Origin of the sequence: Streptomyces sp. NPDC048288 (assembly GCF_043201555.1) — a bacterium.
In the GTDB taxonomy this organism is placed as follows: domain Bacteria; phylum Actinomycetota; class Actinomycetes; order Streptomycetales; family Streptomycetaceae; genus Streptomyces.
Genome location: NZ_JBICZD010000010.1, coordinates 335,681 through 447,570, shown reverse-complemented (window position 1 = coordinate 447,570; position 111,890 = coordinate 335,681). Strand labels below are relative to the sequence as shown.

Annotated in this window: 98 protein-coding genes and 2 pseudogenes (1 of these 100 cut by a window edge); 48 read left to right on the top strand and 52 right to left on the bottom strand. The window is 72.2% G+C overall.

Annotated elements, in window-relative coordinates:
- From ACGFZS_RS34265 to ACGFZS_RS34255, 3 genes are all read right to left on the bottom strand, one after another.
- A partial coding sequence (locus ACGFZS_RS34265) for an acyl-CoA dehydrogenase family protein (protein ID WP_393798356.1) occupies nt 1-829 on the bottom strand: 829 nt, incomplete at its 3' end.
- A 105-nt stretch (nt 830-934) separates the two neighbouring features.
- Nucleotides 935-2,593, bottom strand: coding sequence for an AMP-binding protein (locus ACGFZS_RS34260; protein ID WP_393798355.1), 1,659 nt, complete (start codon nt 2,591-2,593; stop codon nt 935-937).
- 70 nt (nt 2,594-2,663) lie between these two features.
- Nucleotides 2,664-3,611, bottom strand: coding sequence for an LLM class flavin-dependent oxidoreductase (locus ACGFZS_RS34255; protein WP_393798354.1), 948 nt, complete (start codon nt 3,609-3,611; stop codon nt 2,664-2,666).
- 142 nt (nt 3,612-3,753) lie between these two features.
- Between ACGFZS_RS34255 and ACGFZS_RS34250 the strand changes: the two genes are divergently transcribed.
- Entirely contained in the window at nt 3,754-4,785 is a 1,032-nt protein-coding gene (locus ACGFZS_RS34250) for an LLM class flavin-dependent oxidoreductase (RefSeq protein ID WP_393798353.1), read from the top strand.
- 46 nt (nt 4,786-4,831) lie between these two features.
- Nucleotides 4,832-5,614, top strand: a complete 783-nt coding sequence (locus tag ACGFZS_RS34245; RefSeq protein WP_393798352.1) for a FadR/GntR family transcriptional regulator — start codon at nt 4,832-4,834, stop codon at nt 5,612-5,614.
- Between the two features lie 116 nt (nt 5,615-5,730).
- On the opposite strand, the gene ACGFZS_RS34240 is transcribed toward ACGFZS_RS34245, so the two are convergent.
- Nucleotides 5,731-6,516: an enoyl-CoA hydratase/isomerase family protein gene (locus ACGFZS_RS34240; RefSeq protein ID WP_393798351.1), complete on the bottom strand. Its 786-nt coding sequence runs from the start codon at nt 6,514-6,516 to the stop codon at nt 5,731-5,733.
- 44 nt (nt 6,517-6,560) lie between these two features.
- Nucleotides 6,561-7,553: a zinc-binding alcohol dehydrogenase family protein gene (locus tag ACGFZS_RS34235; protein WP_393798350.1), complete on the bottom strand. Its 993-nt coding sequence runs from the start codon at nt 7,551-7,553 to the stop codon at nt 6,561-6,563.
- A 154-nt stretch (nt 7,554-7,707) separates the two neighbouring features.
- On the opposite strand from ACGFZS_RS34235, the gene ACGFZS_RS34230 reads away from it, so the two are divergent.
- From ACGFZS_RS34230 to ACGFZS_RS34220, 3 genes are read left to right on the top strand one after another with little or no spacing between them, the layout of a single operon-like run.
- The gene (locus tag ACGFZS_RS34230) at nt 7,708-8,496 is read left to right on the top strand and encodes a hypothetical protein (protein WP_393798349.1); all 789 of its coding nucleotides are present in this window, start codon (nt 7,708-7,710) and stop codon (nt 8,494-8,496) included.
- A 17-nt stretch (nt 8,497-8,513) separates the two neighbouring features.
- A complete protein-coding gene (locus ACGFZS_RS34225) occupies nt 8,514-9,113 on the top strand; it encodes a cytochrome c oxidase subunit 3 (protein ID WP_393798348.1) in 600 nt (199 codons plus the stop codon).
- The gene (locus ACGFZS_RS34220; protein ID WP_393798347.1) at nt 9,074-9,391 is read left to right on the top strand and encodes a cytochrome C oxidase subunit IV family protein; all 318 of its coding nucleotides are present in this window, start codon (nt 9,074-9,076) and stop codon (nt 9,389-9,391) included. The genes ACGFZS_RS34225 and ACGFZS_RS34220 overlap by 40 nt, the downstream gene beginning before the upstream one ends.
- Here the strand turns inward: ACGFZS_RS34220 and ACGFZS_RS34215 are convergent.
- Together ACGFZS_RS34215 and ACGFZS_RS34210 are read right to left on the bottom strand one after the other, a co-directional pair.
- A pseudogene (locus ACGFZS_RS34215) lies at nt 9,373-9,880 on the bottom strand (SCO family protein). The gene ACGFZS_RS34220 and the pseudogene ACGFZS_RS34215 sit on opposite strands and share 19 nt — an antisense overlap.
- A 26-nt stretch (nt 9,881-9,906) precedes the next feature.
- Nucleotides 9,907-10,212 carry a hypothetical protein gene (locus ACGFZS_RS34210; protein ID WP_393798346.1) on the bottom strand — a complete coding sequence of 102 codons (306 nt, stop codon included), beginning with the start codon at nt 10,210-10,212 and terminating at the stop codon, nt 9,907-9,909.
- Nucleotides 10,213-10,622: 410 nt separating this feature from the next.
- On the opposite strand from ACGFZS_RS34210, the gene dhaK reads away from it, so the two are divergent.
- Genes dhaK through ACGFZS_RS34195 form a run of 3 tightly spaced genes read left to right on the top strand, consistent with a single transcriptional unit; the run spans nt 10,623 to nt 12,669 of the window.
- Nucleotides 10,623-11,615 (top strand): dihydroxyacetone kinase subunit DhaK, encoded by a 993-nt coding sequence (gene dhaK / locus ACGFZS_RS34205; RefSeq protein WP_393798345.1) that lies wholly within the window; start codon nt 10,623-10,625, stop codon nt 11,613-11,615.
- Nucleotides 11,616-11,666: 51 nt separating this feature from the next.
- A complete protein-coding gene (gene dhaL / locus ACGFZS_RS34200) occupies nt 11,667-12,266 on the top strand; it encodes a dihydroxyacetone kinase subunit DhaL (protein ID WP_393543014.1) in 600 nt (199 codons plus the stop codon).
- On the top strand, nt 12,259-12,669 hold the full coding sequence (locus ACGFZS_RS34195; RefSeq protein WP_359224116.1) for a PTS fructose transporter subunit IIA: 411 nt from the start codon (nt 12,259-12,261) through the stop codon (nt 12,667-12,669). Before dhaL ends, ACGFZS_RS34195 begins: the two co-directional genes overlap by 8 nt.
- Nucleotides 12,670-12,729: 60 nt before the next feature.
- On the opposite strand, the gene ACGFZS_RS34190 is transcribed toward ACGFZS_RS34195, so the two are convergent.
- On the bottom strand, nt 12,730-13,368 hold the full coding sequence (locus ACGFZS_RS34190; RefSeq protein WP_393798344.1) for a TetR/AcrR family transcriptional regulator: 639 nt from the start codon (nt 13,366-13,368) through the stop codon (nt 12,730-12,732).
- Nucleotides 13,369-13,536: 168 nt separating this feature from the next.
- On the opposite strand from ACGFZS_RS34190, the gene ACGFZS_RS34185 reads away from it, so the two are divergent.
- Nucleotides 13,537-14,298 (top strand): SDR family NAD(P)-dependent oxidoreductase, encoded by a 762-nt coding sequence (locus tag ACGFZS_RS34185; RefSeq protein WP_393658192.1) that lies wholly within the window; start codon nt 13,537-13,539, stop codon nt 14,296-14,298.
- A 111-nt stretch (nt 14,299-14,409) separates the two neighbouring features.
- Here the strand turns inward: ACGFZS_RS34185 and ACGFZS_RS34180 are convergent, their stop codons facing one another.
- Nucleotides 14,410-15,192, bottom strand: coding sequence for a glycoside hydrolase family 75 protein (locus ACGFZS_RS34180; RefSeq protein WP_393798343.1), 783 nt, complete (start codon nt 15,190-15,192; stop codon nt 14,410-14,412).
- Nucleotides 15,193-15,579: 387 nt separating this feature from the next.
- On the opposite strand from ACGFZS_RS34180, the gene ACGFZS_RS34175 reads away from it, so the two are divergent.
- Together ACGFZS_RS34175 and ACGFZS_RS34170 are read left to right on the top strand one after the other, a co-directional pair.
- A complete protein-coding gene (locus ACGFZS_RS34175) occupies nt 15,580-16,539 on the top strand; it encodes a fibronectin type III domain-containing protein (protein ID WP_393798342.1) in 960 nt (319 codons plus the stop codon).
- A gap of 168 nt (nt 16,540-16,707) precedes the next feature.
- Nucleotides 16,708-17,253 carry a hypothetical protein gene (locus ACGFZS_RS34170; protein ID WP_393798341.1) on the top strand — a complete coding sequence of 182 codons (546 nt, stop codon included), beginning with the start codon at nt 16,708-16,710 and terminating at the stop codon, nt 17,251-17,253.
- Nucleotides 17,254-17,272: 19 nt separating this feature from the next.
- Here ACGFZS_RS34170 and ACGFZS_RS34165 read toward each other — a convergent pair whose 3' ends face one another.
- The 4 genes from ACGFZS_RS34165 to ACGFZS_RS34150 all read right to left on the bottom strand — a co-directional run bounded on the left by ACGFZS_RS34165 (nt 17,273) and on the right by ACGFZS_RS34150 (nt 21,340).
- Nucleotides 17,273-17,818 (bottom strand): PadR family transcriptional regulator, encoded by a 546-nt coding sequence (locus tag ACGFZS_RS34165; RefSeq protein WP_393798340.1) that lies wholly within the window; start codon nt 17,816-17,818, stop codon nt 17,273-17,275.
- A gap of 22 nt (nt 17,819-17,840) precedes the next feature.
- Nucleotides 17,841-19,856, bottom strand: a complete 2,016-nt coding sequence (locus ACGFZS_RS34160) for an FAD-dependent oxidoreductase (protein ID WP_393798339.1) — start codon at nt 19,854-19,856, stop codon at nt 17,841-17,843.
- A 123-nt stretch (nt 19,857-19,979) separates the two neighbouring features.
- Nucleotides 19,980-20,348 (bottom strand): hypothetical protein, encoded by a 369-nt coding sequence (locus tag ACGFZS_RS34155; protein WP_359224101.1) that lies wholly within the window; start codon nt 20,346-20,348, stop codon nt 19,980-19,982.
- Nucleotides 20,349-20,470: 122 nt separating this feature from the next.
- Complete coding sequence (locus ACGFZS_RS34150) at nt 20,471-21,340, bottom strand: hypothetical protein (RefSeq protein WP_393798338.1); 870 nt, start codon at nt 21,338-21,340, stop codon at nt 20,471-20,473.
- Between the two features lie 275 nt (nt 21,341-21,615).
- Between ACGFZS_RS34150 and ACGFZS_RS34145 the strand changes: the two genes are divergently transcribed.
- Entirely contained in the window at nt 21,616-23,697 is a 2,082-nt protein-coding gene (locus tag ACGFZS_RS34145; protein ID WP_393798337.1) for a SpoIIE family protein phosphatase, read from the top strand.
- Nucleotides 23,698-23,817: 120 nt separating this feature from the next.
- Nucleotides 23,818-24,555, top strand: coding sequence for a hypothetical protein (locus ACGFZS_RS34140; protein ID WP_393798336.1), 738 nt, complete (start codon nt 23,818-23,820; stop codon nt 24,553-24,555).
- Here the strand turns inward: ACGFZS_RS34140 and ACGFZS_RS34135 are convergent.
- Entirely contained in the window at nt 24,552-25,358 is an 807-nt protein-coding gene (locus tag ACGFZS_RS34135) for a putative protein N(5)-glutamine methyltransferase (protein ID WP_393798335.1), read from the bottom strand. The two genes, ACGFZS_RS34140 and ACGFZS_RS34135, sit on opposite strands and share 4 nt — an antisense overlap.
- A 70-nt stretch (nt 25,359-25,428) precedes the next feature.
- A complete protein-coding gene (locus ACGFZS_RS34130; protein ID WP_393798334.1) occupies nt 25,429-26,508 on the bottom strand; it encodes a hypothetical protein in 1,080 nt (359 codons plus the stop codon).
- 191 nt (nt 26,509-26,699) lie between these two features.
- On the opposite strand from ACGFZS_RS34130, the gene ACGFZS_RS34125 reads away from it, so the two are divergent.
- A complete protein-coding gene (locus ACGFZS_RS34125) occupies nt 26,700-27,101 on the top strand; it encodes a MarR family winged helix-turn-helix transcriptional regulator (RefSeq protein WP_359224138.1) in 402 nt (133 codons plus the stop codon).
- Here ACGFZS_RS34125 and ACGFZS_RS34120 read toward each other — a convergent pair.
- Together ACGFZS_RS34120 and ACGFZS_RS34115 are read right to left on the bottom strand one after the other, a co-directional pair.
- Nucleotides 27,062-27,826, bottom strand: coding sequence for a GNAT family N-acetyltransferase (locus ACGFZS_RS34120; RefSeq protein ID WP_393798333.1), 765 nt, complete (start codon nt 27,824-27,826; stop codon nt 27,062-27,064). The two genes, ACGFZS_RS34125 and ACGFZS_RS34120, sit on opposite strands and share 40 nt — an antisense overlap.
- Nucleotides 27,823-28,746 (bottom strand): NADP-dependent oxidoreductase, encoded by a 924-nt coding sequence (locus ACGFZS_RS34115; protein ID WP_393798332.1) that lies wholly within the window; start codon nt 28,744-28,746, stop codon nt 27,823-27,825. Before ACGFZS_RS34115 ends, ACGFZS_RS34120 begins: the two co-directional genes overlap by 4 nt.
- Before the next feature lie 169 nt (nt 28,747-28,915).
- On the opposite strand from ACGFZS_RS34115, the gene ACGFZS_RS34110 reads away from it, so the two are divergent.
- From ACGFZS_RS34110 to ACGFZS_RS34080, 7 genes are all read left to right on the top strand, one after another.
- Nucleotides 28,916-29,521 (top strand): sulfite oxidase-like oxidoreductase, encoded by a 606-nt coding sequence (locus ACGFZS_RS34110; RefSeq protein ID WP_393798331.1) that lies wholly within the window; start codon nt 28,916-28,918, stop codon nt 29,519-29,521.
- On the top strand, nt 29,514-30,293 hold the full coding sequence (locus ACGFZS_RS34105) for a ferredoxin reductase (protein ID WP_393798330.1): 780 nt from the start codon (nt 29,514-29,516) through the stop codon (nt 30,291-30,293). Before ACGFZS_RS34110 ends, ACGFZS_RS34105 begins: the two co-directional genes overlap by 8 nt.
- A 271-nt stretch (nt 30,294-30,564) precedes the next feature.
- Nucleotides 30,565-31,152 carry a hypothetical protein gene (locus ACGFZS_RS34100; protein WP_393798329.1) on the top strand — a complete coding sequence of 196 codons (588 nt, stop codon included), beginning with the start codon at nt 30,565-30,567 and terminating at the stop codon, nt 31,150-31,152.
- A gap of 246 nt (nt 31,153-31,398) precedes the next feature.
- Nucleotides 31,399-32,367, top strand: a complete 969-nt coding sequence (locus ACGFZS_RS34095) for an acetylxylan esterase (protein WP_365688966.1) — start codon at nt 31,399-31,401, stop codon at nt 32,365-32,367.
- A 13-nt stretch (nt 32,368-32,380) separates the two neighbouring features.
- On the top strand, nt 32,381-32,785 hold the full coding sequence (locus ACGFZS_RS34090) for a nuclear transport factor 2 family protein (RefSeq protein ID WP_393798328.1): 405 nt from the start codon (nt 32,381-32,383) through the stop codon (nt 32,783-32,785).
- A gap of 88 nt (nt 32,786-32,873) precedes the next feature.
- Entirely contained in the window at nt 32,874-34,040 is a 1,167-nt protein-coding gene (locus tag ACGFZS_RS34085; protein ID WP_393798327.1) for a serine hydrolase domain-containing protein, read from the top strand.
- A gap of 121 nt (nt 34,041-34,161) precedes the next feature.
- Entirely contained in the window at nt 34,162-34,905 is a 744-nt protein-coding gene (locus ACGFZS_RS34080) for a GntR family transcriptional regulator (protein ID WP_390981941.1), read from the top strand.
- Here ACGFZS_RS34080 and ACGFZS_RS34075 read toward each other — a convergent pair.
- From ACGFZS_RS34075 to ACGFZS_RS34050, 6 genes are all read right to left on the bottom strand, one after another.
- Nucleotides 34,883-35,623 carry a class I SAM-dependent methyltransferase gene (locus tag ACGFZS_RS34075; RefSeq protein ID WP_393798326.1) on the bottom strand — a complete coding sequence of 247 codons (741 nt, stop codon included), beginning with the start codon at nt 35,621-35,623 and terminating at the stop codon, nt 34,883-34,885. The genes ACGFZS_RS34080 and ACGFZS_RS34075 overlap by 23 nt on opposite strands.
- 99 nt (nt 35,624-35,722) lie before the next feature.
- Nucleotides 35,723-37,630 (bottom strand): hypothetical protein, encoded by a 1,908-nt coding sequence (locus ACGFZS_RS34070; RefSeq protein ID WP_393798325.1) that lies wholly within the window; start codon nt 37,628-37,630, stop codon nt 35,723-35,725.
- Between the two features lie 296 nt (nt 37,631-37,926).
- The gene (locus tag ACGFZS_RS34065) at nt 37,927-38,688 is read right to left on the bottom strand and encodes an SDR family NAD(P)-dependent oxidoreductase (RefSeq protein WP_393658146.1); all 762 of its coding nucleotides are present in this window, start codon (nt 38,686-38,688) and stop codon (nt 37,927-37,929) included.
- Entirely contained in the window at nt 38,685-39,986 is a 1,302-nt protein-coding gene (gene hisD, locus ACGFZS_RS34060; protein WP_393798324.1) for a histidinol dehydrogenase, read from the bottom strand. The genes ACGFZS_RS34065 and hisD overlap by 4 nt, the downstream gene beginning before the upstream one ends.
- Nucleotides 39,987-40,034: 48 nt before the next feature.
- On the bottom strand, nt 40,035-40,970 hold the full coding sequence (locus tag ACGFZS_RS34055; RefSeq protein WP_393798323.1) for a VOC family protein: 936 nt from the start codon (nt 40,968-40,970) through the stop codon (nt 40,035-40,037).
- Nucleotides 40,967-41,932, bottom strand: a complete 966-nt coding sequence (locus ACGFZS_RS34050; RefSeq protein ID WP_365688987.1) for a fumarylacetoacetate hydrolase family protein — start codon at nt 41,930-41,932, stop codon at nt 40,967-40,969. The genes ACGFZS_RS34055 and ACGFZS_RS34050 overlap by 4 nt, the downstream gene beginning before the upstream one ends.
- Before the next feature lie 254 nt (nt 41,933-42,186).
- Here ACGFZS_RS34050 and ACGFZS_RS34045 point away from each other — a divergent pair, with 254 nt between their 5' ends.
- The 8 genes from ACGFZS_RS34045 to ACGFZS_RS34010 all read left to right on the top strand — a co-directional run bounded on the left by ACGFZS_RS34045 (nt 42,187) and on the right by ACGFZS_RS34010 (nt 49,889).
- Nucleotides 42,187-42,492, top strand: coding sequence for an antibiotic biosynthesis monooxygenase family protein (locus ACGFZS_RS34045; protein ID WP_393543066.1), 306 nt, complete (start codon nt 42,187-42,189; stop codon nt 42,490-42,492).
- Between the two features lie 49 nt (nt 42,493-42,541).
- Entirely contained in the window at nt 42,542-43,666 is a 1,125-nt protein-coding gene (locus ACGFZS_RS34040; protein ID WP_393798322.1) for an FAD-dependent monooxygenase, read from the top strand.
- On the top strand, nt 43,663-44,667 hold the full coding sequence (locus tag ACGFZS_RS34035) for an amidohydrolase family protein (protein WP_393798321.1): 1,005 nt from the start codon (nt 43,663-43,665) through the stop codon (nt 44,665-44,667). Before ACGFZS_RS34040 ends, ACGFZS_RS34035 begins: the two co-directional genes overlap by 4 nt.
- Nucleotides 44,664-45,533 carry a cyclase family protein gene (locus ACGFZS_RS34030; protein WP_393798320.1) on the top strand — a complete coding sequence of 290 codons (870 nt, stop codon included), beginning with the start codon at nt 44,664-44,666 and terminating at the stop codon, nt 45,531-45,533. The genes ACGFZS_RS34035 and ACGFZS_RS34030 overlap by 4 nt, the downstream gene beginning before the upstream one ends.
- Nucleotides 45,534-45,564: 31 nt before the next feature.
- Nucleotides 45,565-46,935 (top strand): FAD-binding oxidoreductase, encoded by a 1,371-nt coding sequence (locus ACGFZS_RS34025; protein WP_393798319.1) that lies wholly within the window; start codon nt 45,565-45,567, stop codon nt 46,933-46,935.
- A gap of 6 nt (nt 46,936-46,941) precedes the next feature.
- Nucleotides 46,942-47,898: a fumarylacetoacetate hydrolase family protein gene (locus ACGFZS_RS34020; RefSeq protein ID WP_393798318.1), complete on the top strand. Its 957-nt coding sequence runs from the start codon at nt 46,942-46,944 to the stop codon at nt 47,896-47,898.
- A 217-nt stretch (nt 47,899-48,115) separates the two neighbouring features.
- The gene (locus ACGFZS_RS34015; RefSeq protein ID WP_393798317.1) at nt 48,116-49,069 is read left to right on the top strand and encodes a LysR family transcriptional regulator; all 954 of its coding nucleotides are present in this window, start codon (nt 48,116-48,118) and stop codon (nt 49,067-49,069) included.
- Nucleotides 49,070-49,118: 49 nt separating this feature from the next.
- Nucleotides 49,119-49,889: an SDR family NAD(P)-dependent oxidoreductase gene (locus tag ACGFZS_RS34010; RefSeq protein WP_393798316.1), complete on the top strand. Its 771-nt coding sequence runs from the start codon at nt 49,119-49,121 to the stop codon at nt 49,887-49,889.
- Between the two features lie 3 nt (nt 49,890-49,892).
- Here ACGFZS_RS34010 and ACGFZS_RS34005 read toward each other — a convergent pair whose 3' ends face one another.
- Complete coding sequence (locus ACGFZS_RS34005; protein ID WP_393798315.1) at nt 49,893-50,891, bottom strand: hypothetical protein; 999 nt, start codon at nt 50,889-50,891, stop codon at nt 49,893-49,895.
- Between the two features lie 388 nt (nt 50,892-51,279).
- Between ACGFZS_RS34005 and ACGFZS_RS34000 the strand changes: the two genes are divergently transcribed.
- Nucleotides 51,280-52,566, top strand: coding sequence for a cytochrome P450 (locus ACGFZS_RS34000; protein ID WP_393798314.1), 1,287 nt, complete (start codon nt 51,280-51,282; stop codon nt 52,564-52,566).
- 90 nt (nt 52,567-52,656) lie between these two features.
- Here the strand turns inward: ACGFZS_RS34000 and ACGFZS_RS33995 are convergent, their stop codons facing one another.
- The 4 genes from ACGFZS_RS33995 to ACGFZS_RS33980 all read right to left on the bottom strand — a co-directional run bounded on the left by ACGFZS_RS33995 (nt 52,657) and on the right by ACGFZS_RS33980 (nt 56,771).
- The gene (locus ACGFZS_RS33995; RefSeq protein WP_393798313.1) at nt 52,657-54,174 is read right to left on the bottom strand and encodes an MFS transporter; all 1,518 of its coding nucleotides are present in this window, start codon (nt 54,172-54,174) and stop codon (nt 52,657-52,659) included.
- Between the two features lie 13 nt (nt 54,175-54,187).
- Nucleotides 54,188-54,628 carry a VOC family protein gene (locus tag ACGFZS_RS33990; RefSeq protein ID WP_393798312.1) on the bottom strand — a complete coding sequence of 147 codons (441 nt, stop codon included), beginning with the start codon at nt 54,626-54,628 and terminating at the stop codon, nt 54,188-54,190.
- A gap of 6 nt (nt 54,629-54,634) precedes the next feature.
- Nucleotides 54,635-55,405, bottom strand: coding sequence for an SDR family NAD(P)-dependent oxidoreductase (locus ACGFZS_RS33985; protein ID WP_393798311.1), 771 nt, complete (start codon nt 55,403-55,405; stop codon nt 54,635-54,637).
- A gap of 124 nt (nt 55,406-55,529) precedes the next feature.
- A complete protein-coding gene (locus ACGFZS_RS33980; protein WP_393798310.1) occupies nt 55,530-56,771 on the bottom strand; it encodes a cytochrome P450 in 1,242 nt (413 codons plus the stop codon).
- A 362-nt stretch (nt 56,772-57,133) separates the two neighbouring features.
- Between ACGFZS_RS33980 and rho the strand changes: the two genes are divergently transcribed.
- Nucleotides 57,134-58,282: a transcription termination factor Rho gene (gene rho, locus ACGFZS_RS33975; RefSeq protein WP_393798309.1), complete on the top strand. Its 1,149-nt coding sequence runs from the start codon at nt 57,134-57,136 to the stop codon at nt 58,280-58,282.
- A 150-nt stretch (nt 58,283-58,432) separates the two neighbouring features.
- A pseudogene (locus ACGFZS_RS33970) lies at nt 58,433-59,278 on the top strand (D-alanyl-D-alanine carboxypeptidase family protein); the annotation flags it as partial.
- A gap of 89 nt (nt 59,279-59,367) precedes the next feature.
- Here ACGFZS_RS33970 and ACGFZS_RS33965 read toward each other — a convergent pair.
- The 15 genes from ACGFZS_RS33965 to ACGFZS_RS33895 form a co-directional block, all read right to left on the bottom strand.
- On the bottom strand, nt 59,368-60,732 hold the full coding sequence (locus ACGFZS_RS33965) for a glycosyltransferase family 87 protein (RefSeq protein ID WP_393798308.1): 1,365 nt from the start codon (nt 60,730-60,732) through the stop codon (nt 59,368-59,370).
- A complete protein-coding gene (gene mptB, locus ACGFZS_RS33960; protein ID WP_393798307.1) occupies nt 60,729-62,123 on the bottom strand; it encodes a polyprenol phosphomannose-dependent alpha 1,6 mannosyltransferase MptB in 1,395 nt (464 codons plus the stop codon). The genes ACGFZS_RS33965 and mptB overlap by 4 nt, the downstream gene beginning before the upstream one ends.
- Before the next feature lie 352 nt (nt 62,124-62,475).
- A complete protein-coding gene (locus tag ACGFZS_RS33955) occupies nt 62,476-63,405 on the bottom strand; it encodes a glutaminase (protein ID WP_393798306.1) in 930 nt (309 codons plus the stop codon).
- 45 nt (nt 63,406-63,450) lie between these two features.
- On the bottom strand, nt 63,451-64,854 hold the full coding sequence (gene aspA / locus ACGFZS_RS33950; RefSeq protein WP_393798305.1) for an aspartate ammonia-lyase: 1,404 nt from the start codon (nt 64,852-64,854) through the stop codon (nt 63,451-63,453).
- A 110-nt stretch (nt 64,855-64,964) separates the two neighbouring features.
- Nucleotides 64,965-65,981, bottom strand: coding sequence for an asparaginase (locus ACGFZS_RS33945; RefSeq protein ID WP_393798304.1), 1,017 nt, complete (start codon nt 65,979-65,981; stop codon nt 64,965-64,967).
- A gap of 43 nt (nt 65,982-66,024) precedes the next feature.
- Entirely contained in the window at nt 66,025-67,464 is a 1,440-nt protein-coding gene (locus ACGFZS_RS33940) for an amino acid permease (RefSeq protein WP_393798303.1), read from the bottom strand.
- Nucleotides 67,461-68,138, bottom strand: coding sequence for a FadR/GntR family transcriptional regulator (locus ACGFZS_RS33935; protein WP_393798362.1), 678 nt, complete (start codon nt 68,136-68,138; stop codon nt 67,461-67,463). The genes ACGFZS_RS33940 and ACGFZS_RS33935 overlap by 4 nt, the downstream gene beginning before the upstream one ends.
- A gap of 187 nt (nt 68,139-68,325) precedes the next feature.
- The gene (locus ACGFZS_RS33930; protein ID WP_359217391.1) at nt 68,326-69,162 is read right to left on the bottom strand and encodes an undecaprenyl-diphosphate phosphatase; all 837 of its coding nucleotides are present in this window, start codon (nt 69,160-69,162) and stop codon (nt 68,326-68,328) included.
- 72 nt (nt 69,163-69,234) lie between these two features.
- On the bottom strand, nt 69,235-69,609 hold the full coding sequence (gene crcB / locus ACGFZS_RS33925; protein WP_393798302.1) for a fluoride efflux transporter CrcB: 375 nt from the start codon (nt 69,607-69,609) through the stop codon (nt 69,235-69,237).
- A complete protein-coding gene (locus tag ACGFZS_RS33920) occupies nt 69,606-69,986 on the bottom strand; it encodes a DUF190 domain-containing protein (RefSeq protein WP_393798301.1) in 381 nt (126 codons plus the stop codon). Before ACGFZS_RS33920 ends, crcB (ACGFZS_RS33925) begins: the two co-directional genes overlap by 4 nt.
- Entirely contained in the window at nt 69,983-70,444 is a 462-nt protein-coding gene (gene crcB / locus ACGFZS_RS33915) for a fluoride efflux transporter CrcB (protein WP_365689040.1), read from the bottom strand. Before crcB (ACGFZS_RS33915) ends, ACGFZS_RS33920 begins: the two co-directional genes overlap by 4 nt.
- Before the next feature lie 69 nt (nt 70,445-70,513).
- Nucleotides 70,514-71,467: an SMP-30/gluconolactonase/LRE family protein gene (locus tag ACGFZS_RS33910; protein ID WP_393798300.1), complete on the bottom strand. Its 954-nt coding sequence runs from the start codon at nt 71,465-71,467 to the stop codon at nt 70,514-70,516.
- A 29-nt stretch (nt 71,468-71,496) separates the two neighbouring features.
- The gene (locus ACGFZS_RS33905) at nt 71,497-71,784 is read right to left on the bottom strand and encodes an ArsR family transcriptional regulator (protein ID WP_393798299.1); all 288 of its coding nucleotides are present in this window, start codon (nt 71,782-71,784) and stop codon (nt 71,497-71,499) included.
- 208 nt (nt 71,785-71,992) lie between these two features.
- On the bottom strand, nt 71,993-73,552 hold the full coding sequence (locus tag ACGFZS_RS33900; protein ID WP_393798298.1) for an arabinogalactan endo-beta-1,4-galactanase: 1,560 nt from the start codon (nt 73,550-73,552) through the stop codon (nt 71,993-71,995).
- A gap of 137 nt (nt 73,553-73,689) precedes the next feature.
- Nucleotides 73,690-75,711, bottom strand: coding sequence for a beta-galactosidase (locus tag ACGFZS_RS33895; RefSeq protein ID WP_393798297.1), 2,022 nt, complete (start codon nt 75,709-75,711; stop codon nt 73,690-73,692).
- Nucleotides 75,712-75,956: 245 nt separating this feature from the next.
- On the opposite strand from ACGFZS_RS33895, the gene ACGFZS_RS33890 reads away from it, so the two are divergent.
- The 4 genes from ACGFZS_RS33890 to ACGFZS_RS33875 are packed head-to-tail and all read left to right on the top strand — an operon-like array spanning nt 75,957 to nt 80,141.
- Nucleotides 75,957-77,273: an ABC transporter substrate-binding protein gene (locus ACGFZS_RS33890; RefSeq protein WP_393798296.1), complete on the top strand. Its 1,317-nt coding sequence runs from the start codon at nt 75,957-75,959 to the stop codon at nt 77,271-77,273.
- The gene (locus tag ACGFZS_RS33885; RefSeq protein ID WP_393798295.1) at nt 77,270-78,208 is read left to right on the top strand and encodes a carbohydrate ABC transporter permease; all 939 of its coding nucleotides are present in this window, start codon (nt 77,270-77,272) and stop codon (nt 78,206-78,208) included. The genes ACGFZS_RS33890 and ACGFZS_RS33885 overlap by 4 nt, the downstream gene beginning before the upstream one ends.
- The gene (locus tag ACGFZS_RS33880; RefSeq protein ID WP_393798294.1) at nt 78,205-79,110 is read left to right on the top strand and encodes a carbohydrate ABC transporter permease; all 906 of its coding nucleotides are present in this window, start codon (nt 78,205-78,207) and stop codon (nt 79,108-79,110) included. The genes ACGFZS_RS33885 and ACGFZS_RS33880 overlap by 4 nt, the downstream gene beginning before the upstream one ends.
- The gene (locus tag ACGFZS_RS33875; RefSeq protein ID WP_393798293.1) at nt 79,107-80,141 is read left to right on the top strand and encodes a LacI family DNA-binding transcriptional regulator; all 1,035 of its coding nucleotides are present in this window, start codon (nt 79,107-79,109) and stop codon (nt 80,139-80,141) included. The genes ACGFZS_RS33880 and ACGFZS_RS33875 overlap by 4 nt, the downstream gene beginning before the upstream one ends.
- Nucleotides 80,142-80,197: 56 nt before the next feature.
- Here the strand turns inward: ACGFZS_RS33875 and ACGFZS_RS33870 are convergent, their stop codons facing one another.
- Together ACGFZS_RS33870 and ACGFZS_RS33865 are read right to left on the bottom strand one after the other, a co-directional pair.
- The gene (locus ACGFZS_RS33870) at nt 80,198-80,875 is read right to left on the bottom strand and encodes a response regulator (RefSeq protein WP_393798292.1); all 678 of its coding nucleotides are present in this window, start codon (nt 80,873-80,875) and stop codon (nt 80,198-80,200) included.
- Nucleotides 80,872-81,711, bottom strand: coding sequence for a sensor histidine kinase (locus tag ACGFZS_RS33865; protein ID WP_393798291.1), 840 nt, complete (start codon nt 81,709-81,711; stop codon nt 80,872-80,874). Before ACGFZS_RS33865 ends, ACGFZS_RS33870 begins: the two co-directional genes overlap by 4 nt.
- A 139-nt stretch (nt 81,712-81,850) precedes the next feature.
- On the opposite strand from ACGFZS_RS33865, the gene ACGFZS_RS33860 reads away from it, so the two are divergent.
- The 4 genes from ACGFZS_RS33860 (at nt 81,851) to ACGFZS_RS33845 (ending at nt 85,849) form a co-directional block, all read left to right on the top strand.
- Nucleotides 81,851-82,558 carry an ABC transporter ATP-binding protein gene (locus ACGFZS_RS33860; protein ID WP_393798290.1) on the top strand — a complete coding sequence of 236 codons (708 nt, stop codon included), beginning with the start codon at nt 81,851-81,853 and terminating at the stop codon, nt 82,556-82,558.
- Nucleotides 82,555-84,867: an FtsX-like permease family protein gene (locus ACGFZS_RS33855; protein WP_393798289.1), complete on the top strand. Its 2,313-nt coding sequence runs from the start codon at nt 82,555-82,557 to the stop codon at nt 84,865-84,867. Before ACGFZS_RS33860 ends, ACGFZS_RS33855 begins: the two co-directional genes overlap by 4 nt.
- A gap of 148 nt (nt 84,868-85,015) precedes the next feature.
- A complete protein-coding gene (locus tag ACGFZS_RS33850; protein ID WP_393798288.1) occupies nt 85,016-85,366 on the top strand; it encodes a VOC family protein in 351 nt (116 codons plus the stop codon).
- Between the two features lie 84 nt (nt 85,367-85,450).
- Entirely contained in the window at nt 85,451-85,849 is a 399-nt protein-coding gene (locus tag ACGFZS_RS33845; RefSeq protein ID WP_393798287.1) for a MarR family winged helix-turn-helix transcriptional regulator, read from the top strand.
- Between the two features lie 40 nt (nt 85,850-85,889).
- On the opposite strand, the gene pqqB is transcribed toward ACGFZS_RS33845, so the two are convergent.
- The 3 genes from pqqB to ACGFZS_RS33830 all read right to left on the bottom strand — a co-directional run bounded on the left by pqqB (nt 85,890) and on the right by ACGFZS_RS33830 (nt 88,407).
- Nucleotides 85,890-86,780 (bottom strand): pyrroloquinoline quinone biosynthesis protein PqqB, encoded by an 891-nt coding sequence (gene pqqB, locus ACGFZS_RS33840; RefSeq protein WP_393798286.1) that lies wholly within the window; start codon nt 86,778-86,780, stop codon nt 85,890-85,892.
- 62 nt (nt 86,781-86,842) lie between these two features.
- Complete coding sequence (locus ACGFZS_RS33835; RefSeq protein ID WP_393798285.1) at nt 86,843-87,955, bottom strand: hypothetical protein; 1,113 nt, start codon at nt 87,953-87,955, stop codon at nt 86,843-86,845.
- A gap of 50 nt (nt 87,956-88,005) precedes the next feature.
- On the bottom strand, nt 88,006-88,407 hold the full coding sequence (locus tag ACGFZS_RS33830; protein ID WP_355711567.1) for an SseB family protein: 402 nt from the start codon (nt 88,405-88,407) through the stop codon (nt 88,006-88,008).
- 337 nt (nt 88,408-88,744) lie between these two features.
- Here ACGFZS_RS33830 and ACGFZS_RS33825 point away from each other — a divergent pair, with 337 nt between their 5' ends.
- Nucleotides 88,745-90,160, top strand: coding sequence for a family 2B encapsulin nanocompartment shell protein (locus ACGFZS_RS33825; RefSeq protein ID WP_393798284.1), 1,416 nt, complete (start codon nt 88,745-88,747; stop codon nt 90,158-90,160).
- A gap of 7 nt (nt 90,161-90,167) precedes the next feature.
- Here ACGFZS_RS33825 and ACGFZS_RS33820 read toward each other — a convergent pair whose 3' ends face one another.
- Genes ACGFZS_RS33820 through ACGFZS_RS33810 form a run of 3 tightly spaced genes read right to left on the bottom strand, consistent with a single transcriptional unit; the run spans nt 90,168 to nt 92,913 of the window.
- Nucleotides 90,168-90,878 (bottom strand): Type 1 glutamine amidotransferase-like domain-containing protein, encoded by a 711-nt coding sequence (locus ACGFZS_RS33820; RefSeq protein WP_393798283.1) that lies wholly within the window; start codon nt 90,876-90,878, stop codon nt 90,168-90,170.
- Complete coding sequence (locus tag ACGFZS_RS33815; protein ID WP_393798282.1) at nt 90,875-91,441, bottom strand: cysteine hydrolase family protein; 567 nt, start codon at nt 91,439-91,441, stop codon at nt 90,875-90,877. The genes ACGFZS_RS33820 and ACGFZS_RS33815 overlap by 4 nt, the downstream gene beginning before the upstream one ends.
- Nucleotides 91,438-92,913, bottom strand: coding sequence for a purine-cytosine permease family protein (locus ACGFZS_RS33810; RefSeq protein ID WP_393798281.1), 1,476 nt, complete (start codon nt 92,911-92,913; stop codon nt 91,438-91,440). The genes ACGFZS_RS33815 and ACGFZS_RS33810 overlap by 4 nt, the downstream gene beginning before the upstream one ends.
- 200 nt (nt 92,914-93,113) lie before the next feature.
- Here ACGFZS_RS33810 and ACGFZS_RS33805 point away from each other — a divergent pair, with 200 nt between their 5' ends.
- Both ACGFZS_RS33805 and ACGFZS_RS33800 read left to right on the top strand, forming a co-directional pair.
- A complete protein-coding gene (locus ACGFZS_RS33805) occupies nt 93,114-94,073 on the top strand; it encodes an ATP-binding protein (RefSeq protein ID WP_393798280.1) in 960 nt (319 codons plus the stop codon).
- Nucleotides 94,074-94,133: 60 nt separating this feature from the next.
- A complete protein-coding gene (locus ACGFZS_RS33800; protein WP_393798279.1) occupies nt 94,134-94,526 on the top strand; it encodes an SCO5389 family protein in 393 nt (130 codons plus the stop codon).
- Between the two features lie 52 nt (nt 94,527-94,578).
- On the opposite strand, the gene ACGFZS_RS33795 is transcribed toward ACGFZS_RS33800, so the two are convergent.
- On the bottom strand, nt 94,579-95,370 hold the full coding sequence (locus ACGFZS_RS33795) for an IclR family transcriptional regulator (protein WP_393658064.1): 792 nt from the start codon (nt 95,368-95,370) through the stop codon (nt 94,579-94,581).
- A 135-nt stretch (nt 95,371-95,505) separates the two neighbouring features.
- Between ACGFZS_RS33795 and ACGFZS_RS33790 the strand changes: the two genes are divergently transcribed.
- From ACGFZS_RS33790 to ACGFZS_RS33770, 5 genes are all read left to right on the top strand, one after another.
- Nucleotides 95,506-96,402: an AraC family transcriptional regulator gene (locus tag ACGFZS_RS33790; RefSeq protein ID WP_393798278.1), complete on the top strand. Its 897-nt coding sequence runs from the start codon at nt 95,506-95,508 to the stop codon at nt 96,400-96,402.
- 378 nt (nt 96,403-96,780) lie between these two features.
- Entirely contained in the window at nt 96,781-97,047 is a 267-nt protein-coding gene (locus tag ACGFZS_RS33785; RefSeq protein WP_393798277.1) for an acyl carrier protein, read from the top strand.
- A complete protein-coding gene (locus tag ACGFZS_RS33780) occupies nt 97,031-97,888 on the top strand; it encodes an alpha/beta fold hydrolase (RefSeq protein ID WP_393798276.1) in 858 nt (285 codons plus the stop codon). The genes ACGFZS_RS33785 and ACGFZS_RS33780 overlap by 17 nt, the downstream gene beginning before the upstream one ends.
- Before the next feature lie 102 nt (nt 97,889-97,990).
- Nucleotides 97,991-104,773, top strand: coding sequence for an SDR family NAD(P)-dependent oxidoreductase (locus tag ACGFZS_RS33775; protein ID WP_393798275.1), 6,783 nt, complete (start codon nt 97,991-97,993; stop codon nt 104,771-104,773).
- 91 nt (nt 104,774-104,864) lie between these two features.
- Nucleotides 104,865-111,890: the 5' portion of a beta-ketoacyl synthase N-terminal-like domain-containing protein gene (locus ACGFZS_RS33770; RefSeq protein ID WP_393798274.1), read on the top strand. Its footprint extends 177 nt past the window's final position; 7,026 of the gene's 7,203 nt are visible here — the first part of the coding sequence; its start codon is at nt 104,865-104,867; the stop codon falls past the right edge of the window.

Genomic DNA, 111,890 nt, shown 5'->3' with positions numbered 1-111,890 from the left:
GGCGGGGGGGGCGGGCGGCCCATTTGTTGGGGGGGTGGGGGGTTTTGACCCCCGCTCGCGGTTGGGGTGTTTGCCCGGGGGGGGGGGCGATGGCGACCCGTTCGAAGGCGAGGGTCGCCATCGCCACCCTCCAGCCGCCGTCCACCTCTCCCACCACGGCGTCGTCGGGGAGGAAGACGTCGTCGAGGAAGACCTCGTTGAACTCCGGCTCGCCGAGCATGTGCGCGAGGGGGCGCACGGTGACGCCCGGGCTGTCCATGGGGAGCAGGAAGTAGGTGATCCCCCGGTGCCGCTCGCCGCCTCCGGTGCGGGCCAGCAGGATCGCGTGCGCGGCGAGTTGGGCGCGGCTGGTCCAGATCTTCTGGCCCTGGATCCGCCAGCCGCCGTCCACCTTGGTCGCCCTGGTGCGCAGGGAGGCCAGGTCGGATCCGGAGTCCGGCTCGGAGAAGAGCTGGCACCAGATCTCCTCGCCGGTCAGGATCGGCCGCAGGTACCGCGCCTTCTGGACGTCGGTGCCGAAGGACGCGACGGTCGGCCCGGCGAAGTCCTCGCCGATGGTGTTCAGGCGCTCGGGGGCGCCGGCCAGGTCGCACTCCTCGGTGAAGATCGCCCGCATCCGCTCGTCCAGCCCCTGGCCGCCGTACTCCTTGGGCCAGGTCAGTCCCGCGTAACCGGCGTCGAAGAGCATCCGCTGCCACTGCCGCCAGAACGGCGCCTTGGCGACCAGTCCGGGCGGCTCCGGCCAGGGCAGTCGGGGCAGTGCCGTGCTCAGCCAGGTCCGTACGCCGTGCCGGAACTCCGCCTCGTCGGGGGCGTCGGAAAGATCCATGATCACCACCTCTCCTTGACTGCAAACTATACTATAGGTCAGACCAAATAAATGGCCTGAGTGTTCCAGTTTCAGTGATCACATCGCGAGAGTGTCGCGAACCGGTCAGCCCCCGGCCGCCTTGAGCTTCTCCGCGATGTCCGCGCGCAGCAGGTGCTTCTGCACCTTGCCGGTGGCCGTGGTGGGCAGGGAGTCGACGATCTCCAGGCGTTCGGGAACCTTCTGGATCGCCAGGCCCGCGGCGAGGAGGTGGTCCCGCACCTCGTCGAGGGTCAGGGGCTCGACACCGGGCGCCGGGGTCAGATAGCAGCAGACCCGCTCCCCGAGGCGCTCGTCGGGCATGCCCACCGCGGCCACCTCCCCGACGGCCGGATGGCCGGCCAGCAGGTCCTCGACCTGACGGACACTGATGTTGAGCCCGCCGCGGATCACGATGTCCTTGAGACGGCCGGTCACCCGCACATAGCCGTCCTCGTCCATCACCCCGAGGTCGCCGGAGCGCGAGAAGCCGTCCGCGGTGAACATCGCGGCCGTCTCCTCGGGACGCCCGATGTACTCCAGGCAGTTGGTGGCACCCCGGTACGCGATGTCCCCCTCCTGCCCCCGCGGCAGTTCGTCGCCCTGCTCGTCGAGGATGCGGACCTGCTGCCCCGGGGCCGCCCTGCCGTCGGAGGTGACGGAGCGCTCCGGGTCGTCGTCGATCGCGCAGAGCGTGGTGGAGAGGTTCTCGCTGCGGCCGTAGAGGCTGAGGACGCGCATGCCGGGGAAGGCCTCCGTGGCCTCCCGCACGAAGGCGCCGGGTATGGGCGAGCCCGCGCAGGTCCAGAACCGCATGCTGCTCGCGTCGTGCACATCGGGGTCGTAGACACCCAGCATCATCCGCAGGAACGTGGTGGCGCTGACGGCCGCCGTGCAGCGGAACTTGGCGATGCGCGCGAGCCCCTCGCGCGGCTCCCACTGTTCCATCAGATGCGTCCCCGCGCCGTACAGGAGCGGCAGCAGCACGCTGGTGACCAGGCCGGTGGTGTGCGTGATCGGGGAGGGGCCGAACTGCACGTCGTCCTCGGTGTAGTTCCAGGCCCTGCCGAGCAACCGGGCGCCCCCGGCCATGGTGTTGAAGGTGTGCAGGCACCCCTTCGGACGGGCCGTGGTGCCCGAGCTGAACACGATGGCGAACGGCTCGTCGGGACCGGGAGCCGCGGGCAGGACCGCCTCGGCCTCCGCCGGTACGACACCGGCCGCCAGGTCCTCGTACCGCACGCAGCCCTCGGGCACCGGCCCGCCGCGCAGCACCACCACGTTCCGCAGGCCGGGCTGGGCCGCGGCGATGTCCCGGAACATGGCACCGTGGTCGAACCCGTGGAAGACCTCGGGTGTGAAGGCGACCCGGACCTCGGCCGTCTCGACGATGTAGGAGACCTCGTCCCGCCGGTAGATCGGCATGATCGGCACGATGACCGCGCCGATCCGGCTGACCCCGGCGGCGATCACCACGAACTCGCTCCAGTTGGGGGCCTGTACGGCCACCCGGTCGCCGGGCCGGACACCGAGCCGGGTCAGGCCGACGGCGAGGCCCAGGGCAGCGTCGCGCAGTTCCCGGTAGGTGTACGAGGTGGTGGAGTCCGTGACGAAGACCTTGTCCGGGCGGGTCCCCACCTGCTGTTCGAGGGCGCCGAAGAAGCCGTGGTCGCGCCAGACTCCGTCGGCGTAGTAGCTGTCGATCTGTTCTCTGGTGTAGCGGTCGTGCACAGTCGCCATGGGCATGCGGCTCGCCTGCCAACCTGTCGCCGGTCCTCCCGGGGGCGGGTAGGAACGTATCTGGTGAGAATGATGCCTAACGTAGAATGGTCTGACCGTTTAGACAATGCTTCTGCAGCAGCTCCCTCACTTCCGCGACCACCTCGATCCCCGCCTCGGTGGACTCGGCGACGGGGATGAGCGTGAGATGCGCGGCCCCGGACTCGACGAACGGCAGCAGAAACTCGGCCACGCGTTCAGGGGCTCCGGCGGGTGCGATGTGCTGGAACTTCTCATAGGGCAGCCGATAGAGGCCCTCCAGCCTGGCCGCCAGCAACTCCCGAGCCCGCCCGGAGTCCTTGCCGAGCCCGCACCACACGTTGACCCCGAACCAGCCCGGCGGCTCGCGATCGAGGCCGGCCGCGGCTTCGAGGACGCGCGTCCGGGTCTCCGCGAAGCGGCGCGCCGAGCAGAAGATGCCGAGCCAGCCGTCACCGAACTGCGCGGCGCGCCGGACCGCCACCTCGCCCTTGCCGCCGATGACCAGGGGGATGCGCGGCTCGGGCGACGGGAGGATCCGGGCCCGGTCGAGCTGGAAGAACTCGCCGTCATGGGTGACTTCCTCACCCGCCAGCAGGCGGCGCACCAGCATCAGCGACTCGTCGAGCCGACGGCCCCGAGTGCGGGGATCGACACCCGCGTTGGCGACCTCTCGGCGGTCCTCCCCGCCGACGCCGACGCCGAGCGTGAGCCGCCCGGGCGCGGACTGGCTCAGCGTGGCGAGTTGCCGGGCGGCCGTCATGGGGTGACGCAGACCGAGGAGATAGACACCGACGATCACCGAGAGCCTCTCGTGCGAGGAGAGCAGGGTGCTCGCGGAGACGAGACCGTCGAAGCCGGTCCCGCCGTGGAAGCTGATGTGGTCTCCGACGCAGACGTGCGCCAGTCCGGCCGCCGCAGCCTTGTCGAGCAGCAGGCGACGGCGGCCCAGGTCGGGCGTGGTGAAGCCGTCCTGGTCGGAGATGCCGAGGGTGAACGGGCTCATGGGGCGACCCCTTCCGGGCACTTCGGGCAGAGCGGGGGCTGGGCCCCCGGGGTATCCTCACTGTAACCTAATAAGGTCTGACCATTATCAGCTGTGTGCAGTTACGTTGAATGCCACGGGTATTCGAGCGAGGAGCGTGCGCGTGACCACACGAGGAATCACCGTTCTGGCCGGCGGACTGAAGGACACCCGGGAGATCGCCCGGCGGGCCGAGGCCGCCGGGTTCGACGCGGTCTGGTCCGGGGAGTTCCTCCACCGGTCCGCGATCGTCTCCGTCGCCGCGACGGCCGCGGCCACCACCCGCATCGGCGTGGGAACGGCCATCGCCTACGCCGTGGGCCGCTCCCCGCTGATCCTGGCCAACGACGCCCGGTTCCTCGACGAACTGAGCGACGGCCGGCTGGTCCTGGGCCTGGGCACCGGAACACGCCGGATGATGCAGGACTGGCACGGTGTCAGCGATCCGGACGGCCCGGCCACCAGAATGGAGGAGCTGGTCCCGCTGCTGCGCAGGCTCTGGCGGCTGCACGAGGGACCGGTGCGGCACCAGGGCCGCTTCTACTCCCTGGACATCACCCCCACCGCCGACATCCAGCCGCCCACCCGCCCCGCCGTCCCCATCTACACGGCGGGCGTCAATCCCCGGATGATCGAGGCGGCGGGCCGGGTGTCGGACGGCCTGATCTGCCACCCCACGCTCACCGACCGGTACCTCGACGAGGTTGCCAGGCCGGCCCTCGCCCGGGGCGCGCTCAAGGCGGGACGCTCCCTGGGGGACATCCGGCTCAAGGGCGTCGTCATCTGTGCGATCGCCGACGACACCGCGTCGGCGCGCCGCGAGGCAGCCGCGCAGATCGCGTTCTACGTGGCCCCCAAGGCCTACGGTCCGGTCATGGCGGCCTCCGGCTTCGCGGCCGAGGCGGCCGAGATCCGGGCCGCCTTCCAGGCGGGCGACCACCGGCGGATGACCGACGCGGTCTCGGACGCCATGCTCGACCAGATGGCCGTCGCCGGGACCGCCGACGAGGTGCGTGATGCCCTGCCGGCCCTGGAGAAGCGCTACGACCACGCGGCGCTCTACTCGCCCAGCTTCACCCTGGCTCCCGAGCGGGTCGCCGAGAACACCGAGGCCGTCATCGAGACGTTCGCCCGCCGAAGCGACCGCCTCGGGTGATAGTTTTAAACAGGTTTAAGTTCAGACCATTGACTCCCGGAGACTCATGTCCGACGCATCAGCCGCCCGGCCCGCCGGAGGCAGGCCGTCCACCATTCAGCTGTCACCGGTCGAAGTCCCCAAGGCCTCCGACGTCCTCGCCGCCGAGCTGCGCGAGCGCATCCTGAGCGGCGAGTTCGTCGAGGGCACCGCGCTCCCCCCGGAGCGCGAACTGGTGGTGCAGACCCAGATGAGCCGGGCGACGGTCCGGGAGGCGCTGCGCATCCTGGAGGTGCAGCGGCTGATCCGGATCAAGACCGGCCGCGGTGGCGGGGCGATCGTGCAGCGGCCCGGCACGGAGTCGGTCGCCAGCTCGGTGAGCCTGCTGATCCGCGGCCGCCAGATCCGGCTGTCCTCACTGCTGGAGACCCGGGAGGCGATCGAACCCCACTGCGCCCGGCTGGCCGCCGTACACCGCACCGACGACGACCTCACCGCCCTGGAGGCCGCGAACCAGGCCATCGCCGTGGAGGACGGCAGCCTGGCCGACTTCCTTCAGGCCAACGTCGACTGGCACGTGGCGGTCGCCGTCGCAAGCCACAACGAACTGCTCGCCGGGTTCATGGCCGCCCTCTCCCGCGCCATCTACACCTCGACGGAGAACGAGCGGTTCGTCGACAACGACGTGCGCCGCACAGCCGCCCAGGCGCACCGCTCCATCACCGCGGCGATCCGCGCGAAGGACCCCGAGGCCGCGGTCCGCCGGATGACCCGCCATGTGCACGGATACGCGGACGCGGTCCTGGAAGTGGACGACCGGACGGAGATCACGGTCGCCGAGGAGGAGTGACCAAGGGGCGGCCAGGGAGGCGCCCCGAAGGGGCGCGGGGAACTGCGCGACCAGCCACGACGGCGCCGCAGCCACCAGACGGCGCACCGCGGCACATCGGCACACCCAGCGGAGCGCTACCGCATACGCCACCGCGGCGCCCGCTTCTCCCGGAACGCCAGGACGCCCTCGCTCATGTCCTCCGTCGTGAAGGCCAGCGCGAGTTGGGCCTGGAGGGCATCGAGGGCTTCGTGCAACCCCATGTCGCGGGTGGTGTCCAGGGCGTCCTTGCCCAGCCGCATCAGCAGCGGTGACTTGGCCGCGATCCGGTGCGCCCACGACACGACCGCGTCCCCGAACTCCTCGTCCGGCACCACCCTGTTGACGAGTCCCAGCTCGCACGCCTGCCGCGCGGTCAGCAACTCGCCCAGCATCATCAGCTCGTTGGCCCGCATCCGGCCCACGTTGCGGTAGATCAGCGCGGAGATCATGAAGGGGAACACGCCGACGTTGATCTCGGGGCAGCCGAAGCGCGCCGACTCCTTGGCGATCACGAGGTCGCAGGCGAGGGCGAGCCCGAACGCCCCGGCGAGGACGTCTCCGTTCGCCGCGCAGACGACCGGCTTGCCCAGGGCGCCGATCAGCTTGAACAGCCGGGGGAAACGGTCCAGTTCGGCGTACTTGGCGACGGGCGGCCGCTCGTCCGCGAAGCCGCGCAGGTCGCCCCCGGAGGAGAAGACACGCTCGTGCGAGGACGTCAGCACCACGACCCGCACGGCTTCGTCGCGCCGTGCCGTCTCCAGTGTCTCCAGCAGTTCGTCGAGCAGTTCGTCGCTGAGGGCGTTGCGGGACTGGGGATGGTCCAGCGTGACGAAGGCGGCCCCCGCCTCGTCGACCGCGTAGCGAACGAGTTTCCCGGCCATACGATGCCTGCCCTTCTGCTCTGGTCGGTTCCGGTAAGTTCTGGTCAGTTCTGGGTGAGGACGACTTTGCCGAATCCCCGTCCCTGTTCGAGGTGTTCGTGTGCCTCGGCGGCCCGGTCCAGCGGAAAGACGCGGTCGATCGGCGGGGGCGGGATCCGGTGCTCGCGCAGGAGGCGGAGCAGGCCGGCGAAGTCGTGCGGGCTGCCCATGGTGGTGCCCAGCAGGTCGTACTGGCCGAAGTAGAAGGGCCGTACGTCGAGGGAGGCCCGCTCGCCCCGGGAGGCGCCGAGGACCACCAGCCGGCCGCCCGGCCGAAGCGCCCGCAGGGATTCCGCCCAGGAGCCCACCGGGTCCAGCACCAGGTCGAAGCCCCGGCCTCCCGGGGAGAGGCTCTTGGCCGCCTCGGCCCAGCCGGGCTCGGTGTAGAGGACTCCGTCGGCGGCGCCGAGGGAGCGCGCGTTCGTGATCTTCTCGGCGGAGGACGAGGTCACCACCGTCCGGGCGCCGATTCCGGTGGCGAGGGCGACCGCCGTCGTGGCCACTCCCCCGCCGGCGCCGAGCACCAGGAGCGACTCCCCGGCGCGCAGCCTGCCCCGGGTGAACAGCGCGCGGTGGACGGTCAGTCCGACCAGCGGCAGCGCCGCCGCTTCCGTCCAGCTCAGCCCGGCGGGCTTGGGCACCACGCACTCGGCGGGGACCCGCACCGACTCGGCGTACGTGCCCGGCAGGCGGTCCCCGAGGATCTGCCAGCCGGGCCCGGGCGCGCTCTCGTCGTCCCCCCACCACAGCGAGGGCAGGATCACGACCTCCTCCCCGGTGTCGGCCCGGATCCCGGCGCCGTCCGCGCCCGGCACATGGGGCAGCGGCGAGCCGTACCTGCCCTGCCGCACGAGCACGTCGTGCCAGTTCAAGGCGGCGGCACGCAGGTGTACGACCGTCCAGCCGGGTTCCTCGGCGGGCGCCGGGACCTCCTCGGACCGCAGATTCCGCGCCGGACCGAACGCGCGCAGCACGGCAGCGTGCACGGCGACCTCCACACACTAAAGGTTAGACCATTGAATGTATAAGACCATTCTCGGGGTGAACAGGCGGGGGGAGAAATCTCCCTCTGCGGGGACGACGCGCTCCGCCGGGCCCGTGCCCACCATGCAGAGGACCACCCGCCCCTCGACGAGGAGGAGTCACCCAGCCATGGCCACGATCGCGGACACGAGGAACACGGCGGCCCATCCGCCCTCCGGACAGCTCACGGTCCGGCACGACTACCGGACCTGGACACTGCTCGCATGGTGCGGGCCGCTGTTCATGGCGGTGTTCATCCTGTTGTGGGGTGCGCTGGCCGGCAATCTCCCGCCGTTCCCGCCGAGCGCGACGGCCGCCGAGGTCAGGGCGCACTATCTGGACCACCGGCTCGCCATCATGATCGGCATGTCGGTGTGCCTCACCGTGACGTCGTTCTACATGGCGTGGGGCTGCGCCATCTCCCATGTGATGCGCCGCGTCGAGGGGCCCGGCGGGCTGCTCGGCAACCTGGAGATGATGGGGGCCACGATCACCACGGCTCCGATCATGACGGCGTGCGCGATCTGGCTCACCGCGGCCCACGAGGCCCGCACCCTCAGCCCCGAGCTGCTGCACATGCTGTACTGGGCGGGCTGGCTCCTGATCGACCTCGCCTACTTCGTGACGTCCTTCCAGATCGCCGCCATCAGCCTGGTGTTCGCCCGCGACACGCGGGACAGGCCCCTGGTGCCCAGCTGGGTGAACTGGTGGGGGTGGGTCACCTTCGCGTCGTTCTTCGTGGTGAGCGCCATCCCGTTCGTGACCACCGGCCCACTGGCCTTCAACGGCGTCATCAGCTTCTGGATCGCGTTCGGAACCTGGTTCGTCTGGTGCCCGGCGCTGTCCTTCCACATCATCAGGGCCATTCCCAGGCTCAGGGCGGAGGACAAGGCCGCCGCATCCGCCGTCACCGGCTGACACCGGCTGACACCGCTGTGGGACTCACCACCACCGGGCGCGGCAGGCCCCGGAATGCCGGGCGCCTGCCCGGCGTCGAGGGCATCTGGGTCTTCCTCGGCGCCGACCTCGTCATCTTCTGCGTCCTGTTCGTCTCCTTCATGAAGGACCGGACCGCACAGCCCGCCCTGTTCGAAAGATCACGGCTCACGCTCAGCCACACCTTGGGCGGAGCCGACACCCTGATCCTGCTCACCAGTTCATGGCTGGTCGCGCTGGCGGTGGAGGCGGCACGAGGGGACGAACCGAAGCGGTCCCGGATCTGCCTGGCGGGCGGCTCCCTCGCCGGTGCCGTCTTCGTCCTGTCCAAGTCGGTGGAGTACGGGGAGAAGTTCGCCGCCGGCGTCACCCCCGCGACCGACTCCTTCTTCATGTGGTACTTCACCCTGACCGGCATGCACCTGGCCCACGTGGTCGTGGGCAGCTGTCTGCTCGCGGCACTCTGGGCGAGATCCCGGAAATCCGCACACGGAGACGGCGAACACGTACTCCTACTCCTGGAGTCCGTGGCCTCGTTCTGGCATCTGGTCGACCTGCTGTGGATCATCATGTTTCCGCTGCTCTACCTGACGAGGTGAGACCGACGAAGCCACCGTCACAGACCCGAGCACTGCACGTCGTCTGGCTCGCTCTGATGTTGCTCACGTGCGCCTCGGCATGGTTGCTCACCGACGGGCCGTTCGGTCCACCCGTCGCCACCGTCGGCGTATTCCTGATCGCGGCGGTCAAGGCCCGATGGGTGATCCTCCGCTTCATGGAGTTGCGTGCCGCGCCCATAGCCGTGCGGCTGTTCTTCGAGGGGGCCGCCTTCACGGTCACCGCGCTGCTCCTCGTCGTCTACTCACTGACCCCCTGAGCCGGACCTACCGGCGTGTCCACGAGGTCCTCCGCCGTCACCGTGTCGGAGAAGTACGTGACGTACCCGCCCGCCTCGCCGAGGAGGTAAGTGAACGACGTGTGCGGCACCGTGCAGCCGTCCGGGTCGTCGGCGGCCTCGGTCCGGCGGGCGAAGACGCGGTAGGCGGACACGGCCGCCCGCACCTGGTCCGGGGTTCCGGTCAGGCCCGTGTGGTGCGCGGCGCATCGCCTCGGGTGTGTCGCGTTCGGGGTCGACCCTGATGTACAGCGGCCGGATACGGTCCGCGGCCGTGCCCAGCAGGGTCAGTGCCCAGGTGTTGCGGCCCAGGACGCGCGGGCAGACCTCCGCGCAGTGCGTGAAACCGAAGAAGACCAGGAGCGGGCGGCCCCTGTAGGTCTCAGGAGTGACCAGGTCTCCGTGGTGGTCGGTCAGGTCGAAGTGGCCGCCAGGGGTGGCGGGGTCGGTGGGGGTGGTCGGGGTGTTCATCACGGCTCCTCGGTCCGGTGGGGAGGTCAGCGCCAGCGCAGGGCGAGGGTCGTGTCTCCCGCGACGGGGAGAGTGAGGCGCAGGGTGTCGTGTTCGGTGTCCGTGGTGCCGGTCCGGACGGCGACTCCGTCCTGGTGGAGGGTCCAGCTCCGGCCGACGGGGAGCCCGTCGATGTCCAGTGACGCATCGGTTCCGGCGGTGTCGCGGGACCTCAGGCCCAGCAGCAGGATGCGGCTGTCACCGTCGTAGAAGGCCCGTCGCACGTCGAAGGCGCCCCGCATGCCGGTGAGACGGTTGTAGAGGGCCCACAGGCCGTCCGGAACGGTGCGCACGGCGACGCTCCAGGGGGACGGCGACCGGGACCAGCGCTTCCCGGCCGAGGAACTCGACCAGAGAACGCAGAGTGACGGCCGCGTCCTCGGCGTCGCCCTCCTACGGCACGGGGCCCACGAGCAGGCCGGCGCGATTCCATTGTGCGGGTCGGAAAGCTTCACGGGTTCTCTCACGTGACCTTGGCGCGTGCAAGGTCGATACTTCGGTCAGGAGAGCTACGCCGCCCGCGACACACCCCGCACCCACACCTGATGAGCCGTCACCGAAGTCAGTATCGAGTCGGCACCAGCCTCGCCGCGGCCCGCTGCGGGCCACCGTTGAGCGCCACGGTCAAAAACCGACGAAATCCACTCTGACCTGCGAAGACACAGCTCAGAGGCTAGTCTGACAGTCCCACTAGGAGGACCGCATGAGGATGCTCATCAACGTTCCGGAGACCGTGGTGGCGGATGCGCTGCGGGGGATGGCGGCGGCTCATCCCGACCTCACCGTGGACGTGGAGAACCGGGTGATCGTACGACGGGACGCCCCCGTCGCCGGGCAGGTCGCGCTGGTCTCCGGTGGCGGCTCGGGGCACGAGCCGTTGCACGGCGGATTCGTGGGCCACGGCATGCTCTCGGCCGCCTGTCCGGGCGAGGTGTTCACCTCCCCCGTCCCGGATCAGATGGCCAGGGCCGCCGCGGCCGTGGACAGCGGGGCCGGCGTGCTGTTCATCGTGAAGAACTACACCGGTGACGTGCTCAACTTCGACATGGCCGCCGAACTCGCCGAGGACGAGGGCATCCAGGTCGCGAAGGTGCTGGTCAACGATGACGTGGCCGTCACCGACAGCCTCTACACCGCGGGCCGGCGCGGCACCGGCGCCACCCTGTTCGTGGAGAAGATCGCGGGCGCCGCGGCGGCCGAGGGCCAGCCGCTGGAGCGGGTCGAGGCCATCGGACGCCAGGTGAACGAGAACTCCCGCACCTTCGGTGTCGCCCTCAGCTCCGTCACGACCCCGGCCAAGGGCACCCCGACCTTCGATCTGCCGCCCGGGGAGCTGGAGTTGGGCATCGGCATCCACGGCGAGCCGGGTCGGGAGCGGCGGGCCATGATGACCTCCGGCGAGATCGCCGACTTCGCGGTGCACGCCATCCTGGACGACATGACCCCGCGCAACCCGGTCCTCGTCCTGGTCAACGGCATGGGCGCGACCCCGCTCCTGGAGCTGTACGGGTTCAACGCCGAGGTCCAGCGGGTGCTGGCCGAACGCGGGGTGACCGTGGCCCGCACCCTGGTCGGCAACTACGTCACCTCCCTCGACATGGCCGGCGCCTCGGTCACCCTCTGCCAGGTCGACGAGGACCTGCTGCGGCTGTGGGACGCGCCGGTGAAGACACCCGGCCTGCGCTGGGGGATGTGAGCGACCGAGAAAGCACCGACCCGCGCCCGTACCGCAACGCAAGGAGATCCCGTGCTCGACGCCGACTTCTTCCGCCGCTGGATGGCGGCGACCGCCGCCTCCGTCGACCGTGAGGCGGAGCGGCTCACCGCCCTCGACTCCCCCATCGGGGACGCCGACCACGGCAGCAACCTGCAGCGCGGGTTCAAGGCGGTGGTGGCCGCGCTGGAGAAGGAGGCCCCCGACACCCCGGGAGCCGTACTGGCACTCGCCGGGCGCCGGCTGATCTCCACGGTCGGCGGCGCGTCGGGGCCGCTCTACGGCACGCTGCTGCGCAGCACCGGCAAGGCGCTCGGCGACGCGGCCGAGGTCAGCGAAGCACAGCTCGCCGAGGCGCTGCGGGCGGGCGTGGACAAGGTGATGGCGCTCGGCGGGGCGGCGCCCGGGGACAAGACGATGATCGACGCCCTGGTACCGGCCGTCGACGCGCTCGGTGACGGCTTCGGCGCGGCGCGGGCCGCCGCCGAGCAGGGGGCCGAGGCCACGACCCCGCTGCAGGCCCGCAAGGGCCGGGCCAGCTATCTGGGCGAGCGCAGCATCGGCCACCAGGACCCGGGCGCCACCTCGTCGGCGCTGCTCGTCGCCGCACTGGAGGAGGCCGCCGGTGAGTGACGACAGGCTGGTCGGGATCGTGCTGGTGTCGCACAGCGCGGAGGTCGCCGCGTCCGTCGCGGAGCTGGCCAAGAGCCTGGCGGGAGGCGGCACGGCGGTGCCGGTCGCGCCCGCGGGCGGTACCGAGGGCGGCGGGCTCGGCACCAGCGCCGAGCTGATCGCCGCCGCGGCCGCGGCCGTGGACCGGGGCGCCGGGGTCGCCGTCCTCACCGACCTCGGCAGTGCCGTGCTCACCGTGAAGGCGCTGCTCGCCGAGGGCGACGAACTCCCGGACGGCACCCGGCTGGTGGACGCCCCGTTCGTCGAGGGCGCGGTGGCCGCCGTGGTGACGGCGACCACCGGGGCCGACCTGGACGCGGTGGAGGCGGCCGCCGCCGAGGCGTACACGTACCGCAAGGTCTGAGAGAACCCCGGGCTCTGCGAGAACTCCCGCAGAACCCGTACCGGCGGAAAGGCCGGCTCGCTAGGCGAGACCGGCCGCCACCACGGTCAGGGCCGAGCGCACGATCGCCGTGAGCTCGGCCTCCGCCGTGACCGCGTCCGTCGCCTCGTCGGCGACGTGCCAGGCGTAGTGCTCGACGGCCGCGCGCAGCGCCGCGTTGAACATGGCCGCCTGGATCTTCGGCAGCACATCGTCGGCGGGCAGCCCGGCGCGGTCGGCGAGGGCGCGGGCGAACGCCGGCTCGGCCTCGTCGTACGTCTGGAGCCACTCCGCGCGCAGTCCCGGCTCGACGCGGGTCAGCCGGACCAGGGCGCCGATGGTGGCACTGTCGGGGCCCTCCACGAGACGGCTGTCGGCCGGTACGGAACTCTCGAAGACCTGCTCCAGTGACTGCCCGGGCGGCCAGTCGCGCAGGCAGTCGGCGACCGCGTCGATGCGGGCCGAGAACAGCGGCCGTACGCAGGCCTCCTTGCTCGGGAAATAGCGCCAGACCGTGCGCGCCGAGACCCCGACCGCCTGACCGATCTGCTCGCCCGTGGTCGCGGTCACCCCCTGGGCGACGAACAGGTCCACCGCGGCGCGGGCGATCTCCAGCCTGATCTCGGCCTTGCGCTCCTCGGTCAGGGGCGGCCGTCCCGTGCGTCCCGCTGCTGAGGTCATCTGCTCCTCCGGTGCCGTTGCCCTTACCTGATGATCGGCATTCTGCCCAAGGTGCCGCTGGACCGGGAAATTCCGCCCGCCAGTTCATGTCACTCACAGACATTAAGTCGTATGGTGTGCCCGTAACCGGGCGCGGCGCGCCCACGAACCACCGGATGGGAGCACCACATGGCCAGCGGACTCGACGGGCGCGGCGTCATCGTCACCGGCGCGGGATCGGGCATCGGGCGGGCCACCGCCCTGGCCTTCGCCACGGAGGGCGCCCGGGTCCTGATCGCCGACCTCAACGCCGAGAGCGCGGGCGCGGTGGTCAAGGAGATCGAGGCGGCGGGCGGTACGGCGGTGGCCGTCACCGGCGACCTCAGCGAGCAGTCCGTGGTGGACCAGGTGGTCGCGACCGCCGTGGAGCGGTTCGGCGGGGTGGACGTGCTGGTGAACAACGCCGGGATCATGGACCGCATGTCGGCGCTGGGCGAGGTGAGCGACGCGGAGTGGGAGCGCGTCATACGGGTCAACCTCACCGCGCCGTTCCTGCTCACCCGCGCGGTGCTGCCGCACATGCTGGCGGCCGGCCGGGGTGCGATCGTCAACACCGCCTCCGAGGCCGGCCTGCGCGGCAGCGCGGCGGGCGCCGCCTACACGGCCTCGAAGCACGGCGTGGTCGGCCTGACCAAGAACCTCGCGGTGATGTACCGCGACCAGGGCATCCGGGCCAACGCGATCGCCCCCGGCGGTACGGCGACGGGCATGATCCCCGACATCGACGGCGAGGCGCACGGCCCGAAGGCGCTCGGCCCCTACTTCGGCAACGTCGGCCGCGTGTCCCAGCCCGAGGAGCAGGCCGCCGCCATCCTCTTCCTGGCCTCCGACGCCGCCGCCAACATCAACGGCGCGATCCTCCCCGTCGACAACGGCTGGGCGGCCGTCTGACCGTCGCGGACCCGCGACCCGGGCGGGCGGCCCCGACGAAGGCCGCCCGCCCACAGGCACCTCCGGCCGGGGAAACCGCCCCGCACCCGGCGCCCGGCACCCGGGCCCAGGTCAGCCGTCCCCGCCGCCGTCCCGGACGCCGGCCCCATCCCTGACGTCGTCCCCGCCCCTGTCCCCGACGTCGCCCCCGACCCCGACGTCAACCCCGTCCCCGACCCCGATGAACTGTGCCGCCAGGCGCTTCCCCTCCTCCTCTGCCGCCGCGCGGTCCTCGATGGGTTTGACCGTCGAGTCCTTGAAGACGATGTAGGTGACGCCGGAGGGCACGCCGCCGACACGGGGGTCGGGGTTGACGCCGAGGCCGCGGGCGGTGGCGTAGGAGGCCTCGCCGATGATGTCGCGGGGTCCGGTGTCGCCGACGACGGCGTACTGCACGCGGTCCTTGTAGATCACCGCGGCGACCGATCCGCCGCGGACGCCGGACGCGCGGTGGTCCCAGCGGCCGCTGGGTGCCGGTACGACGATGTAGGGCAGCGTCTCCGCGTTGAGGTGACGGCCGTTGGACTGCTGGTAGGCGGTGGTGGCGGTGAACGCGGGGTCGGCGGCGCGGTTGCAGTGGGCGGTGGCCCGGCCGTCGCAGTCGACGTCGAGGTCGGCCTTCCAGAAGACGGCCTGGCGGGTGCCGCACACGGGGACGGTGGCGGCGGTGTAGGCGTCGGTGCGGTAGCGGCCCTTGGAGACCTGGGCGCAGTCCGCCACCCGGTCCAGCAGGTCGGAGGCGGTGATCCGGTGCCGTTCACCGGACGCCGCGAGCGCGGGGGTGGGGACGGGCAGGGTGGTCGGGGCGAGCAGGGCGGCGCCGGCCGCGGCCAGCGTCAGCGACTGGACACGCACGATGAAGGACCCTCTCGATGGGGGACAAGAAGTCACCCGGCTCAATTTGGTGGGGTCGGGGCGGCCCGACCAAGCAACGAAGGGCTGTTCAGGGCCGTACGGAGCAACGAACCGACACCCTGTGAGAATCCGCCGGGGGGCCGGAGCCCTGAGCCGATGTCGGCCCAGGCCACCCCGGCCGCCCGCGTCGGCGCGGGATCAGCGACGACAGCGTTCCGCGCCACAGGCGCGAACTCCCGTGTTGTCTCCGGAAGTTCGGCCGCAGGAACCTCAGCATACGTAACTCCGGCCCGCCGTCACCAATACGGCCCTCTTGATGTCCGCATCCCGGGCAGGCCATATTGGTCCGGACCATTGCCGTGCTGCCGTCCCCGGAGAGGCGGAACCGTGCGCCGAGTCGTCGTGGTCTGTGCCCTGCTGTTGGTGTCGTCCTGCGGCTGGGGCGGCGGCGCCGACGGCGACAGTGGCCGGCTGCCCGGTGCCCCGGCGGGGGTCACCGCGGCGGCGGGGAGCGCGACCACCGTGCACGTCATGTGGAACGCGCTGCCGGAAGGTTCCGGCATCCGTGCCTACGAGGTATATCGCGGCACCACGAAGGTCGGTGAAGTACCGGGGTCGCAGCACATGGTGGATGTCACCAGGCTGAAGCCGTCCACGGTGTACGCGTTCACCGTGCGGGCCCGGGGCGGCGACGGCAGCCTCGGGCCGCGCAGCCGCGAGGTGCGGGCGACGACGCCGGAGGCGGTGGCCGCGGACCGCTCGGCACCGACCAGCCCGGCGCGCCCGGCCGGCCGGGCGGTGGGCAGCCGCGCGGTGCAGCTGTCGTGGAGCGCCTCGACGGACGACCGCGCGGTGGCGTCGTACGACATCTACCAGGGCGGTGCCCGGATCCACAGTGTGGGCGGGAACCAGACCGCGACCGTGGTGACGGGGCTGCGGCCGGGGACCCGCTATGTCTTCACCGTCCGGGCCCGGGACGCGGCCGACAACCTCTCCCCCGCGAGCGCGGCGGTGCGCCTCGGTACGCCGGGCACCGACGACGGCCGGGACACCGCGCCCACCGGGTTCACCGCGGGGAGCCACGAGAAGGACGGGGCGTACTACCTCGATCTGGCCTGGGACCCGCCGCACGCGGACGGCGTGATCACCGAGTACCAGATCCAGCTCGACGCCGGTACGACCACCTCGCTGGTGTGGGGCGGCACACCACCGAAAGATCGTTCGACCTATGGCTTCTATGTGGGGCGGGACCATGGGGTCGTGCACCAGGTGCGGCTGCGGGCACGGCTGCCGGACGGGACCTGGGGCGGATGGTCGGCGCGGCGGACCGTGACGACGGGGGCCTGATCCGCACCCGGGCCTGGGCCGGACGGAGGAATAGTTCACCTGGCCGGTCGCCCTCCGCGTGCGGCACGGGCCGCGGCCGTCTTCGCTGAACCTGAGGCAGCACGGGCGTTTCCCGACCCTCGGCGGCGCAAGGGACGTTCCGCCAACCGTGCCGCCGGAGGGCAGCCAATGCGTACTACACGACTTCTCCTCCGCTCCGGCCTGACCCTGGCGGCCGCCGCCGCGCTCCCGACCTGGCTCGCCGGCCCGTCCGGCGCGGTCACGGGCATCTCGGTGAGCACCATCGGCACCACGGTCTCGGTGGTCACCAGCGCCTGCACCCAGGCGAACGGCAGCTGGGGCAACGCCTCGCTGCTGAACAGCGGCCAGACGGCCTTCGCCCAGGGGCGGCAGGTGGCCCTGGCGGGCACCACGGTGAGCCAGTCCGCCGCCTGGTCGGGCGTGTCGCCGGGCACCTACACGGTGGTCGTCGTCTGCTCCAACGGCGGTACGGCGGGCACCCAGTCGGTGATCGTCTCGTCCGCCCCCGCCGCCCCCACGACCTCCTCCACCACCAAGTCTGCCGCGCCCTCCCGGGGCGTGATGGGCGGTCTGGGCGGCGCCGCCCGGGACTACGGCCCGCTCACCCTGGGCGTCGGCGCGGCCCTGGTCGGCTCGGGCGTCATCGCCACGGGCTGGTACCTGCGCAAGCGCTCGAAGCCGTACCGGCTCTGAACGGGCGGGCGTAGCTCGGCTACGGCGTGCCGGGGAGTTCGCCGAGTTCCTCCAGGGCGTGGGTGAGCCACTGCGTCCAGAAGGTCTCCAGGTCGAGGCCGGCGCGCAGCACCAGGTGCCGCAGCCGGTCCTCGGGGGCGTCCTTGCCCGGCGGGAAGTCGCGCTGCTGGATCTCCTCGTACTCGGCCAACTGCCGCTGGTGCAGCTCCAGATGGCGGCGCAGATCGGCCTGAAGGCCGGCGGTGCCGACGACCGCGGCGGCCCGCAGCCGCAGCAGGAGCACATCCCGCTGCGGCTTCGGGTCCTGGGCGGCGGCGGTCCAGCGGGCCAGTTCGGCGCGGCCCGCGGGCAGCACCTCGTAGCTCTTCTTCTGCCCGCGGGCCGGCTGTTCGGCCGGCAGGGTGCGGATGTGGCCCTCGGCCTCCAGCCGGCCCAGCTCGCGGTAGATCTGCTGGTGCGTGGCCGACCAGAAGTACGCGATCGACTTGTCGAACCGGCGGGTCAGCTCCAGCCCCGACGACGGCTTCTCGAGCAGGGCGGTGAGGATCGCGTGCGGGAGTGACATGGGCTCATCCTAGGGACGCCCCCTACAGGGCGGCGGCCAGCTCGGTGCCCTGCTTGATGGCCCGTTTGGCGTCCAGTTCGGCGGCGACGTCGGCGCCGCCGATGAGGTGCGCGCTGCACCCGGCGGCGACCAGTTCGTCGTACAGGTCCCGGCGCGGGTCCTGCCCGGTGCACAGCACGACGGTGTCGACCTCCAGGACGGTGCTCTCGCCGTCGACGGTGACATGCAGTCCGGCGTCGTCGATCAGGTCGTAGCGCACGCCCGGGACCATGGTGACGCCGCGGTGCTTGAGTTCGGTGCGGTGGATCCAGCCGGTGGTCTTGCCGAGGCCCGCGCCGACCTTGCTCGTCTTGCGCTGCAGCAGGTGCACGGTGCGCGGCGGCGCCGGGCGCTCGGGAGCGGCCAGGCCGCCGGGGCCCCGGTAGTCCATGTCGACGCCCCACTGCCTGAAGTACGTCGACGGGTCCTCGCTCGCCTTGTCGCCGCCGTCCGTGAGGTACTCGGCGACGTCGAAGCCGATGCCGCCGGCGCCGAGGATCGCGACGCGGTCGCCGACGGGGGCGCCGTCGCGCAGCACGTCGAGGTAGCCGAGGACGCGGGGGTGGTCGACGCCGGCGATGTCGGGGACGCGCGGGGTGACGCCGGTGGCGACGACGACCTCGTCGTAGCCGGTGACGTCCTCGGGCTCCACGGTCGTGTTCAGGCGTACGGCGACGCCGTGGGCGTCGAGCTGGTGGCGGAAGTAGCGCAGGGTCTCGTCGAACTCCTGCTTGCCGGGGACCTTGCGGGCCACGTTCAGCTGGCCGCCGATCTCGCCCGCCGCGTCGAACAGGGTGACGTCGTGGCCGCGTTCGGCGGCGGAGACCGCGCAGGCGAGCCCGGCCGGACCGGCGCCGACGACCGCGACGCGCTTGCGCAGCCGGGTCGGGGCGAGGGTCAGCTCGGTCTCGTGGCAGGCGCGCGGGTTGACCAGGCAGGAGGTGATCTTCCCGCTGAAGGTGTGGTCGAGGCAGGCCTGGTTGCAGCCGATGCAGGTGTTGATGGCCTCGGGTGTGCCGGCCTCGGCCTTGGCGACGAAGTCGGGGTCGGCGAGCATCGGGCGGGCCATGGAGACCATGTCCGCACAGCCGTCGGCGAGCAACTCCTCGGCGACTTCGGGGGTGTTGATGCGGTTGGTGGTCACCAGCGGGACGGACACCTCGCCCATCAGCTTCCTGGTGACCCAGGTGTAGGCGCCGCGCGGCACCGAGGTGGCGATGGTGGGGATGCGGGCCTCGTGCCAGCCGATGCCGGTGTTGATGATGGTGGCACCGGCCGCCTCGACGGCCTTGGCGAGGGTGACGACCTCGGCGAAGGTCGAGCCGCCGGGGACCAGGTCGAGCATGGAGAGGCGGTAGACGATGATGAAGTCGGCGCCGACGGCCTCGCGCACCCGGCGGACGATCTCGACGGGGAACCGCATCCGGTTCTCGTACGAGCCGCCCCAGCGGTCGGTGCGGTGGTTGGTCGGGGCGGCGACGAACTCGTTGACGAGGTAGCCCTCGGAGCCCATGATCTCGACGCCGTCGTAGCCGGCCTGCCGGGCGAGCCGGGCGGCGCGGACGTAGTCGTCGATGGTGCGCTCGACGTCGTCGTCGGTCAGTTCGCGGGGCGGGAAGGGGCTGATGGGCGCCTGGAGCGGGCTGGGGGCGACCAGGTCCCGGTGGTAGGCGTAGCGGCCGAAGTGGAGGATCTGCATCGCGATCCGGCCGCCCTCGCGGTGGACGGCGTCGGTGACCGTGCGGTGCCGGTCGGCCTCCGCCTCGGTGGTGAGCTTGGCGCCGCCCTCGTAGGGCCGGCCCTCGTCGTTGGGCGCGATACCGCCGGTGACGATGAGGCCCACACCGCCGCGCGCCCGGGCGGCGTAGAACTCCGCCATCCGCTCGAAGCCGCGCTCGGCCTCCTCCAGGCCCACGTGCATGGAGCCCATGAGCACGCGGTTGGGCAGGGTGGTGAAGCCCAGGTCGAGGGGTTTCAGCAGGTGCGGGTAACGGCTCATCGGGCCCTCCGTGCGCGGTGTCGTCACCGTAGTTGTAGAGGACCGCGCACGGTTTATGCAACTAGTTGCACAAGGGCTGGGGTGGTGGTGTGTGACATATCACCGGCCCTCCCGCCGACCCGCTCACCGCCCTTCGAGCAGCACATGCAGCTCCCGCTCCTGGTCCCCCGAGGCGGAGGACAGGTTACGGACCGTGAACAGGGAGTCGAGGGTCGTACGGAGCCGGTCGATCGCCCAGTAGCCGCCCTGGGCGTCGGCCTCGACCGTGGCCGAGAGCCGGGGCGGCGGGGTGCACTCGTGGGCGTCGGTGACCTCGAACGTGCCGAGCCACACCATCGGGCGGGTCTCGTGGAGCTGTTGCGGCACGTCCTCGGCGACCCGGTCGGACTCGAAGCACTGGCACAGCGCGTCGAACACGATCCGGGCGTCTTCCTTGCTGCATCCGCTGATTTCGAGGGAGACGGGTTCCTCGTGCATACGCACACGGTCCATGGTGATCGCTCCTCTCATGGCGATGGCGCGGTGGCCCGGGTACCCCCGCGCACCGCGCCATGCCAACAGAAAAGCACCGATTACCGGGCGGCGCACCACCCGTCCGGGCGGACGGGGCGGGCTCAGCTCCGGGTGAACTTGTACGTCTTGCTGTCGGTGAGGATGCAGAACCCGGGCGACATCACGATGACGCGCAGGGTGCCGGTGCGCCGGTCGTAGTCGATGCCCTCGGCCTCGAAGGTGCCGGAGCAGGAGCTGCGCAGCGGGAGCTGGCGCAGCGCGGTGACATGGCCGGTGACGTTGCCGGTGCCGGGCTGGGCGGAGAGGTCGACCTGGAGCAGCGGCTTGGTGTAGCCGAAGAGGCTGCCGTCCGGGTCGTCCGAGGAGCACAGCAGCGTGGTGGCGCCGGAGAAGTCGCAGCCCTGGACGTCGCGCACGGCGTGGTCGAGGTTGACGACGGAGGCCAGCGGGAGGTTCGCGGACGGCGAGGTGCTCTTGTTGGCGCCCGGGGTCGGGAAGACCAGGAAGCGGGTCATCGTGCCGTACTCGCCGGAGAGCATGTACTGGCTGTCGGGCGAGATCGCGTCCCAGGAGTTGTTGAGGGCCTCGCCGGAGGCGAGTGTGTGGGTGTACTCCGACCAGGTGCCGTCGGGGGCCTGCACCCGGTACATCTTGGCGGTGCCGGAGTCCGCCTGGTAGGGCTCGACGTAGTAGCCGTCGTAGGACTCGTCGGGGTCGCCGACGTGGTTCCAGCCGCGGCTGGAGACGCTGACGGGGATGGTGCCGATGCCGGTGTACCGGTTGGCGCTGTTGGCCGGGACCTCGACCGAGGTCAGGCCCTGGCTCTCGGTGAGCGGGTCGGCGCGGTCGGAGCCGGTCTCGGTCCAGGTGTCGGCCGCGGAGGCCGGGCCGGCCGAAAGGACGAAGGTCGCGGCGAGGGCGACCAGGGCGGTCAGGCCTGCGCGACAACGTTGCCGGGGGGACGCGGGCATGGAAGCCTACTCCTCGGTATCTGGGGGGTGGGACGCGCGTGCGCCGGTCAGTCTGGCGTGCCCATGACAGACATGTACAGACCACTGGCGGAACGGGAAAGTGAACTCACGCCTCTTCCGTCTCTCCGGCCTCTTCGCCGTACAGATCCGGCCGTGTTGAGAGATGGTGGAACAGTCGGCGGCGACGTCGGAGAGTCGGGTGTGAGCGCGATAGAACAAGGGGACCCGGCACGGGGGACGACGTGCCGTGCGGAGGTACGAAGGCGGTGCGTGCGATGAGTCCAGCGGAGGCTTCGGTGCCCGCGGGCGAGGATCCCGTGCGCGGCCCCGTGCGCCCGGGCGGACTGCTGGACGTCCTGAGCGTGGCCTCGGTGGTGCTGGACGCCAAGGGCCGGATCGTGCTGTGGAGCCCGCAGGCGGAGGAGCTGTTCGGCTACTCGGCGCAGGAGGCGCTCGGGCAGTACGCGGCCCGGCTGATGGTCGAAGAGCGCCATATCGAACTGGTCGGCAAGCTCTTCGCGGACGTGATGATCACCGGGCAGAGCTGGGCGGGCGGTTTCCCGATCCGGCACAAGGACGGCACCAGCCTGGTGGTCGAGTTCCGCAACATGCGGCTCATGGACGACAACGGCGACGTGTTCGCGCTGGGTCTCGCCGCCGACCAGTCGACGGTGCGCCGGCTGGAGCAGGACGTGGCGCTGTCCGAGCGGATCGTGAAGCAGTCGCCGATCGGGCTGGCCGTCTTCGACACGGAGCTGCGGTTCGTCTCGGTCAACCCGGCGATGGAGCGGATGAACGGTGTCCCGGCCGAGGAGCACGTGGGGCGGACGATCCGCGAGGTGCTGCCCTCCCTGGACGCCGACGCACTGGAGTCGGCGTATCTGCGGGTGCTGCGGACCGGTGAGCCGATCATCGACCAGTCGGCGGTGGGCCGTACGCCGGCCGATCCGGACGAGGAGCACATCTGGTCGGTGTCGGTCTACCGGCTGGACGACGCGTCGGACAACGTGCTGGGCGTGGCCACCTCGGTGGTCGACATCACCGAGCCGTACCGGGCCGGTGTCGAGGCGGAGAACGCGCGCCGGCGCCTGGCGCTGATCGCCGACGCCTCCGCCAGCATCGGCACCACCCTGGACCTGGACCGCACCGCCCGTGAGCTGACCGAGGTCGCCGTGCCGGAGCTGGCCGACGTGGCCGCCGTCGACCTGCTGGACACGGTGGTCGAGGGCCGCCGCAGTACGCTCGGCCCGGCCGAGCCCGCCCTGCTCCGCGCCCTCGCGGTCCGTGCGGAGGAGCAGGGGGCGGAGGCGGTGCAGGCAGTCCAGGCGCCGGGCACGGTCGCCCGGTACGCGCCGGACCGGCTGATCACCGAGTGCGTACGGACCGGGGAGGCCGTCGTCGTCCGGCGGGTCAAGGACGAGGACCTGCCGAGGATCGCCGCCTCCCCCGAGGCCGCCGTGCTGCTGGGCCGGGCCGGGGTGCACTCGTATCTGGCGGTGCCGCTGATCGCGCGCGGCGAGGTGCTGGGCGCCCTCGAACTCAAGCGCACCCGCAATCCGGCGCCCTTCGACGACGACGATCTGCTGCTGGCCCGGGAGCTGGCGGCGCGGGCGGCCGTGCAGATCGACAACGCCCGCTGGTACCAGAACGCCCGCACCACCGCGCTGACCCTGCAGCGCAGCCTGCTGCCCACCCATCCCCGGGTCACCACCGGCCTGGAGGTGGCCTCCCGCTATCAGCCGGCGGGCGAGACCGTCGAGGTGGGCGGCGACTGGTTCGACGTGATCCCGCTGGAGGGCGGCCGTACGGCGCTCGTGGTGGGGGATGTGATGGGCAGCGGTATCAACGCGGCCGCGACCATGGGCCGGCTGCGGACCGCGACCACCACCCTCACCTCCCTGGGGCTGGACCCGGCGGTCCTGCTGGAGCATCTGGACAAGACCACCTCGGGCCTCGACCACTCCATCGCGACCTGCGTGTACGCCGTGCACGATCCGCGTCTGCGGCAGTGCCGGATCGCCAACGCGGGCCATCTGCCCCCGGCCCGGCTCCGCCCCGGCCGCCCGCCGGAACTGCTCGACCTGCCCACCGGGGTGCCGCTGGGCGTGGGCGGGATCCCCTTCTCCACGACGACCGTGGACTTCGAGCCCGGCGACGAGCTGGTCTTCTACACCGACGGTCTGGTCGAGACCCGCAGCCACTCCCTGGACGAACGGCTGGACGCGCTGCTGGCCCTCCTCGACGACCCCGCCCGTCCGCTGGAGGAGGTCTGCGACCTGCTGCTGCGGGAGCTGCACCACCCCGACAACCACGACGACGTGGCCCTGCTCATCGCGCGGGCGCAGGAACTGCCGTAGCCGAACGGGGTTCATGAAATTCACAGGCACTCGTTATCGGGTTCTTATCGGCGAACACCCACACTTCACAGAGAGGCATGCATCGCGATGCCGCGTGCCGTTCGCCGATGGGAGCGAGCCGTGACGCACGAACCGGAGCAGGAAAACCGCCGTGACGGCGACGGAACCGGCCCGTCCGTTCCGCCGATGCCGGACCGTCCCCCGCAGGCCGCCCCCGAGTGGGAGGTGCTGTCGGGACCGGGCGCCGACCGCGAACCGGGCGCGCCGCTGCGTGACCGCTGGCGCCGGCAGTCCACCCGTACCCGGGCGGTGACCGTGGCCTTCGTGGCGGGGGCACTGGCTCTCGGCGGGACGGTGGCGTTCGCCGCCGGTTCCGGCACGAGCGGCTCCCCGACCCCGCCGGCCGCCTCCGGCGCGCCCTCTGCGGCCCCCTCCCCCGACGGGCACGGCCCCGGACACGGCGGCTGGTTCGGCATGGGCGGCATGGGGGTGCACGGCGAGGCGACCGTCAAGGACCCGGACACCGGGAAGTACGTGGTCAAGGTCTGGCAGCGGGGCACGGTCGAGAAGACGGACGGCGACCAGGTCACCGTGAAGAGCGACGACGGTACGTCGTGGACCTGGACCGTGGGCTCGGACGTCAAGGTGCGCGGCGACGCGGACTCGCTGAAGAAGGACGCCACGGTCTTCCTGGTCGGCACGCGCGGGGACGACGGCAAGCTCTCCGCCTCCGCCGCGCTCTCCGGCGACTTCACGGGCATGGGCCGGGGCGGCATGCATGACCGCGGCGGCCCCTGGATGCGCCCCGGCGACCGCTCCCCGTCGCCGAGCCCCTCGGGCAGCGGGGCTACGACCTAGACGACCTGGTCGGCCTGCACGACCTGGTCGCGTACGCCGATCACGACGTTCGCATACAGCTCCTCCGACACCGCGAGCCGCGTCCGCAGTCCGGCGCGGGCGAAGGTCTCGACGGCCACCTCGGCCTGGCGTTCGCTCGTCTCGACGAGGACGCAGCCGCCGGGAGCCAGCCACCGGGGTGCGTCGGCGGCGACGCGGCGCAGCACGTCGAGTCCGTCGCCGCCGCCGTCGAGGGCGACCAGGGGCTCGTGGTCGCGGGCCTCGGCGGGCAGCAGTCCCACCTCGCCGGTGGGGACGTAGGGCACGTTGGCCGCGAGGATGCCGACGCGGCCGCGCAGGGCGGCGGGCAGCGCCTCGAAGAGGTCGCCGGCGTGGGCGTGACCGCCGTAGGGGGCGATGTTGCGGCGGGCGCAGTCGACGGCGGCCGGGTCGATGTCGGCCGCGTGCAGCTCGATGTCTCCGAGAGCGGCGGCGAGGGCCGCGCCGACCGCGCCGGATCCGCAGCACAGGTCCACGACGACGGACGCGCCGGGAACCTGGGCGAGGCCCTGGTCGACCAGGAACTCGGTGCGGCGGCGGGGCACGAACACGCCCGGTTCCACGAGCACACGCAGCCCGTGGAACTCCGCCCAGCCGAGCACGTGTTCGAGGGGCTGTCCGGAGGCGCGCCGGTCCACCATGGTGGCCAGTTCCTCCGGAGTGCGGGCGGTGGCGAGGATCAGCTCCGCCTCGTCCTCGGCGAAGACGCACCCTGCGGTGCGCAGTGCGGAGACGACGGCGGTGGTGTCGGAGAGTGAGAGCATCGCGAGGAGCCTATCCGGGCGGCGGGGCCGCGGTCAGGGGGTTTTCGGGGCCGCGGATCGGACCGGCGGATCAGACGCCGACCGTCTCCTCGACCTCCTCCTCGGCCTCCTCCTCGGCCTCCTCCTCAGTGGCGGCGACCCGGGCCGCCGGTTCCGCAGGCGATGCCGCTACGACCACGGTCGCGGCCGGGGTCGCCCTGGTCCGCTCGTACAGCGCGGCGATCGCGGTGACCGCGAGGCCGGCCAGCAGCCAGACCGCCAGGGTGAGGACGTTCCCGCTCAGGCCGTCCCCGCCGAAGTACAGCAGGCTGCGGGTGCCCTCGACGAAGCCGGCGCCGTTCCAGAAGGCGTGCAGGGCGCCGAAGAAGCCGTTCTGCAGTTCGGGCCGGAACAGCCCGCCGGAGCTGGTGAAGTTGAGCATCACGAACAGCACCATCATGGTCAGCGTGGTCCACCGCTTGAGGAAGGTGTGCAGGCCGACGCCGATGAGGAGGATCCCGGCCGAGTAGAGCCAGGTCAGGCCCCAGACACCGGCGAGGTCGTGGTGGGCGAGGTGGAACACCGGTCCGGCGAGGAGCGTGCCGATGCCGCTGACGACGGCGGAGACGCCGAGCGCGAGCAGCGCGCGGACCCGTACCGGGAGTGCCGCGCCGGCCGCGCCCAGGGCGGCGACCGAGGCGTAGGAGCCGATGCTGACGGCGATGAGCAGGAAGAACAGACCCTGTCCCGTGGGGTCGTCGGCGACCGGCCTGGCCACGTCGGTGACCTTCAGCGAGACGCCCTCCTGGTCGGCGACCGGGGTGAAGACCTTCTCCACTGCGGTGGCACCCATGTCGGAGGCGGCACTGGCGACGATCAACTCCGGGGCCTTGGCGCTCGGTACGTAGGCGCCGGTCACGGTCCGGGACTTCAGCAGGTCGACGGCCTCGGCGCGGGTGGGGACGGTACGGACGTCGAGCCGGTCCCCCGCGGTGTCCTTGATGGTCTGCGCCAACACCTTCGCCTCCGGTCCGGCGCCGACCACGGCCACGGGCATGTGGTTCGGCTCCGGGTGGACGAACGCGCCCATATAGGCGAGCCCCATGCCCAGGCACATCAGCAGGGGGGTGATCAGGTGCGTGAGCACATGACGCAGTGCCGGTGACCTCATCGCGGACGACCTCCGGTTCTTCTCGGCTCTTCCGAGCAATTGGTTGGCTTATACAACTCAGACTCAAGTTGTACTATACAACTAGAACGTCGGAGGAGGTATTCCGTGAGGGTGTTGCCGGTAGCGGTGCCGCGGTCGGAGGTCCTGCCGTGACGGCGGCGGAGACGGCCGTCGAGACCATCCAGCGCGAGATGACGGTCTTCGCGCGCCGGGCCCGGGCGTCGGCCGGGCGTATGCACCCCGAGCTGTCGCTGGTGTCGTACACGCTCCTCGGGCATCTGGAGGAGCGCGGCGGCTGCCGGGCGACCGACCTGGCCGCGCACTACGCGCTGGACAAGTCGACGGTCAGCCGGCAGGTGGCGGCGCTGGAGCGGTCGGGGCTGATCGAACGGCGCCTGGACCCGGAGGACCACCGGGTCCAGGTGCTGCATCTGACGGAGGCCGGGGAGGAGATCCTGGCCCAGGTCACCCGGAGCCGCCGGGCCGCCTTCCGGGAGCGGCTGGCGGACTGGCCGGAGGAGGACCTGGTCAGGTTCGCCGGCTATCTGGAGCGCTACAACGCCGGGACGTCGGCGGGCACCGGCGAGGCCTGACCGCGCGCCTCGGGCACCCGGACCGCGATGAAGGCGGTACGGCGGCGGATGCGGAAGCCCAGGGACTCGTAGAGCCGGATCGCGTTGGTGTTCCCGGCGCCGGTGTGCAGGAACGGGGTCTCGCCGCGTTCCCGGATGCCGTGCCCGATCGCGCGGATCAGCCGGGTCGCGAGGCCCTCGCCGCGGTACGCCGGGTCGGTGCAGACCGCGCTGATCTCGGTCCAGCCCGGCGGGTGCAGCCGCTCCCCCGCCAGCGCGATCAGCCTGCCGTCACGGCGGATGCCCAGGTAGGTGCCGAGTTCGACGGTGCGGGGCAGGAACGGGCCGGGCCGGGTGCGTTCGACCAGGTCGAGGATCTCGGGCACGTCGGCGGGGCCGAGGCGGACCGCCGCCGGCTCCGGGGCGGTCTCCATGCCCTCGTCCACCAGCTGCACGCCCTCGATGTCGAACGTGAGGTCCCAGCCGTCCGGGAGTTCCCCGCGGAAACCGGGCAGCCCGATCTCCGCGCCGGGTCCGGCCAGGGCGGCGAGATCGGCCCAGTCCTGGGCGTCCGGCTCGTCCGGCAGGGCCAGCCACGGGGAGACGTCGACCGGGTAGCGCAGGATACGGCCGCGCCGTTCGGCGAAGCGGGCGTGCGGGCCGGTCAGCGAGGCGAGGGCAGGGTTGTCGAGGATGTGCGGGGCGTCGGCGGCACCGGGGCTCGGGCTGGGGCTGGGGACGCTCATATGGCGACCTCGATCACGATCTTGCCGAGGGTGTGACCGTCCTCGACGGCGCGCAGCGCCTGGTCGGCCCGGTCCAGCGGGAAGGTCCGCGAGATGTGCGGGTCGAGCTCGCCGCCGACGACGAGTTCGGCGACCTCGTCCAGGACCGCGGCGGTCCGGGCGCGTTCGACGCGGGCCCCGCCCAGCGCGGCGACCTCGTCGGGCGCGGCGCCCGCGGTGATCAGCTTGGTGCGGTCGGCGAGCAGCCCGGCCGCCTCGGCGAGGACCTCGCCGCCGACCAGGTCGTAGACGCCGTCCACGCCCTGGGGCGCGGCGGCCCGCACCCGCGCGGCCAGGTCGGGGCCGGAGGCCACGTGCACGGCGCCGAGGGACTCGACGAAGTCCTTCTTGGCCTCGCTCGCCACGCCCAGGACCCGCAGTCCCCAGGCGCGGGCGATCTGCACGGTCGCCGCGCCGACCCCGCCACCGGCACCGGTGACCAGCAGGGTCGCGCCCTCGGGCAGGTCGAGCTGGCGCACGCCGTCGTAGGCGGTGGCCGCGGCGACCGGCAGGGTGGCGGCGTCGGTGAACGACAGGGCGGCGGGCTTGTGCGCGGTCACGGACGCCTTCAGCAGGGTGTACTCGGCGAACGCGCCGCCTGTCGTGTTCCCGAAGACCTCGTCGCCGGCCGTGAACCCGGTCACGCCCTCGCCGGTCGCCTCGACGACACCGGCGGCCTCGCTGCCGAGGACGACGGGGAAGCGCGCCTCACCTTCGCCGGGGCGGAGGAAGCCGTTGCGCAGCTTCCAGTCCACCGGGTTCACCCCCGCCGCGCGCACCGCGATCAGCAGCTCACCGGGGCCGGGACTCGGGCGGTCCACCTCGGCGAAGGCCTCGGTCTCGGGCCCGCCGTGCCTGGTGTAGACGTACGCCTTGGGCATCGTTCTTCCTCGCTCTCTGACGCTGTCACCGGTGTCCCGGCAGCCGCACTCAGCGCCAAGGACAGGCGCGCGACCGCTATTCCCGCGCCCTCGGATCGTTCACAAGGCCGCAATGATCGGTGCCCTGACCTGGGTCGGAGCACCCGATCGGACGTCGTACGGTTGAAGCATGAACATCACCCGGGGCTTCACCGGCCGCCCCCGCACAGCCAACGCCGGACTGCCGCCCGGCCAGTACGACGCGGGCGACGACTGGCCCGTGCTGTCCGCCGAGGTGACACCGGAGCTGGCCCCGGCCGACTGGTCGTTCCGGATCGACGGGCTGGTGGCCGAGCCGCGCACCTGGGACTGGGACGCGGCGCACACACTGCCCGCCTCGGCGTACGAGGGCGACATCCACTGTGTGACCAGCTGGTCCAAGTTCGGGGTGCGGTTCCAGGGCCTCTCGCTGGACGCGTTCTTCGATGTGGTGCGCCCCCATGGGGCCGCCACCCATGCCCTCGCCTACTCCCACACCGGCTACACCACCAACCTGCCGCTCGCGGACCTCGTCGGCGGGCGCGCCTGGATCGCCTTCGCGTACGAGGGCGAGCCGCTGGCCGCCGAGCACGGCGGACCGGCCCGGCTGCTGGTGCCGCACCTGTACTTCTGGAAGAGCGCCAAGTGGATCGCGGGCATCACCCTGCTCGACCACGACGAGCCCGGGTTCTGGGAGCAGAACGGCTACCACGCGCGGGGCAACCCCTGGGAGGAGCAGAGGTACTCCGGTGACTGAGGCCACGGGAACGGCGGCGGCCGGGACGTTCACCCCCGCGACCCGCTTCGCGGTGCCCGGCCGCATCGCGGTCAGCAACCGGGCCGCGTCGGTGTGGCAGACGGCCACGATCGCCGGGATACGGCGGGAGACCCCGCACGCGGCCACCTTCCGGCTGGCGGTGCCGGGCTGGACGGGGCATCTGCCGGGACAGCACCTGATGCTGCGGCTGACCGCCGGAGACGGCTACGCTGCCCAGCGCCACTACTCGCTCGCCTCCGCGCCCGACGACTCCGGTCACGTCGAGCTGACGCTGGACCACGTCGACGGCGGGGAGGTCTCCGGCTGGTTCCACACGGTGGCCAGGACCGGCGACACCCTGGAGGTGCGCGGCCCGCTGAGCGGCTTCTTCGCCTGGCCCGGCGACCGGCCCGCGCTGCTGGTCGGCGCCGGTTCCGGGGTCGTACCGCTGATGTCGATGGTCCGGCACCACCGGGCGCGCGAGCTGGATGTGCCGCTGCGCATGGTGGTGTCGGCCCGCTCCCCCGAGGAGCTGATCTACGCGCGGGAGCTGGGCGCGGAGACCACGACCGTGTTCACCCGCTCCGCGCCCCCGGGTGTGCCGGTGGGACGTATGGCCGCCGCACATGTGGCCCCGCTCCTGGCCGAGCCGCCTGCCGGTGGGTGGGAGGCCTATGTGTGTGGCTCCAACGGGTTCGCGGAGCACGCCTCGCGGCTGCTGGTGGCGGCCGGGCAGCCGGTGGACCGGATCCGTATCGAGCGGTTCGGCTGAGCGCCGGTACACGGGGAGCACCAGTACGCGGGGAACGCCGGTACGCGGGGGAACGCCGGTACGACGGCCCGGGAGTGCGGGGGTGCGGGCGTGCGGCGCGCGCCGGACGGCGTGCTTCGGCCGCTTTCGCACCGGGTGGCTGCGCAGGGTGAGCGGGGTACTCCGTACGGGGTACCAGACCCGTGTGGACGCTCGCGTGCGGCGGGGGCACGCTGGGAGCTGCGGACCGACTGTCCGGCCCTTCGGCTTCTGTGGCGGCGAGGAGGTCGACATGCGTACCCGGGTGTGTGGCTGGCGCTGGCGGCAGAACCCGCTGCGCCGCAGGTCGGACGTGGTGGAGGCATGGATCGCCCTGGGCGTCGCGGTGCTGCTGTGCGTGGGTGCGCCCCTGGTGGGGGCGATGGTGGGGCTGTGGGCCCATGACCAGGCGCGGTCGGTGGCGACGGCGGAGCGGGCCCAGCGGCACATGGTCCGGGCCGTGGTCGTCGGCGACACTCCGCAGCAGCTGCCGTACGTGCAGGGCGGCGACCGGGAGCACGCCTACCAGGCGGACGTCCGCTGGACCGAACCCGGCAAGGGCACGAAGACCGCCCTGGCCCGGGTGCCGGCGGGAACCCGGGCCGGTGACACGGTCGACGTGTGGTTCGACCGGACGGGGCGCGGTGTCGCCCCGCCGGCCAACGAGATCGCCGTCTGGCAGCACACGGTCACCGTGGGCGTGTGCGGGGCGGGCGGCGCGGCGGCCGTGGTGCTGTTCGGCCACGGTGTCGTCCGCCGGATCGCGCTGCGCCACCGGCTGGCCGAGTGGGAGCAGGAGTGGGCGCGCACCGGACCGGACTGGACCCGTGGGCGCGCCTGAGACCCCTCGGGCTCACTGACCGCCGCACCGGCCGAGGTGACCCGACCACCCGCTCCGGCCACCCGGCCGCCCGGGATCTCCCGCCCGCTGTCGGCGACGGGCAGTCCGGTGTCCTTGACCAGCGGATCGACAGCGATCGGCAGGGGATCGCCGCAGGGGGCGGGCAGCGCACAGGCCTGGCGAGTCGTCGGACCACCGACGTACGGTGTGATCATCCGCACCTACCCTTCACAAAGGCGGCTGTTGATGGCCCTGTTCGACCTTCCCCTCGACGAGCTCCGCGAACACCGCAGCGCGTCGGTGGCGCCCGAGGACTTCGACGCCTTCTGGTCCAAGACGCTCCAGGAGGCCCGCGAGCACGATCTCGACGCCCGCTTCGAGCCGGTCGACACCGGGCTGTCCACGGTCGAGGTCTACGACGTGACGTTCGCCGGGTTTGGCGGGCACCCGGTGAAGGGCTGGCTGCGGCTGCCGGCCGGCGCCGCCGAACCGCTGCCGCTGGTCGTGGAGTTCATCGGTTACGGCGGCGGGCGCGGGCTGCCGCACGAGAACCTGCTGTGGGCGTCGACGGGCCGGGCGCACTTCGTGATGGACACCCGGGGCCAGGGCAGCGCGTGGGGCGGTGGCGGCGGCACCGCGGACCCGGTGGGCGGTGCGCCGGCGTACCCCGGGTTCATGACGCGGGGCGTCGACGCGCCGGAGAACTACTACTACCGCCGGGTGTACACGGACGCGGTCCGCGCGGTCGAGGCGGCGCGCTCGCATCCGCTGACCGACGCGACGCGGACGGTGGCGCTCGGCGCCAGCCAGGGGGGCGGGATCACCATCGCGGTCGGCGGTCTGGTCCCGGACCTGGTCGCGGTCGCCCCGGACGTGCCGTTCCTGTGCGACTTCCCGCGTGCCACCACCCTGACGGACCGTCACCCGTACCGGGAGATCGGCCTGTTCCTCAAGACGCACCGCGGCCGCTCGGCGGACGTGCAGCGCACGCTGTCGTACTTCGACGGGGTGCACTTCGCGGCGCGCGGCCGGGCCCCGGCGCTGTTCTCGGCGGCTCTGGAGGACCAGACCTGCCCGCCGTCCACGGTCTTCGCGGCCTTCAACTCCTGGGCGCACGAGGACAAGGCGATCGAGGTGTACGACTTCAACGACCACGAGGGCGGCGGTCCCTATCACGAGGCGGCGAAGGTGCGCTGGCTCGGTTCGTACGCCTGAGGTGACCGGGGGCATGGACCCGCGGGAGGCCGCCGAGCGGTTCGTCCGGGTGTGGGAGCGGGGCTGGGCCGCGCACGACGTGGACGCGCTGCTCGCCCTGTACGCCGAGGACTGCGTGCACCGCTCGATGCCGTTCCGCGCACCGCACCGCGGACGGGACGAGCTCGCCGCGTACCTGCGCTGGTCGTTCGAGGGGGAGCGGGTGGCGGACGTCCGGTTCTCGGCGCCGCTGGTCGGTCCCGACGGGATCGCGGTCGCGGAGTTCCGGGTTTTCGCGGAGGAGGACGGCGCCGCGGTCACGGTGGCCGGGTGCGTGTTCGCGCGCTTCGACGCACGGGGGCTGGCGGTGGAGACCCGGGACTACTGGCACACCGCCGAGGGCCACCAGGAGCCGTCCGGGAACCTCTTCTTCCGCTGACCTTCCCTCCAGTCCGACCAGTCGGTACGTTCGGGGTGCCCGGGCCGCAGCGTCGCGGCCCGGGTTTCCGGCGTACGACGGAGGACGCATGTCCGAGCACGAGCCACAGGTCCAGGGTCACTGCGCACCGCGTTTCGCGGCGGTGCGGGAGGCCTTCGAGGAGAACTTCCGGGACCGCGGGGAGCTGGGCGCCGCCGTCGCGGTGACGGTCGGCGGCGAGACGGTGGTGGATCTGTGGGGCGGCTGGGCGGACCCGGCGCACGCCCGGCCGTGGGAGCGGGACACCGTGGTCAACGTCTGGTCGACGACCAAGGGCCCGGTGGCCCTGTGCGCGCACATCCTGGCCGACCGGGGGCTGCTCGACCTCGACGCGCCGGTCGCCGGCTACTGGCCGGAGTTCGCGGCGGCCGGCAAGGCGGGCGTCCTCGTACGGCATCTGCTGTCGCATCGCGCCGGGCTGTCCGGGCTGCGCGAGCCGCACTCGCTCGACGATCTGTACGACTGGGAGCTGACCACTTCCCGGCTGGCGGCGACGGAGCCCTGGTGGGAGCCGGGGACCCGGTCCGGGTACCACGCGCTGACCTACGGCTTCCTGGTCGGCGAGGTGGTGCGGCGGGTGTCGGGGCTGCTGCCGGGGGCGTTCCTGGAGCGGGAGGTGACCGGGCCGCTGGGGATCGACTTCACCGTGGGGCTGCCGGAGAAGGAGTCCGGGCGGGCGGCGGAGCTGGAGCATCCGCGGGTCCTGTCGGACAGTGAACAGGCCGCGATCTTCAGCCAGTTGGCGCCCGCCGCGATCGCCGCCCTGGCCAACCCGGCGGCGGGCGCGACCGAGGCGAACACCCCGCGGTGGCGGGCGGCCGAGATCCCGGCGGCCAACGGGCACGGCACGGCCCGGGCGGTCGCCGCGCTGTACGGCGTGTTCGCGGGCCGGGGCGAGTACGGCGGCCTGCGGCTGCTGTCGCCCCAGGCGGCGGAGCGGGTGCGCGAGGGGCAGGGCAGCTGCCGCGACCTGGTCCTGGGGGCGGGTTTCGAGCACGAGACCGAGATCGGGCTCGGGCTGTGGCTGAGCGGGCCGAACGGCTCGTACGGGCCGAACCCGCGCGCGTTCGGGCACGACGGGTTCGGCGGCTCCTGCGGGCTGGCCGACCCGGAGGCGGGGGTCTCGCTCGGCTATGTCATGAACCGGATGGGGCCGCGAATCGCGGACGATCCCCGGAAGACGGCCCTGGTCAGCGCCCTTTACACGAGTCTGTGAGGCCCGTTCGGTTTCGGCCGAATGCCATGGGCCGCTCTTCCCTGATGGTTTAGACCAATGCTAGATGTGGTCGCGGAACGAACCCGCACGGCTACTTCTTGTCATCCACAGGAGGAGCGGCATGGCCCGCACCACCCCGCACGACCACTCCGAGAGCGAAGGGCAGCCCCTGTACTGGCGGATCGCGACACAACTGCTCGGCGAACTGCGCGACGGCACCATCCCGCCGGGCGAACGGCTGCCGGGGGAACGGCAGTTGGCGCAGCACTTCGGGGTCAGCCGGGAGACCGTCCGGCAGTCCCTCGAGGTGTTGCGGCACAGCGGACTGGTCGCCACCGACCGGCGGGGCAGCCATGCGACGCTGCACGGCCGCCCGGTCGAGAACCCGGTCTCCCTGGCGTTCCCGGTGGGCGTCGGCACCGCCGAGCACGGCGCGGTCGACCGGGCCACGGTGACCTGGGAGGAGCCGCCGCCGGAGCACGCGGCGGCGCTGGGCCTGGCCCCGCACCGGCCGACCCTGATGCACCGCTACGAATGCGCCTCCCCCGACGGCCGCGCCCTGCGGACCGCCGTGACGTCCTTCTCGGCGGTGGCCCTGACCGAGGTCGAGGAGCTGGGCCGGTACCGGGACCGGGCCGACGGCTCCGCCGCCGCGCAGCTGCGCCGGGCCTACGACTGGATGCGCAAGGCCGGTCTGACCCTGCACCACCGGGACTCCATCACCCAGGTCGCGGACGCCTCCTCGGTGCGGGTGACCCGCCGGGTGCACGACCAGTACGCCCGTCCGCTGGAGATCACCGACCTGGTGGTGGACGCCCAGCTGGACGCGCTGATCTACGAGTTCACGGTCCCTGCCGCGGGCTGACCTTCCGGGCCACGACCAGCCGGGCGCGCGGGCTGCCGTCCGCGCGCTCGCCGAAGTCGGGCAGCGCGTACAGATCGGTGGCGAACCCCGTGCGCTCCAACTCCCCCAGCACCTCACCGAGTCGGAAGGCCCGGTAGTACATGACGAACGGCGGCCGCCACAGGGCGTTGCGCACCCGCATCACGGCGTCGAAGCCGAGCAGCATCCAGAACCCGAGGCCGGTGGGGCGCGGTGGGGCGAGCACCGGGAAGGCGAAGCCGCCGCCCGGCCGCAGCACCGAGTGGACCTGGCCGAACAGGCCGGGCAGCTCCCGGGGCAGGAAGTGCCCGAACGCCCCGAAGCTGACGACCAGGTCGAAGGCGGGTCCGAAGGGCAGGGCCCGGGCGTCGGCGTGCACCCAGTGGACGTCCGGCCCGTCGGGCGGCGGCAGGCGCCGGGCGATGTCGAGCATGCCGGCGCTGAAGTCGACGCCGGTGACACTGGTCCGGCACACCTGGGCCAGTACGTCCAGACCGGCTCCCGTCCCGCAGCACAGGTCGAGTCCGTCCTCGAAGGGGCCGAGCGGGGTGAGCGCCTTCGTGACCGCTTCCAGGATCGAGTCGGGCGTCCGGAAGGGGGTGTGGTCGAACTTCGGGGCCAGCAGGTCGTAGCCGCGCTCGACCGAGGTCAGTGCCTGGACGGCGAGCTCGCGGAGACTCGGGCCTTCGGGGCTGAACATCCGGCCAGCTTACGGGAGCGGCCGGCGCCGGACGCGGCCAAGGCGCGGTCCGTGGAAGAGACCGCGCCCTGGCCGGGACTCACCTCACGGTGCCGGGTCTCACGCGACGGTGAGCACGAGGGCGCCCGTGTAGCTGGCGCCGGCGGTGAGGGCCGTCGCGGTGCCGTCGACGGTGAGCTTCACGCTCTTGCCGCGCGGCGCCTTCACGGCGGCGTCGGCGGCCAGGGTGAGGCTGGTGAGGTACGACGTGCCGGTGACCGTCCAGGCCGAGCCGCTGTTCAGCTGGACGACCACGCCGTTGTTGACGGCGGCCTGCGCGGTGTTGGTGACGATGCCGAGCTCGTAGAAGGTGGACGAGTCGATCGAGGACACCCGGTGCTTGGTCTTCGTCGCCGAGATGACGCCCTCGACGGTGGAGCCCTCGAAGGTGAGGACCATGTTCTTGCCGTTGCGCATGCCGTTGTAGAAGTCGCCCTTCAGCTTGATGGAGCTGAAGGTGGCGGCGCCGTCGTTGGAGTGGACGGCGGTGACGTCGAAGGAGGAGTTCTTGGTGGGGTCGGTGGTGGGCTCGGTGTAGACGCCGACGTTCATCATCTTGCCGTTGACGGGGACCGGGCCCGGGTCGTCCAGCTCGATCATCTGCAGGATGACACCGTCGCGCGGGTTGAGCTTGGCGCCCTGCGAGCCGTCGACCTTGATGGTGGTCTGCTGGCCCTTGTTGAGGAAGGTGGCCCGCTCGGAGTTGATGACGGTGCCGCCGTCCAGGGTGAGCTGGCCGGCGCCGAAGAACATGTAGCCGAAGTGGCCGGAGTTGACCACCGTGTTGCGCTCCGGGATGCTCCGCAGCTCGCCGTTGGAGAGGCCGAGGTCCAGTTCGGTGTTGAGCGCGGCGACGGCGGAGCGGGTGCTGTCGCCGTAGTGCACGACGGCCGCCGGTCCGGCGATGATCGTCGCGTAGGAGCCGACGTCGAAGCGGGAGCCGAGCACCCGGACGGTGGCGTCGCCGATGGCGTAGGTGCCGTAGCCGTACTCACCGGTGTTGCCGACGTGGCTGTTGATCGCGGTCAGCTTGAGGCCGCTGCCGCCCTCGACCGAGAGCGCGCCCCAGGTCTCGGAGAACACGGTGGAGTTGAGGTAGGTGGCGATGCTGCCCTTGCCGATGAGGTTGGTGGCGCGGACGTTGCCGTCCAGGCCCAGCATCCAGGGCACCGACTCCATGTACGGGGTCTCGACGGTGGCCTGGTAGTCGGAGGGCAGCACGCCGTTGCGGGCGCGCAGGAAGGAGTCCTTGACGAGGACGTTGGCGCCGCCGTTGGCGATGACGGTCGTGCGGACCACGCCCGTGTTGCTGACCCGGGCGCCGTCCACGACCAGCTTGGTCGAGGAGCCGTCGCCGACCACGGCGGCGCCGTAACCGGCGAAGTCCGAACGGCCGTTGCCGGTGAAGTTGATGGTGGCGCCCTGGAGGGTGTAGCTGCCGCTCTCCACGTAGACGCCGTTGAAGCACTCGCCGGTGGAGGCGATCGAGACGCCCCGGGCGGCGGCGTCGGTGACCTTGCCGCCGCGCACGGCGGAGAGCACGGACTTCGCGGAGTCGACGCCGTCGGAGCCGACGTACAGCGCCTGCCGGAAGGGGAAGGTGAGGGTCTCGTAGGTGACGTCGTTGGACTCGGCGACGGTGAGGACGACGTCGCCGCGGTAGGTGCCGGCCTGGATGAGGGTCGCGGTGCCGCCGGTCGCGGTGAGCAGCTGGCCGGTCTCCACGCCGTCCACGGTCAGGCTGATGTCGTACCCGTCCGGGGCGACGATCTTGCCGCCGGTGCCGATGGTCAGCGCGCTGACCCGGGTGGTCGCGGCGAGTTCGTAGGTCTCCCCCGCGGCGACGGAGATCGTCCTGCCGGACGCCTTCGGTGCGGCGGTGGCGGTGCCGGAGGCGACCGGGACGAGCACGGCCGCCGCCGTGGCCGATCCGGCGATCAGGAACGAGCGTCGGGATGTCAGCGTCATTGCAGGCCTTTCCACGGGTGGAGTGCGCCGTCGCGCAGCGTTACTGGCCGCCGGTCGGGACCTGGGCGGCGAAGGCACCTGAGGTGCTGAGGTGGGAGTGAAGCAGTCCCGGTCAAGGGGGGACAGACTTCGCACACACGCATCCCGGAACCCGATGGCTTCGATCGTGGCGCCTGGTTCATGGCGATGACACAGAGTGGTCACAGTCCTGTGTGGCGGGAACACACGACGGCGAGGCGGACGGCCCGCATGCCGTCCACCTCGCCGTGTTCCTCTGTGTGGTTACGTCTCTGTGGTTACGCCGGTGCGATCATCCCCGCCGACAGGTCGATGTCCGCGCCGCACAGTCCGGGCATCGCGAGCATCGCCACCAGCGCCCGCGCGACCTCGTCCTCCTCCACCAGCCGGCCGAGCGCGGCCCGGGACGCGAAGTCCCGTTCCGCCTCCTCGACCGTGCAGCCGGTGAGTTCGGCGGTGAGCCGGAAGTTGCGGTCCATCCGCGGGCCGCGCACCGGGCCCGGGGACAGGGAGTTGACCGCGACGCCCCGCGGGCCCACCTCGCCCGCCAGGGTCCGGGTGAGGCCGATCAGCGCCATCTTGGAGGCGGTGTACGGGGTGCGGTGGAGCAGCGGGCGCTTGCCGCTGACCGAGGCGACGTTGACGATGTCGCCCCGTCCGGCGGCCAGCATGGGCGGCAGGAACGCCCGGCACACGAGGTAGACGCCGCGTACGTTGGCGGCGAACACGTCGTCCCACTCGTCGGGTTCGATGTCGACGAGCGGCCGCACCGGGCCCGCGACGCCGGCGTTGTTGACGAGCACCGACACGTCCTCGTCGGCGAGTTCCCCGGCCAGGGCGCGTACGGAGGCGGGGTCGGCGACGTCGCACACGGCCGTGCGGGCCGCCTCCCCCACCTTGGCCGCCGCCTCGGCGAGGGCCTGTTCGCCCCGTCCGACGAGGATCACCCGGGCCCCGGCGCCGGCGAGCGCCAGGGCGAAGGCCCGGCCCAGCGGGCCGCCCCCGCCGGTGACCAGCGCCGTACGGCCGTCCAGGCTCACGCCTTGTTCCACGGCAGTTCGTCGCCCGCGGCCTTCGCGGCCCGTACGTCACCGGAGCGGGCGTGGCCCTCGAACAGCTCGACCCGGGACGCGCGCCCGCACAGCCGTCCGAGCAGGGCCTGCGACCCGGTGTCGGTGACCTCCTGGTAGGTGACCGTCTTGAGGTACTTCCCCACCCACAGGCCGCCGGTGTAGCGGGCGGCACCACGTGTGGGCAGCACATGGTTGGTGCCGATTACCTTGTCGCCGAACGACACACAGGTGCCCTCGCCCAGGAACAGGGCGCCGTACTGGGTCATCCGCTCCAGGGCGAGACGCGGCTCGGCGGTCAGCACCTCGACGTGTTCGAAGGCGAACGCGTCGGCGAGCTCGTACAGTTCGTCGATCGAGTCGACGACGTGCACCTGGCCGTGGTCGCGCCAGGCGGGTTCCGCGTAGTCGCGCGTGGGCATGCCGGGGAGGATCCGCTCGACCTCGGCGATGGTCCGCTCGGCGACCTCGCGGGAGGTGGTGATGAGGACGGCCGGGGAGTCCGGGCCGTGCTCGGCCTGGGAGAGCAGGTCGACCGCGCAGACGAACGGGTCCGCCTGGTCGTCGGCGAGGACCAGGATCTCGGTCGGTCCGGCGAACAGGTCGATGCCGATCTCGCCGAACAGCTGGCGCTTGGCCTCGGCGACATAGGCGTTGCCGGGTCCGGCGATCAGGTTGACCGGCTCCATGGTGTCGGTGCCCACGGCCATCGCGGCGACCGCCTGGACGCCGCCGAGCAGCCAGATCTCGTCGGCGCCCGCGAGGTGCATGGCGGCGACGGTGGCGGCGGGGATCTCGCCGCGGATCGGCGGGGTGCAGGCGACCACCCGCGGCACGCCCGCCACCTTGGCGGTGACGATCGTCATGTGGGCGGAGGCGGTGAGCGGGTAACGGCCGCCGGGGATGTAGGCGCCGGCCGCCTGCACCGGGATGTGCTTCTGCCCGAGCCGGACGCCCGGCAGCGTCTCCACCTCGAACTCGCCCATCGAGGCGAGCTGGTGGCGGGCGAAGTTGCGGACCTGCTCCTGGACGAAGGTGATGTCGTCGATGACCTGCTGGGGCACCGAGGCGACGATCTTCTCGACGTCCTCGGCGCTCAGCCGGAAGGAGTCCGGGCTCCACTTGTCGAACTTCTCGGAGTACGCGCGGACGGCCTCGTCACCGCGCTCCCGGATGTCCGCGATGACACCGGCCACCGTCTCGCGTACCTGGTCGAGGGAGGCGGCCACCTCGGACTTGGGCACGGCGTGCTTCAGGATCTCTGCCACAGCTGCGGCCTTTCTCAAGAGTTCTCGGCTCGGAGGATCATCGGAGGATCAGACGGGAGGCGCTTCGAAGAGCACGTCGGGGTCGTTGAACTGCTCCTTGGCGACCGACTCGCTCATCGGGTCGGCGGTGCCCCACTGGTCCTGGGTGATCGGGTCGTCGACGTCGTGCCGGCCGGGGTGCCACAGGTCCTCTTCGAGGACGGCGAGCTCGGTGGTGTACTCGACGGTGTTGCCGTGCGGGTCGTGGAAGTACGAGAAGGTGTTGTCGCCCGCCAGGTGCCGTCCCGGGCCCCAGGTGAGGCGGGTCCCGGCGCGCAGCGCACGCCCGGTGCCGCGCATGTACTCCTCCACCCCGCGCATCTCGAACGAGGCGTGGTGCAGCGACACATGGGGGCCGCGCGCGATGGCGAAGGAGTGGTGCAGCGGGCTGCACCGCAGGAAGTACATGAGGTCACCCATGTGCGTGGAGTACAGGGTGTCGGTGAGCCGGAAGCCCAGGTGCTCGATGTAGAAGTCGCGCAGCCGCTCGGGGTCCTGGGAGTTGATCACACAGTGCGAGAGCCGTACCGGGATGGCCTCGCGCTCCTCGATCTTGCGGTGGGTGCGGGTGGCCACGTCCGCCGAGACCTCGACGACCCGGCCGTCGAGGTCGAAGAAGCGCAGCCCGTAGCCGCCGCCGGGGGTGTCGAGGGCGCGGGGTTCGTGGATGATCCGCACCCCGGCCCGGCCCAGCCGCACCGCCAGTTCGTCGACCGCCGCGGCCGAGACCGCCCCGAAGGCGACCAGGTCCATCCGCTTCCGCTCGTCCTCGCGGATCCGGACGATGTACTGCTCCGGGCTGCCCTCGGCGGCGAAGAACGCGATGCCGCCGTCGTTCGCCACCTCGGTCAGGCCCCAGGTGGTGCCGTAGAAGGCCCGCTGGGTGGCGAAGTCCGGTACGGCCAGGTCGACATGGCGCAGGTGGCTGATGGGCTGGAAGCTCATGCGTGGCTCCTGACGGTGTTGCGCTGATGGCCGAGGCCGGTGATCTCCGCGTCGATCACGTCACCGGGCCTGAGGAAGACCCCCCAGTGCGCGCCGTTGCCGGCCGGGGAGCCGGTGAGCAGCAGGTCGCCGGGGCGCAGGGTGGTGGTCGTGGAGGCGTAGGCGATCAGCCGGGGAATGTCGAAGATCATGTCCTTGGTGGACTCGTCCTGCCGGACCACGCCGTTGTGCCGCAGGGTGATCCGCAGGTCGCCCGGGTCGCCGACGAAGTCGGCCGGGACCAGGAAGGGTCCGGTCGGCAGGAAGGTGTCGGCGTTCTTGGCGGTGAACCAGTCGGTGCCGATGGCCTTCAGGTCGGGCCGGTAGAGCCGGTCACGGGTCGTCAGGTCGTTGCTGATCGTGTAGGCGGCGACGTACGACATGGCCTCCTCGGCCGGGATGTCCTTGCCCGACTTCCCGATGACCAGGGCGAGTTCGAGCTCCCAGTCGTGCTGTTCGCCGAGTGCGGGCAGTACGACGTCGTCGTACGGTCCGCACAGTGCGCGCGGCGAGCCGAGGAAGATGTACGGAACGCCGTTGCGACTCCGTTCGTCCATCATCTTCTCGGCGTCGGCGCGGGCCTCCTCGGGGGTGGCGCCGTGCACACTCTCCTTCTCGGCGGCGACCAGATCCACCACGTGCTTGCGGTAGTTGGCGCCGCTCTGCAGGATCTGGCCGGGCTCGATCGGGGTCAGGACCCGCAGGTCCGCCAGGTCGTGCCAGGTGCCGTCGGCGGAGGCGGCCAGTTCGTGCAGCAGGGGCAGCCAGGCGTCCCAGTCCTCGACGAGTTCGCGCACCGACCCGGCCCGGTCGGAGAGGTCGCGGACCCGCGCGCCGGCGACCAGGCCGGGGAAGGCGGCCGCGGCACCGCGGAAGGTACCCAGCGCGAAGGGTCCGGCGTGGGAGGGGGAAGGTTCGGGCACGGGCGGCTCTCCTCGTACGGGTGGGGGCTCGCCTTCGACGCTAGGCATCGCGCGCGGTCGGCGGAAATGGCCGTTCACGATGGCTGCCATCGGCTGCGGTCCCACCCCCTGCCTGCGCGGATGCGGCCGGGCCGGGCGGGCGGCTCCATCGCCGTACGGGATGGATGACGTCCCCCTTGCCGATGACTGGATCCGTTGACCCTGCAGGTACCGCCGATCAGGCTCGATGCCACCCCGATCGCTAGGAGCACACCGTGGTAGTCGAGCATGCCGAGCTGACCGTCGAGGAAGGCCGGGAAGCGGAGTTCCAGGAGGTCTTCGGCAAGGCCCGCCAGGTGCTCGCCGAGGCCGACGGCTTCCGCTGGGCCGAGCTGCTGCGCTGCGACGAGCGACCGCGGACGTTCCTGCTGCTCGTCGGCTGGGAGTCGGTCGAGGCGCACACGGTCGGGTTCCGGGAGTCGGAGCGGTTCGCCCGCTGGCGGGCCCTGGTCGGCCCGTTCTTCGCCGCCCCGCCGGCCGTCGAGCACTACCACGAGCTGGGCCCCCGCTACACCGGCTGAGTGCCGCTGACCCCCACTGTCTGCCTTTCTACCTTCGCAAGGATCGCCCATGCCCGTGAACAAGGTGCTCGTCGTCGGCGGCGGCATCACCGGAAGCGTGCTGTGTCTCGCCCTCGCCCAGCGCGGTGTCGAGGCGGAGCTCGTCGAGATCTCCCCCCAGTGGTTCGGGGTGGGACATGGCATCACCATCCAGGGCAACGCGCTCAAGGCGCTGCGTTCGGTCGGCGTGCTGGACCGGGTTCTGGCCCGGGCGGTGCCCTTCGACCACATGCGGCTGCGCCGGGCCGACGGCGGTCTGATCACCGAACTGCAGACCCCGCACACCGGCGGCGAGGACCTGCCGTCGACGGCGGGCGCGCTCCGCTCCGACCTGCAGAACGCGCTCTGCGACGCGGTGCACGCGCACGGCGTCACCGTCCGGCTGGGCCTGAGCGTGCGTGAGCTGGCCGAGCGGGACGACCAGGTGGACGTCACCTTCACCGACGGCTCCACCGGCCGCTACGACCTGGTGGTGGGCGCGGACGGCATCAACTCGTCGATGCGGGCCCTCATCGGCATCGAGGCGAAGCCCCGCCCGGTCGGCATGTCGATCTTCCGGGTGGTGGCGCGGCGTCCCGCCGAGATGGACTGCGCCGAGGTCTACTACGGGGGCCCGCGCTACAAGGCCGGGTACAGCCCGATCTCCGACGACCAGTGCTACGCCTACCTCCTCGACGAGAACCTGGACGCCTCCCTGATCGGCCCGCGCGTCTCCCTGGACCTGATGCGCGAGCGCGGCGCCGGCTACGGCGGCACCTGGGGGAAGATCCTCGCCTCGCTGCCCGACGACACGGCGGTCGACTACCGCTGGATCGAGGCGGTCCTGGTCGACGAGGACTGGTACCGGGGCCGGACCATGGTGATCGGCGACGCGGCGCACGCCTGCCCGCCGCTGATCGCGCAGGGTGCCGCGATGTGCATGGAGGACGCGGTGCTGCTGGCCGAGCTGGTCGCCGGCGACGAGCCGCTGGAGCGGGCCCTGGAGCGGTTCATGGCCCGGCGCCTGCCGCGGGTCCGCATGGTGCTGGACAACTCCCTCCAGCTCGCGGAGTGGGAGATCCATCCGGACACCCCGGGCGCCGACCCGGCCCGGATCATGTCGGACACGCTCTCCTCGCTGACGGCCGCCGCATGAGCACGCCCGTCGTCGACTTCCACGGCCATCTCGCGGTCCCGGAGGCCGACGCCCTGGTGGCGGGCACCGAGGGCTTCGCGGCCGAGCTGGCCGCCGAGCAGCGCGCCCACTCCCCGGAGTCCCTGGCCGCCAACCGGGCGCAACTCCAGCGCCTGGCGGGGAAGTTGACGGACGTGGAGGTCCGGCTCGCCGATCTCGACGCGATGGGCGTCGACCTCCAGGTGGTCGGCCCGATGCCCATGCACCACTACTGGGCCGGGCCCGATCTGGCGGTACGGCTGGCCGCTACCGTCAACGAGGCGGTCGCCGAGCACTGCGCCGCCGTACCAGAACGGCTCCGCGGCCTGGGCACGGTACCGCTGCAGCACCCGGACCTGGCCGTGGCCCTGCTGGACAAGGCGGTCACCGAACTCGGCCTGTCCGGCATCAGCGTCTCCACCACGGTCGAGGGACGCGAGCTGGCCGACCCGGCGCACGACGAAGTCTGGCTGAAGGCCGAGGAGTTGGGCGCGGTCGTCTTCGTCCACCCGTGGGGCTGCTCGCTCGGTGAGCGGCTCGCCTCGCACTACCTCGGCAACACGGTCGGCCAGCCGACCGAGACCACGGTCGCGCTTTCCCGGCTGATCTTCACCGGGGTCCTGGACCGCTTCCCCCGGCTGAAGCTGGTGGCCGCGCACGGCGGCGGCTACCTGCCGACGTACATCGGCCGTTCCGACCACGCCTGGCACGTACGGCCGGACGCGCGCGGCTGTGCCGAGCCGCCCAGTTCCTATCTGCGGCGGATGTGGTTCGACGCCCTCGTCTACACCCCGCGCGCGCTGCGGCACCTGGTCGAGGAGGTGGGCGCGGACCGGGTGGTGCTCGGTACCGACCACCCCTTCGACATGGGCGTGACCGACCCGGTGGCCCGCCTGGACGCGGCCGGTCTCGATCCGGCCGCCCGGGACGCGATCGCCGGGGGCAACGCGCTCGGCCTGCTGGTGAAAGGAGACGCCCGATGATCCTGGGCCCCCTGGAGGAAGAGCTCGCCAAGGCCCGCGCCGCCTGCCGGAACCGGGGCCGCTGGGGCGAGGGCGACGTGCTGGGCACGCTCAACCTCATCGACGACGCGATCCGCGCGCACGCCGCGAGTCTGGTCCGGCGCGGCCGTTCGTTCTCTCTGGCCCAGGAGTTCGACGAACCGGGCACGCGGCGCGGTGACCGGGACCTGCTGCCCCCGCGGGCCTGCACCCACTGGGACGGGCCGGGCCGGGTCCACGGCGACGAGCAGGCGTGGCACGACCGTCCGCGCACCGCCGTCACCGGCGCCGGGGACTCCGCGACCGGCATCGACCGCATGCGGGGCGCGTTCACCGGCCGCGGGGTGCTCCTCGATGTCGGCCGGGTGGCCGGGGACGCGCGCGGTGAACTCCCGGACGGCTTCGCGATCACCGAGGAGCACCTGCGCGACACGATCGAGGCGCAGGGCGCCACGTCGAGCGTGCGCCGGGGTGACATCGTTCTCGTCCGCACCGGCCAGCTGGGCCGGGTGCGGCGGCTCGGCGCGTGGGGCGGGTACGCGGGCGGGGACGCGCCCGGCCTGTCCTTCACCACCCTCGGCTGGCTGCACCGCACGGAGATAGCGGCCGTCGCCGCCGACACCTGGGGCCTGGAGGTACGGCCGTACGAGTTCGCCGAGCCGGCCACGGACCCGCTGCACCGGATCGCCATCCCCGCCATGGGGCTGCCGCTGGGCGGGATGTGGGACCTGGACGCCCTCGCGGAGGACTGCGCGGCCGACGGTGTCCACGAGTTCCTGCTGGTCGCCGCCCCGCTCCCGGTCACCGGCGCGGTCGGTGCCCCCGTCAGCCCCATCGCCGTCAAGTGACCCGTCCAGCGAGCCGCGAATGAGCCCCCACGTGAACACGAACCGTTTCTCCGGCACCCTCCACCTCCCCGGCGACGAGGACTTCGAGGAGGCCTGCCTCGGCCGGGTCTTCAACGCCCGCCGCCCGGCCGACCGCACCCCCGCCGCCGTCCTCAGGGCGGCCACCGAACAGGACGTCGTCGAAGGCGTCCGGTTCGCCCTGGAACGCGGCTGGCAGGTCGCCGTCCGCTCCGGCGGACACAGCTGGGCCGCCTGGTCGGTGCGCCGGGACGCGCTGCTGATCGACCTCGGCGACTTCCGTGAGATGGCGTACGACGAGACCACCGGGATCGTCACCGCCACCCCCAGCGTCAAGGGCGGCGACGAACTCAACCCGTATCTCGGCGGGTTCGGGCGCTTCTTCAACGGCGGGCACTGTCCCTCCGTCGGCATCGGCGGCTTCCTGCTGCAGGGCGGGCAGGGCTGGAACGCGCGCGGCTGGGGCTGGGCGGCCGAGAACATCGTGGCGATCGACGTCGTCACGGCGGACGGCGAGCTGGTCCGGGCCGACGAGAGCGAGAACAGCGACCTGTTCTGGGCGGCGCGCGGGGCGGGCCCCGGCTTCTTCGGCGTCGTCACCCGCTTCCACCTGCGCACCCGCCCCCTCCCCCGGCATCTGGCGCACACCGTGCACGCCTACCCGCTCGACCTCTTCGACGAGGTCATGACCTGGCTCCACGACACCCACCACACGGTCTCCGACCTGGTGGAGATCGTCGCGCTCACCCAGACCCCGCCCGACCTCGACGGTCCGGTGCTGCTGGTCACCGGCGTCTCGATGACCGACACCCCCGAGGAGGCGGCCGAGGCGCTGGCGCCGCTGCACGCCAACCCGTACGCCGACCGGGCCCTGTTCCGTGTCGAGGCGCAGCCCACCACCCTCGCCGAGCAGCTGGCCGGCCAGCGCACCGCCAACCCGGAGGGCCACCGCTACTTCGTCGACAACGCCTGGCTGACCGGCACCGCCGAGGAGGTCGTCCCGGCGATCCGCAAGGCGTTCACCGAGCACCCCACCCGGCAGACCTTCACCATCTGGTTCTCGATGGCCCCGCTGCGCGCACTGCCCGACATGGCCTTCTCGATGCAGTCGGAGATCTACAGCGCCACCTATGTCGTCCACGACGACTCCACGCGGGACGCGGAGCTGCGCGCCTGGCTGGACGAGGCGATGGCGGCCATGCGGCCGGTGACCGCGGGCCAGTACCTGGGCGACTCCGACTTCACCGTACGGCAGCTGCGGTTCATGGGGGACGAGCAGTGGCGGCGGCTGAACGGGATCCGGGCCGCCCGCGACCCCAAGGGCGTGTTCGCCGGATATCTGAGCGCCGGGACCGTCACCAACACCAACCACTGGGAGAGCTGAGCAGCCATGCGTTTCGCGACATACGAGTACGAGGGCGAGGAGCGCGCCGGCGCGGTGCGGGACGGGGTGATCCACCCGCTGCCCGAGGGGGTGACCCTGCTGGCCCTGATCGAGGCCGGGGTGCTGTACGCGGCCGGCATCGAAGCCCTGGACGCACCCAGCGAGTTGACGGTGGATCAGGTGCGGCTGCTGCCGCCGCTGAAGCCGCCGTCCATCCGGGACTTCGTCGGGTTCGAGGCGCACATCGAGGGTGTCTCGAAGTCGCTGGACGGTCTGGAGCACGTGCCCGAGGAGTGGTATCGGGCGCCGAACTTCTACTTCACCAACCCGCACGCGGCCTACGGCGCCCATGACGACGTGCCGATCCCGGCGGGCTGCTCGGTGCTCGACTTCGAGCTGGAGGTCGGCGCGGTCATCGGCCGCGGCGGCCGGGACCTCACGCCCGGGCAGGCGAGGGACCACATCATCGGGTACCTGGTCTTCAACGACTGGTCGGCCCGTGACCTGCAGAAGCCGGAGAAGAACCTCGGCCTGGGCTTCTCCAAGGGCAAGGACTTCGCCAACACCCTCGGCCCCTTCCTCGTCACCGCCGACGAGGTGGAGGACCGGCGGGATCCGGACGGCTTCCTGGACCTGGAGATGACGGTCACCCTGAACGGCGAGCTGATCGGCCGGGACACCCTGGCCAACGTCTCCTGGACCTTCGAGGAGATGATCGCCTACGCCAGCCGGGACGCCTGGGTGCGCCCCGGTGACATCCTCGGGTCCGGCACCTGCGGCTGGGGCGCCCTGGCGGAGTTCTGGGGCCGTGTGGGGGAGCGCACACCGCCCCCGCTGCGGGCCGGGGACGAGGTGACGCTGACCGTCGAGGGACTGGGCACGGTGTCCAACAGGATCGTGCCCGGACGGGCGGACGCGTACCTTCCGCGGGCCCGCAAAAGGGGTCGCACGCCCCGGCCGTAACACGGGGACCTGTGGGGGGCCTGTGGTGCGCGCAGACCCCCCACCTGCGGGTATCCGGCGACCGGATGCCTGGCATCGAATCTTCCTGAGAGTCGGCCCGACCCCCTTCCTCGACGGCCGTCCGCTGGTTAACCTCGCGTTTCACCGAAGCTTCAAAGACGTGGCCGGCCGGAAGGGGACATCCGTGGGTCTCGGAGCGATCGATCTCAATCTTCTGGTGGCACTGGAAGCACTCCTGGAGGAGAAGAACGTCACCCACGCGGGTGTACGACTGTCCACCAGCCAGTCCGCGATGAGCGGCTCGCTGGCGCGGCTGCGGCGCCACTTCAACGACGAGCTGCTGATCCGGGTGGGCCGGGAGTACGAGCTCACCCCGCTGGCGGAGCGGCTGCTGCCGGTCGTCCAGGGCTCGCTGCAGAAGGCCGAGGAGGCGCTGTCGCTGACCCGGCACTTCGAGCCGGGGCGCAGCCGCCAGCGGTTCTCCGTGGTGATGTCGGACTATGTGATGACGGTGTTCGTGGAGCCGCTGCTGCGGGTGATCGCGGCCGAGGCGCCCGGCATCCGGATCGACTTCCATCCGATCGTGGACGGGCAGCTGGAGACGGAGACGCATCTGCGCTGCCACGACCTGATGATCGTGCCGCTCGGCTACCAGCTGCCGGGGGTGAGCGAGGCGGTGATGCACGACCGGTTCGTGTGCATCGTGGACCCGGACAACCCGCGGCTGGTGGACGGCCGGCTCACCCTGCGCGACCTGGCGGAGATGCCGCACGCGGCCTGCGCCATCGGCAAGAGCCACACCCCCGCCGAGCGTCAGCTGGAGACCCTCGGGATCACCCCGAAGGTGCAGGTCAGCACGCCCGGCTTCAGTGTGCTGCCGTTCCTGGTGAGCGGCACGGACCTGGTGGCGATGGTCCCGGAGCGGCTGGCGCGGCGCTACGAGGACTTCGCGCGCTGTGCGGTCGTACCGGCGCCGTTCCCGGACGTGCCGCTGGTGGAGGCCATGTACTGGCACCACAACCGGCACGCGGACCCGGCGCACCGCTGGCTGCGGGACACGGTCCGCAGGGTCGGGGCGGCGCTGGGCGAGGAGCCGCCGCCGCTGGAGATCGCCGACGTGGATGCCACCCATGCCGAGAGCGCGTTTCCGGAGCTGTCCGCGGCTTCCTAGCGTGGACGGGAGGACATCCCGCACGCCCCTGGAGGAAACCGTGGAAGCCGTGAGCCGCACGCGCCTGGCGGGCCGTACCGTCGTCGTCACCGGAGCCGCGCAGGGCCAGGGAGCCGCCGAGGCGGCCGCGGCCGCCCGGGAGGGCGCCACGGTGATCGCGACCGACGTGCTGGACGAGGCCGGCGAGAAGCTCACCGCGTCCCTGCGTGCCGACGGGCTCGACGTCCGCTACGTCCACCTGGACGTGACCTCGGCCGAGGACTGGGCGGCGCTGGCGGACTCCCTCGACGTGGTGCACGGCCTGGTGAACAACGCGGGCATCCCGATGCGGGCCCGGCTCGGCCAGGTCGAGCTCGCCGACTGGAACCGGGCCTTCGCCGTGAACACCACCGGCGCCCTGCTCGGCATCCAGGCGCTCGCCCCGCTGATGCCGGCCGGTTCCTCGATCGTGAACGTCGGCTCGGTCGCCGGGCTCACCGCCCATCACGCCGTCGCGTACACGACCAGCAAGTGGGCGCTGCGGGGCCTGTCCAAGGTGGCGGCCCTGGAGCTGGCCCCGCGCGGCATCCGGACGAACATCATCCACCCCGGGTACATCGAGACCCCGCTGATGGCGACCGCCAACCCGGTCTTCGTCGCCGCCCACCTCGCCATGACGCCCCAGGGCCGCCCCGGCACCGTCGACGAGGTGGCGCCGCTCGTCGTCTATCTCCTCTCCGACGAGGCGTCCTACGTCAACGGCGCGGAGATCGCCGTCGACGGCGGCTACTCCTCGCACGGCCCGGTGAAGGCGATCACCAACGCCCTCGACCAGGACTGAGCCTCAGCTCTTGAGCTGCTCCAGCGTGGACCTGGTGTCCGTCTTCAGCCAGCCCGTCACGTCGTCGAGCGTCGGCGGGTCGGTGTCGTTGTCGTACGAGGAGAAGTACGCGCTGTAGCTCATGGTGTACGTCATCCAGCCGTCCCGGACCGCGAGGGTGGCGTACCGCGAGCCGCTGGTGGAGGAGCCGTTGCTGGTGTCCTCGGTGACCAGGTAGGCCTCGTCGCCGATGCCGCTCACCGGGCTCACGTCGTAGTCCGTGTGGCTGTCGCCGTAGTTCTTCCAGGTGGCCGTGAACTCCGGCCCCGGGTCGGTCTTCTTGTGGAGGTCGACCTGCAGGGTGAGATAGGCGTCCCCGTAGCTGGACCCGGTCTTCTTGAGACTGAGACTGCAGTAGCTCTCGTCCAGGGCCGGGTCCTTCAGCGCGTTCTTGGTCGGGGACGAGTCGTCCTCGGGGTACTCGTCCTTGAACGACGAGTAGTCCGCGCCGGAGCAGAGGTTGGCGGGCGCCTGGTAGCCGCGCAGGTCCGCGCTGTCCCCGAAGCCCCCGGTCAGGAAGACGCCGGCCGCCCAGGCCGCGGAGGCGACCACCGCGCCCACCGCCGCCCACAGCACGGCCTGCCCGGCCTTGCCCCCACCGCCACCGGGCGGCGGTGGGGCCACCGGCGGATAGCCGTAACCGGGCTGCGGGGCATAGGGGTTGGCCTGCGGCGGCGGGGCGGGCTGGTTGACGAGGGTCGGCTGGGCGTAGGGGTTCTGCGGCGGGGGCGGCGACTGCGGGTTCGGGTAGGGATACGCGGTCGGCTGAGCGGCCTGGGCCGGCGGTATCGGCGGGGCCGGCTGGGGCGTCGGGGCCGACTGGGGCACGGCGGCCGGGGGCTGGGCCGCCGGCTGCGCGGGCGGTGCGGGCTGCTGCTCGGGCGGCTCGGGCGGTGCGGGGTGCTGCTGCGGGGGCTGCGGCTGCTGCGGAGAGGAGGGCGGCTGCTGCGGTGGCGTGGACATGTCGTGAAGATAAGGCATAACCCGACATCAAGTCCCGCTCCGGCCAGGACCGTTATGCAGCGGACGCCAAGGTTCTCCCCATGTCCGTCGACTCAGGAAACCCACCTGACCCATCGTCAGATGGTTTTGCGCCTTCCTCGCAAACCCAGGTCGGCGCATATTGCCGGGCTGTCGGGGACCGTGCCACGATCGGACAAATATTCGCCCAGTTGGCAGTGGGGTGTTCATGAAACGGACACGACGCCTGGTGGCTCGCCTGGTCGGCAGGAAGCGGGTAAGCGGTCGTTACCCGTACTGGCCCTACCAACTCCGGTAGCCCGCGGGCACCGGACGACACCGATCGCAGGATCCCGGACCAGGGGTCCTGCGGTCATTCCGGGGAGGCCGGATGGCACACGGCGAGGAGCCCGGCCGGCCGCCGGGCCCGCGCGGGCACTGGCTGACCGGCAACATGCGCGCCTACGAGGCCGACCGGATCGGCTTCCTGCGCCGCTGCCACCACGCCTACGGTGACGTCTTCTCCTTCGACGAGGACACCGTGTTCGTGATCGACCCGGACCTGGCCCACGAGACGCTCGTCAGGACCGGCCACGGCTTCGTGACGGAGCTCGCGCCGTTCGACATGCGGCGGGATCTCGACCAGGCCGCCGCGCAGGCCGCCGCCTGGATGTCCGCACGCCGTACCCTGCGGCCGGGGCTCAGCCGCTCGGCCGCGGCCTCGTCCGACGACCGTACCGCCGGGTTCCTCGACGCGGTCCTGGCCGGCGGTGCCGGCCGTGAGGTGGACGTGCTCACCGCGATGCGGGCGTTCACCGCCCGGGCGATCGCCGACTACTGCTTCGGCACGGACTCCGCCGGCGTCCCCGGTCTGCTGCACGAACTCATCAGCGCCACCCAGCCGTTCACGGAGTCGTCCTACGAGTTCCCCGGGTGGCTGCCGGTCCGCCGCCACCGGCGCTTCTTCCACGCCTACCGGCGCCTGATCGACGCGATGACCGCGATCGTCCGGCAGCGGCGGGCGTCCGACGCCGGGACGCCACGGGAGGACCTGCTCGGGTTCCTGCTCGACGCGGACCCGGCCATGCCCGACGCCACCGTGGCCTCGACGCTGCACAGCGTCCTCATGGGCGGTCACGGGGTGCCCGCCGCCGCGCTCACCTCCGTCGTACGGGAACTCGCCCGCAGGCCCCGGCTCGTCGGCGAGCTGCGCGCCGAGGCGGACGGGCCGGTCAAGGGCGGCGCCCCGGCGTCGGCGGGCCGGCTGCCGCTGGCCGAGGCCGTGGTCCGCGAGACGCTCCGCCTGTATCCGCCCGCGTGGCTGATGACCCGCACCGCCGCCACCGCGACCGGCCTGGGTCCCTGGTCGCTCGACCCCGGCGACGACGTCCTGCTCAACGCCTACCTGATCCACCGGGACCCCCGGTGGTGGCGGCACCCGGACGAGTTCGACCCCGCCAGGTGGCTGGACGGGCGGACGGCACCCGGTGCGGCCTACCTTCCGTTCGGCGCCGGACCCCGGGTCTGCCTGGGGTCGGCCCTGGCCGTGCGGCAGCTCACCCTGGCCACCTCACGGCTCGCCCAACGCTTCACCATCGAGTCACCGAACGCCTCCTCGGCGGCCCCGAAGTTCGCCGGCCGCCTCGCACCGGCAGGCCTGCGGGCCCGCTTTCACTGATCGGGGGCGAGTTCACTGATCGGGGGCGAGCAGGTCCCGGCACGGCGGAAGGCCGGGGCACCGGCCCCGGCCTTCCCGGCGCGTTGCGGATCAGGCGGACGCGGCCGGCACCGGCGCCCCCGCCGTCGCACGGGCGGTGCTCCTGCGGACCAGCAGCAGGGTGACCACCGCGCCGAGCAGCGAGGCGCAGCCGCAGATCACCACGCCCAGGGACATGCCGTGCGCGAGGGCGTCCCGCGCTGCGGCCTTGGCGCTGTCGCTGCCCGCGTTGACCACGGCCAGCGGACCGGCCGCCGCCTCCATGCCGGCGTCGGCGCCGGACAGCTTGCCGACCAGCGCGGAGGAGGCCGCGCTCATCGCGACCGTGCTGATCACGGCCGGGCCGAGGCCCTGACCGAACTCGCGGACCAGGCTGGTCGCGCCGCTCGCCATGCCGGTCATCTCGATCGGCACCGCGTTGACGGCGGCCGACGTCAGCGAGGAGACCACGCAGATGAAGCCGACGCCGAGCAGCAGCACCGGGCCGATGAAGGCCGCCAGCGAGGTGGTGGTGATCGGCAGCGCGGCGATCCAGAACTGGCCGGCGGCCATCGGCAGCAGGCCGCCCATCAGCAGCCAGCGCGGCTCGACCCGGGTGAGCATCTTGCTGAGCACCGGGGCGAGCAGCAGCGGGATCAGCTGGAGGATCACGAACGGCATACCGGCCCGCAGGGCGCTGAGGTGCATCACCGCGCCCAGCCGGATGGAGACCACGTAGGCCGTGCCGATGAAGCCGAACATGCCGGTCAGCGCGACCACCGCGGCCGCCGCGAACGACGGGATCCTCAGCAGCTCCAGGTTGAACATCGGGGACACGGCGCGCTTCTCGGCGATCACGAAGCCGACCAGGGCCACGGCGGCCAGGGTCAGCGCGAAGACGATCGACGGGCTGCTCCAGCCGCGGTCGCCGCCCTCGATGATGCCCCACAGCAGGGCGGTGAGACCGACGGCCACACTGATCTGACCGAGCCAGTCCAGGGCCCGGCCCTCGGGTGCCTTGGAGTCGGTGACCAGCGCCCAGGCGGCGATGCCGACCGCGATGCCGAGGACGACCGGCGGCACGAACGCCCAGCGGAAGTCGGCGACCGTGGCCAGGATGCCGGAGGACAGCGGGCCCACGGCGGAGGCGAGGGAGATGCTCAGCGCCCAGATGGAGACCGCCTTGGCGCGGTCCTTCTCCTCGGGCGTCGCGGCGGCGATCACGGCGAGGGAGCTCGGGAAGAGCGCGGCGGCACCGACACCGGCGAGGGCCTGGCCGATCCAGAGCATGGTGATGTTCTGGGAGGTGGCGTTGAGGAGTTCACCGAGCGCCAGCACGAATCCGCCGAGGACCAGCAGCCGCTTACGGCCGAACAGGTCGCCCACCACACCAAAATTCAGTTCCAGGATCGCGGTGGGGAGAATGAACGCGGAGGTGACCCAGGCGACTTGCGATCCGGAGGCCCCGAACGCGGTCTGGATTTCCCCGTTGATGGGCGAGGGGACGGTAATGCACAGCTGCGCGGCGGCAACCGCCAGACAACAGGCGATGAGCGTGCCCACGTCCAGCTTCTTCACAGCGTCGGTCATTCCGTACTCCGTCTCAGGGATTAGCAGTGGTGCCGCGTTCGGTCGGTTCGCCGCGTTCTATGAGTTCGATGAGATTTCCCTCGGGGTCCTTGACCCAGGCCATCCGCACCCCCGGTTCGGGGGACGGCCCGGGAGCGAGGACCTCGCTCGCTCCATGGGCCGTCAACACGGAGTACACGGGGTCGAGTTCGGGTGTGGTGACCGCGAAGTGCCCGTACCCCTCGGTGAGTACGGCCGTCATCGGGTCCGGCGCCCGGAGGCCGGGCGTGGATCCGGGCCTGGCGAGCAGCTCGATGCGCCAGCCGTGCGGGTGTTCCAGGACGACTCCGGTCAGTCCGGGGCCGTCGAGATGGAACTCGAAGACGGTCTCCAGTCCGAAGACCGTCTGATACCAGGAGAGTTGGGCGGGCAGGTCGTGTACGTTCAGGCCCACGTGGTCGAGTCGTGCGTGCATGCGCGCTCAGCCCGCCATCGCGCTGTCGCCGCCGTCGACCATGAGGTTCGCGCCGTTGACGAAGGCCGCCTCGTCGGAGCAGAGGAAGGCCGCGGCTCGGGCGATGTCCTCCGGCTGCCCCACCCGGCCGACCGGGATCCGCGCCTCCAGCTGGGCCTTCGGTCCGTCCGGGTCGTCGAGGAAGGGTGCGGTGGCGGAGGTGCGGGTTATGCCGGGGGCGATGCTGTTGACCCGGATGTGGTGCGGGGCGCCGGCCGCGCACAGGTGCTTGGTCATCGCGAGGACCCCGCCCTTGGCGGCGCCGTGCGGCACCATCGGCATGAACAGCGCCCCGCGCTCGGCGGCCACGGAGGCGACGTTCAGGACGGCCCCGCCGCCGCGCGCGACCAGGTGCGGCCAGGCGGCCTGCGTGCAGAAGTAGGGGATGTCCAGCTCGTTCTTGATGGTGAAATACCAGTCCTCGGCCGGCATCGTCTCGAACGGGCCGTTCCGGAGTGCGGAGGCGTTGTTGTAGAGGATGTCGATCCCGCCGAATTCCGCGATCCCGGCCTCGATCCACTCCCGGGCCCCGGCCTCGGTGGAAAGGTCGACCGGCGCCAGCGAACGCATCACACCGCCGGCCTTCTCGACGAGAGCGACGGTTTCGGCGGCGCCGCCCTCATCGATGTCACAGCCGAATACGGTGGCGCCCTCGGCCGCGAATACCTGGGCCGCGGCCCGGCCGATTCCTGCCCCCGTTCCACTGATGAAAGCGATTTTTCCGGCCAATCGACCCATGATTGCCAAGTCCCTTGTCCCATGCCGCCCGAGTGCGGTGCTGGCAGCGTAGGTAGGGCCTTTGCCCAGAACAAGAAATGCGCCGGGGAAACGTCATCGGGGGTTCGTATGGCTGGTATGCGCCTCAGGTGCGCAGCCGCACCGGGAGGGCCTGGACACTGTTGCCGACGAACCCGGAGAGCGGGGCGAGGCCGTCCTCGGGCCCGGCGAGGTCCAGGGCGGGGAAGCGGTCGAAGAGCCGCTCCAGGGCGACCGTGGCCTCCAGCCGGGCCAGCGGGGCGCCCAGACAGTAGTGGGCGCCGTGGCCCAGGGAGAGGTGACGTACGGCGTCGGGGCGGGCCGGCCGGGTGACATCGAACCGGTCGGCGTCGGGGCCGTGCGCGGCCGGATCACGGCCGGCGGCGGAGTAGCCGGCCAGGACGGGCGTGCCCGCGGGGATCGTCGTGCCGTCCACGGTCAGGTCCCGCACCGGATAGCGGAACGGGAAGAAGCTGACCGGCGCGTCCCAGCGCAGCGTCTCCTCCACCACGTCCGCCCAGCTCGCGTCCCCCTTCCGGACCAGGTCGAGCTGGTCGCGGTGGCCGCACAGGGCGCGCACGGCGTTGGTGATCAGATTGAGGGTGGTCTCGTGGCCCGCGATGATCATCAGCACCAGGGTGCCGATCAGCTCCTCCTGGCCGAGCCGGTCGCCGTCCTCGTCCCGGGCGGCGATCAGGGCGCTGGTGAGGTCGTCGCCGGGACGCTCGGCCCGTGCGGCGGCGACGGCGGCGAGCACCGCGACCAGCTCCCGGTTGGCGGCGACGGCCTCGGCCGGTGCGATGTCGGTGCTCACGACCTGGCTGGACAGATGGTGCAGCCGGTGCCGGAACTCGGCGTCCACGCCCAGGAGTTCGCAGATCACCTCCATGGGCAGCGGCAGCGCGAAGTGCCGCCGCAGGTCGGCGACGCCGTCGCCCTCGGCCGCGGCCCGCTCCAGCGCGTCGAGCAGCGAGGCGGTCAACTCCTCGATCCATGACCGCAGTTGTTCCACCCGGCGGGGCGTGAACGCCCGGCTGACCAGTCCGCGCAGTCTGCGGTGGTCGGCCCCGTCGGTGGTGGTCATGCCCCGTACCGTGGCGAAGGTCAGCAGCGGCCAGCCAACGGGGATCCGGCCCTCCGCCAGTTCGGTGAAGTGCCGTGCGTTCTTGGCGACTTCGGGATGCTGGAGGAAGTCCCTGAGCGTCTCGTGACCGAGGACGGCCATGCCCTCGACACCGCCGGGCAGCACGACCGGCGCCACGGCTCCGCGGGCCAGCAGCCGGGCGTTGTCGGCATGCGGACAGCCGGTGGCGGGGTACAGGCGGTGCGGCACGGACGGGGTCTCCACCGGGGCTCCTGACGGACGGCCGTACGACGCGGACACGGCCGATCGTAGGCGCCCGGGTGCCCCCGGGGCGGGAATATCCGTGACCGGTGCCATGTTGACGATCCCGGAACGCTGGGTATAGTGCGATCAGCACGTGTGGCCGCCCCACTGTTGGGCGCCGTGCCCGTTCCACCTCCTCCAGCCGCACCGCCCGTCGGTTCCCGACCGGCCCACCGGCTTCTCAGCACCACCTCGTGACCAGGGCTTCTCCGCCGTCGCCGAGGTGTCGTTCCCGCCGCACGGAGGCATGCGCACCCGCCCTCCCGCTCGCGGCCCACTCCCCCCTTCTCTGCTGACTTCCGTCCTCGAAAGGACCACCTCTCATGACCACCACACTCGAACCTCCCGTACGGCAGCAGGCCCAGAACGCCGCCCCTCCCGTCACCGGTGTCCTCGACATCGACGCGAGCGGGAAGGGGCAGCTGCGGGCCCCGAGCTGCCTGACCTCCCCCGCCGACCCGCAGGTCCCCGCCGCGCTGATCCGCCGTCACGGCCTGCGCAAGGGCGACCTCGTCGAGGGCGTCCGGGGCAACCAGCGCGCGCTGACCGAGGTCACGCGCGTCAACGGCCGTACGCCCGAAGAGCTGCGCGGCCGCCGTCAGTTCCGTGAGCTGACCCCGCTGCACCCGCACGAGCGGATCCGCCTGGAACACCCGGCCGCCGGGCTCGCCGGGCGGGTCGCCGACCTGTTCGCGCCGGTCGGCAAGGGGCAGCGCGGGCTGATCGTGGCCCCGCCGAAGACCGGCAAGACCGTACTGCTCCAGCAGCTGGCGGCCGCCGTCGCCGGCAACCACCCGGAGTGCCATCTGATGGTGCTGCTGCTCGACGAGCGCCCCGAGGAGGTCACCGACATGCGGCGCTCCGTGCAGGGCGAGGTGTACGCCTCGACCTTCGACCGGCCCGCCAAGGAGCACATCGCGCTCGCCGAACTCGTCGTCGAGCGCGCCAAGCGGCTCGTCGAGGAGGGCCAGGACGTCGTCATCCTCCTGGACTCCCTGACCCGGCTGTGCCGGGCCCACAACAACGCGGCCGCCTCCAACGGCCGCACCCTCAGCGGCGGTGTCGACGCCGGCGCTCTGCTCGGCCCGAAGCGGTTCTTCGGGGCCGCCCGCAAGGCCGAGGAGGGCGGCTCGCTCACCATCCTGGCCACCGTCCTGGTGGACACCGGCTCCCGGGCCGACGGCTACTTCTTCGAGGAGCTGAAGAGCACCGGCAACATGGAGCTGCGGCTGGACCGCGAGCTGGCCTCCCGGCGGGTCTTCCCGGCTCTGGACATCGCCCCCTCCGGCACCCGCCGCGAGGAACTCCTGCTCACCCCGGCCGAGTTGACCGCCGTACGCGGGCTGCGCCGGGCCCTGCAGAGCCGGGAGGGCACCCCGAGCGGGCTGGAGACGCTCCTGGAGCGGATTCGCGAGACCCCGGACAACGCCAGCTTCCTGCGCCGGGTCCAGCCGACCCTGCCCGCGGGCTGACAGGCTGACGGAACGACGGTCTGACGTATCGACGGACCGACGGACCGGCGGACCGGCGGGCGAGCCGTGCGTGCGGCATCCGGGTTGCTCAAGACGCCCGTCCGGCCCAGGCCGCGCGCCGTCCAGCGCCCACCTTCCTACGTTGATCATATGAATATCGGATTCCCTGACCGCTTCTCTCGCCGAGTGACGGTGTCGACCTGCGCCCTCTGTGTGGCGGGCCTGCTGGCCCTGACGCCCGGCACGGCGGCCGCCGGCACCAGGGCACTGGACCCGGCCCCGCCGCCGAGGGCGGTGGTGCCGGGTCCGGCACTGCTCTACCGCTCCGGCGCCCAGGTGCGTCCGCACGTCGGGGCCCCCGGACTGCCGGACGTCTCCGCGCTCTCCTGGGTGGTCGCCGACGCCGACAGCGGCCAGGTGCTGGCGGCGAACGGGGCGCATCTCGGACTGCCGCCGGCCAGCACGCTGAAGACCCTGTTCGCGCTCACCGTGATGCCCACCCTGCCCCCTGGTCTCAAGCACCGGGTGACCCACGCGGAGCTGGCGGACGTCGGCGAGGGCAGCAGCCTGGTCGGTGTCGAGGAGGGGCACACCTACCAGGTGTCCGATCTGTGGCGCGGGGTCTTCCTCAGCTCCGGCAACGACGCCGTGCACGTGCTGGCCGCGCTCGACGGCGGCTGGAACCGCACCGTCACCCGGATGCAGGCCAAGGCCCGCTCCCTGGGCGCCCTGGACACCCATGTCGAGTCCCCCGACGGCTACGACGCACCCGGGCAGGTCTCCTCGGCGTACGACCTCGCGGTGTTCGGCCGGGCCGGACTCCACAACCCCGAGTTCGCCGGCTACTGCTCCACCGCCCAGGCCCGCTTCCCGGCCGGCGGCGGCTGGACCTTCGGCATCGAGAACACCAACCGGCTGCTGACCGGCGAGGACGGGGTGGCCCGCTACCCCGGCCTGATCGGCATCAAGAACGGCTACACCAGCAACGCCGGCAACACCCTCGTCGCCGCCGCCCGGCGGGGCGGGCGCACCCTCCTCGTGACGGTGATGAACCCCCAGGACGGCGGCGTGTACGACGAGGCCCGTCAGCTGCTCGACTGGGGTTTCGAGGCGGCCGGGCGGGTCGATCCGGTGGGCTCGCTGGACGCCCTGCGGCCGGCCCCGCGACCGGGACCGAGCACCGTGCCGATCGCGGCCGCCGCGGCACCGGAGGACGACTCCGTCTGGTCGGACACCGCCATCGCCGCGGCCTTCGCCGGTCTCGGGGTGGGCGCGGTGACCCTGGCGATGCGGCTCAAGGGCGAACGCTCGGACAGGTCGGACCCCTCCGACCCGCCCGGCCGGGACTGACCCACCGGCAGCCCGAACAGCAGACCCAGCGTGATCCAGGTGTAGAGGTTGCTGCCGAGGAAACCGTCGATGCCGGACGCGTCGTCGAACCACAGCCACACCACGCTGGTGCACATCACCGCGTACAGCGCGCCCGCGATCCGCGGGTACCCCGCACGGGCCAGCAGCGCGAACGAGGGCAGCACCCACACCAGGTGGTGCACCCAGGTGATCGGGCTGACCAGGCAGGCGGCGAGACCGGTGAGCGCGAACGCGGCCGTCCAGTCGCCGGCCGTCACGGCCCGGCGGGTCCGCCACGCCCACACGGCCAGGGTGAGCAGCACGACGATCGCCCACAACGGCTTGTCCGGATGGCCGAGCCGGGCCAGGACACCCTGCAGCGACTGGTTCGACACATAGTCGAGCCGGCCGACCCGGCTGGTGTCCCAGAGCGCCTGCGTCCAGTAGAACCGGGACGCCTTCGGATCGGTCCAGGCAGCCAGCCCGGTCGCCGCGAGCGCCACGGCCGTGGCGACCCCCGCCGCACGCCACCTGCGGCCGATCAGCAGCATGGCGATGAACAGCGCCGGGGTGAGCTTGATCGCAGCGGCGAGCCCGATCCCGACCCCGGCCCAGCGGCCCCGGCCGCTGCGCAGCAGGCAGCAGTCGCCGAGCACCAGGGCGAGCAGTATCAGGTTCACCTGGCCGAAGCTGAAGGTGTCCCGCAGCGGCTCGAACAGGGCCAGCGCGCACAGTGCCAGCGCCCACCGGTACCAGCCCCAGCGCCGCCAGCCCGGCCCGGCCAGGATGCGCAGCACGAACGCCAGCGCGGTCAGGTTGACGAGCAGCGAGGCCGCGATGGCCAGCGGCAGCCCCACCAGCGCCATGGGCAGCATGCCGACGGCGGCGAACGGCGGATAGGTGAAGCCGTACTCCGTCCCCGGCACCCGGTAGTCGTAGATCCGGCCGCCGTGGTGCACCCAGGTGTGCACGGTCCCGTAGTAGACCCGTAGGTCGAACCAGTCGCGCAGCAGCGGCACGGTGGCCGTGAACACGGTCACGGCGGCGACGAGGGCCAGGACGAGCAGCAGCCTCCCCCGCACGGTCTGCGGTCCTCTCATGCCGTACGTCCCACGACCGGGGCCTGCGCCGCCTGGTGGGCCTGCCACAGCACGACCACACCGAGCACCCCACCGGAGACGGCGAGGACCAGCTGGCCCACGTCGGCGGGGCCGCCGCTGGGCAGCACGGCGAGCGCGAGCACTCCGGTGACCGCGGCCACCCGGTGCCGTACCGAGGTGCTGGGCGCCGCCGCCGCTATCAGGAACAGGCCCCAGATCGCGTACCAGGGCCGGATCGCGGGCCCGAAGGCGGCGACCGCGGCCAGGCTCAGGCCGAGCGCGTAGACCGGGCGGGGCCGCAGCCGGACCCATATCAGCAGCACGGTCACCGCGGTCAGCGCCATCCCGAGCAGGTGCCAGGCGGGCACGGCCAGTGGTGCCAGGTCGCTGCCGAGGTGTTCGAGGAGCGCGCGGGTGGCCCGGCCCAGCAGGCTGCTGAGCGCCCAGTTGTGCGCCGAGACGGGCGTGTCCAGCGCCCTTATCCATCCGTACCCCGTGCCCGCGACGGCGGTCGCCACCACCGTGGTGACCCCGGAGGCCGCGGCCGTCAGCAGGGTGGCACGTACCGGGCTGCGGCCCCTGCGCGCCTGTACGACGACGATCGCCAGCAGTCCGAGCGCGGCGGGCGCCTTCACCAGCGCCGCGAGCGTGACCAGCACGGCCCCCAGGACCGGCCAGCGGCCGAGCGCCGCGACCAGGCCGAGGCCGAGCAGACCGAGCATGATCGCGTCGTTGTGGGCGCCCGCGACCAGGTGCAGCAGCACCAGCGGGTTGAGGGCGCCCAGCCAGAGCGCGGCGGCCGGGTCGGCGCCGCTGTGCCGGGCCAGCCGGGGCAGCGCGACCGCCATCAGGCCGACGCCGAGCAGGGCGACCAGCCGCATCCCGAAGAGCCCGGCCGGGAGTTCGCCCCGGGTCAGCCCGGACAGCAGCGAGGCCACGCCCATGAACGCGGGACCGTACGGGGCGGCGGTGTTCTGCCACACCGGCGCCACCTCGTCGGCCAGCGGGCCGCCGAGCTGGGCGGGGCCCGAGGTGTAGACGTCCATGTGCGCGTCGACCATCGCACCCTGCGCCAGGTAGCTGTATACGTCCCGGCTGAACAACGGCGGCGCGAGCAGCAGCGGGGCCGCCCACACGACGAGCACCAGCATCAGCTGGCGCGGGGTGGGCGGGGCGCCGCTGCGCACGAGGCGGCCGAGCAGCAGCCACGCGGCGATCAGCAGGACGACGCCGAAGTAGACCCCGACCAGGCCGAACGCCGCCTGTACCGAGCTGGGTGCGAGCAGATCCTCCACGGGTAGGGCGCCGGCAGTCTCACCTCCCAGCGCCAGGAAGGCGGTGCCGGCCAGGCCGAGAACCTGGCAGCGGCGTAGATCGACGGGAAAAGCCATGGCCAACACTGGGTCAGCGTGTCAATGGTGGGTGGCCGGAAAGCGACGGGGTGTTTTCCTGCGAGAGACCTGGCTGTGACTGGCCAGTGGGTCGGGGGTGGGTGCGGGTCCGGTGGGGGCTGGTCGCGCCCACGCGGCGGAGCCGCATATCGATACAGCCCCGGGGCCCCGCCGGGGGGGGGCGCCCCCCCCCCCCCCCCGGGGGCGGGGGGGGGGGCGCCCCCCCGCGCGCCCCCCCCCCCCCGCCCCGCGCCCCCCCCCCCCGCCCCCCCCCCCCCCGGGTCCGGTGGGGGCTGGTCGCGCCCACGCGGCGGAGCCGCATATCGATACAGCCCCGCGCCCCTTCGGGGCGCTAGAACACCGACAGGCCTGTCAAAGTGGTGAAGCGATCCAGCGCCGCGACTCCCGCCACCGAGTTGCCCCGTTCGTCCAGGCCCGGGCTCCACACGCACAACGCACAACGCCCCGGCACTACCGCGATGATCCCACCCCCGACCCCGCTCTTCCCGGGCAGGCCCACCCGGTAGGCGAAGTCGCCCGCCGCGTCGTACGTGCCGCAGGTCAGCATCACGGCGTTGACCTGTTTCGCCTGGCTCTGGGTGAGCAGGCGGGTGCCGTCGGCGCGGATGCCGTGGCGGGCGAGGAAGGTGGTGGCGAGGGCGAGGTCGGCGCAGGAGGCGGCGACGGAGCACTGGCGGAAGTACTGGTCGAGGAGGACCGGGACCTCGTTGTCGATGTTGCCGTAGGAGGCCATGAAGTGGGCCAGCGCGGCGTTGCGGTCGCCGTGCTGGGACTCGGAGGCGGCCACCTCCCGGTCGAAGTCCAGGCCGGCGTTGCCGCTTTCGGCGCGCAGGAAGGCCAGTAGTTCGCCGGCCGCGTCCGAGGTACGGGTGTGCAGCCGGTCGGTGACGACGAGGGCGCCCGCGTTGATGAAGGGGTTGCGCGGGATGCCCTGCTCGTACTCCAGCTGGACCAGGGAGTTGAAGGGGTTGCCGGAGGGCTCGCGGCCGACGTGCTCCCAGAGTTCGTCGCCCTCGCGGGCGAGGTCCAGGGCGAGGGTGAAGACCTTGGTGAGGGACTGCGCGGAGAACGGCTGCCGCCACTCCCCCACGCCGTAGACCGTGCCGTCGAGCTCGGCGACCGCCATGCCGAAGCTGCGCGGGTCGCACGCGGCGAGTGCCGGGATGTAGTCGGCGGGACGGCCGCGCCCGGGCGTGCGGCCTATCTCCTCGGCGATGCGCTCCAGGACCGGCAGGAAGGCGGGCGACGACGTCACTGTCATGATCACTATTGTGCCTCCGTGCCGGTCCTGGTGCGTACGCGCAGGTCAGGCGAGGGGCGATCCGCTGCCGGCGACGACCTCGGGACGCAGCAGGTCGGCGAGCCGCTCGGCGGGCAGCAGGCCCTTCTCCAGGACGAGTTCGGCCACCCCGCGGCCGGTGGCGAGGGCCTCCTTGGCGATGTCGGTGGCCGCCGTGTACCCGATGTGCGGGTTGAGCGCGGTGACCAGGCCGATGGAGTTCTCGACGGTGGCCCGCAGCACCTCGGTGTTGGCGGTGATGCCGTCCACGCAGCGCTCGGCCAGGGTCAGGCAGGCGCTTTGCAGGTGCGTGATGCTCTCCGACAGGGAGTGCAGGATGATCGGCTCGAACGCGTTCAGCTGGAGCTGTCCGGCCTCGGCGGCCATGGTGATGGCGACGTCGTTGCCGATGACCTCGAAGGCGACCTGGTTGACCACCTCGGGGATGACCGGGTTGACCTTGCCGGGCATGATCGACGAACCGGCCTGCACGGGCGGCAGGTTGATCTCGCCGAGCCCGGCCCGCGGCCCGGAGGACAGCAGCCGCAGGTCGTTGCAGCTCTTGCTCAGCTTGACCGCGATCCGCTTGAGCACGCCCGACATCTGGACGAACGCACCGCAGTCCTGGGTCGCCTCCACCAGGTTGGCGGCGGTGACCAGGGGCAGCCCGGTGATCTCGGCGAGGTGCCGGCGCGCCGACTCGGCGTATCCTGCGGGCGCGTTGAGCCCGGTTCCGATCGCCGTGGCGCCGAGGTTGATCTCGTGGATCAGCTCGGCGGCCTCGGCGAGCCGGCTCCGGTCCTCGTCCAGCATCACGGCGAAGGTCGAGAACTCCTGCCCGAGCGTCATGGGCACCGCGTCCTGCAACTGCGTACGGCCCATCTTCAGCACGTCACGGAACTCGACGGCCTTGCGCCCGAAGGAGTCCTGCAGCACCGCCATCGCCCTGAGCAGCCCGCGCACCGCGAAGACGGTCGCGACCTTGACGGCGGTCGGGTACACGTCGTTGGTGGACTGGCCGAGGTTGACGTCCTCGTTGGGGTGCAGGTATCGGTACTCGCCCTTCGCGTGCCCCATCAACTCCAGGGCTCGGTTGGCGACGACCTCGTTGGCATTCATGTTCGTGGACGTCCCGGCACCCCCCTGGATGACGTCGACCACGAACTGGTCGTGCAGCTTGCCGCCCCGGATCTCGCGGCAGGCGGCGACGATCGCGGCAGCCTTCTCGGGCGCCAGCAGCCCCAGTTCCTCGTTGGCGAGGGCAGCGGCCTCCTTGACGGCGGCGAGCGCTTCGATCAGATGCGGGTACGCGGAGATCGGCGTACCGGTGATCGGGAAGTTCTCGGTGGCACGCAGGCTGTGCACACCCCAGTAGGCATCGGCGGGCACATCACGATCGCCGAGCAGATCGTGTTCGCTACGAACAGTCATGGGTCCTGTTCCAAAAGAGTGAGGGTGAAGCGCCCCCTCAGGGGCGCGGGGAACTGCGCGACCAGCCACAACCGGCCCGCAGCCGCCGAACTACAAGTCCACGCAGACGACTAGGCGCAAGCCGAAACAGCAACCGGCTCCAGTGAGCGGACGGGCCGCACACGCCCGACCTCCCGCCCCCCACCGAGCAGCGCCTCCCCGGCGAACTCGGTGAGCAGTTCCTGAGGGACCCCGGCCCGCGCCAACGCCGCCGCGGCCACCGGCACCCGCGCCCGGTTCGCCCCGTCCGCGATCTTCACGGCGACGGCCCGCCCGTCCGGCAGCGCAGCCACCTCGACGCCCTCGAAGCCGTCCTTGGCCAGCAGCCCCGGCACGGCCGCCATCAGTGCGGCCACGTCCCGCCCCGCCCCGGACGCCATCTCCGCGTGCTCCCGCATCGCGTCGGCGACCCGTGCCTCGGGCGTACCCGGCACGGCGGCGGCGATCCGCGACACCGCGCGGGCCAGCCCGTGCAGGGAGATGGAGAACAGCGGAGCGCCGCAGCCGTCCACCGTCGTACGGGCGATGCGCTGCCCGGTCAGGTCCTCGACGATCTCGGCGATCGCCTGCTGCAGCGGATGGCCCGGATCGAGATACTCCGCCAGCGACCAGCCGTTCAGCTTCGCGGTCCACAGCATCGCCGCGTGCTTGCCGGAGCAGTTCTGGGCGAGTCGCGACGGCCCCCGGCCCTCGCGGATCCAGGTGTCGCGCACGCCGGGGTCGTACGGCATGTCGGGGACGTTGCGCAGGTCGTCCTCCGTCAGTCCGGCGAGGCCGAGGATGCGCCGGGTTCCGGCGAGGTGCCGCTCCTCGCCGGAGTGGCTGGCGGCGGCCAGCGAGAGCAGGTCGCCGTCGAGGGGCAGCCCGGCCCGCAGCATGGCGACGGCCTGGACGGGCTTGAGGGCCGAGCGCGGGTAGAACGCGGCCTCGATGTCGCCGAGCTGGAACTGGACCTCTCCGTCGGCGCCGAGGACGACGACGGAACCGTAGTGGATGCCCTCGACGACCCCGTCGCGGATGAGGTGGGCGACGGGGGCGTGGAGGGGTTCACGGACGATGGGTGCGTCCGCGGGGGAACTGCTGTACATCACTGCCTGGTCTCGGGTGAGGTGGGAGGGACCGTTACGCGGTTCACGCGTCGGTTCCGGCGGACGGGCGCGCCGCGCGCCGGCGGATGGCGTACCAGCCGGCGACGAGCGCTGCGACGATCAGCGGCACACAGAGCACGGTGGTGCGTCCGGCGCCGCCGTCGGCGTACATCAGGACCAGGACGGAGGCGAGGAACGCCAGCGTCACGATCTCGGTCCAGGGGGAGCCCGGCAGTCGGTAGCCGGGACGGATGAGTTCGCCGTTCTGGGTCTTTCGCCAGAAGAGCAGGTGGCAGAGCATGATCATGCCCCAGGTGGAGATGATGCCGATCGCCGCGAAGTTGAGGACGATCTCGAACGCGTCGGCGGGGACGACGAAGTTGAGGCCCACGCCGAGGACACAGATACCGCTGGTGAGCAGAATCCCGCCGTACGGCACCTGGGTGCGGCTCATCTTCGCGGTGAACTTCGGGGCGGAGCCGTTGACGGCCATGGAGCGCAGGATGCGGCCGGTCGAGTAGAGGCCGGAGTTGAGCGAGGACATGGCCGCGGTGAGGACGACGAGGTTCATCACGCCGCCGGCCGCCGGGACGCCGATGTGCGAGAGCACGGTGACGAAGGGGCTCTGGCCCGCCGTGTACTTGTTCCAGGGCAGCAGCATCGAGAGCAGGACGACCGAGCCGACGTAGAACAGGCCCACGCGCCACATGATCGAGTTGATCGCCTTCGGCATGATCTTCTCGGGGTTCTCGGTCTCGCCGGCGGCGACGCCGACCAGTTCGACCGAGGCGTAGGCGAAGACGACGCCCTGGATGATCAGCAGCATGGGCAGCAGGCCGTTGGGGAAGACGCCGCCGTTGTCGGTGATGAGGGACGGGCCGGGGGTGGCGCCGTCGACCGGGTGCTGGGTGACCAGGAGGAAGATGCCGATGACCATGAAGATCACCAGGGCGCTGACCTTGACGATCGCGAACCAGAACTCCAGTTCGCCGAAGATCTTCACCGAGATCAGGTTCACGGTGAGGACCACGGCCAGGGCTATCAGGGCGATCACCCACTGCGGGATGTCGGAGAACATCCCCCAGTAGTGGGTGTAGGTGGCGACCGCGGTGATGTCGGCGATGCCGGTGGTCGCCCAGTTCAGGAAGTACATCCAGCCCGCGGTGTAGGCGCCCTTCTCGCCCAGGAACTCACGGGCGTACGAGACGAAGGCGCCGGAGGACGGGCGGTACAGGACGAGTTCGCCGAGGGCGCGGACGACGAGGAACGCGAAGACGCCGCAGACCGCGTACGCGACGAAGAGGGAGGGGCCGGCGTCGGCGAGGCGGCCGCCGGCGCCGAGGAAGAGGCCGGTGCCGATGGCGCCGCCGATGGCGATCATGTTGACGTGCCGGTGCTTCAGCGACTTGCTGTAGCCGTGGTCCCCGGCGTCGACGTGACGGGACGAGGGGCGCGTCTCGTCTTTGAGGTGCTGTTCGCTCACGCCTCGGTTCCGCCTTCCTGGTGCTGGTCCGTGCGCGCGGGGCGCACGATGTGGGTGAGGGTCGTCTCGACGCGGTCGAGGTGGTGGCTCATGGCCTCCACGGCGTCGGGTTCGGAACCGTCGATCAGCGCTTCGACGATGGCCCGGTGCTCCCGGTTTGACTGCTCCCGGCGGCCGCCCAGCTCGTTGAGGAAGGCCGACTGACGCGCCAGTGCGTCCCGGATCTCCTCGATGACCCGGCGGAAGACCGGGTTCTGGGCGGCCTCGGCCACGGCGAGGTGGAAGAGGGTGTCCATCGCGACCCACGCGGTGGTGTCCGTCTCCCGCTCCATGCGGTCGAGCAGATGGGCCAGGTGGTCCAGGTTCTCGGGGCTGCGGCGCAGCGCCGCGTACCCGGCGACCGGGATCTCGATGTGCCGGCGGACTTCGAGCAGGTCGCTCGCCGCGTAGTCGCCGAAGGTGGGGTCCTCGACGGCGCTGGCCACGACGAAGGTGCCCTTGCCGGTCTTGGAGACGGTCAGGCCCATCGTCTGCAGGGCCCGCAGGGCCTCGCGCAGGACGGGCCTGCTGACCTCCAGGGTGCGGCAGAGCTCCGCCTCGGAGGGGAGCTTGTCGCCGATCGCGTACGCGCCGCGCTCGATGGCACCGCGCAGGTGCGCCAGCACCGCCTCCATGGCGCTCACGCGTCGCGGGGGCTGTCCGGCTGTCGGGCTGTCTGACAGGTTCACGGGTGAGATGTTCCGGGTTGCGGGACGAGGCTGTCAAGGTGTCGCGAAAGGAAACATTCACGGGGTGCGACACCTGAATGCGCAGGCGTCACACCCCGTGGCGGAGCGGTGACTCGTGGAACCGGTGAATCGGTCAGGCGTTGATGGTGCCCGTGGCGAGGAGGCCGAAGAGCGCCAGGCCGATCACGATCCGGTAGATCACGAACGCGTTGAAGGAGTGCTTGGCGACGAACTTCAGCAGCCAGGCGATGGAGGCGTAGGCGACCACGAAGGAGACGATCGTGCCGACGGCGAGCGGGGCGGCGCCCACGCCCGCGCCCAGGGCGTCCTTGAGCTCGTAGATGCCCGCGCCGGTCAGGGCCGGGATGCCGAGGAAGAAGGAGAGGCGGGTGGCGGCGACGCGGTCCAGGTCGAGGATGAGCGCGGTGGACATGGTGGCGCCGGAGCGGGAGAAGCCCGGGAAGAGCAGGGCGAGGATCTGCGAGCAGCCGACCAGCATCGCGTCCTTGAAGGAGGTGTCGTCCTCACCGCGCTTGTGGCGGCCCATCTGGTCGGCCGCCCACATCACACCGGAGCCGACGATCAGCGAGCCGCCGACCACCCACAGGGAGCCGAGCGCGCCGTCGATGAGCGGCTTGGCGGCGAGACCGACCAGGACGATCGGGACGGTCGCGGCGATCACCCACCAGGCGAACTTGTAGTCGTGGTGGTAGCGCTCTTCCTTGTTGGTCAGACCGCGGAACCAGGCGGAGACGATGCGCTTGATGTCCTTGAAGAAGTACACGAGCACGGCGGCGATGGCGCCGACCTGGATGACGGCGGAGAATCCGACGACGGACTGGTCGTCGACGGGGATGTTCATGAGCCCCTCGGTGATCTTGAGGTGGCCGGTGGAGGACACCGGGAGGAACTCGGTCACCCCCTCGACTACCCCGAGGATGGCGGCCTGGCCGACAGAGATGGCGCTCATGGGATCCAGTTCTGCAGAGTTTGGTCGACAGTGCTGTAGACAGTCTTACAGCGCGGAGGTGTGAAGCAAGTCCTAGGACCAGACCGCCCGGGCGATCGCCACCCCGGCGAAGGCCGCCCCGAGCCCCGACACGAGGCTCGCGACGACGTTGGCGGCAGCGTAGAGCCCGGCGCCGGTCTCGGTCAGCCGGAGGGTCTCGTACGAGAACGTCGAGTAGGTCGTCAGCGCCCCGCACAGCCCGGTGCCCAGCAACAGCTGGAGATGCGGGCCCGCCGTGCCCGCCGAGGCCGCGCCGGCGAGCAGGCCCAGGATCAGGCAGCCGGTGACGTTGACCACGAAGGTGCCCCAGGGGAAGACGGAGTCGTGCCTGGCCTGGACGGCGCGGTCGGTGAGATAGCGCAGCGGAGCACCCACGACGGCGCCGGCTACGACCAACAGCCAGTTCACAACGACTTCTTACCTTCCGTGTCCGTTTTGCCCGTGTCGTCCGTGCGGCCGACGTACCGGATGACCTCGCAGTCGTCCAGCGTGACGAGCCCCTCGGTCACCAGTTCGTCGAGCTGCGGCAGGAACGCCCGGACCCGCTCCTCGGTGTCCACGATCACGACCGCGACCGGCAGGTCCTCGCTCAGGGACAGCAGCCGGGAGGTGTGGATGCGGGAGGAGGCGCCGAAGCCCTCGATGCCCCGGAACACGCTGGCGCCCGCGAGGCCCGCCCGGTGGGCGCGGTGCACGATCTCCGTGTAGAGGGGCTTGTGGTGCCAGCTGTCGTCCTCGCCGATGTGGACGGTCAGCCGCAGGGCGCGGCCGGTCAGTCTGGTCATCGCTGCCTCCGGGTGAGGACGCGGCGGGTCGCGGCGGCCGCGCACCACACCGCCGCCATGGCCGCGCACAGGGTCGCGGCGAGGTAGGCCAGGCCCGTGGCGGGGCGGCCGTGGTCGACCAGTTTCTGGATGTCGACGGCGTAGGTGGAGAAGGTGGTGAAGCCGCCGAGGACGCCGGTGCCGAAGAACGGGCGGACCAGGCGGTGCGCGGGGAGTCCCTCGGTGATCAGGACCAGGAAGGCGCCGATCACGGCGCAGCCGGTCACATTGGTCCAGAAGGTCGCCCAGGGGAATCCGCCCGCCGCGGTGGGCAGGGCGAGGGCGAGGCCGTAGCGGGCCACGGCGCCGATCGCACCGCCGGCGGCGACCACCGCGACGACCGGCGCCTGGGTGCGCCACTCGGGCCGCCGCCGCGGGCTCGGCTGGACTCGGAGGCTCTCGGCTTCCGGGGCTGTCATCGGTCGTACGTCTCCTGTTCGGCACCGCCCCGACGGGTGCAACAGGGTACCGCCGGGTGTACCCGGCGGTCACTTCGCGGTGGGGGCCGCGCAGACCGCGACGCCGGGCTCCCACACGCTGCCGAGGACCAGCAGGCGCCCGGTGCGGCAGACGCTGGTCGCCATGCGGAAGCCGGAGGGCCGGCGGGCCAGGTGGTGCACGACCCTGCCGTGGTCGTCCAGGGCGACGACGGCGACCGTGCCGGCCGGGCGGTAGGGGGCGTGCACGGCGGCCCGGGCGGCCGCGCGGCGCACGGCGGCCGGGGTGCGGTGGAAGAGGTCCAGCGGGGGGTTGCGCGGTCCGGCCAGGGCGACCCAGGTGAGATCGCCGTCGCGCCAGAGGTTGTCGGGCATGCCGGGGAGCTCGGCGAAGAACTCGGCGCGGCCGGCCCGCGGACCGGTGAGCCAGTACCGGGTCAGGCGGTACGCGCCGGTCTCGGCGACGATCAGGAAGGTGCCGTCGCCGCTGACGGCCAGCCCGTTGGCGAACTGGAGCCCGTCGCAGGCGACTTCGGGCGTACGGGCGCCGGGCGCGAGGCGCAGCAGGCGGCCGGTGCCGCTGTGCTCGACGATGTCGCCGATCCAGTGGTCCAGCGGGAAGCGGCGGCTGGAGACGGTGAAGTAGAGGGTGCCGTCGGGCAGGGCGACCACGTTGCTGGCGAACCGCAGCGGCTCGCCCTCGACCGTGTCGGCGAGGACCTGGACGGCGCCGTCGGCGAGGCCGACGCGCAGCAGCCCGCGCTCCGCGTCGCACACCAGCAGGTCGCCGTCGGGCAGCAGCTCGAGCCCGAGCGGGCGGCCACCGGTCCGGGCGAGCTCCCGGACCCGGGGGGTGTCCGGGTCGCCCAGGCCGTCCAGGCGCAGGATGCGGCCGTCCTCGACGCCGGTGAGGACCCGGCCGTCCGGATCCGTCACCACGTCCTCCGGGCCCCGGCCGCCGATGGCGACGTAGTGGAGGGGGACGAGGCGTGCGGGTCGGTCCATGAGCCCCATGGTGGCAGGCGGAACGGTTCTCACCAGCCTTTCTCGAACATCCGGGCCACTTCCGCGATCCGCATCTCGTCGCGCCGGTAGTAGGTGCGGTGCCGGATGCGCTTGGTGCGCAGCAGCCCGAGCCGGGTCAGCAGGGCCAGATGGGTGCCGGCGACCCTGCGGGAGACGCCGAGCTTCGCGGCGACGGCCCGGACGGTGACGCCGTCCTCGGCGAGGTCGGTGTGGCGCTGGGGCGGGAAGTGGGCCGCCGGATCCTTGAGCCAGTCCAGAATGTCCAGGCGATGCGCGCTCGTGGGGTTCCTCAGCATCCGACCGGCCTCCGTCCCTGCCTCCTCGTAGTTCGTGTGCCCCACTGTCCCGCAGCCGAAGCCCCCACGTCAGGGACTCGGTGCGCGATGTCCGAGACCGAACGGCCGTACGAGATCGGCCGGTTGGGGACGTGACGCGTGACGCGCCCGGGGCACGGCGGAGGGGCCCGACCGTCCCCTTACGGCCGGGCCCCTCGTCAGTGGTGGTTCAGCGGTGGCTGAACCACGCCATGGAGGACAGCGCCTTGTCGTCGTAGCCGAACAGGGCCTGGTTCTCCCAGCCGTTGCCCGAGGTGGCGTCGGTCGGGTCCCAGCCGTTTCCGGTGACGGCGGTCCAGGTCGCCTCCCAGTAGAAGACGCCGAGACCCCGGCCGTTCGGGACGGCCTCGACGATGTTCGCGACGGCGTTCATCCAGGCCAGCTGGCCGGCCGCGGTGGCCGGGTAGCCGGTGACCAGTTCACTGCTGGTGTCGATCTGGTTCTCCAGCGAGTCGTCCTGGGCGAGGGTGAACGGGTAGGCGGTCTCGGCGACGAACACCGGCTTGGAGTAGCGCGAGGCCACGTCGTCCAGGGTGGTCTGGGCGGCGGCCAGCGAGCCGTGCCAGTAGCCGTAGTACGACAGCCCGATCACGTCGTAGTTGATGCCGTAGGTCTTGGCGTTGTCGAACCACCAGCGGACCGTGGCGTCGTCGCCCGCGTTGGCCAGGTGCAGGGCGACCTGGGTGGAGGAGGAGACCGCCTTGGCCGCGCTGTAGCCGGAGTTGATCAGGCCGGCGAGCTGTGACCAGTTGTCCGTGGAGCCCTCGGACCAGAGCATGCCGCCGTTGATCTCGTTGCCGATCTGGACCATGTCGGCGGTGGTGCCCTGGGACTTCAGGGCGTTGAGGACGTCGTACGTGTGGTTGTACACGTCGGTCTTCAGCTGGCTGTAGGAGTGGCCGGACCAGGCGGCGGGCTTGGTCTGCTTGCCCGGGTCGGCCCAGCTGTCCGAGTAGTGGAAGTCGACCAGCAGCTTCATGCCGGCCGCCTTGACGCGCTTGGCCATGGCCAGCACGTGCGCCTTGTCGTTGTAGCCGTCGGCCGGGTTGACCCAGACCTTGAGCCGCGCGTAGTTCATGCCGGCGTTCTTGAGGATGGTGACCGCGTCCCCGGTGGTGCCGGAACTGGTCTTGTAGACACCGCCCTTGGCCTCGCTCTTGGCGAGTGACGATATGTCGGCGCCCTTGACGGCGAGGCCCGTCGAGCCGGAGGCGAACGTCACGTCGTCGACGTTGATCCAGTTGCCCGCGTTGGCGTCGGAGTAAATGCTGATCGTGCACTGGTTGTTGGTGACCGCGATCGAGGTGACGATCCGCACCCAGCTGCTGGTGGAGACGGGCAGGTCGGTCCGCTGCTCCGAACTCCCGCAGTTCTTCAGGGATATGTAGGCGGAGTTCTGCCCGCCGCTGGAGCGGGTCCAGGCGGTGAGGGTGTAGTTCCCGTTGGTCAGCCCCGACAGGTACTGGTAGGTCTCCACCTTGTAGGCCGAGGCCGAGTAGTGGCTGAGGCGGTAACTGCCGCTGTGGCCACCGGACTCGGTGTACGAGGCGCCCGTGTCGCCGTACTCCGACCAGCCGGTGGGGCTGGCCACGCCCGCGCCGTCCGACTCGAAGCCGCCGTTGGTGAGGGTGGACGCCGCCTGGGCGGTCTGTGCGGGAAGGGCGGTGAGGGCGAGCCCGGCCAGGAGCGGCAGCAGCAGGGCTCTGATGGTGCGTCTGGGATGGAACATCATCGTCCGTCGTCCCTTCGACGTGACTGGGGAGGGGTGTCCTCCGGCGGGGCCGGAGGAGAGCCCCTCCGCCCGCGGCTCTCGTGGCACGCGCGGACGGAGGGGAGTCTCGGCGGGCCGGGGCCCGGTGCCGGTGCTCAGCCGTCGAGTCGTACGACCCGGACGGTCCCCGCGGGGACCGCGAGGCGGCCCGCGGCGCGTTCGCCCGTCAGCAGTTCGGTGCCGTGCGCCTCCAGGGGCACCTTGGCGTCGGTGGCGGTGTGGTTGATCGCGAACAGGAAGGTGCCGGACTCGCCGGTGCGGCGGACCACCTCGACATCGCGGGGCAGTTCGGCGCGGGGCGCGATCCGGGCGTCCTCGGCGGCCCAGCCGAGCAGCGCGTCCAGGCCGTGGGCGTCGAGGCGGGTCGACACGTACCAGGCGGTGCCCTCCCCCAGCTGGTGCCGGGTGACCGCCGGGTGTCCCGCGGTGAGGCCGTCGGCGTAGGTCCAGACGGTCTCGGCGCCGCGCGGGAGAACGAACTCGGTCCACACGTCGCCGGTCAGCTCGGAGCCGTCGGGGCCGGTCAGGCGCACCCGTCCGTCCTTCAGGAGCGGCGAGAACTCCTCCACGTCCAGGCCGAGGACGTCGCGCAGGGGGCCGGGGTAGGCGCCTTCGTGCACGGCGTCGTGCTCGTCGACGATGCCGGAGAAGTACGAGACGACGAGCGTGCCGCCGTTCTCGACGTACTCCCGGAGGTTGTTCCCGGCCGCCTCCGTCATCAGGTACAGGGCCGGTACGACGACAAGGGGATAGGCCGACAAGTCGCTTTCGGGATGGGCGAAGTCGACGGTGAGGTGGCGGTCGTAGAGGGCCTCGTAGAAGGCGTCGGCGCGCTCGCGCGGGTCGTGGTCCTCGCTGGGGCGCCACTGGAGGTTCTGCGCCCACCAGGACTGCCAGTCCCACAGGACGGCCACGTCGGCCCGGGTGCGGCTGCCCCGGATCTGGCTCAGCGAGTCGAGGGACGCGCCCAGTTCGACGACCTCGCGCCACACCCGGGTCTCGGTGCCGCCGTGCGGCAGCATCGCGGAGTGGAACTTCTCGGCGCCGCGCCGGGACTGGCGCCACTGGAAGAACATCGCGCCGTCGGAGCCGCGGGCCACGTGCGCGAGGGAGTTGCGGGCCATCTGGCCGGGCGCCTTGGCCGGATTGCGCGGCTGCCAGTTGACACCCGAGGTGGAGTGCTCCAGGAGCAGCCAGGGGGCGCCGCCGGCGACGGAGCGGGTCAGGTCGGCGGCCATCGCGAGGTTGACGTGGGTGCGGCGGCCGTCGGTGATCAGGTAGTGGTCGTTGGTGACCAGGTCGACCTCGCGGCCCCAGGCCCAGTAGTCCATGGAGTCGCACTGGCTGAGGGCGGTCATGAAGTTGGTGGTGACCGGGACGCCGGGCGAGAGGCGGTGCAGGATGTCCCGCTCGGCCACGAAGTTCTCGCGGACGGTGGCGTCGGCGAACCGCTTGTAGTCCAGGGCCTGGCCCGGGTTGCCCACCGTGGGGGTGGCGCGCGGCGGGTTGATCTGTGCCAGGTCCGTGTAGTGCTGGCCCCAGAAGGCCGTGCCCCAGGCCTCGTTGACCCCGTCGACCGTGCCGTACGTGTCCGCGAGCCAGCGGCGGAAGTGGGCGGCGCAGGAGTCGCAGTAGCAGGCCGAGACCGGGACGCCGTACTCGTTGTGGACGTGCCACAGGGCGAGCGCCGGGTGGTCGCCGTAGCGCTCGGCCAGCCTGGTGGTGATGTTCGCGGCGGCCGCGCGGTACTCGGCATTGGAGTGGCAGATGGCGCCGCGCGAGCCGAACTCGTAGCGCACGCCCTCCGCGGTCACCGGCAGCGCCTCGGGGTGGGCGCGGTAGAACCAGGCGGGCGGCGCGACGGTGGGGGTGCCCAGGTCGACGCGGATGCCGTTCTCGTGCAGCAGGTCGAGCACGCGGTCGAGCCAGTCGAAGTCGTACTCCCCCGGCGCCGGCTCCAGCAGGGCCCAGGAGAAGATCCCGACGCTCACCATGGTGACCCCGGCCTCGCGCATCAGCCGGACGTCCTCGTGCCAGACACTTTCCGGCCACTGCTCGGGGTTGTAGTCCCCGCCGAAGGCGAGCCTGGTGAGGCCCCTGGGGGTGGTGTCCGGCATGGATCTCTCCCGTTTAATCGATCATTTGGGAACGTGCACACACATCGATCGTGGCGTGAGCCCAACATAACCGCACAGCAACAACCATTGACAAGTGTCCGGGATGTTTCTCTACTGTGAACGCTCACAGAGCATGACACGGACTCGCGACGGGCGATGATCCGGGTCTGTGCTGTCTGGAAAGCTCACACATACGCACGGCAGGTTCCCGCGACGGGCGGGGACCCAGGCCAGGGGAGAGATCCATGCCGCACACGAAGCGCCGTCGCCTCGTGACAACCGTCGTCGCCGTCTCGCTCGGCGCCACCGCCCTCGCCGCCTGCGGCTCGTCCGACGACAGCAAGGCCGACTCCGGTCCGGTCTCGCTGACGTACTGGGCCTGGGCGCCCGGTATGGACAAGGTCGTGGACCTGTGGAACAAGGGCGAGGGCAAGAAGGACCAGATCACCGTCACGGTGAAGAAGCAGGCGTCCGGCGACACGCTGGTCACCAAGATCCTCACCGCGCACAAGGCGAAGAACGGCCCCGACCTGGTGCAGGCCGAGTACCAGGCACTGCCGACGCTGGTCAGCAACGACGCCGTGGCCGACATATCGAAGAACGTCGGTGACGCGAAGAGCAAGTTCGCCGACGGCGTCTGGCAGCAGGTCACACTGGGCACGGACGCGGTGTACGCGGTGCCGCAGGACATCGGCCCGATGATGTTCTACTACCGCGCGGACCTCTTCAAGAAGTACGGCCTGACGGTCCCCACCACCTGGGACGAGTTCGCCTCGACCGCCCGCGCGCTGAAGAAGAAGGCGCCGGACACCGACCTGACCACGTTCTCCGCCAACGACTCCGGTCTCTTCGCGGGCCTCGCCCAGCAGGCCGGCGCCAAGTGGTGGACCACCTCCGGCGACAAGTGGAACGTCGCCATCAACGACGCGGCCACCCAGAAGGTCGCCAAGTTCTGGGGCGGCCTGGTCAAGGAGGGCGCCATCGACAACCAGCCGATGTACACCCCGGCCTGGAACAAGGCGCTGAACACCGGCAAGCAGATCGCCTGGGTCTCCGCCGTGTGGGCGCCCGGCACCCTGACCACGGCGGCGCCGGACACCAAGGGCAAGTGGGCCATGGCCCCGCTCCCCCAGTGGTCCGCGTCCGAGGACGTCACCGGCAGCTGGGGCGGCTCCTCCACCGCCGTCACCACCGACTCCAAGCACCAGGAGGCCGCCGCCAAGTTCGCCGCCTGGCTGAACACCGACGGCGACGCGCTCAACGCCCTCGCCAAGGAGAGCGGCATCTACCCGGCGTCCAGCTCGGCCCAGCTCAGCGGCGCCTTCTCCAACCCGCCGGAGTACTTCTCGAACCAGGCCGACTTCTACACCGAGGCCGCCAAGATCGCGAAGACCACGGCGCCCTCCGCCTGGGGCCCGAACGTGAACGTCGCCTACACGTCCTTCAACGACGCCTTCGGCACCGCCGCGAAGAACAAGTCGGACTTCGTGACCGCCCTGAACACCATGCAGGACGCCACGGTCGCCGACATGAAGAAGCAGGGCTTCGAGGTCTCTCAGTGACCAGCCCCACCGGCCGGAAGTCGTACGGGGTCAAGGGGGCCCCGTACGCCTTCCTTCTCCCCGCGACCGTCCTCTTCGCCCTGTTCTTCGCGCTGCCCATCGGGTACGCGCTCTGGCTCAGCTTCCGCAAGGTGCACGTCTCCGGCCTCGGCCTGGGCGCCGGCGCCCGCAGCGAGGTCTGGGCCGGCCTGGAGAACTACCGCGACGCCCTCACCGACAACGAGTTCTACCAGGGTGCGCTGCGCGTCCTCGGCTACGGCTGCATCGTCGTCCCGGTGATGCTGGGCCTCGCCCTCCTGTTCGCCCTGATGCTCGACTCCGAGCGGGTCCGCCTCGCCCCGTTCACCCGGCTCGCGATCTTCCTGCCGTACGCCATCCCCGGCGTGGTGGCCGCGCTGCTGTGGGGCTTCCTGTACCTGCCGGACGTCAGCCCCTTCTACTACGTGCTGGGGAAGCTGCACCTGGCACAGCCGGACCTGCTGGACGGCGGGCCGCTGTACCTGGCCCTCTCCAACATCGCGGTCTGGGGCGGCACCGGCTTCAACATGATCGTCATCTACACCTCGCTGCGGTCCATCCCGGTCGAGGTGCACGAGGCGGCGAAGCTCGACGGCGCCACCCCGCTGCAGATCGCCCTGCGGATCAAGATCCCGATGGTGGCGCCCTCACTGGTGCTGACCTTCTTCTTCTCGATCATCGCCACGCTCCAGGTGTTCAACGAGCCGATGACCCTCAAGCCCCTCACCAACTCGGTCAGCACGACCTGGAGTCCGCTGATGAAGGTGTACGTCGACGCCTTCGCCAAGGGGGACATCTACTCGGCGTCGGCCGAGGCGACGCTGATCGCCCTCGCCACGCTGGCGTTGTCCTTCGGGTTCCTGCGGGCCGCGAACCGCCGCAACAGGCAGGACGCCAGTCAAGGAGCCGCGCAGTGAGTTCTGTCGCCGTCCACAAGGTCGCCCCGGCGGCCGGTACGACACCCGGTACGGCCAAGGGTCCGTCGCCGCGCCGCCGGGTCGCCCTGATCCCGACGATCACCCTGCTGCTGGGCGCGGTCTACACGCTGCTGCCGGTGGCCTGGGTGGTGATCGCGTCCACCAAGTCCGGCAGCGAGCTGTTCTCCACGTTCACCTTCCTGCCCGGCTCCGGCTTCACCCAGAACCTCAAGGACCTCAGCGCCTACCGGGACGGCATCTACTGGCAGTGGATGCTCAACTCCGGCCTGTACGCCGGCCTCGGTGCCCTGGTCTCGACGTGCGTGTCGGCGTTCAGCGGCTACGCCCTCGCCACCTACCGGTTCCGGGGCCGCGAGGCGATCTTCAACGTGCTGCTCGCGGGCGTCCTGATGCCCCCGGTCATCCTGGCCATCCCGCAGTACCTGCTGCTGGCCAAGGCGAACCTCACGGACTCCTACCTGTCCGTGCTGCTCCCCCAGATCCTCGCCCCGTACGGTGTCTACCTCTCGCGGATCTACGCGGCCGCGGCCGTTCCCACCGACGTGGTGGAGGCCGGGCGGATGGACGGGGCGAGCGAGTGGCGGATCTTCACCCGGATCGCGCTGCCGATGATGATCCCCGGCATGGTGACGGTGTTCCTGTTCCAGTTCGTGGCGATCTGGAACAACTTCCTGCTGCCGTACATCATGCTGAGCAACGACGAGCGGTTCCCGCTCACCCTCGGTCTGTACACGCTCCTGATGCAGGGCGCCAACACCCCGGCCCTGTACACCCTGGTGATCACCGGCGCCTTCCTGGCCGTGCTGCCGCTGATCGCGCTCTTCCTGGTCATTCAACGGTTCTGGAGCCTTGACCTGCTGTCCGGGGCCGTAAAGTCATGACCATGAGCAGCAATGCGGGGGGCCGGCGCAAACCGCCGACGATCCACGACGTGGCGCGCGAGGCAGGTGTCTCACGAGGGACCGTCTCGCGCGTGCTCAACGGCGGGCACTACGTCAGCCCCGCCGCGCAGGAGGCGGTCAACGACGCGATCCGCCGGACCGGGTACGTGGTGAACCGGCACGCCCGGTCGCTGATCACCGGGCGTTCGGACTCCATCGGCTTCCTGCTGACCGAGCCCCAGGAGCGGTTCTTCGAGGACCCCAACTTCAATGTGCTGCTCAGCGGTTGCACGCAGGCGCTGGCCGGGCACGACATCCCGCTGCTGCTGATGCTGGCGGGCACGAAGGACGAACGGCGGCGGATCACGCGGTACATCACCGCCGGGCACGTCGACGGGGTGCTGCTGGTCTCCAGCCACTCCGGCGACCGGGTCGCCGAGGAGCTGCGCGAGGCGGGCGTGCCGCTCGTGCAGTGCGGCAAGCCCATGGGGCCCGGCTCCAAGGTGAGTTACGTGGCGGCGGACGACCGGGACGGCGCCCGGGACATGGTCCGGCACCTGCTGGACACGGGCCGCCGCCGGATCGGCATGATCACCGGCCCGCTGGACACCCCGGGCGGTGTCGACCGCCTGGCCGGCTACCGCGAGGTGCTCACGGAGGCGGGCGTCGAGTTCGACGAGCGGCTGGTCGCCTCCGGCGACTACAGCCGGGCCAGCGGCGAGGCGGGCGCCGACCGGCTGCTGGCGGGCGCCCCCGACCTGGACGCCCTGTTCGTGGCCTCCGACCTGATGGCGCAGGGCGCCCTGACGGCGCTGCGCCGGGCGGGCCGCCGGGTGCCGGATGACATCGCTGTCGGCGGTTTCGACGACTCGGTCGCGGCGACGGAGGCCGTCCCGGCCCTCACCACGATCCGCCAGCCCTACGACCGCATCAGCGCCGAGATGGTGCGCTTGCTGCTCGCCCAGATCGGGGGCGAGGACCCGGCTGCGGTGATCCTGCCGACGGAACTGGTGGTACGCGACTCGGCGTGACGCTCCGCCGAGGGGGCCGTGATGGGTCGTTCGTCGGCTGCGAGGGCACGGGGCGCCTATCGTTCACCGGGTCTGACCAGGCCCGTCTCGTAGGCGAGGACCACTGCCTGGGCGCGGTCGCGCAGGTTGAGTTTGGCGAAGATGCGGGCCACGTGGGATTTGACCGTGGCTTCGCTCAAGGTCAGTTCGGCGGCCAGTTCCGTGTTGGAGAGGCCACGGCCCATCAGGGTGAGGACCTGCCGTTCGCGGGGTGTGAGGGCGGCCAGGTCGGCGGGTACGGGCGGGTCCTGGTGCTGCGCCGCGTACCGCTCGACCAGGCGCCGGGTGATCTGGGGGGCGAGCAGGGCGTCGCCGGTGCCGACGAGGCGGACGGCGGCGGCCAGGTGCTCGGGGGTGACGTCCTTGAGGAGGAAGCCGCTGGCACCCAGGGCGAGCGCCTCGTAGACGTACCGGTCCAGGTCGAACGTGGTCAGTATCAGCACCCGGCAGTGGGGGGCCTCGGCGAGGATCCGCCGGGTGGCCTCCAGGCCGTCCATGGCGGGCATGCGGATGTCCATGAGGACGACGTCGGGCTTGCGGTCCCGGGCCAGGGCGACCGCCTCCACGCCGTCGGCGGCCTCGCCCGCCACCTCGATGCCGCGGGCGGTGAGGATCAGCCGGAAGCCGGTGCGGATCAGTGTCTGGTCGTCGGCGATCAGGACGCGGGGCGACGCCTCGGGTGCCTGGCCCGTCATGGGCGGTCCAGGGGGATCCGGGCGCGGACGCGGTAGCCGCCGCCGAGTCTTCGCCTGGCGTCCAGGTCACCGCCGTAGACGGCGACCCGCTCGCGCAGACCGATCAGTCCGCGCCCGGTGCCCGCGCGGTACGGCCTCGGTGCGGGCACCGCGGTGCCGGTGAGGACGCTGGGGCCGGTGTTGAGGACTTCGACGCGCAGGGCTTGCTCGGCGTAGCGCACGGTGACCTCCGCCTTGCCGCCGTCACCGTGCCGGAGTGCGTTGGTGAGGGCCTCCTGGATGATGCGGTAGGCGGTCACGTCGATGCCCTGGGGCAGTGGGCGGGGCTCACCGGAGAGGCGGACCTCGACCGGCAGGCCGGCGAACGATATCCGGTCGACCAGGCGGCCGAGCCGGTCGAGACCGGGCTGTGGGGCCAGGTCCGGGCCGGGAACGGCTCCCGCCGCCACGGTGTCGTCTCCGTTCTGTGCAGGTGCCAGCAGTCCCAGCAGGTGTCTGAGATCGGTCATCGCGCCCCGGCCGGCGTCCTCGACGGCCCGCAGGGCGGTCGCGGCCTCGTCGGGCATGGTCCCGAGCACCTCGCGGGCGGCGCTCGCCTGGACCACCATGAGGCTGACGTTGTGGCTGACGATGTCGTGCAACTCGCGGGCGATCCGGTCCCGTTCGGCCGCGACAGCGGCCTCGGTGGCGCTCTCGCGCTCCCGTTCCAGCAGCCAGCCGCGCTCCCCCACGGCGGTCTGCCAGCGGCGCCGGGCGTGCGCCAGCGCCACCGTCAGCAGTGCCACGGTGGCGCAGGCCACCGCCAGCGCCGCCGCCAACACGTCGTGTCCCCCCATGGCCCCACTGTCGCAGACGGCACCGACATCCGCATCGACCTGTGGATTCAGCGGCCTGCATCCCCGGGATGAGTCCGGTTCCGAGGTGCCGTCCGGGGACTGATGTCCGGTGCCCGGCTCTGCCTCTAGCGTCCTGTCCATGGTCACTGAGGTGAGAACGGGAGATCCCGTCGTACGGCTCGACGGGGTGCGCAAGGAGTATGGCGAGACGGTCGCCCTGGACGGGGTGTCGCTGGAGATCCGGGCCGGGGAGGCGGTAGCGGTGATGGGGCCCTCGGGATGCGGGAAGTCCACGCTGCTCAACATGATCGCCGGTCTGGACCGGCCGTCCGACGGCACGGTCGTCGTCCACGGCGAGAACGTCGGCGATCTGAGCGAGAAGGGGCTCGCGCTGTACCGGCGGCGCCGGATCGGCATGATCTTCCAGTTCTTCAATCTCGTCGACGACCTGTCGGCGCTGGACAACGTGGCGCTGGCCGCCCAGTTGACGGGCTCACCGGCCCGGCAGGCCCGGCGGCGGGCGCTGGAGCTGTTCGAGGAACTGGGCATCGCGGCCCGGCGCAACGCCTATCCGGCGGTGCTCAGCGGCGGTGAGCGGCAACGGGTCGCCGTGGCCCGGGCGCTGATGAACCGGCCCGCGCTGCTGCTCGCGGACGAGCCGACGGGGGCGCTGGACAGCCGGGCCGGGGAGCATGTGATGGACCTGCTGATCGACCTCAACCAGATCGGGCAGACACTGGTCATCGTCACGCACGACGAACATCTGGCACAGCGCTGTGCGAGCCGGTCGGTGGAACTGACCGACGGACGGGTGACCGCCGAACACACCCTGGAGGCGCCGGCGTGAGGGCGGTGTGGAAGGCCGCGCGGGCGGCGGTGCGCCGCCGCAGGCTGCAGACGCTGGTGATCTGGCTGGTCACCCTGGTGTCGACGGGGTCGGTCGTGGTCGCGCTGGGACTGCTGGACGCGGCGTCGGCGCCGTTCGACCGGGTCTTCGGGGAGCAGCACGGGCCGCACGTGGTCGCCGAGTTCTCCTCGGGCAGGGTGACGGACGCCCAACTGACGGACACCGCACGGAAGTCCGGGGTCGAGGCGGTGGCCGGGCCGTTCCCGCAGGCGACGGTGGACGTTCCGCGCGGCATGTCGGGCCTGGGTCTCGACAGTGAGGTCACGGTCGTGGGCCGGACCGGACCGGGCGGCGCGGTGGACCGGGTGGACCTGTGGGCGGGGCGGTGGCCGGCCCGGCCGGGCGAGATGGTCCTGAACCGGCACTCCGGCTGGAACCGCGGCGACATCGGCAAGAGATTCCGGCTGTCGTCCGGGCCGACCCTCACCATCGTCGGACTCGCCTTCGATCTGAGCGACACGGCGGACGTGTGGGTGGCCCCGGACCAGATCGAGGCCCTGCACCCGGACGCCGCGCAGATGCTGTACCGGTTCCGGGACGCGTCCTCGCAGGACGCGCTGCGCGCCGGGCTGGCCCGGGTGACCGAGGGGCTGCCCGAGGGCTCGCTGAGCGGATCGCAGAACTATCTGACGCTCAGGGACCGGATCGGCGGCAACGCGCGCGCGTTCGCCCCGTACCTGATGGCGTTCGGCGTGCTCGGCATCCTGGTGGCGGTGCTGATCGTCGCCAACGTCGTGGGCGGTGCGGTGGTGTCGGGGTTCCGGCACATCGGCATCCTCAAGGCGCTCGGGTTCACTCCGGGGCAGGTGCTGGGCGTCTATCTGGTGATGGTCTCCGTACCGGCCGTGCTGGGCTGTGCGCTCGGCACGCTCGTCGGCAACCTGCTGGCCGGGCCGTTCTTCCGGTTCGTGTTCGCGGGGCCGGACTCGGACGCGCTGCTCGGACGCCTGGGCATCGCGCCCTGGGTGAACGCGCTGGCCCTGTCCGGCATGCCGCTGCTCTGCGTGCTCGCGGCGCTCGGCCCGTCCGTGCGCGCCCGGCGGATGTCCGCGGCGCGGGCGATCAGCGCGGGCAGCGCACCGCGCGCCGGGCGGGCGCTCGGTGTCCAACGCCGGCTCGCGGGGCTGCGGTTGCCGCGGCCGGTGAGCCTCGGGGCGGGGCTGCCGTTCGCCCGGCCCGCACGCAGCGCGCTCACGCTGGCCGCGGTGGTCCTCGGGGTGACCACGGTGACGTTCGCGTCGGGTCTGGCCACGACGATGACGCTTTTCGGGGACGGGGGCAAGGACGCCTACGACGTCACGGTGTACGCGAACGGCCAGGTCCACGGCGGACAGGTGCGGCCGTCCGGCGGCGACCGTGAACTCCGGAAGCAGCTGGGCTCGTTGCCGGGAGTGGCGCGGGTGACGGCCCGGGGGGACGAGGACGCGCGGATCGAGGGTTCCACCCGGCGGATCGTCCTGGAGGGCAGACGGGGGCCGGACCTGCCCCTGGACGACGTGCTCGTCCGCGGCCACTGGATGCGCCACCGGGGCGAGGTCGTGGTCGGCTCGGCCTTCCTGCGCCGCAACGGGGTGCGCGTCGGCGACCACCTCCGGCTGCGCAGGAGCGGCCACGAGGAGACGGTCACCGTGGTCGGAGAGCTGATGCAGTCGAACGACCGGGTGGTCGTCGGCACCTGGCCGACCTTCACCGCGCTGGTCCCTGGCGGAGAGGCGCTGGCCTATCACGTGAAACTGCGCGCGGGCGCCGACCCGGCCGCGTACGCGCGGGCCGCCCGGTCCGTGGACAAGGGGCTCAGTACCCAGCTGAACGGCCCGAGCAGCGGCGCCGAGACCGTCATCGGCTCGACGACCGCCCTCACCCTGATGCTGGCCCTGGTCGCCTCGCTCGGCGTGTTCAACACGGTCGTGCTCAACACCCACGACCGACGCCGCGACCTCGGCATGCTCAAGTCGATCGGCATGACCCCGGGCCAGGTGACGGTGATGACGGTGACGTCGATGGCGGTGATCGGCGCGGCCGGGTCGGTCCTGGGCGTCCCGCTGGGCATCGCCGCGTACGAAGTGGTCGTCCCCCGCATGGCCGCGGGGATCGACGTCAGCCTGCCGTCGTACATGACGGACGTCTGGCACGTGCCGAGGCTGGCCGGGCTCGCCACGGCGGGGCTGGTGATCGCCGTGGTGGGGGCCTTGGTGCCGGCCCGGCGTGCGGCCCGGCTGACCGTGGCGGAGGTGCTGCGCAACGAGTGAGACGCGGGGCGCGGGAGGGGAGCCCGCAAGCGGTCAGGATCGAAGAAGCCGCGGTGGGCCTCCCCCGCCTAGCGTGAGACCACCGGCGGGAAACCCGTCGGACCACGCATCGCAGAAGTCGTAAGAAGTCGCAGAAGGAGAACGTGCCATGAGCGCAGGCATCCAGACGATCATCTACCCCGTGAAGGACGCGGAGCGGGCCAAGGCCGTGTTCGGTGCGCTGCTGGGGGTCGAGCCGTATGCCGACACCCCTTACTACATCGGGTACAAGGCCGCCGGGCAGGATGTCGGGCTGGACCCGAACGGGCACGCGCAGGGGCTGACGGGGCCGACGCCGTTCTGGCATGTGACGGATCTGCGGGAGCGGCTCGCGGCGCTGGTGGCGGCCGGGGCGGAGCTGGTGCAGGACGCGCGGGACGTCGGCAACGGGCGGCTGGTCGCGTCGGTGAAGGACGCCGACGGCAACATGGTGGGGCTGCTCCAGGACCCGGTGGCCTGAGCGTCGTACCGCCGTCGCAGGACTGCTTGCACCCGCACTAGTTGCACACTCAACGATTGGCTGGATCGGTGCTACGGTGCGGGTATGGCAGTCAAGACGGCCGAGGCCCGGCTCGAGGACCAGTGGCGGGACATCCTGTCGGTGCACGCGCGCACGATGTGCGAGATCGACCGGGTGCTGCATCCCTACGGGCTGGGTGCGAGCGATTTCGAGGTCCTCGATCTGCTGGCCACCGAGTCGCCCGCCGAGGGGGACCACTGCCGGGTGCAGAACCTGGTGGGACGGGTCCATCTGAGCCAGAGCGCGCTGTCCCGCCTGATCGGGCGGCTGGAGAAGGACGGCCTGGTGGAGCGGTCGGTCTGTGTCGAGGACCGGCGGGGCGTGTGGGTGGCGCTGACGGCGAAGGGGCGCGGCCTGCACGCCGAGGTACGGCCGCTGCAGCGGGCCGCGCTGGAGCGGATGCTGGCGGGTCCGGTCGGCTGACGGCCGGCTGACGGCCGGCTGACGGCCGGCTGACGGCCGGCTACAGCAGGAACTCGATGCCGTCCGGGGGGACCTCGACGCCTTCCCGCGCCACCTGGGCGCGGGCCCGGGAGGCCGGGGCGACCAGCGGGTTCGTGTTGTTGAGGTGGGTGTAGATCCGGCGGGTGCGGGGATGCCGGGCCAGCGCTGCCAGGCTGCCGTGCGGGCCGGAGACCGGGAGATGGCCCATGGCCGCCTGGCCGGGACCCGAGCGGACCGCCGTGCCCATCTCGTCGGCGCTGAAGAAGGTGCCGTCCAGCAGGACGCAGTCGGCCTCCGCGCACAGCTCGTCCAGGGCGTCGCTCCAGGCGCCGACGCAGGGGGCGTACAGCAGGACTCCCCCGGTGGCCAGGTCCTCGATGCGGTAGGCGGTGACCCAGCGGCCGTCGGCCTCGGCGAGCGCGGCCGGGACGTACTTGGGGGCCTTGGCGCCGACCGGGTGGGCGGTGACGACCAGGCCGCCGGCCAGCACGAAGCCGCCGTCCGCCATGCTGTCGGCCCACTGCCAGGGGGCGTAGCGGTCGAGGGCGGCGCGGACCGGGGCCAGGACCGTCAGGACCGGCGGTGCCGCGTAGACCTTGAGGTCCGGCGCCCCGCGCAGCACGGTCAGGCCGGTGACGTGGTCGGCCTCGGCGTCGGTGAGCAGCACTCCGCGCAGCGGGGTGTCCCGGGCGCCCGGTCCCGGCCACAGGGCGGCGGTGGCGGTGAGCTGGGCGTGGATGTCCGGGGAGGCGTTCAGCAGCCACCAGTCCCGGCCGTTGCCGGTCAGGGCGACGCACTCCTGGCTGCGGGAGGGCAGCTTGCCGTCCCGGGCGGCGGCGCACAGCCCGCAGGCGCAGTTCCACTGCGGAAAACCGCCGCCGGCGGCGGTGCCCAGCAGGACGACCCTCACGACGATCCGCCCCTCTCGCTCTCCCCGGCCCCTGCTGGGATCTTCCCTCAGGACGGCCCTCGCTACCCGCGGGTGGGGGGAACTTCCGGCCGTCCTTCGGGAGGCTGCCGGTCCACCGGGCGCCGTGGCGGGATCGGCTCCGACACGAAGTCGCGCGGTCCGGTCCACAGCGCCGGTACGGCGTCGCAGCGGCGGCACAGGTCGTAGGCGACGGCCTCGTAGTTGACCCGCCAGCCGTGGAAGTGCGGCCAGGCGTCCGCGGTGGCGCGCTCGGCGTGGAAGCCGGTCTTCTCCAGCATGGCCACGGCCGCCTCGAACTCCTCGTAGGTCAGCTGGATGGGGGTGTCCGGGGCCGGGTCGGTGTCGTAGGCCGCCCGGACGGAGGCGGCGATGTCGCGCAGTGCGGTGAAGCCGGCGCGCAGCACCAGCCGGGCCTCCGGCGGGGCGGTGCGCGGGGCGAGCGCCAGCTGGATGGCGGCCGCGTCCATGACGGCGATCAGGCCGACCAGCCAGCTGCGGTAGGGGCGGGGCGAGCGGAACGCCAGCAGCACCGGGTAGGTGGCATGGCTCTCCCCCATGTCCGCGGCCAGCCGCTCCCAGGACCGGTACAGCTCGGGCAGCGCGGTCTCGGTGTCGACCAGCCACTGCCGGGCGAGGATCTCCGGGCCCCAGGCGGGCTCGCCGGCCCGGGACTGCAGGAGGGTGACCTCCAGTTCGCGGCGGTTGTACGCGGCGTACAGGGTCGGCAGGTAGGCGATCTGCAGGGCGATGACGACGGGGCCGGTGGCGGCGGCCACGAAGTCCAGCGCGGACAGCCGCAGCCGGGCGCCGCTGGCGAAGCCCAGGGTGAACAGGCTGGAGCCGGCCTCCCGGAACGCGGTGCTCCAGGACAGCGGGGAGAACGCGTACAGCAGCATCTCGAAGCCGAGGAACGCCCCGCCCAGCCAGGCGGCGAGCATGCCGATCAGCATCAGCGGGGCGAGCCAGGTCTGGGCCCGGTCGATGGCGTGGTAGCCGCCCCGGTGCGCGACCAGGCAGAGCATCCGGCGCAGCGTCGACCAGAGCCGGTACACCAGCACGGAGTACAGGCCCCTGGGGACCACGAGGGTGCGCAGGATGCTGCGCAGGACCGTGATCAGTACCAGTCCTCCGGCCACCCCGGAGATCCATTCCATGGCGCCATTCTGGCCCGCACGGCGGCCTTGCGGTGACCGGAGACCGCGGGTCAGCCCGCCGGCCGGGCGAGCAGGGTGCGCACTCCCTCCGAGGTGAGCGTCAGGGCGTGCGCCGAGCTGCCGTCGATGGCGAGGGAGAGGTTCTCCTCGGGCCACTGCGAGGCGAGCGCGCCGAGCGGGACGATCCGGTACCGGGAGACCGTCGGCAGCAGGCCGGTCAGCTCCCCCTCCGAGGTGAACACGGGGACGACGGGGTCGCCGTCGGACCGTTCCAGGACGGGCAGCGCGATCATCGCGGGGTCGGCGGCCTCCCCGGCGTCGTCCGGCACCGGGACCAGGACGTCGCTGTGCGCGAGCGTGTCCAGGGCGGTGCGGTCCTCGGCGTTCACGGCCAGCGTGTCGAGCGCCCGCTGGGCCGGCGTCGGAATGTCGTCGTGTGCGGGTGTCTCCATGGCAGATCCCCAGGTAGGTGGTGGTACGGGCCGCGGGGTCCGGCAGGGCGCCGGGCGGCCACGGCACGCGTACCCGGTCCGGGCCGGGGCATGCGCCGGGACCACCAGGGCCTTCGGGGGCTTACGGGGGCGGTCGCGGCGGTGCCCCGGCCGGAAACCGCCCGACCGGGTGGCCGAGGCGGAACGGGGGGTGGTGCGGAGGCAGTTCCCGCTGGCACGTGCCTCGCGCTCCGTCCCCGGGCGGCACTCCCCGCGCGTGTCCCGGGGTAGGGGTAGCCGCGGAAGGTGACGGTCCGCATGCGTTCCGTCACCCGTGCGACAGGAGAGAAGGAAAGTCATGTCGGTCGAGACCGGTACGGCACCCGCGGCGGACGCCGAGGAGCGGGAGCAGCAGAGCCTCGGTACCGCCGCGGCGCGGAACCTCACGACGACGACCAAGTCCGAACCCCAGATGCAGGAGATCAGCTCCCGGTGGCTGACCCGCACCCTGCCCTGGGTGGACGTGCCCGGCGGCACGTACCGGGTCAACCGCCGGCTGTCGTACCTGGTCGGCGACGGCCGGGTGACGTTCGTACGGACCGGGTCGCAGGTCGGTGTGGTCCCCGCCGAGCTGGGCGAACTGCCGTTGCTGCGGGGGTTCGAGGACGGCACCGCGCTGCAGGCGCTGGCGGCCCGGTTCGAGCAGCGGGAGTACACGCCGGGGCAGGTGATCGTGTCGGCCGGGCGGCCCGCCGACCATGTGTATCTGATCGCGCACGGCAAGGTGGAGCAGATCGGCGAGGGCCCGTACGGCGACGAGGCGGTCGTCGGACTCCTCGCGGACGGCGACGCCTTCGGCGGCCATGTGCTCGCCGGCCCCGACGGCGCCTGGGACTTCACGGCCCGCGCGGCGACGGCCACGACCGTGCTGGCGCTGCCGCACACCGCGTACCTGGAGGTGGCGGGGCTCCACGCCGATCTGCGGGCGCATGTGGAACTGGCGGGTCTGGACGGGCACCGGGGCACCAACGCCTTCGGCGAGGCGGAGGTCGCGCTGAGCGCGGGCCATGTCGGCGAACCGGACATCCCGCACACCTTCGTGGACTACGAGCTCGATCCGCGCGAGTACGAACTGAGCGTGGCCCAGACCGTGTTGCGGGTGCACTCCCGGGTGGCCGACCTCTACAACCAGCCGATGAACCAGACCGAGCAGCAACTCCGGCTCACCGTACAGGTGTTGCGGGAGCGCCAGGAGCACGAGCTGGTCAACAACCGGGACTTCGGGCTGCTCCACAACGCCGACTACGACCAGCGGATCTCCACCCACTCGGGTCCGCCGACCCCGGACGACCTGGACGAGCTGCTCGGCATGCGCCGCGACACGACCCATCTGTTCGCGCATCCGCGGGCGATCGCCGCGTTCGGCCGGGAGTGCAACAAGCGCGGCCTGTACTTCGGCAGTGTGGACTTCAACGGGCACCATCTGCCGGCCTGGCGCGGTGTCCCGCTGCTGCCCTGCGGCAAGATCCCGGTCTCGCAGGCCCGCACCTCCTCCATCATCGCGATGCGTGTCGGCGAGGAGAACCAGGGCGTGGTCGGCCTCTTCCAGACGGGTCTGCCGGACGAGGTGGAGCCGGGCCTGAACGTCCGTTTCATGGGCATCAACGAGCAGGCGGTCATCTCCTACCTGGTCAGCACCTACTACTCGGCCGCCGTCCTGGTCCCGGACGCCCTCGGCGTGCTGGAGAACGTGGAGGTGTCGCGCCGGGACTGAGGCCGGTTCACCCCTGGGTGAGCAGCCGGCTCGGCTCGGGCCGCTCCCGGACCCCGCCCGAGCCGTCCGGCGACACCCGGTACAGGCGGGCGCCGGGCACCCGGCTCACCGTCTCGGTGAGCTCCCCGTCGGTGAAGAGCGCGGCCGCCCCGTCGTCCAGGGCCCACCCGGCGGGCAGCCGTCCCCGGGCCACGGCCTGCCGGTAGGACGGCCGGCGGCCCGGTTCGCTGTCGTAGTGCGGGCAGACGGAGCCGGGCAGCAGCCCGAGTCCGTCGGGCAGGTGGGTCAGCGGTCCGAAGGAGTCGGTGTGCGAGCCCTCGGCCCAGCAGTTGGCGCCCGCGCTGATGCCGCACAGCAGGGTCCCGCCCGCGTAGGCCTCGCGCAGCAGCAGGTCCACGCCGTGCGCGCGCCAGACGGCGAGCAGATTGGCGGTGTTGCCGCCGCCGGCGTACACGACGTCCTGGGCCAGCAGGTGGTCGCGGAGCGCGGAGTCGTCCAGCTCTCTGCGGAACAGGGGCAGTACGGACGGTTCGCAGTCGGTGCGCGGGCCGAAGAGGGCGAGGAACCGCTCGACGTAGGCCTCGGCGTCGCCGCTGGCGGTGGGCAGGAAGCAGACGCGGGGGCGGCGGACGCGGGCGTGGGCGAGGGTCCAGTCGTCGAGGAGGCCGTCGTCGTCCGTGGAGAAACCGCCGCCGAGCAGGACCAGCCGGCCGGTCATGCGTCCGGCTCGCCGAGGAGTGCGGCGACCGTCGTCACCCGGATCAACGGGCGGTACAGGTCCATCAGGTGCAGCGCCTTCGCGTGGGAGTCGTCGTCCGCTCCCGCGCAGGCGTCGGCGACGACCACGACCTCGATGCCGGCGTCGGCCGCCGGGAGGGCGGTGGACAGGACGCAGCAGTCGGTGCTGACGCCGGTGAGGACCAGTCGGCCGTGTGGAGTGGCGAGGGCGGCGAGTTCGGGGGTCCACTTGCCGAACGTGGGGGCGTCCAGGACGACTTCGGCCCGCTGGGCGAAGTCGTCGGTGAGGCGCCAGAGTTCGGCGTCCGGGGGCTGGAGCGCGAAGGGCCACTGCTCGTAGTAGGCCTGCCAGGCGCCGGTGGGGTGCCCGGGGGCGACGAAGCGGGTGAAGACGGTGCGGTGCGCGAAGGCCGGGAGCAGGCGTCGTACGCCCGCCGCCGCCTGTGCGTAGCGCGGGGCGGCCCAGGGGCCGCCGGGCTCGGCGAAGACGTGCTGCATGTCGATGACGGCCAGCAGGCCGGGCGGGGCGGGCGGGGCGGTCATACGGCTGTCATCGGTGCGCTCGCGGGCTCGGCCTCCTGGGCGCGGACCCGGCCGCGGGCCAGGGCCAGGGTGCCGAGGAAGCCGAGCGCCAGGGCGGCCAGGACGCCCAGGTTGGCGTACGCCCAGGCGCCGGACTTGCCGCCGAGGCCGAGCGGGCCGAGCAGATAGCCCTGCCAGGTCAGCCAGCTCGCGGCGGTGTTGGTGACCAGGCCCCAGCCGAGCGCGGTGGCGGCGAGGGTGAGGAGCAGCGGCGGGAGCGGTACGTCGCCGTAGCGGCCGGCGGGGCGGTAGAGGTCCGCCTCGTCGTAGTCGCGGCGGCGCTGCGCCAGGTCGGCGAGCATGACGCCGCACCAGGCGGCGATGGGCACGCCGAGGGTGGTGAGGAAGCCCATGAACTGGCCGAGGAAGTCGTCGGCGAAGAAGACGATGTAGACCGAGCCGGCGATCATCAGGACGCCGTCGACCAGGGCGGCCAGGTAGCGGGGCACGGGCAGGCCGGCGGAGAGCAGGGCGAGGCCGGAGGAGTAGATGTCCAGGACCGCGCCGCCCACCAGGCCGAGGACGGCGACGACGGCGAAGGGGACCAGGAACCAGGTGGGGAGGATGGTGGTCAGCGCGCCGATGGGGTCGGCGGCGATCGCCTTGTCCAGGGCCGGGGAGGAGCCCGCGAGCAGGAGGCCGAAGAGCAGCAGGAGGAGCGGGGCGACGGAGCCGCCGAAGGTGGTCCAGCCGATCACTCCTCTGCCGGCGGAGGTCCGGGGCAGGTAGCGGGAGTAGTCGGCGGCCGCGTTGACCCAGCCGAGGCCGAAGCCGGTCATCATGAACACCAGCGCGCCGATGAACTCCTGGGCGGAGCCGGCCGGGACGGCGCTGACGGTGGCCCAGTGGATGTGGTCGGCGACCAGGACGACGTAGACGATCGTGAGCACGCCGGTGATCACCGTGATCACGGTCTGCAGCCGCATGATCAGGTCGAAGCCCATCACCCCGCCGACCACGGTCAGGGCGCAGACGACCATCAGGGCGACCACCTCGGTCTCGGTGCCGCCGCCCCAGCCGAGCCGGGTGAAGACGGTCGCCGTGGCCATGGTGGCGAGGGCGATGAGGACGGTCTCCCAGCCGACGGTGAGCACCCAGGAGACGACCGAGGGCAGCCGGTTGCCGCGCACTCCGTAGGCGGCGCGGCTGAGCACCATCGTGGGCGCCGAGCCGCGTTTTCCGGCGACCGCGATGAAGCCGCAGAGCAGGAAGGAGGCGAGGATGCCGAGGACTCCGGCCGCCAGCGCCTGCCAGAAGGAGATACCGAAGCCGAGCGCGAAGGCGCCGTAGCTCAGACCCAGGACGGAGACATTCGCGCCGAACCACGGCCAGAACAGGGTGCGCGGGGTGCCTTTGCGGTCGGCGTCGCCGATCACGTCGAGCCCGTGGGTCTCGACCTGGAGCTGTCTGCCGGGTTCCCGTGTGTCCGCCATCGTCGGCCCATCCGTCCAGGTGTGTTGGCTGGAGGCTAGGTCGGCCGATCTCGGGGGTCAAGGTAATTGATCAGGCGGCGGCGGGGTCCGTCAACTGTGGGAGCGGGCAACCCGATTGGCCCACTTCGATTTGACACGGCCGGGGCCCCGCACCAACCTATGGTCATGAAATCCATTTTCAACAGGAGGAGCGGCTAGCGATGCGCGTGGCCTTCGTCGGGAAGGGCGGCAGCGGCAAGACCACCCTGTCGGCCCTGTTCACCCGGCATCTGGCGCTCTCCGGCGCGCCGGTCGTCGCGATCGACGGCGACATCAACCAGCACCTGGCCCACGCCCTCGGCCTCGACGAGGACGAAGCGTTCGGCGCGCCGCCGCTGAGTGCGCGGACCGGCGAGATCAAGGACTACCTGCGCGGCACCAACCCGCGGATCGCGTCCCGGGAGGCCATGGTCAAGACGACCCCGCCCGGACGCGGCTCACGGCTGCTGCGCCTGCTGGGCGAGGACGAGGTGCACTCCCACCACGTCCAGGAGGTCGGCGGGGTGCCGGTGATGGTCACCGGGGCGTTCGCCGAGAGCGACCTCGGGGTGTCCTGCTACCACTCCAAGCTGGGCGCGGTGGAGCTGTATCTCAACCATCTGGTGGACGGGCCGGGCGAGTACGTGGTCGTCGACATGACGGCGGGCGCCGACGCCTTCGCCTCCGGTCTGTTCACCCGCTTCGACATGACGTTCCTGGTGGTCGAGCCGACCCGTAAGAGCCTGTCCGTGTACCGCCAGTACCGGGACCACGCGGCCGAGTTCGGGATCCCGGTCGCCGTGGTCGGCAACAAGGTGACCGGCGCGGACGACCTCGCCTTCCTGCGCGAGCGGGTCGGCGACGACCTGCTGGCCCACTGCGGGCTGTCGTCGCACGTCCGCGCCCAGGAGCAGGGCCGCGCGGGCGGCGCGCTGGAGCCGGACAACTCCCGGGCCCTGGACCGGCTGCGGGCCGCCGTGGACGCGCGCGGCAAGGACTGGGACGTCTTCCAGCGGCACGCCGTGGAGTTCCATCTGCGCAACGCCACCGCCTGGGCCGACGCCGCCACCGGCCAGAACCTGGCCGACCAGGTCGACCCGGAGTTCCGGCACGGGCCCGCGGCGCTGCCCGCCTACGCCTGAATCCGAACCCCTTCTACAGACCTCGTCTGAACACCCCCCATGAGAAAGGGCCATCGCCCCATGTCGCTCGACGTCTCCCCGCAGTTGCTCGCCGAAGCCGAGAACAGCTCGGTGCGGGAAGAGGACTTCGTGGAAACCGTCCGTACGTCCCTGCCGTACGCGTACGACCTCATCGCCCGGCTGACCACCGAACTGCGGGGCGGGACAGCCGAGTTCGCCGACAACCAGACCCCGCCGCCCTCGGAGCGGGAGCGCGGGCAGCTGCTGCGGGCGCTGTCCTCCGACGCGATCCGGGGCAGTCTGGAACGGCACTTCGGAGTCGCCCTCGCCTTCCAGAACTGCCACCGGGTCGCGGTGTTCCCGTCCGGGGCGCGGGGCGGGGAGACGCACACCCGCTTCACCTCGGCGCGCTCGCAGATCCTCAACCAGTCACCGGAGTTCCGCGACTGCTGAGCCGGCCGCCGGGCGGCTCCACGAGGACCGCCCGGCAGCAGGGTTCACCCGGTCACGCGCCGACCTCGCTCAGGCGCAGTCCGTCGGCCCGCAGGCTCCGGGACACGGCGTCGGCCGCCGCCCGGACCTGCGGGGCCAGTCTGAGCGGCTGGATGGCCTCGGCCGAACCGAACACGCCCAGAGCGGCCACCACGGCCCCGCGGGCGTCCCGCACCGGCATCCCGAAGCCGCCGCGTTCCTCGGTGAGCGTGTCCCGCACGACGGCGTGCCCCTCCCGGCGGACCTTCACCAGGCAGCGCTCCAGCACGGCGCCGTCGGTGACGGTGTTCGGCCCGTAGGACTTGAGCGGACCCGCGCACACCTGCTTGCGCACGGCTTCGCTCGCGTGGGCGAGGAGGACGAGGCCGACCGCGGTGGCGTGCAGCGGCAGGCGCCGCGCGGTGTCGCCCCAGCGGCCGGAGAACTCCGGGTCGCCGGAGACGAAACCGAGGCAGACGCCCTCGTCCCCGTCCCGGATCGCGAGGATGGCGGCGGCCGAGCACTGCCCCTGCAGGGTCACCAGATGCGGGAGCGCCAGCTCGGCCAGGGTGGCCGAGCGCGGCGCCAGGGCGCCCGTCTCCCACAGGCGCAGTCCGATGTTGTACGCGCCGTCGGTGGACCGTTCGAGGGCGCCCCAGAGGTGGAGCTTGTTGACGATGCGGTGAACGGTGGCGACGGGCAGCCCGGCCCGGCGGCTGATGTCGCTGAGCGACAGGGTCCGGTTGTCCTTGTCGAAGGCGCCGAGGATGCTGAGCGTCCGGTCGACGACCGAGCGCTCCGGAACGGCGGAGTGGGGAGTGGTCATCCCGATCAGTTCCCTTCACCTTCACGTCAGGGGTGCTTGTGGACGGGTGCGTGCACCAGGGTGATCTGACATCGGGCGGCCGCCTCTATCATTGAAGCGTCAAGTGGCCAGCGAAAGGTCGATTCCGGAACGTTCATGGTCGATTTCGCATCGTTACCGATCCCCGTCATCCCGTACACCCCCATCTGCCGTCCGGGGCTCGGTATCGCGATGACGACCGTGCGGGCCCTGCACGCCGAGGCTCCCCCGGAGCTGCTCGCCCGCCCGCACCGGCTGGACTTCCACCAGATCCTGCTGGTCACCGAGGGATCAGGGGCGTACAGCGTGGACTCCACCCGCTTCCCCTGCGGCCCGGGCACGCTGCTGTGGACCCGGCCCAATCAGGTGGTGCAGGCCTTCCGCGACCCCGGGCTGGACGGCGACCTCATCATGTTCACCGAGTCGTTCCCACTCCAGATGGGCCCCCGGATGGGTCTGCTCGACGATGTGCTGCGCCCCTCGCACTGGGTGCTCACCGAGCATGAACTCCCGCCGTTCCGACGTGTTCTGAGTCTCCTTCAGGAGGAGTTCGAACGGCCCGACCGGGGCCTCGGCGAGGAGTTGCTGAAGCATCTGCTGGCCGTCGTCCTGCTCCATGTCGACCAGGTGTGCCGGCACCGCCACACGGACGGCGAGGACGGCGCCCCGAGCGGGGAGGCCGGCGAGCTCTTCATGCGGTTCCGCCGCGAACTGGACCGCTCCTACGGCTCCACCCGGCTGGTCGAGGACTACGCGGAGGCCCTGAACTGCAGCCCCCGCGCCCTCGCCCGGGCCTGCCGCGCCTTCACCGGCAGCTCCACCAAGGACCTGATCGACGCCCGGGTCGCGCTGGAGGCCCGTCGGCTCCTGGTCCACACGGATCTGCCGATCAGCGCCATCGCCCGGCAGCTCGGCTTCTCGGAGGTGACCAACTTCGGGAAGTTCTTCACCCGACGGGTCACCATGTCACCGGGTGTCTTCCGCCGTGAGGCAAAGGCACGGAACCAGCCGTAAAAGGGCACCGCTAAGCGGCATTTCACCTTCCGGACGCTTAATCCGCACACAGGTCCACGCCCGGACACCCGGATTTCTTTCCACTCTCTGGAAGAGCTGTTGTTCAAGATTCCGGAAACTGGCAAGACTGTGGCCTGCGTGCTTCGGGCGGCCACTCCGGAGTCCACGCCGGACTCGCGGGCCCGTAGCCCGCCACCTGTACGTGTCATCGATCGTGAACCGGAGCAACGAAAGCATACTGACAGGTAATTCAACGCGCCAGAAGTCGCTCCGACAAACGTGACACGTCCTCATGATTCCGCGGGTTTTACGGCCGTCTACGGCAGACGTGCGCCGATCGCCCGCGCGCCCCACCGCTCTCAGGGAAGGACGACCATCATGGCCGCAGTGACCGCTCGTGAGGCCGAGGACTGGCTCATCGGGAAGATCGCACACCGCCTGGGCGTGGCAGACACCGAGGTCTCCCGCGAGGTGTACTTCGACGAACTGGACCTCGACTCCACCGAGGCGCTCATCCTCGCCGGCGAGATGGAGAACTGGCTCGGTTTCGAGCTGAGCACCACGACGCTCTGGTACCACCCGACCATCAAGGACCTGGCCGCCTATATCGCGGAGGAGAGCTCCCAGCGTGCGACCGCCGCGTGAGCTGACACCGCCGGTCGTCCGCCCGTTCCGGCCGGCCGCGCCCGGCGGGCGGACGGTGTACGTGGTGCACCCCGGCGCGCTCGCGGCCCAGGTCTACCGGGGGCTCGCCGAGGCGCTGCCCCAGGACGACGGGCTGACCGTGCTCGACCTGTCGGGCGTGCCCGAGTACGCCGGGGCGGCGCTCAACGGCGGCCGGGCCGAGACCACCGTGCGGGCCCTGGCCGACGGCCTGGCCGCGCGTCTGGAGCCGGAGCGGGGCCCGTACACCCTGGCGGGCTGGTCCTTCGGCGGGGTGCTCGCCCTCGCCATGACCCGCACGCTGCCCGCGGACCGGCTTCCGCGGTCCCTGGTCCTGCTGGACAGCATCGCGCCGGTCGACGCGTACAAGCAGCCCGACGACGCGCTCGAACCCGCCCTGCTGCTGGGCTGGTTCGCCATGTACCTGGGCGCGAAGCGGGACCGCGACGTCGCGGTCGACGCGTCGGCGCTCGCCGGCCGCTCCACCGACGAGGGGCTCCCCCTGGTGCTCGACGCGGCCGTGGCCGCCGGGGCGCTGGCCGCGGACACCCCGCTGCCGGGGCTGCGCAAGCTCTACGACACCTACGTCGACGGGCTGCTGCGCAACAACCGGCTGACCGCGCCGTACCGGCCCGAACCCGCGCCGCTCCCGGTGCTGCTGGTCAAGGCCGAGCGCGGACTGCTCCCCGAGGACGCCTCCCTCGGCTGGGAGTCGCTCGCCCCGCACGGGCTGACCGTGCGCCCCTGTCCGGGCGACCACTACACGATGCTGTCCCGCCCCGACGCCCTCGCCGTGCTCGCACCGTTGCTGCACGCCGCGTAACTCCCTTTCCCAGCACCCCCTTTCTCCCTTGCGCGTGTCACCCCCAGGGCCCCCGTACCGACCCGGGCTGTCCAGGCCCCGTCCGACCAAGAGAGCCTCGCCGTGAACGCTTCGCACCGCTCGTCCGACCTCGATCGCCGGCTGGCCCGCGATCCCATCGCCGTCGTCGGCCTGTCCGCCCTGTACCCCAAGTCGCGTGACCTGCGCGAGTTCTGGGCGAACGTGGTCTCCGCCGCCGACTGCATCGAGGACGTCCCCGCGACCCACTGGGACGTGTCGGAGCACTACGACTCCGACCCCGCCGCCCCCGACAAGACGTACTCCCGGCGCGGCGGCTTCATCCCCGACGTCCCGTTCAACCCGCTGGAGTTCGGGCTGCCGCCCAACACCCTCGAAGTCACCGACGTCCTCCAGCTGCTGAGCCTGGTCGTGGCCCGTGACCTGCTCAAGGACGCGGGCGCGGACCAGGGCTGGTACGACGCCTCGCGCACCGGTGTGGTCCTCGGCGTGACCGGCGCCAACCAGCTCACCCAGCCGCTGTCCGCCCGGCTGCAGACGCCGGTGCTCAAGGAAGTCGTACGCTCCTGCGGCCTTTCCGACCGGGACGCGGAGGAGATCGCGGAGAAGTTCAAGCTGGCCTTCGCGCCCTGGGAGGAGAACTCCTTCCCCGGCATGCTGGGCAACGTCGTCGCGGGCCGGATCGCCAACCGGCTCGACCTCGGCGGCACCAACATGACGATCGACGCGGCCTGCGCCAGCTCGCTCGGCGCGGTCAAGTCGGCCGTCAGCGACCTGCTGGAGCGCCGCTCGGACATGATGCTGGTGGGCGGCTGCGACGCCGAGAACACCATCTTCATGTACCTGTGCTTCTCGAAGACGCCCGCCTTCTCCAAGGCCGGGCGGATCCGCCCGTTCGACGCGGACGCCGACGGCACCCTGATCGGCGAGGGCATCGGCATGCTGGCGCTGCGCCGCCTGGCCGACGCCGAGCGCGACGGCAACCGGATCTACGCGGTGCTGCGGGGCATCGGCTCGTCCAGCGACGGCCGCTTCAAGTCCATCTACGCCCCGCGCAAGGAGGGGCAGATGGCGGCCCTGCGCCGGGCCTACGAGGACGCGGACGTCACCCCGGACTCGATCGAGCTGTTCGAGGCGCACGGCACGGGCACGGCGGTGGGCGAGGCGACCGAGCTGTCCGCGCTGTCGGCGGTGGTCTCGGAGTACACCGAGGAACGGCAGTTCGCCGCCGTCGGCAGTGTGAAGTCGCAGATCGGGCACACCAAGGCGGCCGCCGGAGCGGCCGGCATGATCAAGCTGTCGCTGGCCCTGCACCACCGGCTGCTGCCGCCGACCATCAACGTCGACCGGCCCAACCCGGCCATCGACTGGTCCGCGAGCCCGTTCTACGTCGGCACCCGCACCCGCCCCTGGATCCGCGACCCGCGCCGGCCGCAGCGCCGGGCGGCCATGTCCTCGTTCGGCTTCGGCGGCACCAACTTCCACCTCGTCCTGGAGGAGCACGGCGACGGGGACGACCTGCGGGTGATGTTCCCGGTGAGCCAGGTGTTCATCTGGCATGCACCTGACATGAGTGGTCTGCTGCGGGCGGTGGACGGCGCGGCCGAGCCCCGCACCGACCCCGCTCCGCACGGCCACCCCCGGCTCGCCCTGGTCGCCCGCTCCGAGGCCGAACTCGCCGAGCTGCGCGCGCTGGCCGCCGAGCGGCTGCGGGCCGAACCGGACGCCGAGGCCTGGTCGCACCCCAAGGGCGTCCACTTCCGCCGCACCGGCGCCGACCTCGGCAAGGTGGGCGCGCTCTTCGCCGGACAGGGCAGCCAGTACGTCGAGCCCGGCCGGACGGCCGTCCTCGCACTGCCCCCGCTGCGGGCGGCCTTCGACCGGGCCAACGCGGCCTTCGGCGACCACGAACTCCCGCTGTCCCGGGTGGCGTTCCCGCCGCCCGCCTTCGACGAGGTCACCCGCGCCGCCCAGGAGACCGAGCTGCGCCGCACCGAGTACGCGCAGCCCGCGATCGGCGCCCTGGCCGCCGGCCAGTACCGGTATCTGACCGGACTCGGCTTCTGCGCCGACGGTTTCCTCGGGCACAGCTTCGGTGAGCTGGCCGCGCTGTGGGCGTCCGGCGCGATCGACGACGACACCTACTTCACGCTGGCCCGGGCCCGGGGCGCCGCGATGGCCCCGCGGGGCGACGCGGACGCCGGGGCGATGGCCGCCGTCACCGCCTCCGAGGAGCAGGTGAGTCATCTGCTCGCCCAGTTCGGCGAGCTGATCGTCTGCAACCGCAACGCGGCCGACCAGATCGTGGTCGGCGGCGCCACCCAGGCGGTGGAGCGGTTCGTCGAGGCGGCGGGCGCGGCCGGTGTACGGGCGCTGCGGCTGCCGGTGTCGGCGGCCTTCCACACGCCGTTCGTGGGCCATGCGGTGGAGGAGTTCGGGCAGGCCGTCGCGGACGCGGTGATCGGCGAGCCGGGCCGCCCGGTGTTCGCCAACTCGCCGGGCGCGGCCTACGGTCCGGACCCCGACGCCAACCGGCGGACGCTGGTGGAGCAGCTGGTCAAGCCGGTCGAGTTCGCCGCCCGGGTCGAGGAGATGTACGCGGCGGGCTTCCGTACGTTCGTGGAGTTCGGCCCGAAGGGGGTGCTGACCCGGCTGGTGGACCGCATCCTCGGGGAGCGCCCGCACGTCGCGGTGCGGCTGGATCCCGGCAGCGGCGGTGACGCCGACCTCACGCTGAAGCGGGCGGTGGCCCAACTCGCCGTGCTGGGCCTGCCGTTGGCGACCACTGACGCCTATGTGGCGGAAACGCCTGCCGTCGAGCCGGTCAAGGGCATGACCGTACCGCTGAATGGCATCAACCATGTGCCCGAGGCGCGCCGGGCCGCGTATCGCGAGGCGCTGGAGAACGGGTACCGGGTGGCGCCGGCGGCGGCAGCCATGGCCTCGGTGGCCGCCGTGGCCTCGGTGGCCTCGGTGGCCTCGGTGGCCTCGGTGGAAGCCTCGGTGCCGGTCGTCGAAGAAGCCCCGACGCCTCTCGCGGTGACCGCCGTGGAGCAGCGGCCCGTCCCCGTACCGCCCCTCCCCGCAGACGTCCTGGAGAGCGAGCCCGTGGAAGAAGAGCACCCCGCCCCGGCCCCCGCCGACGATCGGCTCTCCGCGCTGATCGCCGACCACCTGGCCCTGCACGACGACTATCTCAACGGGCAGCTCAGCAGCGCCCAGCGCATGATGGGCCTGCTGGAGCGGGCCGACGAACAGGGCCGCGTCGACCACGTGATCCCGGGCCTGGCCTCGGTGAAGGACCACGGGCTGGCCATCGGGCGCACGCATCTGCGGGCCAACGAGATCCTGCGGGACCTGGCGTCGATGGAGTTCGGGCAGGGCGGGGCACCCGTCGCGCCGCCCGCTCCCGCCGGCACCGGGGCACCGGCGGCCGTCCCCGCCGCCCCGGCCGTGCCCGTACAGGCCGCACCGGCCCCGGCAGCGCTTCCGCAGGCCCCGGGCACGCCCGTCGCTCCGCTGCCGCCCGCGCCCGTGGCCTCGGCCGCGCCTGCGCCTGCGCCTGCGCGGGAAGCCCCCGCCGCCGACGACATCGCGGCGGCCCTGCTCGACGTCGTGTCCCAGAAGACCGGCTACCCGGCGGAAATGCTCGACCTCGGCATGGACGTGGAGGCGGACTTGGGCATCGACTCCATCAAGCGCGTCGAGATCATGGGGGTGCTGCAGGAGCGGTTCCCGAGCCCGGCCCCGGTCGGCCCGGAGCAGCTCGCCGAACTGCGCACGCTGAGCGAGATCGTCGGCTTCGTGCTCAGCCTCGGCGGTGACAGCGCCCCGGCGGTGGCCGAGGCCTCCGCGCCCGGCACCGCGTTCAGCACGGAGGCCGTGACGGCCGCGCTGCTCGGTGTGGTGGCGCAGAAGACGGGTTACCCCGCCGAGATGCTCGACCTCGGCATGGACGTCGAGGCCGACCTCGGCATCGACTCCATCAAACGCGTCGAGATCATGGGCGTCCTCCAGGAACAGTTCCCCAGCCCCACCCCCGTCGGACCCGAACAGCTCGCCGAACTGCGGACGTTGAACGAGATCGTCGGCTTCGTCCTGGAGCTCGGGGGCGGCGACGCGGCAGACACCTCCACTACCACTACTCCCGCCGCCGTGGCCGTCTCCTCCGACGACGTACGCGCCGCGCTGCTCGGTGTCGTCTCGCAGAAGACCGGCTACCCCGCCGAGATGCTCGACCTCGGCATGGACGTCGAGGCCGACCTCGGCATCGACTCCATCAAACGCGTCGAGATCATGGGCGTCCTGCAAGAACAGTTCCCCAGCCCCACCCCCGTCGGACCCGAACAGCTCGCCGAACTGCGGACGTTGGGTGACATCGTCGGCTTCGTGACCGGGCTGTCCGGGGGCGCCGAGACCGGGCCGGTGGCCGCGCCCGCGCCCACGGCGGCTCCGCAGCCGTCGGCCGTGGTCTCCCCCATCGGCCGTGGGCACGCAGCCCTGCGGGAGCTGCCGTTCCCGGACCGTCTGGTCGGCGCCTATCCGCAGGGGGCGACCGCGCTCGTCGTGGACGACGGCAGCGAGGTCGCGCAGGCCGTCGCCGCGCGGCTCGGCGGCGCCGGGTGGCAGGTGCGGGTGCTGCGGCTGCCCGGTGTCCCGCAGCGGGTGGCCGGGGCGGCGGACCTGCCGCTGACCGGTTGGGGGGCCACCGAACTGGCCTCCCGGATCGACGAGTCGGGCGCCACCCCGCTGCACCTGGCCGTCACGTTCGCGGCGGCGGACGGGCTGCCGTGGGGCGAGGGCGTGCGCCGCCTCGCGCACACCCTGCTGACCGCCCGGCACCTGGTCGCCCCGCTCACCGCGGCGGCCGCGACCGGTCACCGTGCGGCGTTCGTGACCGTCACCCGGCTCGACGGAGCCTTCGGGCTCACCGGGGTCGCCGAGGACGCGGCGCCCGCGGGCGGCGTCGGCGGTCTGGTGAAGACCCTCGCCGTGGAGGCGCCGGAGCTGTTCTGCCGCGCGCTGGACCTGGCCCCGGGGCTGGGTGCGGCCGAGGCGGCCGAGCTGGTGGTGGAGGAGCTGTCCGACGCGAGCGCCGACCCGGTCCAGGTGGGCCGCGACGGGATCCGCCGGGTCGCCCTCACCCTCGGCGAGGAGGCCCGACAGGCCCGCTCGGGCGCCCCGCTCACCTCGGACGACCTGCTGGTCGTCACCGGCGGCGGCCGGGGCATCACCGCCCGCTGCGCGGTGGCGCTGGCGGCCGCGCACCGGCCGGGCCTGCTGCTGCTCGGCCGTACCGCGCTCGGCACCGAGCCGGCGTGGGCGAACGGGCTGACCGACGCGGGCGCGCTGAAGGCCGCCGCCGTCGAGCAGCTGAAGGCGGCCGGGGAGAAGCCGACCCCGAAGCGGGTCGAGCAGCTCTACCAAGCGGTGGTCGGCGAGCGTGAGGTCCGGCAGACCCTGGCCGGCATCCGGGCGGCCGGCGCCGAGGCCGAGTACCTGGCCGTGGACATCACGGACGCGGCCGCCACCGCCGCGGCCCTGGCGCCGTACCGGGAGCGGATCACCGGTCTGGTGCACGGCGCGGGGGTGCTCGCGGACCAGCTGATCGCCGCGAAGAAGGCCGCCGAGATCGAGCGGGTCCTCGCCGTCAAGCTGGGCGGGCTGCGTTCGGTCGTGGCCGCGCTGCCCGCCGAACGGCTGCGCCACATCGCGCTGTTCTCGTCGGTCGCCGGGTTCTTCGGCAACCGGGGCCAGTCGGACTACGCGATGGCCAACGAGGTGCTCAACACCTGGGCCGGTGCCTTCCGCGCCGACCACCCCGAGGCGCACGTCACGTCGCTGAACTGGGGCGCCTGGGACAGCGGGATGGTCTCGCCGCAGATCAAGGCGGTCTTCGAGGAACGCGGGATCGCGCTGATCCCCGAGGAGACCGGAACGCGGCTGTTCACCGAGCAGTTCGCGCCCGAGCGGGCCGGTGACACGGTCGTCGTGCTCGGTCCGACCACTCCGCTGTCGGTGCCGGAGCGGACCGCTCCGGCGGCGCCGGTGGTCCTGGAACGGGACCTGTCCGCGCTGGCCGCCGAACCGCTGGTCGCCGACCATGTCATCGGTGACGCGCCGGTGCTGCCGGCCACGGCGGCGCTGGGCTGGGCGGTGGGCTCGGTCGAGCGGCTGACCGGCGGCGAGGTCGCCGAGGTCCGGGACTTCGCGGTGCACAAGGGGGTCGTCTTCGACGGCGCGGCCGACGCCGGCCGCTTCCAGCTGACCGTGGACCCGGTGCCGGACGGCACCGAGGCCGACGTGGCGATCCGCTCGCTGGCCGAGGACGGCGCCGTACGGCCGCGGTACGCGGCGCGGGTGCGGTTCGGCGCCGGACCGGCCGAGGCTCCCCGGCTCGCCGGGCTGCCCGCCCCGGGCGCCGGCGACGACGCGCAGGTCTTCTACGCCGACGGCACGCTGTTCCACGGTCCGTCGCTGCGCGGGCTGCGCCGGGTGCTGGCGTCGGACGGGAACCGGCTGGTCCTGGAGTGCGCGCTGGCCGAACACCGGCCCGCGGGCGGGGCGTTCGGGTCCGCGCGGTACGCGCCCGGCACCGCCGACCTGCTGCTGCAGGCCGCGCTGGTGTGGATGCGGGTCAACCGCGACACGGCGACGCTGCCGGTGGGGGTGGCCCGGGCCGAACTGTTCGCGGCGCTGCCCGACGGCGAGCCGTTCCTGGTCGTCGTGGAGCCGCTCCAGGTGAACGGCACGGGCGCCACGCTCACGGTGACCGCCTGCGCGCCCGACGGACGGGTGCTGACCCGGTTCACCGGTGTGTCGGTCGTGTCCACCCCGCAGCTGGCCGCCTCGTTCGCCCGCCGCTGAGCCGACGCCGACCTATGGACCGCCGGTCCCGGCGGGCGGGATTTCCCCACCGCCCGCCGGGCCCCGGCGGCCTCCTGGAGGAAACAGCGCTATGAGCAAGTACGCGATCGTCGGTATCTCCTGCCTGTTCCCGGGGGCGGAGACCCCCGACGCGTTCTGGAGGAACCTGCGCGACGGCGTCGACAGCCGCACCGAGGGCGGCACGGACGTCTTCGGCCCGGCCCCCGACCCCGCTCTCGCCGACCCGGAGCACGCCATCACCTGTGTGCGCGGCGGCTTCGTCACCGGCTTCGAGTTCGATCCGACCGGTTACCGGCTCCGTCCGGAGGAGCTGACCCGCCTCGACCGCGTCTTCCACTGGTCCCTGCACACGGCCCGCGAGGCCCTGCGCGACAGCGGCCACGCGGACCGCCCCGAACTCCTCGCCCGCACCGGCCTGGTGGTGGGCGACTACTCCTTCCCCACCCCTGCCTCGGCCCGCATCAGCCTGCCGCTGGTCCAGGAGGCGGTCCTGGAGGGCGTACGGCGCTCCGGGCACCCGGCGCCGCCGCCGGCCGCGCTCCTCGACCCGGCCGCCGTCCACCCGGCGAACGCCCGGGTCAGCGGTGCGCCCGCCCGGATCACGGCCACCGCCCTCGGCCTCGGCGGCCCCCGCTACGCCCTGGACGCGGCCTGTTCCTCGGCGCTCTACGCCCTCAAGCTGGCCTGCGACCACCTGGCCGCCGGACAGGCCGACCTGGTCCTGGCGGGCGGGGTCTGCGCCCCCGACCCGACCCTGATCCACCTCTCCTTCTCCGATCTGCACGCCTACCCGGAGAACGGGATCAGCCAGCCCTTCGACGCCCGCTCCACCGGCATCCTCACCGGGCAGGGCGCGGGCATGGTCGCGGTACGGCGGCTCGCGGACGCGCTCGCGGACGGCGACCGGATCCACGCGGTCGTGGACGGCATCGGCCTGTCCAACGACGGCGCCGGCCGCCACCTGCTGGTCCCGAACCCGGCCGGCCAGCTCGCCTCCTACGAACTCGCCTACGCGCGGGCCGGGTTCGGCCCCGATGAGGTCGACTACCTGGAGTGCCACGCCACCGGTACCCCGATCGGCGACGGCACCGAGGCCGAGTCGGTGACCGGCTGGTTCGGCGCCCGGGGCGCGGCCGTGCCGCCGCTCGGCTCGGTCAAGGGAAACCTGGGCCATCTGCTGACCGTGGCGGGCCTGAGCAGTCTGCTGAAGGTGATCCTGGCGATGGGCCACGGCGAGCTGCCGCCGACGATCGGCGTCGACCGGCCCCTCACCGACGACCTGCCGGTGGTCCGCGAGGCCCGCCCCTGGCCGGTCGGGCGTCCGGGCCCGCGCCGGGCCGCCGTCTCCGCGTTCGGTTTCGGCGGCACGAACGCGCACGTCGTCCTCTCCCAGCAGGCCGACGAGGAGGTCGAGTCGGCGCCGGCCGTGCCGCCCGCCCTCGACATCGTGGGTCTCGGCGCGCACTTCGGCACCCTCGACTCGGCCGCCGCCTTCGAACGCGCCCTGCACGACGGCACCGACGCCTTTCGGCCGCTCCCCGAACACCGCTGGCGGGGCCTGGAGGACACCGCGGGCGGCACCCTGGCACGGGCCGGACTCGACCGGGCGCGGCTGCCCGAGGGCGGTTTCGTCGACCGGATCGAGATGGACCCCGCCGACCACCGTATTCCCCCGGCCGACCTGCGCAACTACAACCTCCAGCACGCCCTGATGTCCAAGGTCGCCGACGAGGCGCTGCGCGACGCCGGGTACGACCGGACCGTACCGGCGGGCGCCAAGGCACCCGAGCCGCGCCGGATCGCGGTGGTCGTCGCCATGGAGATCGAGCCCAGCGCCCATCTGCACCTGGCCCGGCACGGCATCGGCGACTTCCTTCAACGGGCCTACGCGGACGCCGGTCTGGAGTTGCCGGGCGACCTCGCGCAGGCCGCCCGCGAGGCGATCCACCAGCCGATCGTCGCCAACGAGGTGCTCAGCTACATCGGCAACATCATGGCCGGCCGGATCTCCTCCCTCTGGAACCTGACCGGCCCCTCCTTCACCGTCTCCTCCGACGGCGCGGGGGCCGCCGAAGCCCTGCAGATCGCCCAACTGCTGCTCCTGGACGACACGGTGGAGGCCGTCCTGGTCGGCGCGGTCGACCTGGCGGGCTCCCCCGAGAGCCTGCTGCTGCGCGGTACGGCCCCGGTCGCGGGCGCGGGCCTGACCTTCGGCGACGGACAGCGCGGCGTCCGGATCGGCGAGGGCGCGGGCGCGGTCGTGGTGACCCGCCCGGGGACCCGGCCCGCCGCCTATGCCCGCGTGGACTCCATCGCCGTACAGCACTCCGCTCCCGTCGACGGCCGGCTCCCGGAGGCCGACGCCGAGGCGCTGGCCGGGGCCGCCGGGCAGGCGCTGGCCGCCGCCGGGATCGGGCCCGGCGAGGTGGGCTATGTCGAGGCGCACGCGGGCGGTACGGCGGTGCGGGACGCGGCCGAGGTCGAGGCGCTGGCGCGGGTCTACCCCGCCGGTTCGGGCACCGTGGCCCTCGGCAGCGCCAAGGCCCAGGTCGGCGACACGGCCGGGGCGTCCGCGCTGGCCGCGCTGCTCAGGGCGGTGCTCTGCCTGCACCACGGCTACCTGCCCGGAGTGCCCGGCTGGCGCCGGCCCGCGCCGGAGCTGGCGGAACGGTTCGCCGCCTCCGCCCTGCACGTCCCGGACGTCTCCCGGCCGTGGCTGCGCACCAACCACGCGCGGCGCCGCTACGCCGCCGTGAACGTCATCGGCTCCGACGGCGCCCACGGCCACCTGGTGCTCTCCGCCGGGACCACGCGCGGCGGGGTCGTCGCCACCGACTGGCGGCGGGCCGGTGCTCCGGCGCTGCTGGCGCTGGGGGCGGCGGACCTGGACGGGCTGCTGGCCGAGGTCGCCCGCCACGCCGAGCTGCTGGGCGAGGGCGCCGACCCGTACCGCCTGGGCCGGGCCGCGGCCGAGCGGCTCCCGGGCAGCGCGCTGCGGGTCGTACTCGTCGGCAAGGACCGCGAACAGCTGCTCCAGCAGGTGGAACTGGCGGCCCGCAGCCTGCGCGAGGCGCACGCCGGGGGCGAGGAGTGGACGACTCCCGCGGGCAGTTGCTTCACCCCCCGGCCGATCGGACCGGACGGCAAGGTGGCCCTGGTCTATCCGGGCGCCTTCAACTCCTACCCGGGACTGGGCCGGGACCTGTTCCGCGCCTTTCCCTCCCTGCTCGACACCTTCGAGGCTCAGGCGGGCGACCCGGACCGGATGTTCCGCGCGGCTCAGCTGTATCCGCGCACCCAAGCCGCCCTGGAACGGCGGGACTTGATGCGGCTGGAGGGCGAACTCGGCGAGGACATCCCCTTCATGCTCGCCACCGGCACCACCTTCGCGATCCTCTACACGGACCTGGTCCGCGAGCGGCTCGGGGTGACGGCGCACGGCGCGTTCGGCTACAGCCTGGGCGAGTCCAGCATGCTGTTCGCCACCGGCGGCTGGCGGCGCTCGGCCCGCCGGGACGACCGGATCAGTGCCACACCCCTGTTCCGGGACCGGCTGACCGGCCCCCGGCGCACGGTCCGCGAGCTGTGGAAGCTTCCCGAGGACACCCCGGACGAGGCCGTGTGGGGCAGCTTCGTGCTGCTGGAGTCGGCGGACCGCGTCACCGAGGCCCTCGCCCGCCACGACCGGGTCTTCCTCACCCACGTCAACACGCCCACCGAGGTGGTCGTCGCCGGCGATCCGGCCCGGTGCCGGGCGCTGATCGCGGAGTTGGGCTGCCCCTCGGCCCGCTCCCCCGTCGGCTCGGTGATGCACTGCCCGGCCGTGGACGGCGAACTCACCGGACTGGCCGAACTCAACGACCATCCCACGGGATCCGTCGGCGGCCTCGAACTGTTCAGCGCCTACGACTACCGGCCCGTCGGCGACCTCGACCGGGCGGAGGTGGCCCGGCGCATCGCCCGGACCCTGCGGGACACCATCGACTTCCCGCGGCTCGTGCGCACCGCGTACGACCGGGGGTTCCGCTACTTCGTCGAGGCCGGCCCCGGCGCGACCTGCACCCGCTGGGTGCACGACACGCTGGGCGAGGCCGCGCACGTGGCGATGCCGGTGGACCGCCGGGGCGTGCCGGCCGCCCGGTCCGTGGCCCAGCTCGCCGCCCGGCTGGTCGCCCACGGCCTGCCGGTCGACCTGGCCGCGCTGCTCGGCCCGGACCCGGTGACGGCCGCGCGCACCCCGCTGCTGCGGGTGCCGGTCGGCGGCGGCCCGTCCGTCCCGGCCCAGATCGCGCGGCGGGCCCCCGCCCCGCCCGCCCCGGTCCACGCCACCCCCGGCGTCCGTACGGCCGTGCAGGCCGCCGTGGGCGCCCCCGTAGACGCCGAGGACGCGCGGCCCGCCCCCGTGGCCGCCGTCTCGCTGGAGGTAACCGACCTGATGCCCGCCGACCCGACGCTCGAAGACACCGAGGTCCTCACCTTCGACGGCGACCCCCTCGCGTTCCTGCCCTGGGCGGAACAGCCGGAGGCGGCGACACCGCCCGGGGCAGCCCAGAACCAGCCCACCGCACCGACCGCACCGACCGCCCACGCGGGCGCCGCCTCGGCCACCTCGGCCGCCTCGGCCACCTCCGCCGGTGACTTCATCCGTCAGATCCGGCAGCAGATGGTGGCCACGCACTCGGTGGTCATGGAGACCCAGCGCATCCTCCAGGACCACACGCTGGCCCGGATGGAGGCGTTGCTGGACGGAGACACCCCGGCGGCCGGCCCGGCCCGGCCCGTCGCACCCGGTGTGGCCGAACCCGCGGTCGTCGCACCCGTGGTCATCGAGCCCACGGCCGTGCACCCCGCCGCCGAGGCCCCCGCGCTGCCGCCGGCCGCAGCACCGCGCACCCCCGGTGTCATCTGGGACGAGCGGCAGCTCCTCGCCTTCGCCACCGGCCGTCTCACCGACGTGTTCGGTCCCGAGTTCGCCGAGATCGACGGCTACGCCAAGCGGGTCCGGCTGCCCGCGCCGCCGTACCACTTCGTCACCCGGGTGACCGCGCTCCAGGCGGAGACCGGGGTGTACGAGCCGTCGTTCATCCGTACCGAGTACGACGTGCCCGAGGACGCCTGGTACGCGGTGGACGGCGGGGTGCCGCCGGCCGTGGCCATCGAGGCCGGCCAGTGCGACCTGCTGCTGATCAGCTATCTGGGCATCGACTTCCGCAACAAGGGCGAGCGCGTCTACCGGCTGCTCGACAGCAAGCTGGTCTTCCACGGCGACCTGCCGCGCACCGGCCAGACCCTGCGCTACGACATCTCGATCAACCGGTTCGTCCGCCAGGGCGACACCACCCTCTTCTTCTTCAGCTACCTCTGCTACGCCGACGGCGAGCTGATCCTCGAACTCAAGGACGCCTGCGCCGGGTTCTTCTCCGCGGCGGAGCTGGCCACCCCGCTCGGCGTGGTCGTCACCGAGAAGGAGCGGCAGCGGCGGGCAGCGCTGACGAAGACCTGGTTCAAGCCGCTCGCCGACACCGACAAGAACCATCTCAGCGCGGCGGACCTGGAGTTGCTCGCCGAAGGCAGGCCCGGCGACGTCTTCGGCCCGCACCACGCCCAGGACCCGGGCCTCAACCCGGCCCTCCGGCTGCCCGACGCCCGCCTGCGCATGGTCGACGAGATCCGCATCGACCGCACCGGCGGCCCGCGCGGGCTCGGCGCGATCACCGCGTACAAGCGCCTGGAGCCGGACGCCTGGTACTTCGAGTGCCACTTCCCCGACGACCCGGTGCTGGCCGGCTCGATGGTGGCGGAGGGCGCGGTGCAGACCCTCCAGGCGTACCTCCTCCACCAGGGCATGCACCTGGTGCTGCCGGACGCCCGCTTCCAGACCATCGTCGGCCTGGAGACCGAGGTGCAGGTGCGCGGCCAGATCACCCCGGAGCACCGGGAGATCCGGTACGAGATCGAGGTCATGGAGCTGACGCTGCTGCCTCGGCCGTCCGTGATCGCCGACGTCCTGGTGTACCTGGGCGACAAGGCGGTGATCCGGATGCGGAACTTCGGCATCCAGGTCCGGGAGAAGGACGGCACCCCGTACCGCCCCCCGCTCGGCGGTGTCCCGGAGTTCCTCGGCCGCCGCAACCGCTCCGGCGAGCCCGCGATGATCAACGAACTGCATCTCGCGCACGCCGCGAAGGGCGACCTGGGTACGGCGATGGGCCCGGAGTTCGACGTCTACCGCGACAGCCGGGCCCCGTACATCCCCAACGGCGACTTCCAGTTCGTCGACCGGATCATGCAGCTCAAGGGGGTGCGCGGTGAGCTGAAGCCGGGCGCGGAGATGGTCACGGAGTACGACTCCCCGGCCGACGCCTGGTACTACGGCGAGAACTCCCACCCGCACATGCCCAACTGCGTGTACATGGAGACGTCGCTGCAGGCGGCGATCCTGCTCGGCTACTACCTGGGCGCCACCCTCAAGCAGCCGGAGACCCAGTACTCGATCCGCAACCTCGACGGCACGGCGACCCTCGTCAAGGACGTGGACCTGCGCGGCAGGACGATCCGGCACCGTTCCACGCTCCTGATGACCAGCGCGGTCTCGGGTGCCGTGCTCCAGAACTTCCGCTACGAACTCTCCGCCGACGGCGAGGTGTTCTACACCGGCGAGTCCCTCTTCGGCTACTTCAGCGAGGCCGCGCTCGCCAACCAGGTGGGCCTGGACAACGGCACCCATGTCGCCCCCTGGATCGAGCAGGCGAGGCCGGAGAACGTCCGCCGTATCGAACTCCCCGACGGCGCACCGCAGTTCAGCGGCGAGCTGCGGCTCCCGGCCGGGCACTTCCACCTCGTGGACCACGTCGACCTGGTCGAGGACGGCGGCCGGCACGGCCGGGGATATCTGCACGGCCACCGCGCGATCCGGCCCGACGAGTGGTACTTCGACTGCCACTTCCACCGCGACCCGGTGATGCCCGGCTCGCTCGGGGTGGAGGCGATCCTCCAGGCCATGCGCCTGTACGTGCTGGAGCAGGGCCTGGCGGACGGCATCGAGCGGCCCCGGTTCGCGCTCGGCACCGGGGTGGCCATGGCCTGGAAGTACCGG

What these genes read in the sequence shown, in the direction of transcription:
- ACGFZS_RS34005 (WP_393798315.1), bottom strand. Translation starts at nt 50,891, where the DNA reads ATGTCCACGCCACCGCAGCAGCCGCCCTCCTCTCCGCAGCAGCCGCAG.
- ACGFZS_RS34055 (WP_393798323.1), bottom strand. Translation starts at nt 40,970, where the DNA reads ATGAGCTTCCAGCCCATCAGCCACCTGCGCCATGTCGACCTGGCCGTA.
- ACGFZS_RS34190 (WP_393798344.1), bottom strand. Translation starts at nt 13,368, where the DNA reads ATGACCTCAGCAGCGGGACGCACGGGACGGCCGCCCCTGACCGAGGAG.
- ACGFZS_RS33890 (WP_393798296.1), top strand. Translation starts at nt 75,957, where the DNA reads ATGCCGCACACGAAGCGCCGTCGCCTCGTGACAACCGTCGTCGCCGTC.
- ACGFZS_RS34130 (WP_393798334.1), bottom strand. Translation starts at nt 26,508, where the DNA reads ATGAGGTCACCGGCACTGCGTCATGTGCTCACGCACCTGATCACCCCC.
- ACGFZS_RS33990 (WP_393798312.1), bottom strand. Translation starts at nt 54,628, where the DNA reads ATGCACGCACGACTCGACCACGTGGGCCTGAACGTACACGACCTGCCC.
- ACGFZS_RS34110 (WP_393798331.1), top strand. Translation starts at nt 28,916, where the DNA reads ATGAACATCACCCGGGGCTTCACCGGCCGCCCCCGCACAGCCAACGCC.
- ACGFZS_RS33875 (WP_393798293.1), top strand. Translation starts at nt 79,107, where the DNA reads ATGACCATGAGCAGCAATGCGGGGGGCCGGCGCAAACCGCCGACGATC.
- ACGFZS_RS34040 (WP_393798322.1), top strand. Translation starts at nt 42,542, where the DNA reads ATGCCCGTGAACAAGGTGCTCGTCGTCGGCGGCGGCATCACCGGAAGC.
- ACGFZS_RS33825 (WP_393798284.1), top strand. Translation starts at nt 88,745, where the DNA reads ATGTCGGTCGAGACCGGTACGGCACCCGCGGCGGACGCCGAGGAGCGG.
- ACGFZS_RS33860 (WP_393798290.1), top strand. Translation starts at nt 81,851, where the DNA reads ATGGTCACTGAGGTGAGAACGGGAGATCCCGTCGTACGGCTCGACGGG.
- ACGFZS_RS33955 (WP_393798306.1), bottom strand. Translation starts at nt 63,405, where the DNA reads ATGACAGTGACGTCGTCGCCCGCCTTCCTGCCGGTCCTGGAGCGCATC.
- ACGFZS_RS34020 (WP_393798318.1), top strand. Translation starts at nt 46,942, where the DNA reads ATGCGTTTCGCGACATACGAGTACGAGGGCGAGGAGCGCGCCGGCGCG.
- dhaK (WP_393798345.1), top strand. Translation starts at nt 10,623, where the DNA reads ATGAGGATGCTCATCAACGTTCCGGAGACCGTGGTGGCGGATGCGCTG.
- ACGFZS_RS34185 (WP_393658192.1), top strand. Translation starts at nt 13,537, where the DNA reads ATGGCCAGCGGACTCGACGGGCGCGGCGTCATCGTCACCGGCGCGGGA.
- ACGFZS_RS34135 (WP_393798335.1), bottom strand. Translation starts at nt 25,358, where the DNA reads ATGCTCTCACTCTCCGACACCACCGCCGTCGTCTCCGCACTGCGCACC.
- ACGFZS_RS34095 (WP_365688966.1), top strand. Translation starts at nt 31,399, where the DNA reads ATGGCCCTGTTCGACCTTCCCCTCGACGAGCTCCGCGAACACCGCAGC.
- ACGFZS_RS33835 (WP_393798285.1), bottom strand. Translation starts at nt 87,955, where the DNA reads ATGGAATGGATCTCCGGGGTGGCCGGAGGACTGGTACTGATCACGGTC.
- mptB (WP_393798307.1), bottom strand. Translation starts at nt 62,123, where the DNA reads ATGGCTTTTCCCGTCGATCTACGCCGCTGCCAGGTTCTCGGCCTGGCC.
- ACGFZS_RS34030 (WP_393798320.1), top strand. Translation starts at nt 44,664, where the DNA reads ATGATCCTGGGCCCCCTGGAGGAAGAGCTCGCCAAGGCCCGCGCCGCC.
- ACGFZS_RS34170 (WP_393798341.1), top strand. Translation starts at nt 16,708, where the DNA reads ATGCGTACTACACGACTTCTCCTCCGCTCCGGCCTGACCCTGGCGGCC.
- ACGFZS_RS34255 (WP_393798354.1), bottom strand. Translation starts at nt 3,611, where the DNA reads ATGAGCCCGTTCACCCTCGGCATCTCCGACCAGGACGGCTTCACCACG.
- ACGFZS_RS34165 (WP_393798340.1), bottom strand. Translation starts at nt 17,818, where the DNA reads ATGTCACTCCCGCACGCGATCCTCACCGCCCTGCTCGAGAAGCCGTCG.
- ACGFZS_RS34230 (WP_393798349.1), top strand. Translation starts at nt 7,708, where the DNA reads ATGGCCACGATCGCGGACACGAGGAACACGGCGGCCCATCCGCCCTCC.
- ACGFZS_RS34245 (WP_393798352.1), top strand. Translation starts at nt 4,832, where the DNA reads ATGTCCGACGCATCAGCCGCCCGGCCCGCCGGAGGCAGGCCGTCCACC.
- aspA (WP_393798305.1), bottom strand. Translation starts at nt 64,854, where the DNA reads ATGACTGTTCGTAGCGAACACGATCTGCTCGGCGATCGTGATGTGCCC.
- ACGFZS_RS33910 (WP_393798300.1), bottom strand. Translation starts at nt 71,467, where the DNA reads ATGGACCGACCCGCACGCCTCGTCCCCCTCCACTACGTCGCCATCGGC.
- ACGFZS_RS34155 (WP_359224101.1), bottom strand. Translation starts at nt 20,348, where the DNA reads ATGGACCGTGTGCGTATGCACGAGGAACCCGTCTCCCTCGAAATCAGC.
- ACGFZS_RS33935 (WP_393798362.1), bottom strand. Translation starts at nt 68,138, where the DNA reads ATGGAGGCGGTGCTGGCGCACCTGCGCGGTGCCATCGAGCGCGGCGCG.
- crcB (WP_365689040.1), bottom strand. Translation starts at nt 70,444, where the DNA reads ATGACAGCCCCGGAAGCCGAGAGCCTCCGAGTCCAGCCGAGCCCGCGG.
- ACGFZS_RS34150 (WP_393798338.1), bottom strand. Translation starts at nt 21,340, where the DNA reads ATGCCCGCGTCCCCCCGGCAACGTTGTCGCGCAGGCCTGACCGCCCTG.
- ACGFZS_RS33815 (WP_393798282.1), bottom strand. Translation starts at nt 91,441, where the DNA reads ATGACCGCCCCGCCCGCCCCGCCCGGCCTGCTGGCCGTCATCGACATG.
- ACGFZS_RS34240 (WP_393798351.1), bottom strand. Translation starts at nt 6,516, where the DNA reads ATGGCCGGGAAACTCGTTCGCTACGCGGTCGACGAGGCGGGGGCCGCC.
- ACGFZS_RS33870 (WP_393798292.1), bottom strand. Translation starts at nt 80,875, where the DNA reads ATGACGGGCCAGGCACCCGAGGCGTCGCCCCGCGTCCTGATCGCCGAC.
- ACGFZS_RS33795 (WP_393658064.1), bottom strand. Translation starts at nt 95,370, where the DNA reads ATGACCACTCCCCACTCCGCCGTTCCGGAGCGCTCGGTCGTCGACCGG.
- ACGFZS_RS33800 (WP_393798279.1), top strand. Translation starts at nt 94,134, where the DNA reads ATGTCGCTCGACGTCTCCCCGCAGTTGCTCGCCGAAGCCGAGAACAGC.
- ACGFZS_RS33920 (WP_393798301.1), bottom strand. Translation starts at nt 69,986, where the DNA reads ATGACCAGACTGACCGGCCGCGCCCTGCGGCTGACCGTCCACATCGGC.
- ACGFZS_RS33900 (WP_393798298.1), bottom strand. Translation starts at nt 73,552, where the DNA reads ATGTTCCATCCCAGACGCACCATCAGAGCCCTGCTGCTGCCGCTCCTG.
- ACGFZS_RS33820 (WP_393798283.1), bottom strand. Translation starts at nt 90,878, where the DNA reads ATGACCGGCCGGCTGGTCCTGCTCGGCGGCGGTTTCTCCACGGACGAC.
- ACGFZS_RS34075 (WP_393798326.1), bottom strand. Translation starts at nt 35,623, where the DNA reads ATGTTCAGCCCCGAAGGCCCGAGTCTCCGCGAGCTCGCCGTCCAGGCA.
- rho (WP_393798309.1), top strand. Translation starts at nt 57,134, where the DNA reads ATGACCACCACACTCGAACCTCCCGTACGGCAGCAGGCCCAGAACGCC.
- ACGFZS_RS33905 (WP_393798299.1), bottom strand. Translation starts at nt 71,784, where the DNA reads ATGCTGAGGAACCCCACGAGCGCGCATCGCCTGGACATTCTGGACTGG.
- ACGFZS_RS33985 (WP_393798311.1), bottom strand. Translation starts at nt 55,405, where the DNA reads ATGGGTCGATTGGCCGGAAAAATCGCTTTCATCAGTGGAACGGGGGCA.
- ACGFZS_RS33790 (WP_393798278.1), top strand. Translation starts at nt 95,506, where the DNA reads ATGGTCGATTTCGCATCGTTACCGATCCCCGTCATCCCGTACACCCCC.
- ACGFZS_RS34000 (WP_393798314.1), top strand. Translation starts at nt 51,280, where the DNA reads ATGGCACACGGCGAGGAGCCCGGCCGGCCGCCGGGCCCGCGCGGGCAC.
- ACGFZS_RS33845 (WP_393798287.1), top strand. Translation starts at nt 85,451, where the DNA reads ATGGCAGTCAAGACGGCCGAGGCCCGGCTCGAGGACCAGTGGCGGGAC.
- ACGFZS_RS33805 (WP_393798280.1), top strand. Translation starts at nt 93,114, where the DNA reads ATGCGCGTGGCCTTCGTCGGGAAGGGCGGCAGCGGCAAGACCACCCTG.
- ACGFZS_RS34100 (WP_393798329.1), top strand. Translation starts at nt 30,565, where the DNA reads ATGCGTACCCGGGTGTGTGGCTGGCGCTGGCGGCAGAACCCGCTGCGC.
- ACGFZS_RS33865 (WP_393798291.1), bottom strand. Translation starts at nt 81,711, where the DNA reads ATGGGGGGACACGACGTGTTGGCGGCGGCGCTGGCGGTGGCCTGCGCC.
- ACGFZS_RS34160 (WP_393798339.1), bottom strand. Translation starts at nt 19,856, where the DNA reads ATGAGCCGTTACCCGCACCTGCTGAAACCCCTCGACCTGGGCTTCACC.
- ACGFZS_RS33785 (WP_393798277.1), top strand. Translation starts at nt 96,781, where the DNA reads ATGGCCGCAGTGACCGCTCGTGAGGCCGAGGACTGGCTCATCGGGAAG.
- ACGFZS_RS34260 (WP_393798355.1), bottom strand. Translation starts at nt 2,593, where the DNA reads ATGCCCATGGCGACTGTGCACGACCGCTACACCAGAGAACAGATCGAC.
- ACGFZS_RS33830 (WP_355711567.1), bottom strand. Translation starts at nt 88,407, where the DNA reads ATGGAGACACCCGCACACGACGACATTCCGACGCCGGCCCAGCGGGCG.
- ACGFZS_RS34090 (WP_393798328.1), top strand. Translation starts at nt 32,381, where the DNA reads ATGGACCCGCGGGAGGCCGCCGAGCGGTTCGTCCGGGTGTGGGAGCGG.
- ACGFZS_RS33945 (WP_393798304.1), bottom strand. Translation starts at nt 65,981, where the DNA reads ATGTACAGCAGTTCCCCCGCGGACGCACCCATCGTCCGTGAACCCCTC.
- ACGFZS_RS33965 (WP_393798308.1), bottom strand. Translation starts at nt 60,732, where the DNA reads ATGAGAGGACCGCAGACCGTGCGGGGGAGGCTGCTGCTCGTCCTGGCC.
- ACGFZS_RS33995 (WP_393798313.1), bottom strand. Translation starts at nt 54,174, where the DNA reads ATGACCGACGCTGTGAAGAAGCTGGACGTGGGCACGCTCATCGCCTGT.
- ACGFZS_RS34070 (WP_393798325.1), bottom strand. Translation starts at nt 37,630, where the DNA reads ATGACGCTGACATCCCGACGCTCGTTCCTGATCGCCGGATCGGCCACG.
- ACGFZS_RS34085 (WP_393798327.1), top strand. Translation starts at nt 32,874, where the DNA reads ATGTCCGAGCACGAGCCACAGGTCCAGGGTCACTGCGCACCGCGTTTC.
- ACGFZS_RS33810 (WP_393798281.1), bottom strand. Translation starts at nt 92,913, where the DNA reads ATGGCGGACACACGGGAACCCGGCAGACAGCTCCAGGTCGAGACCCAC.
- ACGFZS_RS34120 (WP_393798333.1), bottom strand. Translation starts at nt 27,826, where the DNA reads ATGAGCGTCCCCAGCCCCAGCCCGAGCCCCGGTGCCGCCGACGCCCCG.
- ACGFZS_RS34035 (WP_393798321.1), top strand. Translation starts at nt 43,663, where the DNA reads ATGAGCACGCCCGTCGTCGACTTCCACGGCCATCTCGCGGTCCCGGAG.
- ACGFZS_RS34145 (WP_393798337.1), top strand. Translation starts at nt 21,616, where the DNA reads ATGAGTCCAGCGGAGGCTTCGGTGCCCGCGGGCGAGGATCCCGTGCGC.
- ACGFZS_RS33850 (WP_393798288.1), top strand. Translation starts at nt 85,016, where the DNA reads ATGAGCGCAGGCATCCAGACGATCATCTACCCCGTGAAGGACGCGGAG.
- ACGFZS_RS33895 (WP_393798297.1), bottom strand. Translation starts at nt 75,711, where the DNA reads ATGCCGGACACCACCCCCAGGGGCCTCACCAGGCTCGCCTTCGGCGGG.
- ACGFZS_RS33930 (WP_359217391.1), bottom strand. Translation starts at nt 69,162, where the DNA reads ATGAGCGCCATCTCTGTCGGCCAGGCCGCCATCCTCGGGGTAGTCGAG.
- ACGFZS_RS34125 (WP_359224138.1), top strand. Translation starts at nt 26,700, where the DNA reads ATGACGGTCTTCGCGCGCCGGGCCCGGGCGTCGGCCGGGCGTATGCAC.
- ACGFZS_RS34080 (WP_390981941.1), top strand. Translation starts at nt 34,162, where the DNA reads ATGGCCCGCACCACCCCGCACGACCACTCCGAGAGCGAAGGGCAGCCC.
- ACGFZS_RS34115 (WP_393798332.1), bottom strand. Translation starts at nt 28,746, where the DNA reads ATGCCCAAGGCGTACGTCTACACCAGGCACGGCGGGCCCGAGACCGAG.